Raw genomic sequence first — 115,343 nt, 5'->3', positions numbered from 1 at the left:
CCGTCGTCGACGGCCTGCCCGGCATGCCGCCCGTGCTCGACCCGAAGGACGTCTACGCCGCCGACCGCCCCGGCAGACTCTCCCCGGTGGTCAAGGACTTCCCGTCCCGGGTCTACGTCCCCAACACCGAGTCCGACACCGTCTCCGTCATCGACCCGAAGACGTACGAGGTGATCGAGACGCTCCGGGTGGGGCGGCAGCCGCAGCACGTCGTCCCCTCCTGGGACATGAAGACGCTGTGGGTCAACAACAACCGGGGGCACACCCTCACCCCCATCGACCCGAAGACCGGCAAGGCGGGCAAGTCGGTCGAGGTGCACGACCCGTACAACCTCTACTTCACGCCCAACGGCAAGTACGCCGTCGTCATGGCCTCCATGGACCGCGAACTCGTCTTCCGCGACCCGCACACCATGAAGCGGATCAAGACGGAACCGGTCACCTGCTACGGCGTCAACCACGCCGACTTCTCCCTCGACGGGAGGTACTTCATCGTGTCCTGCGAGTTCAGCGGTGAGCTGCTGAAGGTCGACACCGAGAAGATGAAGGTCGTCGCACAGCAGAGGCTGCCCTTCAAGGGCGCCATGCCGCAGGACGTGAAGGTCTCGCCCGACGGGAAGCGGTTCTACATCGCGGACATGATGGCCGACGGGATGTGGATCGTCGACGGCGACACCTTCGGCAGGCCGGAGTTCCTGCACACCGGCAAGGGCTGCCACGGGCTGTACATCGGCCGCGACTCCCGCGAGATGTACATCTCCAACCGCGGTGAGGGCACGGTCTCCGTCTTCGACTTCCACGAGAACGCGCTCACCAAGAAGTGGCGCCTCCCGAACGGCGGCAGCCCCGACATGGGCGGCGTCTCGGCGGACGGCAAGGTGCTGTGGCTGTCCGGGCGGTACAACTCCGAGGTGTACGCCATCGACACCCGCACCGGAGAGCAGCTCGCCCGGATCAGGGTCGGTCGGGGGCCGCACGGCCTGGCCGTCTATCCGCAGCCGGGCCGCTACTCGCTCGGCCACACCGGCATCTTCCGCTAGGACGACCCAGGTCACCGACACGCTCGGCGTCCGGGTGAGCGATCCGCCCCACGGACCGCCTCGGGCGCCGCACCACGTGCCGCCGTCCCACGTGCCGCGCTCTCGCCCGTTGCACCGGCCGCCGTTGCACCGGCCGCCGGGACGCCCGGAGCCTGCCGGACGGTGAGCAGCACCTCCGCCCCGACCGGCAGATAGCCCGCCGCCTGGAACGCCCGTGTGCTGCGGGCGTTCCCCGGCGAGACCTGCGCCCACACCGGCTCGCCCCCGCCCAGGTGCCGTGCCGCGCCCACCAGGGCCCGGCCCAGCCCCCGGTGCCGTACGCCCTCCGCGACCTCGACGGCGACCTCCAGCCGCCCCGCGACCCCGCGCCCCAGGACGACCACGCCCCCCGCCGCGGCCCACACGCGTACCTCGTCGCGCCGTCTGCGCGAGCTGACCACCCGGGGATGGTCCGGGTCCTCGATCTCGGTCAGGGCGAGGGCCGGCGGGCCCGGCAGCGGGGAGCCGACCACCAACTGGTCGACCGTCTCCGCGACCCGGCCCGTACGGTCCAGCAGAGCCGTCAGGAACCGGGGGCTCATCGACGCGGCGAGAGCGTCGCAGTCGGCGGCGCGCAGTGTCTCGTACACCCAGGCCGGATCCTCGTCCGTGAAGACCACCGAGTGCGCGGTGAAGGAGAGGACGCCCGCCTCGCGCGGGGACGGCTGGGGGAGGACGGTCGTGCGGCCGTCCGGGGGAGGGAAGACACCGTGCGCGGCCGCGTCGAGAATGTCCCGCAGATCCCCCACCGCGCCGGCCCCCTTCGGCTCCTTTGAGCCTCCGCCCACTGGAAGGCCCGCACTCACACACATGATCGACGACGGCACCGGACTTTTCACCATCGGAAAGCCGGCCCGCCCCACCGGACCGGCCTCCCGAGCAGGTGGACGCCCGGGCGACGCCGACCGGACCGCCGTCCTGGACCGGCTGACCGCCGCCGCGAACGAACGGGTGGGCCGGTACCGCCGGTGGTCGGCGATCGTGAACGGCCTCGGAAGCCTGCTCGCGCACGTGGAGGAGTCCTCCTGGGTGGTCGCCGCGTTGCGTGCTCACCAGGGCCGTTAACCTGACCTGCGTCAGTAGAACAGCGAGTATGACCGCAAGGCATGACGAAGAGGGGCGGATCGGTGGCCGACATCGAAGAAGCGCGCAAGGAGTTCCAGCGGATCGACACGGACGGTGACGGATTCATCACCGCGGCCGAGTTCAAGACCGCCCTGGCCCAGGGGGGTGACTGGAACGTCACCGAGTCGGTCGCCGAGGCCATCATCAAGAGCCGCGACCTCGACGGTGACAAGCTCCTCTCGTTCGACGAGTTCTGGGCGCACCTGAACAAGTGAGACGAGCGGACAGGGGGCGCCTCGCGACGCGGGGCGCCCCCTCCTGCCGTTCCCGGCTCCCCGAGCCCTCAGCTCCTCATGGCCGGCGTTCGATCCGCACGGTCCACCGGCCGCCTGCCCCGACGTGCCGCCCGCGGTTCCCGCACGTCGGCCCGGCCGAGGCGCCGGCCCGGTACTTCGCACGCGGCCGTGGTCGCCGCCGCGCGCAACCCCGTGCTCACCGACCTGTCCACGGAGTTCGTCCCCGTCCTGCGCAAGGGCCTGGTGGACCTCCACGCCCTGACCGGACTGCGCGCCCGGGAGCCCGACACCGCCCACGAGGCTCACGAGGTGCTGATTCGGGCCGTCGAGGACGGGGACCCGGAGACCGCGGCGGCCGTCCTGACGGCGGAGCCGGAAGACGCGTTCGGCGGTCGGTGTCAGGTCGTCCCCCGGAGGCGCGACGCGTCCAGCCGCCTCCCGTGAAGAACCTCGCGGAGTCGGAATAGCCCGTCGCAGACCGTCGTTGCACCCTCAGATGCATGCGCGTGCATCGAATATGGATGGGCTCGGTCCCGGAAGGCAAGGCATCTCATGAAGATCGGCATCATCGGCGCGGGCAACATCGGCGGCAACCTCACGCGGCGCCTCAGCGCGCTCGGTCACGACGTGTCCGTCGCGAACTCCCGCGGCCCGCACACACTCGGGGAACTCGCCGAGGAGACGGGAGCGACCCCGGTCACCGTCGAGGAGGCGGCCCGCGGGGCCGAGGTCGTGGTGATCACGATCCCGCTCAAGGCGGTGCCCAGCCTGCCGTCCGGCATCCTGGCCGAGGCGGCCGACGGGGTGGCCGTCATCGACACCAACAACTACTACCCGCAGCAGCGCGACGGCCGCATCGCCGAGATCGAGGACGAGGGCATCACCGAGAGCCGCTGGACGGAGCGCCGGCTCGGCCACCCCGTGATCAAGGCCTTCAACGGCACCTACGCCCAGGACATCCTGGACCGGCCGCTCGCCGCGGGCCACCCCGACCGTGTCGCGCTCCCGGTGGCCGGCGACGACGAGGCGGCGAAGGCGAAGGTACGCGCCCTGATCGACGAGCTCGGCTTCGACACCGTGGACGCGGGCGGCCTCGACGACTCCTGGCGCCAGCAGCCCGACACCCCCGTCTACGGGCTGCAGGCCGGCGCCGAGGCGGTCGCCAAGGCCCTGGCCGAGGCGAGCCCGGAACGCCCGGCGGCCTTCCGCGGCTGAGGGCGGGCCCGGGGCCCCGTCCGCCCTAGACGATCCGCAGCGGGTGGTGCGGCCCGTCCGGGAGCTCGATCGTGATCGGGTCCCCGGGACGGACCACACCCCCGTCGAGCACCACGCCCATGATTCCGGACCGGAAGGCCGGCCGGCCGTCCGGACCCCGGCCGACGACCTGCTTCATGAGCCCCTTCCGGAAGCCGTCGATCTGCTTGCAGGGGTTCCGCAGCCCGGTCACCTCGACCACGGCCTGTCCGCCGAGCCGCAGCCGCGTCCCGGTGGGCAGGCCGAGCAGGTCGATCCCGCGCGTGGTCACGTTCTCCCCGAGCTGCCCGGCGGCCACCTCGAACCCGGCCGTACGCACCTCCTCGAAGAGCTCCTCGTGTATGAGGTGCACCTGCCGAAGATTCGGCTGCGAGGGATCCTTCTCCATCCTGAACCGGTGCTTCACCGTCACTCCGGCGTGCACGTCCCCCGCCACCCCGAGCCCGGCGACCAGCGTGACGCTCTCCCGGTTGGGCTTGGTGAAGGAGTACGTGCCGCTGCTGCTGACCGCGCTGACGACGGACCTGCTCATATCGGGGGAAGCTCCCTCAGCACTCGATGATGTTCACGGCCAGCCCGCCGCGGGCCGTCTCCTTGTACTTGACGCTCATGTCCGCGCCGGTTTCCTTCATCGTCTTGATGACCTTGTCCAGGGACACCTTGTGCGAACCGTCGCCGCGCATCGCCATACGGGCCGCCGTGACCGCCTTCACCGAGGCCATGCCGTTGCGCTCGATGCACGGGATCTGGACCAGGCCGCCCACGGGGTCGCAGGTCAGGCCGAGGTTGTGTTCCATGCCGATCTCGGCCGCGTTCTCGACCTGCTCGGGGGAGCCGCCGAGGACCTCGGCCAGCGCGCCCGCGGCCATCGAGCAGGCCGAGCCGACCTCGCCCTGGCAGCCGACCTCGGCGCCGGAGATGGAGGCGTTCTCCTTGAAGAGCATGCCGATCGCGCCCGCCGCGAGCAGGAAGCGGACCACCCCGTCCTCGTCGGCGCCGGGCACGAAGTTCACGTAGTAGTGCAGGACCGCCGGGATGATGCCGGCCGCGCCGTTCGTGGGGGCGGTGACCACCCTGCCGCCGGCCGCGTTCTCCTCGTTCACGGCCATCGCGTACAACGTGATCCACTCCATGGAGAGCGCCAACGGGTCGCCCTCCGCCCGGAGTTGACGTGCCGTCATGGCCGCCCGGCGGCGGACCCGCAGGCCGCCCGGCAGGATGCCCTCGCGGGACATGCCCCGGGACACGCAGGCCTGCATCACCCGCCAGATCTCCAGCAGCCCGTCGCGGATCTCGTCCTCGGTGCGCCAGGCGCGCTCGTTCTCCAGCATCAGCGAGGAGATCGACAGGCCGGTCTCCTTCGCCAGGCGCAGCAGCTCGTCGCCCGTGCGGAAGGGGTACTTCAGGACCGTGTCGTCGAGTTTGATGCGGTCCGCGCCGACCGCGTCCTCGTCCACGACGAAGCCGCCGCCGACCGAGTAGTACGTCTTCGACAGCAGCTCGGCGCCCTGGGCGTCGTGGGCCCATATCGTCATGCCGTTGGCGTGGTAGGGGAGGGCCTTGCGGCGGTGCAGCACCAGGTCGTCGTCGAAGGAGAACGGCACCTCGTGCGAGCCCAGCAGCCGCAGCCGGCCGGACTCCTTGATCTGCTCCACCCGGTCGTCCGCGCCCTCCACGTCCACCGTGCGCGGCGAGGAGCCCTCCAGGCCGAGGAGGACCGCCTTGGGCGTGCCGTGGCCGTGGCCGGTCGCGCCGAGCGAGCCGTACAGCTCGCAGCGCACCGAGGCGGTGGAGTCCAGCAGACCCTCGCCGCGCAGCCGCCGCGCGAACATGCGGGCAGCGCGCATCGGGCCGACCGTGTGGGAGCTGGACGGGCCGATGCCGATCGAGAACAGGTCGAAGACCGAGATGGCCACGGGAACTCCTCCATACGGGGGTGGTGCGGGGTGCCGCCCACACCTCACAGTGTGCGCGGCACCCGGGAAAGGGAACTACTCGCTCAGACCGGGATACAGCGGGTGCTTGTCGGCCAGGGCCGTGACCCGGGCCTTCAGCGCCGCCGCGTCGGCCTCCACGAACGGGGACGGCGCCTTCAGCGTCTCGGCGATCACGTCCGCGACCTCGGCGAAGTCCGCGGCGGTGAAGCCGCGGGTGGCGAGGGCGGGCGTGCCGATCCGCAGTCCGGAGGTGACCATCGGCGGCCGCGGGTCGTTCGGGACCGCGTTGCGGTTGACCGTGATGCCGACCTCGTGGAGCCGGTCCTCGGCCTGCTGACCGTCCAGCTCGGACTCGCGCAGGTCGACGAGGATCAGGTGCACGTCGGTGCCGCCGGACAGGACGTTCACCCCGGCCGCGCGGGCGTCCGGCGAGGTCAGGCGCTCGGCGAGGATCTTCGCGCCCTCGACCGTGCGGGCCTGGCGCTCCTTGAAGTCCTCGCTCGCGGCGACCTTGAAGGAGACCGCCTTGGCCGCGATCACGTGCTCCAGGGGGCCGCCCTGGAAGCCCGGGAAGACGGACGAGTTCAGCTTCTTCGCGAACTCCTTCTTCGCGAGGATGATGCCGCCGCGCGGGCCGCCCAGCGTCTTGTGGGTGGTGGACGTGACGACGTCGGCGTACGGCACCGGGTTCGGGTGCAGACCGGCCGCGACCAGACCCGCGAAGTGCGCCATGTCGACCCACAGGAAGGCCTCGACCTCGTCCGCGATCCGGCGGAACTCGGCGAAGTCCAGCTGCCGCGGGTACGCCGACCAACCCGCGATGATCACCTTCGGGCGGTGCTCCTTGGCGAGCCGCTCGACCTCGGCCATGTCGACGAGACCGGCGTCGTCTACGTGGTAGGCGACCACGTCGAACTGCTTGCCGGAGAAGTTCAGCCGCATGCCGTGGGTCAGGTGGCCGCCGTGCGCCAGGTCCAGGCCGAGGATCGTGTCGCCGGGCTTGGCCAGCGCGAACAGGGCGGCCTGGTTGGCGGAGGCGCCCGAGTGGGGCTGGACGTTGGCGTACTCGGCGCCGAACAGCTCCTTGATCCGGTCGATCGCGATCTGCTCGGCCACGTCGACGTGCTCGCAGCCGCCGTAGTAGCGGCGGCCCGGGTAGCCCTCGGCGTACTTGTTGGTCAGGACCGAGCCCTGCGCCTCCATCACCGCGAGCGGAGCGAAGTTCTCCGAGGCGATCATCTCGAGCGTGGACTGCTGGCGGTTCAGCTCGGCGTCGACCGCGGCGGCGATCTCCGGGTCGAGTTCGTGCAGGGGCGTGTTCAGGACGGACATGCGTCTACGACTCCTCAGCCGGCGATGAAGGCGGTGTACTCGTCGGCGCTGAGCAGGTCCTCCTGCTCACCCGCCGTGCGTACCTTGAACAGCCATCCGCCCTCGAACGGGGCGGAGTTGACCAGCGCCGGGTCGTCGACGACGTCCTGGTTGACCTCGACGATCTCGCCGGAGACCGGCGCGTACAGCTCGCTGACCGACTTGGTCGACTCCAGCTCGCCGCAGGTCCCGCCCGCGGTGACCGTGGTACCGACCTCCGGGAGCTCCACGAAGACCACGTCGCCGAGCGCGTTGGCCGCGTGCTCCGTGATGCCGACCGTCGAGACGCCGTCCTCGGCGACCGACAGCCACTCGTGCTCCTTGCTGTAGCGCAGCTGCTGGGGGTTGCTCATGGCTTGAATTCTCCTGTACGCGGGAGGGTGCTGGTGAATGGGGGACTGCTGAAAACACGCGTGAGCAGCGGAACTGTGCGCAGCGTCACGTGCGGGCGGGCGTCTTCGCGCCCAGTGTCTACTTCTGGCGCTTGTAGAACGGCAGCGCCACGACCTCGTACGGCTCGTGGCTGCCCCGGATGTCCACGCCGACACCCGTGGTCCCGGGCGCCGCGTGGGCCGCGTCGACGTACGCCATCGCGATCGGCTTGCCGAGGGTGGGGGAGGGGGCACCGGAGGTCACCTCGCCGATCACCTCGGCGCCGGCCACCACGGCGAACCCGGCGCGCGGGACCCGGCGGCCCTCGGCGACCAGGCCGACGAGGACCCGCGGGGGCTGCGAGGCGGCCCGCTCGGCGGCCGCCTCCAGTGCCGCACGCCCGACGAAGTCGCCGTCCTTGTCGAACTTCACCACCCGGCCGAGTCCCGCGTCGAACGGGGTGAGGGAGGTGCTCAGCTCGTGCCCGTACAGCGGCATGCCGGCCTCCAGGCGCAGTGTGTCCCGGCAGGACAGACCGCAGGCCACCAGCCCGGCGGTCTCCCCGGCCTTGGTCAGCGCCTGCCACAGCTCGACGGCGTGCTCCGGCCGTACGAACAGTTCGAAGCCGTCCTCACCGGTGTAGCCGGTGCGCGCGATCAGCGCGGGGACCCCGGCGACGGTGCCGGGCAGACCGGCGTAGTACTTCAGGCCGTCCAGGTCGGCGTCGGTGACGGCGGCGAGGATGCCCGGGGACTCGGGGCCCTGCACGGCGATCAGCGCGTAGGCGTCCCGGTCGTCGCGGACCTCCGCGTCGAAGCCCTCGGCGCGCTCGGTCAGCGCGTCCAGCACGACCTGCGCGTTGGACGCGTTGGCCACCACCATGAACTCGGTTTCGCCGAGCCGGTAGACGATCAGGTCGTCCAGGATGCCGCCGTCCGCCCGGCAGATCATCGTGTAGCGGGCGCGGCCGGCCTTGACCGCACCGATGTTGCCCACCAGGGCGAAGTCGAGGAGGGCGGCGGCCTGCGGGCCGGCGACGGTGATCTCGCCCATGTGCGAGAGGTCGAAGAGCCCGGCCCGGGTGCGGACGGCGTGGTGCTCGTCGCGCTCGGAGCCGTAGCGCAGGGGCATGTCCCAGCCGGCGAAGTCGGTCATCGTCGCGCCGAGCGCGCGGTGCACGGCGTCGAGGGCGGTGCGGCGCTGCTCGGCGTTCTGGTCGGATGCGGGGTCGGTACTGCTCATCGGGCGTTCGTCTCCCAAGGCGACGGAATCCCCCCGTGCGAGCGCAGCGGGACATGCGGGCATGGGGGAAGGCGAGGTCGTTCCTCCCCATCTGTCATCGGAACCTGAGAGGTTCGCCATGACAGCCCGCCAGGGGATCGATCATGACTTGCACCTTGGGTGGAGCCACTGGAGACAGCGGCCCGCTTTTCAGATGTGCCTCGCCCGCGCGGTAACGGGGCCTGAGAGATTCAAGGGAGGGACTTGCTCCTTCGGCGCCCCAGCGAAGCTGCTGCTGAGGACTCTCCCGCGCGGATTCAAACGGCCGGTATGCAGTTGGCGCGGCCATCATTGCACGGCTCGCCCCGATCACGGCAGGCCGCATCTGTAACCGGCTTGTGTCGGTACGCGCACGAAATCACCGAGCACAGCGCATTACCTTCTCTTTACGCTCGGTGGGGATGAGGACACCATCTGACCCCAGGGGAGGACGATCACGGTGAACAGGACGACCAGGGCAAGGTCCACGGCACTCGCGACCGGTTCCGGCATCGCGCTGCCCGCGCAGCCCGTCGCCCCGGCCCGGGAGGCGCGCGGCCCGCGGTCGGCGCCCGTCGTCCGCGACCTGCGCGAGCGGCTCGGCCGCAGCCCGCACGGTCTGCTCTTCGGCCCCCGTGACCTGGTCGTGGTCACCGGTCTGCCCGGCAGCGGCAAGTCCACGCTCATGCGGCGGACCGTCCAGGGCGTACGCGTCGACTCCCAGGACACCCGGGACCGCTGGGACGCCCGCGCCCCCCGCTTCCTGCCCTACGCCCTCTACCGGCCGCTCGTCCGGCTCGCCCACTACGCGGGCCTGCGCCGGGCGCTGCGCGGCGGCACGGGCGTCGTCGTGCACGACTGCGGTACGCAGGCCTGGGTCCGTGACTGGCTGGCCCGCGAGGCCCGCCGCCGCGGCGGCACCCTCCACCTGCTGCTGCTGGACGTCGGCGCGGACACGGCACTGGAGGGACAGCGCGAGCGCGGCCGGGGTGTCTCCCGGTACGCGTTCCTGCGCCACCGCCATGCCGCCGCCCGTCTGGTGCGCTCGGTGGAGAAGGGCAGGCTGCCCGAGGGCTGCGGCTCGGCGGTGCTGCTCGACCGCGCGGCGGCCGACGCGCTGCGCCGCATCGGATTCACGGGCTGACGGCTCCGGGGCGGCCCCCGGTACCCGCTAGCCTTTCGGTCACGGCAGAGTGAGCGGCTCTCAGCAGGCGGTAGGCAGATGGATTTTCCCCCGGTGAACTTTCCGACGGACTTCTCCGCGGACCGTCCGGCGCAGGCACACCCCCATCCGCACGGCGGATGGCCCGGCAACGAGCTGGAGGAGGTGCTCTCCGGCTCCCTCGGCGTGCCCGGAGCCGGCGGCCGGATCGTCGAGGTGCTCGGGCGCAGCTTCGTCTGGGTGCCGCTGCCCGGCGGCGGTGGCCCGCACAGCGGTCCCCTCGACCTGCCCACGATGGAGCTCGAGGGCCAGGTGTACGTGCCGGTCTTCAGTTCCGAGGAACAGTTCCGCCAGGTCGTCGGCTCGCACATGTCGTTCACGATCGCGCCCGCCGTGGAGTTCGCCCGGGGCCTGCCCCCGCAGGTGGGCATCCTGGTCAACCCGGACGGCGTGGTGGGGGTCCCGCTGCCGCCGCCCGCCGTGGCCGAGCTCTGCCGGGCGGGCCGTACCCCGCTCGACGGCACCGCCGCCGGCGGCCGGGTCCGCCTCTACGAGCCCGACTGGCAGGACGACCCGATGGAGTTCCTGGCCGCGGCCTCGGCGGAGTTCGAGGCGATCGGCGTGGTCCGTACGGCCCGCCGCTGCCTGGCGGCCATCGAGACGGCGGACCCGGTGATGTTCGTGGGCGTGGAACTCTCCCAGTGGGAGGGCGACTTGCGCGCCCTGCCGCTGGACGCCCTGGGCAGGGCCCTGACGAGGGCGGCGACGCCCTGGCCGGTCAACCTGGTCCTCCTGGACGTCGCCCAGGATCCGGTGGGCGACTGGATGCGGGAGCGGGTCCGCCCGTTCTACACCAGGCTTCACTAGGTGCCGGGCCGGAGGCGGCGCGGCCGAAGGGGCGTGGGCCCGCGGCCGTCCGAGGCTCCGCCGCGGAGCGCCCCCGGCCGCACCCGGCCCGGGGCCGCCGACGTGTCATCAGCCCGAGCTCCCCACGGCTCGGCCGGGCGGAGCGCCTAAGCTGGACTCCGACGCGGGGCAACTTCTCGAAGGGGCGATAAAAAGTGAGCGCTGGCACTGCCGCGACCGGCTCGGTCGAGCACATGCTGCGCCAGGTCACGCCCGGGCGCTACGACGCCTACGAGGCGCTCCTGCGCGCGCTCGCGACCCCCTCCTCCGGCCGGCTCTGGATGCTGCTGTGGCACGGCCAGGCCGGCTCCCCGGACGCCCAGTACGGAAACATGGAGGTCGAAGGGCACGGGTACGCCCCCTGCGTCACCTCCGCCCAGGAGCTCAGCGCGAGTGGCTGGAACAGGTCGTACGAGGTGGTCGAAGGGCTGGACGTGGCCCGCACCCTCTATCCCGACCACTACGGCCTGTGGCTGAACCCGCACGCCCCCGGCGGCGGTGTCGGCATTCCGTGGCTGGACCTGCGGCGCATCGCCACCGGTCTGGAGCGTCAGCCGGCCGGGCCGCTGCGGCTGTCCGAACCGGGCATCGAGATCCCGCAGTTCTACGCCCTGCTCGCGCAGAACGCCCACCGTACCCCGGCGGTCCGCGCGCTGCGCCGGGCCTGGGTGCAGCCGGCGCTGGGCGCGCCCTACCTGGCCATCGGGCTCGACGTGTACGACTCCTCCCCGCCGGCCGTGGACGCCGTCCGGGCGATGATGCAGCAGTCCATCGGGGCGGTGCCGGACGGGCTGCCGGTCTCGACGGTCGCCATGACCGACGAGTACGACCCCGTCGTGATGTGGATGCGTGCGACCGCCCGGCCCTTCTACGACCGCGAGGCCCACGCCCCCGCCCCGGCCCAGGCTCCCGCCGGCGGCTACGGCTTTCCGCCCACCGGACGTTACTGACGTCCGAAACCGGTCCCGCCGCGAGGTGGGAGCCGGATGTCTTCGCGCGTAGATGGCGACGATTGGTACCGGTTTTGTCCGTTCTGACCCAATAAGTCAGTGTCCGGGGGGCGTTACCCGCCGTCCGGATAACGGAACCCCTCTACCCGGATTACGTTTACGCATCCATTCACTGCCAAGTCTGGCTACAGATCGCCAAACCGTTGAAGACTCCGGCGTCAGGGGACTTATCCCCTGCGTATTACGGACTGATCACGCCGCTACAGCGGCAAGTGCGGGCCGGCTACCGCCGGTTGAGAGGGGTCCCTGCCAGATGACGGCACCATTGCACGAGCCGACCGCGGAAGCGGCCCCGAGCGCGGCCGAGGAAGCGTCGGTCGCCACCAGCGGCGCCAAGGCCGTTCAGGGCCGTTCCCTGGGCCGGATCGCCTGGGAGCGCCTCAAGCGGGACAAGCTCGCCCTCACGGGCGGCGTCGTGGTGCTCCTCCTCGTCGTGATCGCGCTGCTCGCGCCGGTCATCACGGGACTCCTGGGGCAGGACCCGAACGAGTACCACGAGAGCCTCATCGACCCGCTCTTCGGGACGCCCACGGGCTCCCTGGGGGGCATCAGCGGTGACCACCTGCTCGGTGTCGAGCCGGTCAACGGCCGTGACATCTTCGCCCGAGTCCTCTACGGCGCCCGGATCTCCCTGCTGGTCGGCTTCCTGTCGGCCGTGGTCGCCGTGATCCTCGGAACGGTGCTGGGCATCCTCGCCGGTTTCTTCGGAGGCTGGGTCGATTCCTTCATCAGCCGGGTGATGGACGGTCTGCTCGCCTTCCCGCAGCTGCTGTTCATCATCGCGCTGGTCTCCGTCATGCCGAGCGACATGCTGGGACTCTCCGGTTCGAGCGTGCGTGTCTTCGTGATGATCCTGGTCATCGGCTTCTTCGGCTGGCCCTACATCGGACGTGTGGTGCGCGGCCAGACCCTCTCGCTGCGTGAGCGCGAGTACGTCGAGGCCGCCCGATCGCTGGGCGCGGGGCGGCTGTACATCCTGTTCAAGGAACTGCTGCCCAACCTGGTCGCCCCGATCGTCGTGTACACGACGATGATGATCCCCACCAACATCCTCACCGAGGCGGCGCTCAGCTTCCTGGGCGTCGGGGTCAAGCCGCCCACCGCCTCGTGGGGGCAGATGCTCTCGAGCGCGATCGACTACTACGAGTCGGACCCGATGTACATGGTGGTCCCCGGTGTGGCGATCTTCATCACCGTGCTCGCCTTCAACCTCTTCGGTGACGGCATCCGGGACGCGCTGGACCCGAAGGCCTCCCGCTGATCCGCCCCGTCGGGGATCCGCGAACACAGCGAGCCGCAGAACCGCCGAAACACGGCGCCTCAACCGTCCCGTGGTCTCCACACGGGGTATCTCTCATCTATCCGGAGGATCCGAGATCGTGACTACCCAACGCACCTCAGGGCGGCGGAAGCAGGCATTTGCCGCTGCTGCCGCGGTCGCCGCGCTGCTGACCACGGCGGCGTGCGGCGGCGGTGGAGACGACGGCGACAAGGGCTCGAGCTCCGGTGCCGCCGGCTTCGACGCCGCGAACAACAAGGTCGCCCAGGCCTCTGCCGCCAAGAAGGGCGGCACGCTGAAGTTCGGTGCCGCACAGGACGCCGACTCGTGGGACACCACGCGTGGCTACTACGGCATGATGTGGAACTTCGCCCGCTACTACAGCCGTCAGCTCGTCACGAACAAGGCCGAGCCGGGTGCCGCGGGCGCCGAGGTCACTCCGGACCTCGCCACCGCGACCGCGAAGGTCACGGACGACGGCAAGACCTACACGTACACCCTGCGTGACGGCGTCACGTGGGAGGACGGCAAGGCGATCACGTCCAAGGACGTGAAGTACGGCATCGAGCGCGTGTGGGCGCAGGACGTGCTGTCCGGCGGTCCGACGTACCTCAAGGACGTGCTCGACCCCAAGGGCGAGTACAAGGGTCCCTACAAGGACACGTCCGCGGACAAGCTCGGTCTGAAGGCGATAGACACGCCCGACGACAAGACCATCGTCTTCCACCTCCCGCAGGCCAACTCGGACTTCGAGGAGATGCTGGCCCTGGTCTCGGCCTCGCCGGTCCGCCAGGACATGGACACCAAGGCCAAGTACGGCCTGAAGCCGTTCTCCTCGGGCCCGTACAAGTTCGCGTCCTACTCCCCGGGCAAGGACCTCAAGCTGGTCCGCAACACCTCCTGGAAGCAGGCCTCGGACCCGATCCGCAAGGCCTACCCGGACCAGATCACCATCAAGTTCTTCTCGGACGCCAACCAGCTCGACCAGCGTCTGCTGAGCGGTGACCTGGACCTCGACCTGAACCAGACCGGCATGTCGCCGCAGGGCCGCACCACCGCCCTGAAGCAGCACAAGGCCAACCTGGACAACCCGGTCTCCGGCTACGTCCGTTACGCGGTCTTCCCGCAGAGCGTCGCGCCGTTCAACAACATCGAGTGCCGCAAGGCCGTCATCCTCGGCGCCGACCACGTGTCGCTCCAGACCGCCCGCGGCGGTCCGGTCGCCGGTGGCGACATCGGCACCAACATGCTGCCGCCGTCCGTCCCGGGTGCCGAGGGTCAGAAGTACGACCCGTACGAGATCTCCGGCGCCAACAAGAGCGGCAACGAGGCCAAGGCCAAGGAGGCCCTGAAGGCCTGCGGTCAGCCGAACGGCTTCAAGACCACCATCGCGGTGCGTAACAACAAGCCGGTCGAGGTGGCCACCGCCCAGTCCCTCCAGGCGTCGCTGGCGAAGATCGGCATCACCGCCGAGATCGACCAGTACGACGGCTCGCAGACCGCCGGCATCATCGGTAGCCCCTCGAACGTGAAGAAGAAGGGCTACGGCATCATCATCATGGGCTGGGGTCCGGACTTCCCGTCCGTCCAGGGCTTCGGTCTGCCGCTGTGGAGCAGCAAGTACATCGCTGAGAGCGGTAACAACAACTACGCGCTCATCAACGACAAGACGATCGACGGACTGTTCTCCTCGTACGTCACCACGCTGGACGACGCCGGCAAGACCAAGATCGCCACGGAGATCAACCACAAGGTGATGGAGGGCGCGTACTACCTGCCCTTCGTCTTCGAGCGGTTCATCAACTGGCGCTCGGACAACCTGGCGAACGTCTACACCACCGACGGTTACAGCGGTCAGTACGACTTCGTCAACCTCGGTCTGAAGAACCCGAAGAAGTAGTCCCGGCACACCCGCCGAACGGCACGAAAGGCAGGTGAAGGCCGGCGCGGCGGATCCGCGGGTCACTGGACACAATCCGGTGGCCCGCGGTCCGCGGCGGGCCGAGAGCTGTGCTCGCTTACCTCATCAGGCGGTTGTTCGCCGCCGTAGTGATGCTCGTGGTCATCGTCATGGTGGTCTTCGGCATCTTCTTCCTCATCCCCAAGTGGGCTGGCGTAGACATCGCCTTGAGCTTCGTGGGCAAGCAGGCCGACCCTGCCGCCGTCGAGGGTGTGCGCGAGAAGCTGGGCCTGGGCGACCCGATCTACGCCCAGGTCTGGGAATTCTTCAAGGGCATCTTCGCCGGCCGGACCTACACGGGCGGTGGCGACTCCATCCACTGCGCCGCCCCGTGTTTCGGTTACTCCTTCCGCAGTGAGCAGGCCGTCTGGCCGGTGCTGACCGACCGCTTCCCGGTGACCCTGGCGCTCGCGCTCGGTGCCGCCGTGCTGTGGCTGATCTTCGGTGTCTCGGCCGGTGTGCTCTCCGCGCTCAAGCGGGGCAGCCTGTGGGACCGCGGCGCGATGGTGATCGCGCTGTCGGGCGTCTCCCTCCCGATCTACTTCACCGGCATGGTCGCCCTGTCGATCTTCGTGTACGGACTGGACCTGTTCGACGGGCAGTTCGTACCCCTGGGAGACAGCTTCAGCGGCTGGTTCGGCGGGATGATCCTGCCGTGGATCACCCTCGCGTTCCTCTACGCGGCCATGTACGCCCGTATCACCCGGGCCACCATGCTGGAGATCCTCGGCGAGGACTACATCCGTACCGCCCGCGCCAAGGGCCTCAAGGAACGCACCGTCATCGGCAAGCACGCCATGCGCTCCACGATGACCCCGCTGCTCACCATGCTCGGCATGGACCTGGGCGCTCTCATCGGCGGTGCGATCCTGACCGAGACGGCGTTCAGCCTGCCCGGCCTCGGCCAGGCGGTGCTCAACGCCATCAAGAACCAGGACCTGCCCGTCATTCTGGGCGTCACCCTGATCACTTCTCTCGCGGTGCTCGTCGCCAACCTCGTGGTGGACATCCTGTACGCCGTGATCGACCCCCGAGTGAGGCTCTCATGACGGAACTCAGCAAGAGCGGAGCGGCCGTGGGCGAGCCCACCCCCGCTTCGCCCGCGCCGACCTCGTTCCTCGAAGTGCGCGACCTCAAGGTGCACTTCCCGACCGACGACGGCCTGGTCAAGTCCGTCGACGGGCTCAGCTTCCAGCTGGAGAAGGGCAAGACCCTCGGCATCGTGGGCGAGTCCGGCTCCGGCAAGTCGGTGACCTCGCTCGGCATCATGGGCCTGCACACCGCCGGCCAGTACGGCAAGCGCAAGGCGCAGATCTCCGGCGAGATCTGGCTGGACGGCACCGAGCTGCTGTCCGCCGATCCGGACCACGTGCGCAAGCTGCGTGGCCGCGAGATGGCGATGATCTTCCAGGATCCGCTGTCGGCGCTGCACCCGTACTACACGATCGGTCAGCAGATCGTGGAGGCGTACCGGATCCACCACGACGTCGACAAGAAGACGGCCAAGCGCCGCGCGGTCGAGATGCTCGACCGGGTGGGCATCCCGCAGCCGGACAAGCGCGTCGACAGCTACCCGCACGAGTTCTCCGGCGGTATGCGTCAGCGCGCGATGATCGCGATGTCGCTGGTCAACAACCCCGAACTGCTGATCGCGGACGAGCCGACGACCGCCCTGGACGTGACCGTCCAGGCGCAGATCCTCGACCTCATCCGTGACCTCCAGAAGGAGTTCGGCTCGGCGGTCATCGTCATCACCCACGACCTGGGCGTCGTCGCCGAACTCGCCGACGACATCCTGGTGATGTACGGCGGCCGCTGCGTCGAGCGGGGCCCGGCCGACAAGGTGTTCTACGAGCCCCGGCACCCCTACACCTGGGGTCTGCTCGGCTCGATGCCGCGGCTGGACCGTGAGCAGCAGGAGCGCCTGATCCCGGTCAAGGGCTCCCCGCCCTCGCTGATCAACATCCCGTCCGGCTGCGCCTTCAACCCGCGCTGCCCGTACGCGGACCTCCCGAAGGACAACGTCACCCGCACCGTCCGGCCCGAGCTGGCCGAGGTCGGCAGCCGGCACTGGGCGGCCTGCCACCTGGGCACGGAACAGCGGGAGCGGATCTGGACCGAAGAGATTGCGCCGAAGCTGTGAGTGACGACCAGAAAGCGGTGAAGATCCCCGCGCAGGCCGAGGGCCCGACGACGGGCGCGACCCTCGCCGAGGGCGCCGCCCCCGGCGAGGTCCTGCTGAAGGTGACCGGCCTCCAGAAGCACTTCCCGATCAAGAAGGGCCTGCTCCAGCGGCAGGTCGGGGCGGTGCACGCGGTCGACGGCATCGACTTCGAGGTCCGCTCCGGCGAGACGCTCGGCGTCGTGGGCGAGTCCGGCTGCGGCAAGTCCACCATGGGCCGGCTGATCACCCGGCTGCTCGAACCGACCGCGGGCAAGGTCGAGTTCCAGGGCAAGGACATCACGCACCTCGGGGTGAGCGGCATGCGTCCGCTGCGCCGCGACGTGCAGATGATCTTCCAGGACCCGTACTCGTCGCTGAACCCGCGGCACACCATCGGCACGATCGTCGGCGCTCCCTTCAAGCTCCAGGGCGTCGAGCCCGAGGGCGGCATCAAGAAGGAAGTCCAGCGGCTGCTGTCGGTCGTGGGTCTCAACCCCGAGCACTACAACCGCTACCCGCACGAGTTCTCCGGCGGTCAGCGTCAGCGCATCGGCATCGCCCGCGCGCTCGCGCTGAACCCGCGGCTGGTCGTGGCGGACGAGCCGGTCTCGGCCCTCGACGTGTCGATCCAGGCGCAGGTCGTCAACCTGCTCGACGACCTCCAGCAGGAGCTCGGCCTCACGTACGTGATCATCGCGCACGACCTCTCGGTCGTCCGGCACGTCTCGGACCGCATCGCGGTGATGTACCTGGGCAAGATCGTCGAGCTGGCCGACCGTGACCTGCTCTACAAGTCGCCGATGCACCCGTACACCAAGGCCCTGATGTCGGCGGTGCCGATCCCGGACCCGCGGCGCAAGAACGCCAAGAGCGAGCGGATCCTGCTCAAGGGTGACGTGCCCTCGCCGATCTCGCCGCCGAGCGGCTGCCGGTTCCACACCCGGTGCTGGAAGGCGACGCAGGTCTGCAAGACCACCGAGCCGGTCCTCGTCGAGCTGCGGACCGGCCAGCAGGTCGCCTGCCATCACCCCGAGAACTTCGAGGACCAGGCGCCGCAGGACACCGTCCTGCTGACCGTGGCCAAGGAGGCCGCGGAGCTGGTGGCCGACGAGGTGCTCGCGGAGTCCGCGGAGACCTCGGCCGCGGTGGCGGCGGAGGTGGCGGCCGAGGCGGCCGCCGAACCGACCGGTGCCACGCGGCCGGCCGGGGCCACCGAGCCGACAGCGGTCGCGAAGGACGCCGAGGCGGCCGAGGCGGGCGACGATGCCGCGTCGGAGGCTTCCGGCGACGACACTCCGGCCGAAGAGAAGTAAGTAACACCGAGCCCCCGCCTTGCAATGTAAGGCGGGGGCTTTGTGCTGGGTGAGAATGTAGGGGTGCTCCAGCAAATTTTCAGCCCCTCCGTCCAGCACACGCTCGACCTGGTCGGCATCTTCGTCTTCGCCATCTCGGGCGCGCTGCTCGCCGTCCGCAAGAACTTCGACGTGTTCGGCATCGCCATGCTCGCCGAGGTCACCGCGCTGGGCGGCGGAGTCTTCCGGGACCTGGTCATCGGGGCCGTGCCCCCGGCCGCCTTCACGGACCTGGGGTACTTCCTCACCCCGCTGCCCGCCGCCCTCCTGGTCATCTTCCTGCACCCGCAGGTGGAGCGCATCCAGTCCGGCGTCAACGTCTTCGACGCGGCGGGCCTCGGCCTCTTCTGCGTCACGGGGACGACGAAGGCGTACGACTACGGCCTCAACCTCACGGCGTCGGCCGCGCTCGGCGTCGCCACCGCCGTGGGCGGCGGTGTGCTGCGCGACGTGCTGGCCAACGAGGTGCCCTCGCTGCTGCGCTGGGACCGCGACCTCTACGCGGTCCCGGCGATCGTCGGCGCCACCGTGGTGGCGCTCTGCATCCGCTACGACGAGCTCACCCCGCTGGCCAGCGGAGCGGCCGCGGTCACCGCCTTCGTGCTGCGGCTGCTCGCGATGCGGTTCCACTGGCGAGCGCCGCGTGCGTGGAATCGGCGCTCGACGGTGCGCGAGGAGTAGTCCCCTTCGCCTTGCCCTTCCCGTCGTGGCCGATCGCGCGCTGATCCAGCTGGGTGGTCAGCCAGCGGAACGCCGGCACGACCTGCGGCCGCCACAGCGCCATGGTGTGGCCGCCCGCGCCGGCCGGGATGTAGACGACGTGCACGGCCGTCGGCGCCTTCGCCTCCCGGCGCAGGGCCAGGGCGGCCTCGTAGCCGTCCTTCGGCTGGCCGGAGAGGTAGAGGGCGACGGGCGGCGGCACGGTGGCCTTGCGCAGCAGCAGACAGGGGTTGTTGGCCCGGCGCAGGGCGGGGCTCTGCGCGGCGAGGGAGTTGGGCTCGACGATCGGGTCGCTGTACCCGGACAGGCTCACCGCAGCCCGGTAGCGGTCCGGGTGCGCGACAGCGAGCTTGGTCGCGCAGTGACCCCCGGCGGAGTACCCGGCGACCGCCCAGCCCTTGGGCGCGGGCTGGGCCCGGAAGTTGTCCCTGACCATCTTCGGGACGTCGATGCTGAGCCAGCTGTCGGCGTTGACGGTGCCCGCGACGTTGGCGCAGCCGGTGTCCACCCCCGGGAGCAGGGTGGTGCGCGGCGCGACCAGGATGAACGGGGCGATCTTGCCGGCGCGCATCAGCGGCGCCAGCTGCTCGTGCACGTGCAGTGTCCCGTACCAGGACTTCGCGGACCCGGGGTAGCCCGGCAGCAGCTCGACCACGGGGAAGGCGAGGCGCGCGTAGGCGGGTTCGTCGTACTGCGGGGGCAGCCAGACGTACACCTCGCCGTTGACGCCGGAGACCCTGCCCTCGAGCTGGGTGACGCGTACCCCGCCCGCCGCGTGCATGCCCGGCCCCTCGGCCTGGGTGAACGTCTGCCGCACCCGGGGCAGCCGGTCCAGCGCGATCCCGCCGGTGCCGTCGGCGCCCAGGTCGGCGGCCTGCTGGACATGGGAACCGGTGCCCAGCAGGTCGTCCCAGGTGTCGTACAGGCCGTTGGCGTTGTTGACCAGGACGAAGACCAGGGCCACGGCCGTGCCCTGGGCGAACAGCAGCATCACCATCCGGGCCGCGGCGCGCAGGACCCGCGGCCCGCGCAGCCGCGACCACATCAGCAGCGGCAGCGCGACGGCGAGCACGGACAGCGCGATCAGGGTGTAGAGGAACGGAGTCCCGGTGAGGCTCATGTCCTTGCAGAGGGGAATCCGGGCGTCGAGGTTACGGACGAGTTCGGACACTTACCAAGAAATTGCCGACCGCTCACTCGAACCGGTCACCCATAAGTCCCCGAACCGGTCATGAGCGGACTCGTTCCGTTCACCCGGCCGCCCCGCTCCAGCGCGACCCCGGCGTGGTCGCGGCACGGTGCCGGCGCGGCCGGAGCGAGGCCCCGGTGGAGCCTCGCTCGACCAAAGCTACCGCTTAGTAATGGGCTGATGTACGGTTCAGGCATGCCAGAAGCAGCTACCGCCGAGGCCGAGCGGGCCTCCACCGCCCTCGTCACGGCCCCTGCCGGTGACCGTGAGTTCGAGTTCGACCGCGACACCGCGCTCACCCGACGCGCGCCCGGTGTCTACGACATCGACCTCTCGGCCGGCTGGACGATCATCAGCGCCGTCAACGGCGGCTACCTTCTCGCCGTCCTCGGCCGCGCGCTCGCGGACGCCCTGCCCCACCGCGACCCGTTCACCGTCTCGGCGCACTACCTCACGGCGTCCCAGCCCGGCCCCGCGGTCGTCCGCACGGATGTCGTGCGCACCGGCCGCACCCTGTCCACCGGCCAGGCCTCGCTCTTCCAGTACGACGAGAACGGCGCCGAGGTCGAGCGGATCCGTGTCCTCGCCTCCTACGGCGACCTGGACGCCCTGCCGGACGACGTCCGTACGACGGCGATGCCGCCCGTGATCCCGCCGATGGACCAGTGCTTCGGCCCCGAGGACGGGCCGGCGCCCGTCGACGGCAGCTCCGCGATCGCCGACCGGCTGATGCTCAAGCTCGATCCGTCGACCCTCGGCTGGGCGCTCGGGCAGCCCTCCGGCAAGGGGGAGATGCGGGCCTGGTTCGGCCTGAAGGACGGCCGTGACCCCGACCCGCTCTCGCTTCTCCTCGCGGTGGACGCCCTGCCGCCCACCGCCTTCGAGATCGGCCTGCGCGGCTGGGTCCCCACGGTCGAGCTGACGGTCCACGTCCGCTGCCGCCCGGCTCCGGGCCCGCTGCGCGTCTCCATCACCACCCGCAACCTCGCGGGCGGCTTCCTGGAGGAGGACGCCGAGGTCTGGGACAGCGCGGACCGACTGGTCGCCCAGTCACGGCAGTTGGCGCGGGTCAGGCTCGGCTGAGCCCCGCCGCGCGGGGGCCTGTGTCACGGAGTCGTACCAGCGTCCGACCGTGCCGCCGGGGTGAACTCGCAGGTCGGCAGGGCGCCTTGAGGCGCGCTTTACCTGATTGACAGGCGGGGGACAGAGGGGGCCCAAGGAAGGCCTAAGCGCCGTTGGTTGAGTTCCGGGTCTCAGGTCTTCCTCATCCTCCCCGGAGCTGTTTCTCATGAAGCGTGCACTGATGCCCGTCCGTCTCGCCCCCGCGGTGGCGTTGCTGGCGCTCTCGCCCCTCGCCCTCGTGGCCTGCGGCTCGGACGACTCCTCCTCGAGCAGCGGGACCTCCGCCCAGCAGTCCTGTCAGCCGCCGTCCGGCAACCCCTCGGGCAGGCCGAGCGGCGCCTCCTCGGGGGCTCCGTCGGGTGCGCCGACCGGCGCCGCCTCGGGGCAGCCGACCGGCATGCCGACCGGTGTCCCGTCGGGCATGCCGAGCGGTGGGCCCGGCGGCGGCGGTCAGGGCGGGGGCGGCGGGCGGGGCGGCGGCTGTGGCGGTCCGGGCGGCGGCCAGGGACAGCAGGCGCAGCAGCAGGGCTGACGGCGGTTCACCCACAGGGGCGGCGCACTCGGGAACGGGTGCGCCGCCCCTGTGGCGTACGCCGGGCCGATGGGCGTCGGGCCGTCAGTCCCGCCAGTGCCGGCGGCCGATGCTGATGAGCCGCATCTGGCGGGCGGCGAGCCGGCCGACCCGCTCCCGTTCCTGAGGCGAGGACTCCAGGGCCTCCAGGAACAGCGAGGCCGTGATGAGCATCTGGTCGACGTAGAGGTGCGAGAGCATCAGCAGGTCGTCGTCGCTCCAACCCTCGGCCTCGGCGTCCTTGGCCAGTTCGGTCTTCACCTCCTCGGCGAACCGGGCGAGTTGGTCCCGGATCGCCTCCCGCACCGGCTGTACCCCGCCATGTCGCTCGCGGGCGATGAAACGGACGGGAGCGGGGTACGCGGTCACATGACCGGCGATCAACTCGACAGCGCGCGTGATGCGTTCCTCGCTCGTGTCGGCCGTGGTCACGGTGGTGCGGATCATCGGGTGCAGGCTGCCCAGCGCCTCCTCGACCAGGGCCACGCCCAGATCCGCGGTGGAGCGGAAGTGGCGGTAGAAGGCGGTCGGGGCGACCCCGACGGCACGGGTGACCTCGCGCAGCCCCAGGCTGCTCAGGCTCTGCTCCTCCAGCAGCACCAGCGCCGCGTCCATGAGCGCCCGCCGGGTCTTCTGCTTCTGGGCCTGCCTGATGCCGAGAGTGTGACTCATATCATCCAGTTAACAACTGTTCTCTGGAATTGGAAAGCCCGGGTGCACGCTAGACTCGAGAGTCAGTGAACAAGTGTAACCACAACTGTTCACCCAAACTTTACGGAGGGGGATCCGATCCCATGCTGTTCCTCGTTGCGGCCCTGCTGCTGTTCGGCGTCGTCATGGGCACCGTGGCCCACGCGCCGTTCGCCTTCACCCTCGTCGCCGCCGCCGTGATCGCCGCCTGGCTCGGTGTCTTCGCGCTCCGCGAGCGTTACGGCAGCCGTCGGCACACCTCGACCCACTGACCCGTCGCACCTTCGTCCCCAGGAGCTGACCAGCCATGCAACTCACCGCACAGGCCACCCGACGTACCGGCATCCGGGACACCGACGGCATGGCCGTCGCGTCCTTCGTCCTCGGCCTCCTCGGCCTGCTCGTCCTCAACGTCTTCCTCGGTCCGATCGCCATCGTCCTGGCGACGGTCGCCCTGTGGCGCGGTACGGCCCGCCGCGGCCGCGCCTTCCTGGGACTGGGTCTGGGGATCGCCGACCTCGTGGTCCTGGTGGCGTTCATGCAGGCGGACTCGACGGTCTCCTGGAGCTTCTGACCGCCCGGGGCTCACCTGCCAGCGAGGCGCGCCACCGCGCCCCCGTAGAATCGGGGCCACCATGGCATACCTCGACCACGCCGCGACCACGCCGATGCTCCCCGAGGCGGTCGAGGCACTCACCGCGCACCTGGGCGTCACCGGCAACGCCTCCTCGCTCCACGCGGCCGGCCGGCGGGCCCGCCGCACGGTCGAGGAAGCCCGGGAGACCCTCGCGGACGCGCTCGGCGCCCGCCCCAGCGAAGTCGTGTTCACCTCCGGCGGCACCGAGGCCGACAACCTCGCGGTCAAGGGCCTGTACTGGTCCCGCCGCGACACGGACCCGGCCCGCACCCGCGTCCTGGCCAGCCCGGTCGAACACCATGCGGTCCTCGACGCCGTGCACTGGCTCGGCGAGCACGAGGGCGCCACGGTCGAGTACCTGCCGGTCGACTCCTACGGGCGGGTCCACCCCGAAGCGCTGCGCGAAGCCATCGCCCGCAACCCCCACGACGTGGCCCTGGCCACCGTCATGTGGGCGAACAACGAGATCGGCACCATCCTGCCCGTCCGTGAACTGGCGGACGTGGCAGCCGAGTTCGGCGTCCCGCTGCACGCCGACGCGGTCCAGGCCTTCGGCCAGGTCCCCGTCGACTTCGCCGCCTCCGGACTCGCCGCGATGACGGTCTCCGGCCACAAGATCGGCGGCCCGTACGGCATCGGCGCCCTGCTCCTCGGCCGTGAGCACACCCCCGTCCCCGTCCTGCACGGCGGCGGTCAGGAGCGTCACGTCCGCTCCGGCACCCTCGACGTCCCCGCCGTCGCCTCCTTCGCGGTCGCCGGACGCCTCGCCGCCGAGCAGCGCGAGTGGTTCGCCCGTGAGATCGGCGCCCTGCGCGACGCGCTGACCGACGCCGTCCGTACGGCCGTCCCGGACGCGATCCTCGGCGGGGATCCGGTGGACCGGCTTCCGGCCAACGCCCACTTCACCTTCCCGGGCTGCGAGGGCGACTCGCTGCTGCTGCTGCTCGACGCCCAGGGCATCGAGTGCTCCACCGGCTCCGCCTGCACCGCCGGCGTCGCCCAGCCCAGCCATGTCCTGCTCGCCGTCGGGACCGATCCCGACCTGGCCCGCGGCACCCTGCGCTTCTCCCTCGGCCACACCTCCACCGAGGCCGACGTCGAGGCGGTCGCCAAGGCCATCGGGCCGGCGGTGGAGCGGGCCCGCGCGGCCGGACTGACGTGACGCGACCCCCGGCGCCGCACGGCGGCCGGGGGTTCAAAGGTGCCTGCCAGCCAAGGCCGCCACCATGGACGCGGCCCGGCCACGCCGGGCCCGGGGGCTGCCGCCGGCAGTTCCACTGCCGGCGGCAGCCTGCTCGGGGGGCGGCGGGTCGGGTCCGCCGGATCCGGGCTAGCTCGACGTGACCATCAGGGAGGCCATCATCCCCTCGTCCTCGTGCTGGAGGAGATGGCAGTGGAGCATGTACATGTACGTGTCGTCGGTGAAGTCGGTGAACTTCATCGCGATCTTGATGGAGCCGCCGCCGACCACTTCGAAGGTGTCGAACCAGCCGAGGTCGACGCCGGTCGGCGCCTCGCCGTTGATCTCGATCACCTGATAGGGCACGTCGTGCAGATGGAACGAGTGCTCGAGCTGGGTGCTGTTCGTGATCGTCCAGATCTCCTCGGAGTCCAGCGTGGTGCTGATCATGGCCATCCCGGCCATGGTCGTGCCCACCGAGCCGTTGATCGACATGGTGCCGCCGGTGCCCTGGCCGAGGGTGATCGTCCGCGCGGTGAAGTCGCCGGTGTCGTACCGGGTGATGGTGTTGAGCGGGCTCGGCAGGGCGGCCGGGGTGTCGGTGGCGCTCGGCGTCACGGTCAGGAAGTCGTAGGTGCCGCTGCCGCCGCGGATCCAGCCGGTGGTGACGACGGCCTGGAGTGTGACCGCGTCCTCCAGGTCGAGGACGAACTCGGCGCGGGCGCCGGCCACCAGCCGGATCGTGGTCACCTCGGTGGCCTCGGTGAGGTAGCCCTGGTCGGTGGCGATCTGGGTGAGCGTCCCGCCGTCGCCGCGCTGGACGGTCATGATGTCGGCGGGGGAGGCGTTCAGGACCCGGAAGCGGGTGCGCTTCTTGGTGGCGGTGAAGCCGAGCGTGGTCGCGTCGACGTTGGTGCCGTTGACCAGCACCGGGAAGGTGACGCCGGAGCTGCGGTAACCGGTGGCCTCGTACTTGATGTCGCCGGCGGCGTCGACCGCCAGACACTGCAGGATGATCGGGATGTCGTCGACGCCGTACTCGCTCGGCAGCGCGGCCGAGACGTCCGAGCCGTCCTCCACGATGATCATTCCGGCCAGGCCGTGCACGACCTGCTCGGCCGTGGTGCCCAGGGCGTGGGGGTGGTACCAGAGGGTCTTGGCCTCGTCGAGCACCTCGAAGGTGGGCGACCAGGTCACACCGTCCGCGAAGGCGTTCTGCGGGCCGCCGTCCATCTTGGCCGGGATGTGGGCGCCGTGGAAGTGGACCGAGGTGTCCGCGCCCAGGGTGTTGGTGAAGTTCATCAGGACCGTTTCGCCCTTGGTCCACTTCATGGTCGGGCCGAGGTACGAACCGTTGTAGCCGGCCGTGGTGCTGGTGACCCCGCCGAGCACCTCGCTGGTGCCCGCCTTCGCGGTCAGCGTGTAGGTGGTGGCGCCGTCGGTGGTGGTGGCCTCCAGCAGGTCGGGGACGGTGAGCGTGCCGGTGGCGTCGGCGGCGGACGCCTTGCTGTTGTTGCCGCCCGTCAGCAGGGAGAAGGTGACCCCGGCGGCTCCGACGGCGGCCAGCCCGGCCGCTCCCGCCATGCCGCCGAGGAACTTCCGCCGGTGCAGGCCCTTGCCGCCCGTGCCCTTCGACTCCTTGGAGTGCTCGTCCTTGTCGTGGCGACCGGTTCTGGCGTGCGCGCCCCTGCCCTGCCGGTCCGAGCCCGAGGGGGAATCCGTGGTGTGTGTCATGGCCGTGGAGCCTCGGGCTAAGGGCTATGTGAAGACTGAGGCGAAGTTAGGAGCGAGCCCGGGAGGCTGTGGAGACGCCCTGCGGTGATCGCCGAGGTCAACTCCCTTGAAAAAAAGCCAGGTTGACGGTCCGCAGGTCACGGTCGGGCGGTGGAACACATCGACGGACCGCTCTCATGAATTGTTCACGATATCGCGCGCGTGTGAGCTGCATCACATCACCCGTTCCGGGGCCTGATGACGGCCGGATCATCACGCGGAGGCGGCCTGCGCCTGTCGCACGAGCCGCAGGTAGCGGTCCCAGTCCCAGTGCCCGCCCGGGTCGGTGTGATCGGTGCCCGGCACCTCCACATGCCCGATGATGTGCTCGCGGTCGACGGCTATGCCGTACCGCCGGCAGATCGCGGCGGTCAGGCGGGCCGAGGCGGCGTACATCGCGTCGGTGAAGTCCTGCGGCCGGTCCACGAAGCCCTCGTGCTCGATGCCGACACTGCGCTCGTTGTAGGCGCGGTTGCCCGCGTGGTACGCCACGTCCAGCTCCCGGATCATCTGCGTGACGTGTCCGTCCTTGCCGACGATGTAGTGCGCTGCCGCCTTGTGCCCCGGGTCCTCGAACGCCTTCACCGCGCTGTCGAGGTCGCCCTGCGTGACGTGGACGACGACCATGTCGATCCCGTAGTCGTCCGGCCGGTCCGCCCAGCGGAAGTTCGCCTCCGAGGCCGCCACCCACCGGGCGCCCCGGTAGTCCACGGCCCCCTCCACCCGCTGCCTGCGCACGCCGGGCAGCCGCCAGTACAGCCGCGTCAGCTCCGCGCGCGCCAGCAGGCCGGTGCCGACGGCCGCCGCCGCCCCGCCGATCAGCAGGGCCCGCCGCCCGATCCGCCGGTCGGAGTCGCTCTTCCCGTCCCCCATGTCGGTGCCCTTCCTCGCCCCTTGTGATCGTCAACGGATACTCGCGGGCTCCGGTTCCCGGCGACCCGTACCCTGGAAGGGTTATGACTGAGACCTCGCAGCGCTCCCGCCCCCTTCGCGTACTCGCCGCCATGTCCGGCGGGGTCGACTCCGCCGTCGCCGCCGCCCGCGCCGCCGAAGCCGGCCACGACGTGACCGGTGTCCACCTCGCCCTCTCCGCGAACCCGCAGTCGTTCCGCACCGGCGCGCGGGGCTGCTGCACCATCGAGGACTCCCGCGACGCCCGCCGCGCGGCCGACGTGATCGGCATCCCGTTCTACGTCTGGGACCTCGCCGACCGCTTCCGCGAGGACGTCGTCGACGACTTCGTCGCCGAGTACGAGGCCGGCCGCACCCCCAACCCCTGTCTGCGCTGCAACGAGAAGATCAAGTTCGCCGCGCTCCTCGACAAGGCGCTGGCGCTGGGCTTCGACGCGGTGTGCACCGGCCACTACGCGAAGGTCCTCGTCAACGAGGACGGCACGCGCGAGCTGCACCGCGCCTCCGACATGGCCAAGGACCAGTCCTACGTCCTCGGCGTCCTCGACGACCGGCAGCTCGCCCACGCGCTCTTCCCCCTCGGCGACACGGTGACCACGAAGGGCGAGATCCGCGCGGAGGCCGAGCGGCGGGGCCTGGCGGTCGCCAAGAAGCCCGACTCCCACGACATCTGCTTCATCGCCGACGGCGACACCCAGGGCTTCCTCGCGAAGCGGCTCGGCAAGGCCGAGGGCGACATCGTCGACGAGTCCGGCTCGAAGGTGGGCACCCACGAGGGCGCGTACGGCTTCACCATCGGCCAGCGCAAGGGCCTGCGCATCGGCGTCCCGGCCGCCGACGGCAAGCCGCGCTACGTCCTCGACATCTCCCCGGTGGACAACACGGTGACGGTCGGCCCGGCCGCCTCCCTGGACGTCCGCGCCCTGACCGCGATCCGGCCCCGCTGGTGCGGCGCCGCCCCGACCGGCCCCGGCACCTACACGGCCCAGCTGCGCGCCCACGGCGGCGAGACCGAGGTGCGGGCCGAACTCGTCGACGGCACCCTCGAGGTCACCTTCACGGAGCCCGTCCGGGGCGTGGCCCCCGGCCAGGCGATCGTGCTGTACGACGACACGCGCGTGGTGGGCTCGGCGACGATCGCGACCACCGTGCGGGCGACGGCCGGGGTGGCCTGACCGTCAGCCGTCCGACCCGAGGAACTCCGCCAGCACCGGCGCGAGGACGCTCGGGTCCACCATGTGGGTCTGGCCTTCGAGCTCGCGGTACGTGCCGTCCGCGACCGCGTCCGCGACGGCGCGCGTGGCCTCGCGCAGCCACGGCGGACTGGCCTGTCCTGCCGCCGCCAGCACCGGGACGGTGAGCGAGGCAAGCCGCTCCCGGGGGACCGCCCCGCCGCCCATCACGCCGTCGTCGTAGGCCAGGGTCGGCGCGATGGCCTCCATCCCCTCCCACATCGGGGACCGGCGGGCGCCCCGGATCATCTCCTCGGCCAGCCCGGTCAGCCGCAGGAACAACTCGACGGCGTCCCCGCGCCGCCCCTGCGCGAGCGCCTCGGTGAGGTCGGCGGTGTACGCGGCGCGCTCGCGTACGCCCTCCTCGTCCAGGGCGTACGGCGTCTCGTACACGGCCACCCGCCGCACCGGCAGCCCGGCGGCCGCCGCCTCCAGCGCCAGCGCGCCGCCCGAGGAGATGCCGTAGAGCGCCGCCTCGCCGCCCGCCGCGTCGATGAGGGCCGCGAGGTCCTCGACCTCGCGTGCCACCGCGTACGGTGCCGTGTCGCCGCTCTCCCCGCGGCCCCGGCGGTCGTACCGGAGCACCGTGAAGCGGTCCGCGAGCAACCCGGCCAGGGGCGCCATGGTGCCGCCCGTGGACATCGCCCCGCTCACCAGGATGACCGCGGGCCCCTCGCCGGCGCGTGCGTACGCGAGTTCGGTGCCGTCGCGCGAAATGGTCTTCTTGTCCATGCCAGTGCAGACTGCCGCACGGCACGGCGGTCATCGGCCTACGACACCGATGCTCACGAGACTTCCGCCTCCGAGACCTCGACCTCGTAGAAGCACAGGTGATTCCTGATCTCGGCGACGTCGGGCTTGGGATCGGGATAGGCCCAGACGAGGTCGGCCGCGTCCGGCAGCGACCAGTAGGACGCCGTGCCCTTGAACGGGCAGTGCGTGTGGGTGTCGGAGGGGGTCAGCAGGTCGAGCCGTACGTCCTCGGCGGGGATGTAGTACCGCACCGGACAGCCGGTCTCGCGCAGGGCGAGCGCCCGGTCGGTCTCGGCCAGCACCCGGCCCCCGTGGACGACCCTGACGTGCCGGTCGTCGCGTTCGATGGTGATCGTGTGTCCTCGGGTCATGCAGGAACAGCGCCCACGGGCCGCCGGTTCTTCCCGCGTACGGTGGCGGCATGCGTATCTGCGTCTTCCTCTCCGCCGCCGACCTCGACGACCGCTACACCCGCCCCGCGCGCGAGTTCGCCGAACTCCTCGGCAAGGGCGGCCACACCCTCGTGTGGGGCGGTTCCGACTCCGGCCTGATGAAGGTGGTCGCCGACGGTGTGCAGGAGGCGGGCGGCCGGCTGTGCGGGGTGTCGGTGACCTTCCTCGCGGCCAAGGCGCGGGCCGGGGCCGACGAGATGGTCATCGCGCGGGACCTCGCCGAGCGCAAGCGCCTCCTGCTGGAGAAGTCCGACGCCGTCGTGATCATGGTCGGCGGGACCGGGACGCTGGACGAGGCCACCGAGATCCTCGAGCTGAAGAAGCACGGGCACACCGACAAGCCGGTCGTGCTGCTCAACACCGCGGGCTTCTACGACGGCCTCAAGGAGCAGTTCCGGCGCATGGAGGACGAGGGGTTCCTGCCCCGCCCCCTCGCCGACCTGGTGTTCTTCGCGGAGGAACCGGTCGCGGCGCTCGTCTACCTGGAAGCCGTGACCTCGGCGGCGGCCGACGCGGGGCAGGGCGTCGAGTAGTCCCCCGCTGATGCGAGCATGGCGGGCATGGCTACTCATGTGATCACCGGAGCCGGCTCCGGCATCGGCGCGGCCGTCGCCCGCCGTCTGCACGCGCGCGGGGACGAACTCGTGCTGCACGCGCGCGACGCGGGCCGCGCGAAGGAGCTGGCGGCGGAGTTCCCCGGGGCCCGGACCCTGGTCGGCGACCTCGCCGAGCCCGCCAAGCTGAGCTGGGCGTTCTCCCACCAGACGCTCCCCGACCGGGTGGACTCGCTGCTGCACATCGCCGGCGTGGTCGACCTGGGCCCGGTCGGCGAGCTGACCCCGAAGTCCTGGCGCCACCAGCTCGACGTCAACCTGATCGCCCCGGCCGAGCTGACCCGCCACTTCCTGCCCCAGCTCCGGGCCGCCCGGGGGCACGTGGTCTTCGTGAACTCCGGGGCGGGCCTGCGGGCGAGCGCCGAGTGGTCCGCGTACGCCGCCTCCAAGCACGGCCTCAAGGCGCTGGCGGACGCCCTGCGCGCCGAGGAGCACGAGCACGGCGTACGCGTCACCTCCGTCTACCCGGGCCGCACCGCCAGCCCCATGCAGGCCAAGGTCCACCAGCAGGAGGGCAAGGAGTACGACCCGGGGGAGTGGATCGACCCCGAGTCGGTCGCCACGACGATCCTCATGGCCGTCGACCTGCCCCGGGACGCGGAGGTCAACGACCTGACGGTGCGGCCGGGACGGTGAGGGCCCAGGCGGGGGCGAGGCGGGCTCCCGCACCTACGTAGGCTTCACCCGTGAACGCACACTTCAGTTTCGGTCCCGCCACCGGCGTCGGCTCCCTGCCCGGCGGTGACGCCCGCGAGGCCGCCAAGGCCGCCACCGGGTCCTTCGAGGACTTCCCGTTCCTCGCCGAGCTGCCGGACCGCGGCCCGGGCGCCGACATGATCGGCCGCACCGCGGGGATGCTCGTCGAGCTGTTCGCGCGCGTGGAGCCCAGCGGTTGGCGGATCGGCGACCGGCCGGGCCGGGACACCAAACGGGCCCGGTCCTGGCTCGGGGAGGACCTCGACGCGCTGGAGGAGTTCACGCAGGGCTACGAGGGTCAGGTGAAGGTGCAGGCCGTCGGGCCCTGGACCCTCGCCGCCGCGCTGGAGCTGAGGAACGGGCAGTCGGTGCTCTCCGACCACGGCGCCCGCCGCGACCTCGCCGGCTCGCTCGCCGAGGGCCTGCGCCTCCACCTCGACGAGGTGCGGCGCCGTCTGCCCGGCGCGCAGATCGTGCTCCAGCTCGACGAACCCTCCCTGACCGCGGTCCTGCGCGGCCAGGTGAAGACCGCCAGCGGCTACCACACCCACCGCGCCGTGGACCGGCAGGTGGTGGAGGCGACCCTCCGGGAGGTCGTCGGGGTGAACGGCGACGGCCCCGTCGTGGTCCACTCCTGCGCCCCCGACGTCCCGTTCGCCCTGCTGCGCCGGGCCGGCGCGGCGGCGGTCTCCTTCGACTTCTCGCTGCTCACCGAGCGTGACGACGACACGATCGGCGAGGCGGTGGAAGGCGGCACCCGGCTGTTCGCCGGTGTCGTGCCGAGCGTGGACACCCCATTGTCGGACCCTGCCGGTAGCGTCATGGGTGTCAGGACGCTGTGGCGCAGGCTGGGGCTGCGACCGGGGCTGCTCACCGAGGCGATCACGCTCACGCCGTCGTGCGGCCTCGCGGGAGCTTCCCCCGCGTACGCGCGCCAGGCCCTCGCACACTGCGTCCGGGCGGCGAGATCCCTCGCGGACAACCCAGAGTAACGGGAGGACGACACGGTGGCCGGCGACAGGCAAGCGGAGACGACGGTGCCCAGCGAGGCACGGGAGAAGCACGCGCAGCTGGCTGAGCAGATCGAGGAGCACCGCTTCCGGTACTACGTGAAGGACGCTCCCGTCATCAGCGACGCGGAGTTCGACCGGCTGCTGCGCGCCCTGGAGGCACTGGAGCAGGAGTACGCCGAGCTGCGGACGCCCGACTCGCCGACCCAGAAGGTCGCGGGCGCGTACGCCACGGAGTTCACGGCCGTCCAGCACCGCGAGCGCATGCTCTCGCTCGACAACGCCTTCGACGACCTGGAACTCGCCGCGTGGGCCGAGCGCGTCCACAAGGACGTGGGCAGCTCCGCGTACCACTTCCTGTGCGAGCTCAAGGTCGACGGTCTCGCCGTCAACCTCACCTACGAGAACGGCCGTCTCACGCGCGCGGCGACCCGTGGCGACGGCCGCACGGGCGAGGACATCACGCCCAACGTGCGCACCATCGCGGAGATCCCCGACCGGCTCACCGGCGACGGGGTGCCGTCCCTGGTGGAGATCCGGGGCGAGGTCTTCTTCCCGATGGAGAAGTTCGAGGAGCTGAACGCCCGTCTGGTCGAGGCGGGCGACAAGCCGTTCGCCAACCCGCGCAACGCGGCGGCCGGTTCACTGCGCCAGAAGGACCCGCGCGTCACCGCCTCCCGCCCGCTGCACATGGTCGTGCACGGCATCGGCGCCCTGGAGGGCTACGAGGGTCTCGTCCGTCTCTCCGAGGCCTACGACCTCCTCCGGACCTGGGGTCTGCCCACCTCCCCGCACAACAAGGTGGTCGGCGACCTCGACGGCGTACGGGCGTTCATCGCCTACTACGGCGAGAACCGGCACTCGGTGGCGCACGAGATCGACGGCGTGGTCGTCAAGCTCGACGAGATCCGCCTCCAGGGGCGGCTGGGCTCCACGGCCCGTGCCCCCCGGTGGGCGATCGCCTACAAGTACGCGCCGGAGGAGGTCAACACCAAGCTCGTCAACATCCGTGTGGGCGTCGGCCGTACCGGACGCGTGACGCCGTACGCCCAGGTCGAACCGGTCACGGTGGCGGGCTCCGAGGTCGAGTTCGCCACCCTGCACAACCAGGAGGTCGTCAAGGCCAAGGGCGTCCTGATCGGCGACACCGTGGTGCTGCGCAAGGCCGGTGACGTGATCCCGGAGATCCTCGGCCCGGTCGCCGACCTGCGTGACGGCAGCGAGCGCGAGTTCGTGATGCCGTCCGAGTGCCCGGAGTGCGGTACGCCGCTGCGGCCGATGAAGGAGGGCGACATCGACCTGCGGTGCCCCAACGCCCGCTCCTGCCCGGCCCAGTTGCGTGAGCGGGTCTTCTACCTGGCCGGCCGCAAGGCGCTGGACATCGACCACTTCGGCTATGTAGCCGCGGCCGCCCTCACCCGCCCGCTGGAGCCGGCCGACCCGCCGCTGCGGGACGAGGGCGACCTCTTCGACCTCACCATCGACCGGCTGCTGCCCATCAGGGCGTACGTCCTCGACCAGGACAGCGGACTGCCCAAGCGGGACCCGAAGACGGGCGAGGAGAAGATCGCCACGGTCTTCGCCAACCAGCAGGGCGAGCCGAAGAAGAACGCGCTCGCCATGCTGGAGACCATCGCGGCCGCCAAGGAGCGCCCGCTGGCGCGCCTCCTCACCGGCCTGTCGATCCGGCACGTCGGACCGGTCGCGGCCGAGGCGCTGGCCCGCGAGTTCCGCTCGATCGAGCGGATCGAGCGGGCGTCGCAGGAGGAGCTGGCGGCCACCGACGGGGTGGGCGCCATCATCGCGGCCTCGCTCAAGGAGTGGTTCGCGGAGGAGTGGCACCAGGAGATCCTGCGCAAGTGGCGGGCCGCCGGCGTCCGCATGGAGGACGAGGGCTCCGGGGAGGACGAGGGACCACGTCCTCTCGAAGGGCTGACGGTCGTCGTCACCGGCACCCTCGAACAGTTCACCCGTGACGCCGCCAAGGACGCCCTACAGAACCAAGGGGCGAAAGTGACCGGTTCGGTTTCGAAGAAGACATCTTTCGTCGTTGTGGGTGACAATCCGGGATCGAAGTACGACAAGGCGATGCAGCTGAAGGTGCCGGTTCTGAACGAGGATGGCTTCACCGTCCTGCTGGAACAGGGACCCGAGGCGGCGGCCGAAGTGGCCCTTCCGGTCGAGGAGTAGCGAGGCGCGGTGGTTGAAGGTCACCCGATCGGCGCATACCAGATGCATACGGGTGGCCGGGGCGCATTCGGGCAACCGTCGACGACCGCTGCCCGTAGAAGCCTTCTGCGGCCTACTGTTGAGACGTGCGCCTGCCGTGCCCAGCTGCGGTCGGGGCATCCCCCTGCTCCTGGTGAGCTGGGGAAAGGGTTCTCCAACGCGGCGCCGCCCGGGGTTGACGGGCAACGGGCCGCGGGGCTGGGCACCGCCGGCTGTGAGAGGGACGGGAATGGAACCGACCGAGAGCGCCGCCCCGGACGAACGGCTGCGCCGGCGCCGGGTCGCCGGCGTCTGGTGGGCGAGCCGGTGGACGGGGCGCTCCGAGCGGCCTCCGGGCGCGGAGGCCTACGTGCCGCACACCGCGCCCCTCCCGACGCCCCATCCCGCGCTGGACCTCCGCGCCGCCTCCGCCCCGCATCCGGGACCGCCCGACACCGACGCCGACCGGCAGCTGTCCTGGCCCGCACTGCCCGCCTCGGTCGTCTCCGCGGCCGCCTTCGCCCTCGGCGCCGGCTTCTACCGCGCGTTCACCGGCCACCACGCGCTCTTCCCGTCCGGCACGGCCGGCTGGGCGCTCGCCCTGCTGGCCGGCGTCATCGTCGGCCACCTGGTCCTGCTCGGCCGCGCCCGCTGGTGGGGCGGCACCGGCTCCGGCGCCGCGCTCACCCTCGCCGTCCTGCTGCTGTACGGCTGGGTGCCGGCCGGCCTGGTCAGCCTCACCGTCGTCGTCCTGGTCGGCATAGCCAGGCGCCACCGCTGGCGGCAGGGCGTCCTGCACGGCGCGGTGGACATCCTCGGGATCGGCGCGGGCGCGCTGTTGCTCGCCGCCTGCGGACGGATACCTTCCGTGGAGCGGCCCTGGACGCCCGACAGCTGGACGGTCTACACCGGCCCCCAGGTGGCGTCGGTGGCCGTCGCCTACCTCGCGGTCACCCGTGTCCTCCTCTGGTATCTGCACACCCCGCGCTCCGGCGGACTGCCCACCGTCGCCCGCACGGCCCTGGTCCGGCAGGGCCTGGTCGCGGTCGCCCTGCTGGGCATCGCGCCGCTGATCTGCGTGGTGGCCGTGGCCAAGCCGATCCTGCTGCCGCTGTTCGCCATTCCGCTCATCGCCCTCGACTCCACCCTGTGGATAGCCCGCGCCCGCGCCGAGGAACAGCTGCGCGACCCGCTGACCGGACTGCCCAACCGCCAGTGGCTCCTGGAACGCATCTGGACCGCCCTGGACGACGCCGAGCGCATCGGCGCCCGGGCCGCCCTGATGCTGATCGACCTCGACCGCTTCCGCTCGGTCAACGACACCCTCGGCCATCTCGCCGGTGACCGGCTGCTGCTCCAGATAGCCGAGCGGCTCAAGCTCGCCCTGCCGCGCGGGGCGGAGGTCGCCCGCCTCGGCGGGGACGAGTTCGCCGTCTTACTGCCCGTCGCCGACTCCACGACCTCGGCGGCGCGGATCGCCCGCGGGCTGGTCGCCGACCTAGGCTCACCGCTCGACCTCGACGGCCTCACCCTCGTCCTGGAGGCCAGCGCCGGCGTCGCCGTCTTCCCCGACCACGCCCTCGACGCGGAGGGCATGCTGCGCCGGGCCGACGTGGCGATGTACCAGGCCAAGCGGGACCGTACGGGCGTGGAGGTGTACGAGTCCAAGCGGGACTCCAACACTCCCGACCGGCTCGGCCTGCTCGGCGACCTGCGGCGGGCGCTCGACGCGCACGAGGTGCAACTGCACTACCAGCCGAAGGTCCGTTTCGACGGGCAGGTGGCGGGGCTGGAGGCGTTGGTCCGCTGGGTGCACCCGGAGCGCGGGAAGGTGCCGCCGGACGAGTTCATAGCGATCGCCGAGTCGTCCGGGCTGATGCCCCACCTGACGGAGTACGTGCTGGAGACGGCGCTCGGCCAGGTCGCCAGGTGGCGGGCCCAGGGGCTGTACGTGCCGGTCGCGGTCAACGTCTCCCCGCGCGACGTCCACACCCCCGGCTTCGCCGGTTCGGTCGCGGCCCGGCTGGCCCGGCACGGAGTGCCCGCGGGAGCGCTCCAACTGGAGATAACGGAACACGTCCTGCTGGAGGACCCGCAGCGCGCCGCCGACACCCTCAACGCGCTGACCGGGCACGGCGTGAAGATGTCGCTGGACGACTTCGGCACCGGGTACTCCTCCCTGGTGCACCTGCGCCGACTCCCGGTGAGCGAGCTGAAGATCGACCGCTCCTTCGTGGCCCGGCTGGCCGTCGACACCGAGGACGCCGAGATCGTGCGCTGCACCGTCGACCTCGCCCATTCGCTGGGGCTCCTGGTGGTCGCCGAGGGCGTCGAGGACGACGAGACCTGGGAGCGCCTGCGCGACCTGGGCTGCGACGCCGTCCAGGGCTGGCTGGTGGCCGCGGCGATGCCCCCGGAGGAGACGACGGCCTGGCTGCGGGCCCGCGGTTCACGGGGCTGGCAGCGTCCCGCGGCGGCACTCCCGGCGGCGGCGTCGGACGAGTAGCGGGCCCCGCCGTGGCAAACCGTTTCACGGGCAGCCCGCGCGGCAGCCTAGGATTGGGCCCAGACCACACACTCACTCCACCCCAGAGGAACGCTGCATGCCTGGCATCACGCGCGAGGAGGTCGCCCACCTCGCCCGGCTGGCGCGTCTGGAGCTGAAGCCCGAAGAGCTCGAACACTTCGCGGGACAGCTGGACGACATCATCGGCGCGGTCGCCCGCGTCAGCGAGGTCGCCGACCAAGACGTACCGCCGACCTCGCACCCGCTCCCGCTGACGAACGTCATGCGGGCGGACGAGGTCCGTCCGTCGCTCACCCCCGAGCAGGCGCTCTCCGGCGCCCCGGCCCAGGAGCAGCAGCGTTTCAAGGTGCCGCAGATCCTGGGGGAGGACTAACCGCCATGACGGACAACGTCAACATCATCAAGCTCACGGCCGCCGAGACCGCCGCGAAGGTCGCCTCCGGCGAGCTCACGGCCGTCCAGGTGACCGAGGCGCACCTGGCGCGCATCGAGGCCGTCGACGAGAAGGTCCACGCCTTCCTGCACGTCGACCGTGCGGGCGCGCTGGCCCAGGCCCGCGCCGTCGACGCGAAGCGGGAGCGGGGCGAGAAGCTCGGTCCGCTGGCCGGCGTCCCGCTCGCGCTCAAGGACATCTTCACCACCGAGGGCATCCCGACGACCGTCGGTTCGAAGATCCTCGAGGGCTGGATCCCGCCGTACGACGCGACGGTCACCCGGCGGCTGAAGGCCGCCGACGTCGTCATCCTCGGCAAGACCAACATGGACGAGTTCGCCATGGGGTCCTCCACCGAGAACAGCGCCTACGGCCCGACCGGCAACCCCTGGGACCTGACCAAGATCCCCGGCGGCTCCGGCGGCGGTTCCTCCGCCGCGCTCGCCTCCTTCCAGGCGCCCCTGGCGATCGGCACCGACACCGGCGGCTCCATCCGCCAGCCGGCCTCCGTCACCGGCACCGTCGGCGTGAAGCCCACGTACGGCGCGGTCTCGCGGTACGGCATGGTCGCCTTCTCGTCCTCCCTCGACCAGGGCGGCCCCTGCGCCCGTACGGTCCTGGACGCGGCGCTGCTGCACGAGGTCATCGCCGGGCACGACCCGATGGACTCCACGTCCATCGACGCGCCGGTCCCGCCGGTCGTCGAGGCCGCCCGCAACGGCAGCGTCGACGGCATGCGCGTCGGTGTCGTGAAGCAGTTCCGCGGCGAGGGCTACCAGGCCGGTGTCATCCAGCGGTTCGACGAGTCCGTCGCGCTGCTGAAGGAACTGGGCGCCGAGATCGTCGAGCTGGACTGCCCGTCCTTCGACCTCGCCCTGTCGGCGTACTACCTGATCGCGCCGTCCGAGTGCTCGTCCAACCTCGCCCGCTTCGACGGCCTGCGCTACGGCCTGCGGACCGGCGACGACGGCAGCCGCTCCGCGGAGGCGGTCACCTCCCTCACCCGTGAGGCGGGCTTCGGCCCCGAGGTCAAGCGCCGCATCATGCTCGGCACGTACGCCCTGAGCTCGGGCTACTACGACGCGTACTACGGCTCGGCGCAGAAGGTCCGCACGCTGATCACGCGGGACTTCGAGAAGGCCTTCGAGCAGGTCGACGTGATCGTGTCGCCCACGACGCCGACCACCGCCTTCGCGATCGGCGAGCGTGCCGACGACCCGATGGCGATGTACCTGGCCGACCTGTGCACCATCCCGACCAACCTCGCGGGCAACGCGGCCATGTCGCTGCCCTGCGGTCTCGCCCCGGAGGACAACCTCCCGGTCGGTCTCCAGATCATCGCCCCGGCGCTGAAGGACGACCGGCTCTACAAGGTCGGCGCCGCCGTCGAGGCCGCCTTCGTGGAAAGGTGGGGTCACCCGCTTCTCGAGGAGGCTCCGTCGCTGTGAGCGCACTGAACAAGGCCAAGGGCTTCAAGAAGTCCAAGTCCGGTACGTACCTGTCCATCGCCGGGACCGCGTTCGGCGCGTTCGGCGTCGCCAAGCGGCTGAAGAAGGCCCGCGCCGAGAAGGACACCCTGGTCCTGATCGACGCCACCGTGTCCGCCGTCGCCATCGTCACCGGACTCGCCATCCTCTACCGCGAGCTGAAGCGGCTGGGCGACGACGACGTCCTGCTGGGCTGAGAGGGAAGTTACACCGTGACCACCACGACCGACCTGGTGTCGTACGAGGACGCGCTGGCGTCGTACGACCCCGTCATGGGCCTCGAGGTCCATGTCGAACTCGGCACCAAGACGAAGATGTTCTGCGGGTGTTCGACCGAGCTGGGCGCCGAGCCCAACTCGCAGACCTGCCCCACCTGCCTCGGCATGCCCGGCGCGCTTCCGGTCGTCAACGCGATCGGCATCGAGTCCGCGATCAAGATCGGTCTCGCGCTGAACTGCGAGATCGCCGAGTGGTGCCGCTTCGCCCGGAAGAACTACTTCTATCCGGACATGCCGAAGAACTTCCAGACCTCCCAGTACGACGAGCCGATCGCCTTCGACGGCTACCTCGACGTACAGCTGGAGGACGGCGAGACCTTCCGGGTGCAGATCGAGCGCGCCCACATGGAGGAGGACACCGGCAAGTCGACGCACGTCGGCGGCGCCACCGGCCGTATCCACGGTGCGTCCCACTCCCTGCTGGACTACAACCGCGCAGGCATCCCGCTCATCGAGATCGTCACCAAGCCGATCGAGGGAGCCGGCGCGCGCGCCCCCGAGGTCGCGCGGGCGTACGTCCGTGAGCTGCGCGAGCTGATCAAGGCGCTCGGCGTCTCCGAGGCCCGCATGGAGATGGGCCAGATGCGCTGCGACGTGAACCTGTCGCTGCGCCCGCACGGCCGGGAGAAGTTCGGCACCCGGTCCGAGACGAAGAACGTGAACTCGCTGCGGTCCGTGGAGCGTGCGGCCCGCTTCGAGATCCAGCGGCACGCCGCCGTGCTGAACGACGGCGGCACGATCGTCCAGGAGACCCGCCACTTCCACGAGGACACCGGGTCGACGACCTCGGGCCGCGTGAAGGAGGAGGCCGAGGACTACCGGTACTTCCCGGAGCCCGACCTGGTGCCGATCGCCCCGTCCCGCGAGTGGGTCGAGGAGATCCGGGCCGGTCTGCCGGAGCTTCCGCTGGTCCGCCGGGGACGGCTGCTCGCCGAGTGGGGCATCTCCGCCAACGACATGCAGTCGATCACCAACGCCGGTGCGCTGGACCTGATCGTCGCCTCCATCGACGCCGGTGCCGACGCGGCCTCCGCCCGTAAGTGGTGGATGGGCGAACTGGCCCGCAGCGCCAACGAGTCGGGCGTCCCGCTCGACGAGCTGGCGATCACGCCGGAGCAGGTCGCCCGGGTCACCGAGCTGGTGAACAAGGGCGATCTGAACGACAAGCTGGCCCGTCAGGTCATCGAGGGCGTCCTCGCGGGCGAGGGCACCCCGGACGAGGTCGTCGACAAGCGCGGCCTGAAGGTCGTCTCCGACGACGGCGCGCTCACCACCGCCGTCGAGGAGGCCATCGCCGGCAACCCGGGCATCGCCGACAAGATCCGCGGCGGCAAGGTGGCCGCGGTCGGCGCCCTGGTCGGCGCGGTGATGAAGGCCACGCGCGGGCAGGCCGACGCGGCCCGCGTCAAGGAGCTCATCCTGGAGAAGCTGGGCGTCGGCGAGGTCTGACCCCGCCGTTTTCCTCGCCCCCCGGGGGGACGCGCCGCACCGGCGCGTCCCCCGGGGCGTCTCCCTTCTCAGCTCGACGCGCTACGCTCGCCCGCCATGAGGGCACGAACCGACTCCGACACCCAGGACGACATACACGACGGTCGGCGCGCCGAAACGGCGGCCGAGACCGGCCCGACCGAAGCGGCCGACGCGACCGAAGCCGCCGATACGGCCGATCCGGCCGATCCGGACGACGACGTGGACGAGGAACACGGCTCCCAGGATGCCCGGCGGGCCCGCTGGACGGCGATCGGCACCGGAGCGCTGCTCACCCTCGCCGGACTCGCGGCCTCCCTCATGCGCCTCACCGGCTCCGCCCCCGCCCTCGCCCCCGCGGCCTACGCCCTCGGCGCCGCCGTCTGCGCCCTGGCCGCCCTCCTGGGATCCCGCGGCCGCACCCGGCGGGCGCTGTGGCTGCTCATCGCCGGGGTGATGATGATGGCGATCGGCGACCAGGCCGACTGACACGTGCGCGACGAGGCAGGACACCAGGTCTTCCGGGCCTTGCGGTGGCTGCCCCGCTCGACCGGTACCGCGGATCGGCATCGAGCCGCCCGAGTGCCGTGCCGCCCATGAGAGGCTCACCGAGGCAGTGGAGCCGGTGGAGGCAGTGGGGGCACTGCGGGAACGGGAGAAGGAGCGGCAGCCGGATGTACGCGATATCGCTGGGTGACGACGGGGCCGAACTGCGCCCGCTGGAGCCCTGGCACGCAGCGGAGTTCCTGGCGCACCTGGAGCGCGGCAGGGAGTTCATCAACCAGTACGTCCCCTTCGGCTCGAAGGCCACCGACGTGGCGACCGCGCGGGAGACGCTCCAGAGGTACGCCGACATGCGCGCCGCCGACACCGGCTCGCTGCACGGCCTGTGGCTGGACGGCACGCTCGTGGGCGGTGTGCTCTTCCTGAACTTCGACGCCGACAGCGCGAACTGCGAGGTCGGCTGCTGGCTGGAACCCGCCGGTAGCGGGCGCGGTCTGGTCACCCGGGCCATGCGGGTGCTGATCGACTTCGCCGTGGAGCGGCGGGGGATCGAGCGGGTCGAGTGGTGCGCCTCCGCGGGCAACACCGCCAGCCTGAACGTGGCCCGGCGGCTGGGGATGACCCGCGACGGCGTACGCCGGCAGGCCTACCCCTATCGTGGGGTGCGGCACGACCTCGAGGTGTGGTCCGTGCTCGCCCAGGAGTGGCGCGACGCCCGCGCGGCCGCCGCTCACAACGATCATTAAGGGACCTCTCAGAGAGCGTCCGTACGGTGCGAGGTATGGGAACCAAGACTGTGGACGAGGCCGGCACGGAATCCGGTACCGAGGCGAAGCGCGACGAGGAGAAGGTGGACGTCACGAAGAGCGAGGCGCCGGACGGTGCGATCGGGACGGAGGCGGAGCAGGTCGGGGACGCCCCCGCCGACGCCACCGGCCAGGCCGACGACACCGAGGACGGTGACGAGCTCCTCGCCGAGGAGGGCGCCGACAGCGCGGCGGCATCCGCCGGCGTCGGCCAGGGTGCCGGCGCCGTCGTCTCCGCCGTGCTCGGCCTCGTGTCGCTCACCGGTGGCTGGATCGGCACCGTCGCCGCCGCCCGCGAGACGCTGGTCGGCCAGCTCCAGACCTCGTCGACCGCCAGTGTCGCCACCCAGATCAAGGAGGTCTACGGCGACGCCTGGCAGACCACCGCGCTGTGGGCCGGCGCGTTCGCGCTGGCCGGGCTGATCGTCGGTGTCGTCGTCCTGGCCAGGCCCGCCTTCGGCGCCCCCGGCAGGCCGCAGGCCCCCTGGATCAAGTCCGTCTCCTGGGCCGGCGTCGCGCTCGGCGTCATCGGCCTGCTGCTGGCCGTGCTCAAGTACACCGACATCCTGTTCGGACTGCCGTCCGCGAGCTGAGCACCCGCAGGTCACGAGGGGTCTTAGGCGACCGTTGAGCCGATTCACGGACGTCCTAAGGCCCCTCGGCCGCGTCTAAGGCGTCGTCGGCCGCCGAAGATGCGGAACTCTCCCGATGTGGCGGACCCCCCTGGCGGACGAAGGTTGAGGCATCGCGAAAAGCGAAGCCGGAACACCGACTCTCAGGGGACACACCATGTACGAGTACGAACTTCATCAGGCCCGTTCCGCCGAACTGCAGCGCCGGGCCGACCACGAGCGACTGGCCCGCGAGGTCGTCCGCAGCCGCCGCGTCGCCCGCCGCGAAGCGGCCGAACGCGCCGCCGCCGAGCGGGCGGTCGGCGGCGCCGGGAGCGAGTCGCATACCCATCTCCGCCATCGGCTCCGGTTCGCCCGCCCGGCGTGAACGCCGGGGCGGGGGAGGGCGGCCGCACGGGGGTCGGCCGCCCTCCCGCCGGGGCCCCCGCGATATCCGCTGGGCCGTCGTCGCACCCGCGTGCGATGCTCGCCCCCGTGGAGACCAGGTCCGTCAGCCCCGTCTTCGTCGGTCGCGCCGACGAGTTGCACACCCTGAACGACGCGCTCTCCCGCGCCGCCGCCGGCGAGCCACAGGCACTGCTCATCGGCGGTGAGGCCGGCGTCGGCAAGACCCGGCTCGTCGAGGAGTTCACCGCGGCCGCACATCGCGGGGGCGCCGTCGTCGCGCTCGGCGGCTGCGTCGAGATCGGTGCCGACGGGCTGCCGTTCGCCCCGTTCTCGACCGCCCTGCGCGCCCTGCGCCGAGCCCTGCCGGACGAACTGTCCGCCGCCGCGGCCGGCCAGGAGGAGGAACTCGCCCGGCTGCTGCCCGAACTGCGGGAGACCACCAGCGGACGAGGCCACGACGACGAGGGCATGGCCCGCCTCTTCGAACTCACCGCTCGCCTCCTGGAGCGCGTCGCCGCCGAACGTACGGTCGTGGTCGCCCTGGAGGACCTGCACTGGGCCGACGCCTCCACCCGCCATCTGCTGTCCTATCTGCTGCGCACCCTGCGCACCGGCCGCCTCGTCGTCCTCGCCACCTACCGCGCCGACGACATCCACCGCCGTCACCCGCTGCGCCCCCTGCTCGCCGAACTCGACCGGCTGCGCACCGTCCAGCGTCTCGAACTCGCGCGCTTCACCCGCGACGAGGTCTGCCGCCAGATCGCCGGCATCCTCGCCGCCGAACCCGACCCCGCCCAGGTCGACGACATCTTCGAACGCTCCGACGGCAACGCCTTCTTCGTCGAGGAACTCGCGGTGGCGGCCCACGAAGGCTGCTGCACCGGCCTCACCGACACCCTGCGCGACCTGCTGCTCGTCCGCGTCGAGGCGATGCCCGAGAGCGCCCAGAAGATCGCCCGGATCATCGCCGAGGGCGGCTCCACCGTCGAGTACCGGCTGCTCGACGCCGTCGCCCGGCTCGCCGAGGACGAACTCATCGAGGCACTGCGCGCCGCCGTCGGCGCCAACATCCTGCTCACCACCGCCGACGGCGACGGCTACCGCTTCCGCCACTCCCTGGTCCGCGAGGCGGTGAGCGACGACCTGCTCCCCGGCGAACGCGCCCGCCTCAACCGCCGCTACGCCGAGGCCCTCCACGCCGACCCGGCCCTCGTCCCCGCCGACGAACGCGTCATGCGACTGGCCAGCTACTGGTACCACGCCCACGACCCGGCGAGGGCCCTCCCCGCCGTCCTCGACGCCTCCGTCGAGGCCCGTTGCCGGCACGCCCACAGCGAGCAACTGCGGCTCCTGGAAAGGGCGATGGAGCTGTGGGAGGCGGTGCCCGAGGACACCCGCGCCGCCCTGCGCCCCGTCCACTACACGGAGGCCTACCCTCCCCCGCCGTCCGAACGACGTGGGGGGACCCCCGACGGGTGCGACCCGGCCACCACACCGCTGCGCTACCTCGACCTGATGGCCGAGGCCGCCGTCGCCGGCCGCTACTGCGGGGAACGCGAACGCGCCCTGAAGATCACGAAGCGGGCGCTGCGCCTGCTGGAGGACGAGGACGACCCGCTGCGCTCCGCCTGGTTCTGGGTTCAGCGCTCCCGGCTGGTGCGCTCGCTGGGCCGGGGCAGCGGGCGCGAGGAACTGGCCACCGCCGAGGACCTGGTGCGCGGTCTGCCGCCCAACGAGGTGCACGCCGAGGTGCTCACCCACATCGCCAACTGGTCCCTGGTCCACGTCCCAGGACCCGACGCCTACGGCGCCGCCGAGCGGGCCGTGGAGTACGCCCGCATGGTCGGCGCCCGCGAGACCGAGCTCGACGCACGCCAGATCCTCGGCGTCCTGATGGTCGACGCCGGCCACATCGAGGCCGGTCTGGCCGAGCTGGTCGAGGTCAGGGAACAGGCGCTCGCCGAGGGCACCCCCTCCGTCGCCCTGAACGCCTATGTCAACCTCCCCTCCGAACTGGAGGGGATCGGCCGCTCCCGGGAGGCCGTGCCGATCCTGGAGGAGGGCCTCGCCTTCGCCAAACTGCACGGCCCGCCCGACACCGAGGCCTGGGTGTGGGGCAACCTCGCCGAGTCCCTGATCTCCCTGGGCCGCTGGGACGAGGCCGACCGCGCCTGCGCCGCCGCCGGACCGGTGGGTCAGGGCGTGGCGGTCAGGGGCTGCCGTGCCACCCTCCGCGCCGAACTCGCCCTCGCCCGAGGCGACCTCGCCGAGGCCGCCCGGCAACTGGCCACGGCACAGAACTTCTTCGGCTCCCACGAGCACGCCCCGCAGAACCACCTGCCCGTCACCCGCCTCGCCATCGGACTCGCGGCGGCCCAGGGACGTCCGCTGGACGCCCGCACCCACTTCGCGGGGGCCCTCGAAAGGGACTTCCGGCCCGGCACCCAGCGCTACGCCTGGCCCCTGCTGCTTGCCGCCGCCTCGGCCGAGGGAGACGCCCGGGCGAACCCCGCCGCCGACCGCGACCGCGCCGACCTCCTCGACCGCATCCGGACGGCCGGCAAGAAGCTCGCCACGATCGCCCCGGTCTGGCAGGCCCACGAACGCTGGGTCCGCGCCGAACTCCTGCGCGCCGAGGGCCGGACCGACCCGGCGGACTGGTCGGAGGTGGTCGCCGCCTTCGAGTGCCTGGAACGGCCCTACGACCTCGCCCGCACCCGGCACCGTCTCGCCGAGGCACTCCTCTCCGTCGGCGGTGACGACGAACGCGACCGGGCCGCCGAACTGTTGCGCCTCGTCCACGCGGTCGCCGCCCACCTCGGGGCCCGTCCCCTCGCCGAAGCCGTCACCCTCCTCGGCCGCCGCGCCCGGCTGTCCCTGAGCCCCGCGGGCCCGCCGGACAGCCCGGCCGACCCCACCGACCCCCTGGCGACGCTGGGCCTGACCAGCCGGGAACGCGACGTCCTGCGCCTGGTCTCGGCCGGGCGTACCAACCGTCAGATCGCCGAGGTGCTCTTCATCTCCCCGAAGACGGCGAGCGTCCACGTCTCGAACATCCTGTCCAAGCTCGACGTCTCGGGCCGCGGTGAGGCGGCGGCGGTGGCCCACCGGCTGGGGCTGTTCCCGCCGGAGGCCGAAGAACGGCTGGTCGCGCGATAATGGGGCAGGCCACCAGGGAGGAGCCGCACAGGCGACCGACCGTGATCCGGCCCGGCATGGGAGAACGATGTTCAACGCATTCGAGGACCTCTTCGCGCCGGGCCGCAAGCACACCCGGGACGAGCAGAACCGGCTGGAACTGACCAGGGAGGACGTCGGCGACGGCGATCCGGGACGCGGGCCGATAGACCTCGCGTCCGGAAAGGTCGTGGTACGGCCTTCGGAGGCGGCGGAGGACGAGTGACGCCGCTCGGCGGAGGACGAGTGACGCCGCTCGGCGGGGGACGAGTGACGCCGCTCAGCTCACCTCCAGCTCCAGGATCCGGTCGTCCCCCTTCTCCGGGTCGCCCCGGCCGTCGGTGTTGCTGGTCGTGACCCACAGCTTGTCGCCGCCCGCCGACACCACCGTGCGCAGCCGGCCGTACTCGCCCTCGAGGAAGGCCTGCGGGTCGGCCGAGGTGGCCGTGCCCTTCAGCGGGACGCGCCACAGGCGCTCCCCCTTCAGCCCCGCCATCCAGATCGAGCCCCCGGCGTAGGCGATACCGCTCGGCGAGGCGTCGTCGGTGTGCCACTGGGCTGTCGGGTTGCGGAACCGCGTGTCCTCGGACCTGCCCTCGGCCGTCGGCCAGCCGTAGTCGCCGCCCGGCACGATCGCGTTGAGTTCGTCCCAGGTGTCCTGGCCGAACTCCGCGGCGAACAGGCGCTGTCTGGAATCCCAGGCCAGGCCCTGCACGTTGCGGTGTCCGTACGAGTACACCGGGGAGTCCGGGAACGGGTTGCCCGCGGCCGGCTCGCCCTCCGGGGTCAGCCGGAGGATCTTGCCGCCGAGCGACTTCCTGTCCTGGGCCAGGCCCCGGTCGCCGCTCTCACCGGTGCCGACGTAGAGCATCCGGTCGGGACCGAACGCGATCCGGCCACCGTTGTGGATCATCCCCTTGGGGATGCCCTTGAAGACCGTGTCGGGCGCTCCCAGCTGGTCGCCGGCGGGCCGCGCGGGGTCGTAGATCATCCGGACGACGCGGTTGTCCGACGCCGAGGTGAAGTACGCGTAGACCATGCGGTCCGACGCGTAGTCGGGGGACAGGGCGAGGCCCAGCAGGCCGCCCTCGCCGGCCGCCGAGACCCCCGGCACCTCGCCCAGCTCGGTCTTCCCGCCCGTCTCCGTGTCCACCCGGGTGATCGTGCCCTCGTCGCGCGAGGCGACCAGGAGCCCGCCCTCGGGGAGGGGCGCGAGGCCCCAGGGCGTGTTCAGACCCTCGGCGACCGTGCGCACCACCTTGACCGTGCCCTTCGAGGGCGGGGTCTCCTCGGCGGACGGGGAGGTCTGGGCCGCCGTACGGCTCGGGGACGCGCTCGCGGAGGCGCCCGAGGACGTCCCGGAGTCGGAGGAGCAGCCGGCCGTCACCAGCAGAGCACCCGCGGCCAACACGGCTGAAACAGCTCGACGTTGCACGATCATGGTCCCTTCGACACGGCGGTTCCCGCGACGGGCTTCACCTGTCCTACGCCGCTGAGGCCTCACGGGTTCCCGATCCGGGCCATCGAGACCCGAAAGGGCGGGACTACTCCCAGGACCCCTGGGCCCCGGGCAGCTCCGCCACCTCCGCCAGGTCCTGCGGCGTCAGCCGCAGACCGGCGGCCGCCGCGTTCTCCGTCACCCAGCGTTCCCGCTTGGCGCCCGGGACCGGGATCACGTGCCGGCCCTGCGCCAGCACCCAGGCCAGCGCCACCTGGGCGGCCGTCACGGCCTCGCCGTGCCGGGCGGCGATCCGGCGCAGACCGACGACGACCGGCTGGTTCGCGGCCATCATCTCGGCGGTGAAACGGGGGTGCCGGGCGCGCATGTCGTCCGGTTCGAAGCCCTGGCCGGGGGTGAGTGTGCCGGTGAGGAAGCCGTTGCCGAGCGGCATCGCCGCCAGGAAGCCCACGCCGCGCGCCTCGCACCAGGGCAGCAGGGTGTCCAGTGCCTCGGGGGACCACACCGACAGCTCCGCCTCCACGGCGCTCACCGGGAAGACCTGCTGGACGCGCCGCAACTGCCGAATCGTTCCGTCGTACAGCCCGCCGGAACGGCGGCCACCACGGGCGCCCACCGCGCACAGCCCCAGCGCCCGCACCTTGCCCGCCCGGACGAGCTCGGCCATCGCGCCCCAGGTCTCCTCGACCGGAACCTCGGGATCCGCCCGGTGCAGCTGGTAGAGGTCGATGACGTCCGTCTGGAGGCGCCGGAGCGAGGCGTCGCAGGCCCGCTTCACATACCCCGGGCGGCCGTTGGCCACGATGTGCTGCTCACCGACGAGCAGACCGACCTTCGTCGACACGAACGCTTCCCCGCGCCGCTCCTTCAGCGCCCGCCCCACCAGCAGCTCGTTGGTGAACGGTCCGTACATGTCGGCGGTGTCCAGCAGGGACGTACCCGCGTCCAGCGCCCGGTGCACCGCCCGGAGCGACTCGTCGCCCCGCTGCCGCGAACCGGTGTACCCCCAGCTCATCGGCATGCACCCGAGACCGACGGCACCCACCTCGAGCGCCCCCGCGCCGATCGTCCTGCGCTCCACCTGCCCGTGACCCTCCCTCACCCGAGCCCCCAACCTAACCTCTGCACGCGCGCGTACCTGACATAGCCTCCTGACCATGAGCGCTGACGTCTGGCTTCCCATCCCCGCGGAAGAGATCGAGGGCCTCCCGAAGGGGCCGAACTACCGCTTCTGGAACGGTGAGGAGGACTTTCCGGCGGACCCCGCCGACTGCGCCTTCTACGTCGTCCCCTACATGAAGCCCGCCGGCCTCGGGCAGCGGCCACTGCCCGCGATGACCTCGCTGGAGGTCGTCCAGACCCTGTCCGCCGGCATCGACCACGTGATGCCGGCCGTCGCCTCGCTGCGTCCGGGCGTGCGGTTGTGCAACGCGCGGGGGGTGCACGAGGCGAGCACGGCCGAGCTCACGCTCACCCTGATCCTCGCGTCGCTGCGCGGCATCCCCGACTTCGTCCGGGCGCAGGACCGGGGGGAGTGGCTCGACGGGTTCCGGCCCGCGCTCGCCGACAAGAACGTGCTCGTCGTCGGATACGGATCCATCGGCTCCGCCATCGAGGACCGGCTCGTGCCCTTCGAGGTGGCGCGGGTGGCGCGCGTCGCGCGCTCCTGGCGCACGACGGCGCGCGGCCCCGTGCATCCGATCGCCGAACTTCCCGCCCTGCTCCCCGACGCGGACGTGGTGATCCTGTGCACGCCCCTGAACGAGAGCACCCTCGGCCTGGTCGACGCCGATTTCCTGGCCCGGATGAAGGACGGCGCGCTGCTCGTGAACGTGGCCCGCGGCGGCGTCGTCGACACCGAGGCCCTGCTCACCGAGGTGGAGAGCGGCCGCCTCACCGCTGCCCTGGACGTCACCGACCCCGAGCCCCTGCCCCCGGGTCACCCCCTGTGGAGCGCGCCGGGCGTCCTCGTCAGCCCGCACGTGGGCGGCCCCACCTCCGCCTTCCGGCCGCGCGCCGAGCGTCTGCTGGTGGACCAGTTGGGCCGCTTCGTGAACCGGGAGCCGCTGCGCAACGTGATCCTCACTACGGGCACGGCGAACGGATCGTGACGGCCGGGGCGCTTCCGTAGTCCCATCTCGGCACCCTCCGCAGTCCTCCGGACGCGGTCCGTACCCCTTCCGGGCGCATATGCCGATGATCGTCACGCAGCGTAGAGGAACTATGTCCCTGAGTGACGAGACTGGTGTATCGTCCCGACAGGGGCTACGCCGCGCATATTCGGCGTCAGGGATGGACATTTCAGACTTGCGAGGGGGGCGACGGGCGATGCACGGCCTATGGACGAACGATCCGACGCGGCGGAACCGCCGGCGGCGACCCTGGCGCTCCACCACGCGCCGGCAGGGTCACGGCACTCACCCCGGCCGGCACCGCCACCGGTGCGTCGGCCACGGGGAGCACGCGCCACCGGCGGCGGTCCGGGACCCGAGGGATCCGGGAGTGACGCGGACCGGGAGGACCCGGTGAGTCCGCCGCCGACCTCCACGCCCGTGCTCGACGGAGCGCTGCGGGCGCTGCCTTCGACGGGGACCCCGCGCACCGTGCGGCCGCCCACCCGCGGCTCCGGGACGAACCTCGTCCACCAACTGCTGCTCGCCCTCCTGTGCGCCGGATACGCCGTCGGTGCCGCGCTCGGCTGGGGCTCGGACCGACTCGCGCTGATCATGGGCGACTTCGGACTGTCCGCCGCCGCGGGCACCGCCGCCGTGTCCTGCTTCCTCTACGCGCGCAGCCGCCGCGTCCGCTTTCGACCCGCCTGGCTCCTGTTCTCGATCTCCTCGGCGATGGCGGCCCTGGGCAACCTGGTCTGGGGGTGGTACGAGGTGGTTCTGGGACGGCCCGTGCCCAGCCCCAGCTTCGCCGACCTGTTCTTCCTGTGCTTCGCGCCCCCCGCCATCGTGGGGCTGCTCGTGCTCGCCGCCCGGCCCATGACGAAGGCGGGCTGGGTCTGCCTGGCCCTGGACGCCTGGCTGATCGCCGGCTCGCTGCTCACCCTCTCCTGGAGCCTCGCGCTGGCCCAGGCGGCGAAGTTCGACGGACCGAGCGTGGCGCACGCCGCCCTGTCGCTCGCGTACCCGCTGCTCGACATCGCCCTGGTGAGCATGGTGCTGGTGCTGCACTTCCGGCGCACGGCGGTGAACCGCACGGCGGTCAACACGGCTGTCGGCGCGCTCGCGCTGACCGTCCTGTGCGACGCCCTGTTCACCTCGCCGCTGCTGCACAACAACTACCGCTCGGGCCAGCTCCTCGACGCGGGCTGGTTCGCGGGCTCGCTGCTCCTGGCGTACGCGCCCTGGGCCGCCTCCCGCCGGCAGCGGTCGGCCGCGGATGAGGGGCACACGCGTGTGGTCCACGAACACGTACCCGGTCAGCGCCCCACGGGGCGCCTCCTCGGGCCGTCGCGCGCGGCGGTGGCCGCGGCCGCGGCGGCGATGTCCGTCCAGCGCCTCGACCAGACGCCTCCCCAAGGAGGCGATCACAGCCGGTTTCCGGTCACCCGGCCGATCACCGGCTCCCTGGCCGCCCTCACGCCCTATCTCGCCGCCGCCGTCTGCACCCTGGGGATCCTCTACAACGTCCTCAACGGCCGCAGCGTCGACCGCGTGGTGCTGCTGACCGGCGGCACGGTCGTGCTCGCCCTCGTGGTGCGCCAGGGGATCATGCTGCTCGACAACATCACCCTCACCCAGGAGCTGGCGCAGAAGGAGAACCACTTCCGTTCCCTGGTGCAGGGATCCAGCGACGTCATCATGATCGCCGCGCCCAGCGGCGTGCTGCGCTACGTCTCCCCGGCCGCCGCCGGGGTCTACGGGCGGCCGGCCGAGGACCTGGTGGGTTCCGAACTGGCCGACCTCATCCATCCCGAGGACCTCGGCTGCGTGGTGCATGAGGTGCGCCGCTTCCTCGCCGCCGTCCCCCTGGAGGAACCCACCACCCGCATCGAGTGCCGCTTCCGGTCCGGTGACGGCGGCTGGCTCAACGTCGAGTCGACCGTCAACCGCCATCACGGCGGCCTGATCTTCAACAGCCGGGACGTGACCGAGCGGGTGCGGCTCCAGGCGCAGCTCCAGCACAACGCCGAACACGACCCGCTCACCGACCTGCCCAACCGCGCGCTGTTCACCCGGCGCGTCCAGCAGGCACTGTCCGGCCGGCGCAGCTCCGACCGGGGCACCGCCCTGCGCAACACGGCGGTCCTCTTCATCGACCTCGACGGGTTCAAGGCCGTCAACGACACGATCGGCCACGCGGCCGGGGACGCCCTGCTGGTCCAGGCCGCCCGCAGGCTCCAGGACTCGGTCCGCAAGGGAGACACCGCCTCCCGGCTGGGCGGCGACGAGTTCGCGGCTCTGATCGTCGGCGACGGCACCCGCGACCGCGCCGCCCGGGAACGCCACATAGTGGAACTCGCCGACCGCCTCAGGCTCACGCTGTCGCAGCCGTACCTCATCGACGGCAACGAGGTCCGGGTCGCCGCCTCCATCGGCGTCGCCTTCGCCGAAGCCGGGCTGGGAACCGGTGAGCTGCTGCGCAACGCCGACCTGGCGATGTACCGGGCCAAGGCGGGCGGCAAGGGCCGGGTCGAGCTGTACAAGCCGCAGATGCAGCAGGACGTCGTACGCAAGGCGGAGCTGGCCACGCGGCTGCGCGCCGCGCTGCACGACGGCGAGTTCGCGCTGTTGCACCAGCCCGTGGTGCGGCTGGAAGACGGCCGGATCTCGTCGGTCGCCGCACAGGCCCGCTGGCGCTCCTCCCAGGGGGTGCTCTTCACACCCGCCGAGTTCCTCCGGGTCGCGGAGGACAGCGACAAGACGGCCGAGCTGGGGCGCTGGATGCTGGAGCAGGCCGTCGAGCAGGCCGCCGACCGGGCCGCGAGCGGGCTCACCCTGCCGGTGGTCGTGCGGGTGGGCGCCCGGCGGCTGCTGGACCGCTCGCTTCCCCTGGGGTCAGTGGAGGCACTGCTGACCCGGCACGGGCTGCCGTCGGGATCCCTGGTGGTCGAGCTGTCCGACACCGACCCGAGAGTGCCGCTGGACGAGCTGGAGCGCCGCCTGGGGGCGCTGCGGCGCCTCGGTGTGCGGATCGCCCTCGACGGCTTCGGCAGCGGCCACGCGGCCCTCACGGCGCTGCGCCGGCTCCCCGTCGACGTGCTCAGGCTCGACCGTTCGCTGGTCGAGGGCGTCGTCGAGTCCGCGCGGCTGCACAAGATCACCAGTGGTCTGCTGCGGATCGCCACCGACCTCGGGCTCCAGTCCGTCGCCGAGGGCGTGGACCTGCCCGAGCAGGTGGTCGCGCTGCGCGCGATGGGCTGTACGCACGGCCAGGGCATGGCGTTCTCCGGGCCGCTCGACGAGTACCGGCTGCGCCGGGCCCTCGCGACCGGCCGCTATCCGGTGCCGCACGGTCCGGCCGAGCCCGCGTTCGCGGGCGGGGGCGCGGGGGTGTACACCAGTGGTGTCCACGCCGGTGGCGTCGCCGGCGGTGTCACGGCCGTCCTGGGGAGCGGAAGTGTCCGTCGCTCACATAATGAGACTCCCGTCCCACCCACTTGACAGTCGGTGCGCGCCGGGGGGAGGGTCAATGCCATGCGCACCCGAATTCTCGTACTTGGAAAGCGCGTCGGCTGAAGTTGGTGACGCTCCGGACGGACCCGGAACTCCCAGCGACCCACACCCGGCGCGCTCCCCTCGCTTGCCTTTTGGCACGAGGGGTTTTTTGTTGCACAAAACCCGCCGCGGCACCTGTGCCAAGGCCCTGAACAACCCTCAGTAAAACCCTCAGCATCGAAAGAGAATGCCGATGACCGAGCAGGCCCCCGGGGCCCATCCGCAGCCGCGGCCCCGATCCGGAGGACAGCACTCCGCGACCGTCGAGCACGTGACGGGTGCGCAGTCCCTCATCCGTTCTCTCGAGGAGGTCGGGGCCGAGACGGTATTCGGCATTCCCGGCGGCACGATCCTGCCCGCCTACGACCCGATGATGGACTCGACGAGGGTCCGCCACGTCCTGGTCCGGCACGAGCAGGGCGCGGGCCACGCGGCCACCGGCTACGCGCAGGCCACCGGCCGGGTCGGCGTCTGCATGGCCACCTCGGGGCCGGGCGCCACCAACCTGGTGACCCCGATCGCCGACGCCCACATGGACTCGGTGCCGCTCGTGGCGATCACCGGCCAGGTGGCGTCGAAGGCGATCGGCACGGACGCCTTCCAGGAGGCGGACATCGTCGGCATCACCATGCCGATCACCAAGCACAGCTTCCTGGTCACCAAGGCCGAGGACATCCCCCAGGTGATCGCGCAGGCCTTCCACATCGCCTCCACCGGCCGCCCCGGCCCGGTCCTGGTCGACATCCCCAAGGACATCCTCCAGGCGAAGACGACGTTCGCCTGGCCGCCGGTCATGGACCTGCCCGGCTACCGCCCGGTGACCAAGCCGCACGCCAAGCAGATTCGCGAGGCCGCCAAGCTGATCACCGCCGCCAAGCGGCCGATCCTGTACGTCGGCGGCGGTGTCCTCAAGGCCGGCGCCACCGCCGAGCTGAAGGTCCTCGCGGAGCTGACCGGCGCGCCCGTCACCACCACGCTGATGGCGCTGGGCGCGTTCCCCGACAGCCACCCGCAGCACCTCGGCATGCCGGGCATGCACGGCTCGGTGGCCGCCGTCACCGGTCTGCAGAAGGCCGACCTGATCGTCGCCCTCGGCGCCCGCTTCGACGACCGCGTCACCGGCAAGCTCGACAGCTTCGCCCCCTACGCCAAGATCGTGCACGCCGACATCGACCCGGCGGAGATCGGCAAGAACCGCGCCGCCGACGTGCCGATCGTCGGTGACGCGCGTGAGGTCATCGCCGATCTGGTCCAGGCCGTCCAGAAGGAGCACAGCGAGGGCCAGCAGGGCGACTACACCGCCTGGTGGAAGGACCTGAGCCGCTGGCGCGACACCTACCCGCTCGGCTACGACCAGCCCGCCGACGGTTCGCTCTCCCCGCAGCAGGTCATCGAGCGCATCGGACAGCTGGCCCCCGAGGGCACGATCTTCACCGCGGGCGTCGGCCAGCACCAGATGTGGGCCGCCCACTTCATCCAGTACGACAAGCCCGCCACCTGGCTGAACTCGGGCGGCGCGGGCACCATGGGCTACGCCGTCCCGGCCGCGATGGGCGCCAAGGCCGGCGCGCCCGCGCGGACCGTCTGGGCCATCGACGGCGACGGGTGCTTCCAGATGACCAATCAGGAACTCACCACCTGCGCCCTGAACGACATCCCGATCAAGGTCGCCATCATCAACAACGGCGCCCTCGGCATGGTCCGCCAGTGGCAGACGCTGTTCTACAACCAGCGCTACTCCAACACCGTGCTGCACTCCGGCCCGAACGACGTCAACCCGGACGCCCGCGGTACCCGCGTCCCCGACTTCGTGAAGCTGGCGGAGGCCATGGGCTGCTACTCGATCCGGTGCGAGTCCCCGGACGACCTCGACAAGGTCATCGAGGAGGCGAACTCCATCAACGACCGTCCCGTCGTCGTCGACTTCATCGTCCACGAGGACGCGATGGTGTGGCCGATGGTCGCCGCCGGCACCTCCAACGACGAGATCCTGGCCGCCCGGGACGTCCGCCCCGACTTCGGCGACAACGAAGACGACTGAGCGAGAGAGACGTAAGAAGACATGTCCAAGCACACGCTCTCCGTCCTGGTGGAGAACAAGCCGGGCATCCTGGCCCGGATCGCCGCCCTGTTCTCCCGTCGGGGCTTCAACATCGACTCGCTCGCCGTCGGCGTCACCGAGCACGCCGACATCTCCCGGATCACGATCGTGGTGAGCGTCGACGCCCTGCCGCTGGAGCAGGTCACCAAGCAGCTCAACAAGCTCGTCGAGGTGCTGAAGATCGTCGAGCTGGAGCCGGGACAGGCCGTTCACCGCGAACTCGTTCTGGTGAAGGTGCGCGCCGACAACGAGACGCGCTCGCAGATCGTCGAGATCGTCCAGCTGTTCCGCGCCAAGACCGTCGACGTCTCCCCGGAGGCCGTGACCATCGAGGCCACCGGCAGCAACGACAAGCTGTCCGCCATGCTCAAGATGCTGGAACCGTACGGCATCAAGGAGCTGGTCCAGTCCGGCACGATCGCCATCGGCCGCGGTGCCCGTTCGATCACGGACCGGTCGCTGCGCGCTCTCGACCGGTCGGCGTAAGTACGTAACCGGTCTTCGTACGAACGGATCCGGGCGGTCGGTGATCATCGACCGCCCGTATGCCGAGACCCCGAGACTTCCCTTCCGCCCGCCGTCATACGGTGGGACGCAACACCTGCACTCAAGGAGAGAACCCAAAGTGGCCGAGCTGTTCTACGACGCCGACGCCGACCTGTCCATCATCCAGGGCCGCAAGGTCGCGGTCATCGGATACGGCAGCCAGGGCCACGCCCACGCCCTGTCGCTGCGTGACTCCGGTGTCGACGTCCGGGTCGGTCTGCACGAGGGCTCCAAGTCCAAGGCCAAGGCCGAGGAGCAGGGCCTGCGCGTGGTGACCCCGGCCGAGGCCGCCGCCGAGGCCGACGTCATCATGATCCTCATCCCGGACCCGATCCAGGCCCAGGTCTACGAGGAGTCCATCGCCCCGAACCTGAAGGACGGCGACGCGCTGTTCTTCGCCCACGGCTTCAACGTGCGCTTCGGCTTCATCAAGGCCCCGGCCGGTGTCGACGTCGCCCTGGTCGCCCCGAAGGGCCCGGGTCACCTGGTGCGCCGCCAGTACGAGGAGGGCCGCGGCGTCCCCGCGATCGCCGCCGTCGAGCAGGACGCGACCGGCAACGCCTTCGCGCTGGCCCTGTCGTACGCCAAGGGCATCGGCGGCACCCGCGCCGGCGTCATCAAGACGACCTTCACCGAGGAGACCGAGACCGACCTGTTCGGTGAGCAGGCCGTCCTCTGCGGTGGCACCTCCGCGCTGGTCAAGGCGGGCTTCGAGACCCTGGTCGAGGCCGGCTACCAGCCGGAGATCGCCTACTTCGAGTGCCTGCACGAGCTGAAGCTGATCGTGGACCTCATGTACGAGGGCGGCCTGGAGAAGATGCGCTGGAGCGTCTCCGAGACCGCCGAGTGGGGCGACTACATCACCGGCCCGCGCATCATCACCGACGCCACCAAGGCCGAGATGAAGCAGGTCCTCGCCGAGATCCAGGACGGCACCTTCGCCCGGAACTGGATGGACGAGTACCACGGCGGTCTGAAGAAGTACAACGAGTACAAGGACGCGGACTCCGAGCACCTGCTGGAGACCACCGGCAAGCAGCTGCGCAAGCTGATGAGCTGGGTGAACGAAGAGGCGTAAGCCTCGGGACGGGGGGCCGGAGCGGATCGCTCCGGCCCCGTTGTCCATCCCGTCCAACCACGGACGGGTGATCCTTCCGCAGAGGCGTGAGGCGGCTTCCGTCGCAGCACTACACTTCTGCACTACATACGCGTCAGGCCCACAGCGTCGTGCGTCTTCCACGCGGCTAGCACCTCCTCCGCCTGCGGCCGTCGGGACGGCCGTCCGCACGCTCTGGACTTGTGAGGACTCACGTGAGCTCGAAACCTGTCGTACTCATCGCTGAAGAGCTGTCGCCCGCGACCGTGGACGCGCTTGGCCCGGACTTCGAGATCCGGCACGCCAACGGAGCGGACCGAGCCGAACTGCTCCCGGCCATCGCCGACGTCGACGCGATCCTGATCCGCTCGGCCACCAAGGTGGACGCCGAGGCGATCGCCGCCGCGAAGAAGCTGAAGGTCGTCGCACGAGCCGGCGTCGGCCTGGACAACGTGGACGTTCCGTCCGCCACCAAGGCCGGCGTGATGGTCGTCAACGCGCCCACCTCCAACATCGTGACCGCCGCCGAACTGGCCTGCGGTCTCCTGCTCGCCACCGCCCGCCACATCCCGCAGGCCAACGCCGCGCTGAAGAACGGCGAGTGGAAGCGCAGCAAGTACACGGGCGTGGAGCTGGCCGAGAAGACCCTCGGCGTCGTCGGCCTCGGCCGCATCGGCGCGCTCGTCGCGCAGCGCATGTCCGGCTTCGGCATGAAGGTCGTCGCCTACGACCCCTACATCCAGCCCGCGCGCGCCGCCCAGATGGGCGTGAAGGTCCTGTCGCTGGACGAGCTGCTCAAGGTCTCCGACTTCATCACCGTCCACCTGCCCAAGACCCCGGAGACGGTCGGTCTGATCGGCGACGAGGCGCTGCGCAAGGTCAAGCCGAGCGTGCGCATCGTCAACGCCGCGCGCGGCGGGATCGTCGACGAGGAGGCGCTGTACTCGGCGCTGAAGGAGGGCCGGGTCGCCGGCGCCGGCCTCGACGTGTACGCGAAGGAGCCCTGCACGGACTCCCCGCTCTTCGAGTTCGACCAGGTCGTGGCCACCCCGCACCTCGGCGCCTCGACCGACGAGGCCCAGGAGAAGGCCGGTATCGCGGTCGCGCGTTCGGTGCGGCTGGCCCTCGCGGGCGAGCTGGTGCCGGACGCGGTGAACGTCCAGGGCGGCGTCATCGCCGAGGACGTCAAGCCCGGTCTGCCGCTCGCCGAGCGTCTCGGCCGGATCTTCACCGCGCTCGCCGGCGAGGTCGCGGTCCGCCTCGACGTCGAGGTGTACGGCGAGATCACCCAGCACGACGTGAAGGTGCTGGAGCTGTCGGCTCTCAAGGGCGTCTTCGAGGACGTCGTCGACGAGACCGTCAGTTACGTCAACGCCCCGCTGTTCGCGCAGGAGCGCGGCGTCGAGGTGCGGCTGACCACCAGCTCCGAGTCGGCCGACCACCGCAACGTGGTCACCGTGCGCGGCACGCTCTCGGACGGCGAGGAGGTGTCGGTCTCCGGCACGCTGGCCGGTCCGAAGCACCTCCAGAAGATCGTCGCGGTCGGTGAGTACGACGTCGACCTCGCGCTCGCCGATCACATGGTCGTCCTCAAGTACGAGGACCGTCCGGGCGTCGTCGGCACCGTGGGCCGCGTCTTCGGCGAGGCGGGCATCAACATCGCCGGCATGCAGGTCGCCCGCGCGGCCGTGGGTGGCGAGGCGCTCGCCGTGCTGACCGTCGACGACACGGTGCCCGCCGGGGTGCTGGCGGAGGTCGCCGAGGAGATCGGCGCGACGTCCGCGCGCGCGGTGAACCTCGTCTGAGGGTGCCGCACGTACTGGGGGCTGCCGCCCCAGGCCCCGCTTCGGCCTGAACGGCCTCGTCCTCGAACGCCGGGCGGGCCGGACGTACTGAGCGTGGCTCGATGACAGGAGCCGGGCGGGCTGGATCACTCCAGCCCGCCCGGCTCCTGTTCTGTCCGGGTCACTTCACGCGGATCCTTCGCAGGCTCATCGACGCCGCCACCGCCGCTCCCGCCAGCAGGAGCGCGCCCGCGATCGCCGCGCCCTGCATCCCGTGGGTGAACGCCTCGCGTGCCGTCGTCGCCAGGGCGTCTCCCGTGCGCCCGGGGAGATGACCCGCCACCGCCAGGGCGCCGCCGAGCGTCTCGCGGGCCTCGGCCGGGGCCGTGGCCGGGATGCCGTGGCGGTAGATCGCGGTGCCGATGGAGCCGAGGACGGCCATGCCGAGGGCGCCGCCGAACTCGGTGCCGGTCTCCAGCAGGGCCGACGCGGAGCCGGCGCGTTCGACCGGGGCCGCGCCCATCGCCAGGTCCGTCATCTGGGACAGGACCATCACGATCCCGGAGGCCAGGACGGCGCAGGCGGTCAGCACGAGCCACATCGAGTCCGTACCGGCGAGGGCGAGCAGCGCGTAGCCGCTCGCGCCGATCGCGAAGCCGGCCGTCACGACGTAGGCGCGGTGGACGCCCTTCTGGACCAAGGAGGTAGCGACCGGGGCCGCCATGCCGATCGGCACCGAGGGGAGCAGGGCCCACAGGGCCGCTTCCAGCGCGCTCTTGCCGAGCACCGACTGGAGGTACTGGGTGGTGAAGAAGGCCGAGCCCAGCATGCCGAAGGCGGAGACCAGGTTGAGGACGAGCGCGGGGGCGAAGCCGTGGCCGCGGAACAGGTCCGGGGAGATCATCGGTGAGGCCGTGGTGCGCTGGCGGTGGACGAAGAGGGCCGCGAAGAGCAGACCGACGGTGACCGAGACGACGTACTCGGCGTGCCAGCCCTCGGACGGGATCTCCTTCAGGCCGTAGACGACGGGCAGTACGGCTGCCATCGACAGGGGGACGCTCGGCCAGTCGAAGCGGCCGGGGGCGGGGTCGCGGGACTCGGGCAGCAGGACCGGGCCGAGGACGAGCAGCAGGACCATCGCGGGCAGGTTGACCAGGAACACCGAGCCCCACCAGAAGTACTGGACCAGCAGGCCGCTCATCACCGAGCCCAGTGCGATGCCCCCGGTCATCACCGCGGACCACATGCCGATCGCCTTGGCGCGCTGGGCCGGGTCGGTGAACATCGTGCGGATCAGGGCCATCGTCGAGGGCATCAGGGTCGCGCCGCCGATGCCGAGGACCGCGCGGGCCGCGATCAGGGTTTCGGCGCTGTCGGCGTAGGCCGCGATCAGCGAGGCGGCGCCGAAGGCGACGGCGCCGATCAGCAGCAGCCTGCGGCGGCCGACGCGGTCGCCGAGCGAACCCATCGTCATCAGCAGGCCCGCCAGGACGAAGGCGTAGATGTCGAAGATCCACAGCTGCTGGGTGCCGGTCGGCGCCAGGTCCGCGTTGATCGCCGGGATCGCGAAGTAGAGGACGGAGACGTCCATGGAGACCAGCAGCAGCGGAAGCATCAGTACGGCCAGGCCGGTCCATTCGCGGCGGCCGGCGCGGCCGGCGCGGCCTGCGTGGCCTGTCACGGGAGCGGGGGCGCCCCCCGGATTCGTGGTGTCCGTCGGGTTCGTCGAGTTGGTCATGAGGGTGACTGTACGAGCGTCTTAAACGCTTGTCTAGAACGAATGTATAAGTCATGCGTATAGGACGGCTGTATGGATCGGAGGTAGGGTGGCGGCCATGGGACACCGTGAGGATCTGCTCGAAGGCGCCAGGCGCTGCCTGCTGGAGAAGGGGTTCCTGCGTACGACCGCGCGGGACATCGTCAAGGAGTCGGGGACGAATCTGGCGTCCATCGGCTACCACTACGGCTCGAAGGACGCGCTGCTGGTGCAGGCGTACGTCTCGTTGATCGAGGGCGCCGGCGACGAGTTCGACCCCGGGTGGGGCGCGGGGGGCGACATGACGGCGGCCGCCGGGTCGCTGGAGCGCTTCCAGGAGGTGTGGGCGAGCATCATCGGCTCGGTGCCGCGGACGCGGGCCATCTGGCTGCTGAGCTTCGAGCTCATCGTCCAGGGGGACCGGCTCCCCGAGGTGCGCAAGCTGCTCGCCGAGGCGCAGGAGGAGGGCCGGTCGGGGATCGTACCCATGTTCAACGGGATCCCGGAGGACCAGCTCGACAAGGAGACCGTCGACACGGAGGGCCGCTTCTACCAGACCCTTCTCAACGGGCTCATGGTCCAATGGCTCTTCGACCCGGACTCGGCGACCGACGCGGCACAGCTCACCGAGGGTCTGCGACGGGTGATCGCGGGCGCCGCTGAAGGCTGATCAGGGCGGGTCGCCTTGCGAGGGCGCGGTCGCGAGATGCCCACCCGGTCCAGCGCGGCCGTCGCCAGGGTGCGTGCCCCGCCTTGCTCCACCCCCGGGATCTGCCGCGGAGGTGGCCATCGACCGGGTGGGCGGGCGACAGCGTCGAGAGGCTACCCGGCGGACCATGATGATCAGGCGTCTGTCTGCGTCCCATTCGCCCGCCAGGGCGAACACCTCGCCCGCCCGGCTGCCGAACGACAGGTCGTGAACCATGCAATCGCGGGCATCGCTTCGCCATGTCTTTTCTCGCTGCCTCTGTCGGTGCCCTCCGCTACCCTGACGGGCTCGGGGGAGGGGGACGTGCGTGGCTGTAGGTCGGGCGACCTGGCGACGATGCCTGGCGGGGGTTCTGCTCTCGCTGGTGACGGCGGGCGGGTTCGTGGGCGCGCATCTGGCGTGGACGGCGGCGGTCGACCGCAGCTATCGGGAGCAGGTGGACAACGCCTGGCCCGGATGGGAGGACTTGGGCGAACTCAGCGAGCAGCAGCAGAACGAGCTCGAGAAGGAGCAGCGCGAGACGCGGGTTCGGTATCGAGAGAAGGAGCGCGCTCCCCGCTCGGGGACGTCGGAGTTCAGACTCGCCCTCTCCTCCGGCTGGGACGCGCGAGCCCGGCATCGGTTGACGCTGAACGGTGACGACCCCTTTGCCGCCGACCTGCGGAGCGGTGGATCGATGGCCGACTGGATGCCCTTCACCGCCCGCCTCAAGAGCGAGGGGGACTGCTACTTCGGCAAGGTGGCCCCGGACGCCGGCGTGGAACGCACCCAGGTCGAGCAGAAGAGCCCGAAAGCAAAGGTATCGGTCACGTCCGAGGTGTCGGGCGAACACCTTGCTCCGAAGTGCCTCAAGGACATCGACCTCGACGGTTCCATGACGCTTGTGCTGAAGCCGAAAGACGCGCGGCTGGGGGCCGCCGGGATCTACGACCGGTGGACCGTGAGTGTCCGGGCCGAGGCCGGCAAGATCCAGGCTGTCCAGTTCGAGTCCGCGACGCAGGGCCAGGTCCTCAGACAGTCCCTCGCCCAGGTCGACATCCTGCTGCCGGCCAAGGGAACAGTGGCTGTCACGGTCGGCGACTTCGACGCGGCCGGCGATGGCCGGAGCGACTTCGTGATTCTCAGCGACACCCTCCAGTCCACCTCCTCCACCGTCCGCGATGTAAGTTTCCTGCTCGCGGCGTTCGCCGCCCTTCTGTTCTGCCTGGTGCTGCCCTTCACGCGCGCATGGGCGCCACCCTCCACGCTGCGCCGCTGGCAATCGGCCGTTGCCGTGGCCACGGTTGGCACGGTCTTGTTGCTCCTGAACGCTTTGGGCGCGTTCGGCCTCGGCCTGGGCACGGATGAACCTGCGGCCTGGGCGGGAACAGCCTTTGCGGCGTGGTGGTGGGTGGTGGTGCCGCTGCTGCTCGTTGCCCTGGCGGCCCGGCTGAGCACCGGCCGACCGCCGCGGGCCCTCTGGATGCTGCTGGCCGCCACGCCGGGACTGGCGCTGCTGGCACCCGTGGCAGCGCTCTCGCTGGCTGACTCGTCCCAGTGGCCCTGGCTCCAGCCGGCCGCTGTCACTCTGTTGGCCTGTGCCGTGGCAGCTGTGCTGCGGGGCGGCCTGCTCGGTGTACCGGGCCGGCGCTGGGCCGTGACTGTCGCCGTCGCCGGGTGGGTGGGCTTGCTGGCCGTGGGGCCGGGTGCGGGTTTTCCGGAGGACATCCTCGGCCGCACCCCCGAAGGGCACTGGCGGACCGCGAACACCGTGGCGACCTACGCCCTGGAGTGCTTCTGGCCCTTGGCCGTCCTCGCGGCGCTCGTCGCCCTGGGGGTGCGCAGCCGGGTGGCGGCCGGTACGGCTGTGCTGCTGTGGTGGCTACTGAGTGTGGGGGAGGGAGAGGCCATCCAGATCTGGACAGACTATTCCGGCACGGGACGCTGGAACGGAGTCGGGGTGGGTTCCAGCGCAGCGGTCAACAGCACCCTGGTGGTCGTGGAAGCCGGCGTCGTGTGCGTCGCTGCCAGCCTGGTGTGGCGCTTCCGGCACGACGCAGGGTCCTGGCCACCGCACACGCGCACGGCGCTGCTCACTCTCGGTGTTACGGCGGCCGTGACCGTACCGGCCGCGAGCGGATTCAGCCAGGTTGGCAGCGGCTATGCGCGGGGTGACTCTCTCCTGCTGGCCCTCGCGTTCGCCGCAACCGGCTTCGCCTGGCTGATTCCCGCCGCCGCGCGGTCGAGGGCCGAGCGTCTGCACGCCACTACACAGGGCGCGCACCTTCGCCGCGTCCACGCCCTGTTGAAGGAACAGGCGCTGGCCGCGGGCCGCCGGATGTTCCTGACGGCCTCGCACACCGCCCTCGCCGAGGGCAGCCTCAAGCCCCGTGACTTCAACACACGCCTGAGGGGCCTGGGCGTCGGCGCGCCGCTGCGCGCCTTCGGCCTGCGAGCCCTCGCGCTCGGCTCCTCCGGCGGCCGCAGTGCCTGGCGCAACGGTGTGGCCGCCGCCGTCTTCGCCGGTGCGCTGAGTCTGCCGTGGATCGCGTACACCCTGCCTCCGCGCATCTCCACCATCGCCGTCTACGACCCCCCGGTGGTCGTCAGCGAGTGGCTCACCGCTCTGCGCTGGCCGCTTTACGGCTTCGTCTACGGCTACCTGTACTCCTGGCTGCGTGGCAGTACCCCGCTAGGCCGGGCGATGTGTCTGCTTGCCGTGGTGCTCCCCGCCGAACTGGCGTCCCTGCTCTACCAGTTCGACCCGGCTGCCGAGTTCGGCGTGTCCCTGCTGCTCACCACCGGCGACTGCCTGGCCGTCTTCCTCGCGCTCGGCCTGTACTGGGAGGCCCGTCAGGTGCGTGCCGCCGGGCTGCGCTGGGGGCAGATCCGGAACTTCCGTACGCTGTCGTCCCTTGCGGTCCCGGTGACGACCGTGCTGGTCGCGGTGACGACGGCCCTTGCCACGGCTCTGGTCGGAGTGTGGGCGACGGCGCCGCAGGAGTCAGGACCGCAGCCGCCGCAGACCTCGGCGACGAGCAGCCCCTGACCTCGTCAGAGCCGGGCCGCCTTGAGGGTCATGTGCAGGAGCAGCCGGTCCTCGCCGTCGTCCAGATCCAGGCCTGTCAGCTGTTCCACCCGGGACAACCGGTAGTAGAGGGTCTGCCGGTGGATTCCCAACTCGGCCGCCGTGCGGCCCGCCTGGCCCGCGCAGTCGAGGTACACCTCTGCCGTGCGGGCGAGTTCGTGGTGCGCCGGGGCCAACAGGGGCCGTACGGCGGGGTCCTGGGCGGTCTCGCGGGGCAGGGCGGTCAGGAGTCGGTAGGGGCCGATGGACGCCCACCGGGCGACCGGGCCGAGGCCGGGCTCCGCCAGCGCCGCCCGGGCCGACGCCGACGCCTCCTGCCAGGCGGTGCCGAGTTCCGCGAGCCCGGCCCGCCCGGCGGCCACCCCCGCGGCGGACCCGCCCGCCCGCTCCAGCAGCCGCGCCGCCGCCGACGTCGCCGGAGTGAGGGTGTCCGTGGACCGCAGACGGACCAGCAGGGCCAGCGACTGGGAATCCCCCTCCGCCTTGAGGGCGTGGGGCGCGCCCCCGCCCCACGGGACCGTGCACAGCGCCGTCGCCCCCGGCAGCGTACGCAGCGAGGGCGCGTCGTCGGGATCGGTGGACGGCCAGGGCGTCACGCACACCACCGTGTGCGGGCCGTCCGCTCGGGCGCCGAGCGCGGTACGCAGCTCCGCCACCGCCATGTCCCGCTGCCAGTCGGCCTGGGCGGTCAGCACCGCCCGCAGCTCCCGGGTGAGGTCCGCGCCGTGCTGCGCCTCGTCGGCCAGCAGCGCGCCGATCCGGCCGGTCACCTCCATGGCGGCCGCCAGCTGGGCGTTCGAGAACCCGGGGTCGTCGTCGAGCAGCCAGACATAGCCGAGGACGACCCCCCGGTGCCGTACGGGGAGGCAGACGCGCCCCCGGTACACCCCGGCCTCCGGGGTCGGCGGGATCCGGACCGGGCCGGTCGCGCGGGTGATGCCGAAGCCCTCGAACCAGGTGCGGACGGCGGTGGTGGAGCGCCGGGTCAGGATCGAGCGGGTGCGCACCGGATCCAGCGCCGAGGCGTCGAGCTCGCCCTCGCTGTCGTAGGCGCCGAAGGCGATCAGCTCGAAATCCCGGTTCTCCAGGGTCGCGGGGGCGCCGAGCAGCTCGGAGATCTCGTCGACGAGCTCCTGGTGGTCACCTTGGTAATCGGCTGTCACCCGGGCATTCTCCCGCACTTCCGCATCCCCTTCATACATCTGTCTGAGATCCGCGGCACGGATGCGTGACAGCTGTCGATGGCCCACGATCGGAGGGATCCTTAGGTTTCACGGTGGTTCTCCGTGCCGTTCCCCGATCGTCGGGCAACGGCCTCGTATGGGTTGGTATGTGGAGGTGCCCCGTGCTGGGTCCCGTGATTCTCGCCGCGTCGCGCAGCGACCGGATGCGACGCCTGATCTCGGCGGCCCCGGTGACGAAGCAGGTCGTGGACCGCTTCATCCCCGGTGAGACGGTCGACGACATCGTCCCGATCGTCGAGGAGCTGACCGCCGGGGGGCTGGAGCTGACGATGGACGTCGTCGGCGAGGACATCACCACCCCCGAGCAGGCCGCCGCCGCCCGGGACGCCTACCTGGCGCTGATCGACCGGCTCGAAGGGCTGGAGCTCGGCGGGCGGGTCGAGATGTCCGTCAAGCTGTCGATGTTCGGCCAGGCGCTGGACGGGGGCCATGAGCTGGCCCTCGCCAACGTCCGGCCGGTGGTCGAGGCCGCCGCCGCCATCGGCACCACCGTCACCCTCGACGCCGAGGACCACACCACCCTCGGCTCGATGTTCGCCATCCACGAGGAGCTGCGGAAGGACTTCCCGCAGACCGGCTGTGTCATCCAGGCCTACCTGTTCCGCACGGAGGCCGACGCCCGCCGCCTCGCCGCGAGCGGCAGCCGGGTACGGCTGGTGAAAGGCGCCTACAAGGAGCCCGCCGAGGTCGCCTACCAGCAGAAGCACGAGATCGACAAGGCGTACGTCCGCGTCCTGCGCACGCTGATGGAGGGCGAGGGGTACCCCATGATCGGGTCCCACGACCCGCGCCTCATCTCCATCGCGCAGGAGCTCGCCCGCAAGGCCGGGCGCAAGCTGGACGAGTACGAGTTCCAGATGCTGTACGGCATCCGCGGCGACGAGCACGTGCGGCTGGCAGCCGAGGGGCACCGCATGCGCGTGTACACCGCCTACGGCACCGACTGGTACGGCTACTTCATGCGCCGCCTCGCGGAGAAGCCCGCCAACCTGCGGTTCTTCGCCCGCAGCATGCTCACCCGGGGCTGAGACATGAGGCAGCCGCAGGCGTCTTCGCCGAGGGGCCCGGGGTCGTCCCCCGGGAGGGCGCGACACGCGCCCCCTCGCGGGGAACCCGGCCGGTCCGCGGTTCCCCGTCCGCTCGACGATCAGCAAGGGCTGATCCCGCACCCGCTCGAAACACCCGCTCAGAAGGAGTAACGGAAGACATGGACGCGGTAACCCAGGTCCCCACCCCCGTCAACGAGCCGGTGCACGGCTATGCCCCCGGCTCGCCGGAGCGTGCCCGGCTGGAGACCAAGCTCAAGGAGCTGGCCGACAACCCGATCGACCTGCCCTGCACCATCGGCGGCGAGCAGCGGATGGGCGGCGGCGAGCGGTTCGACGTCGTGCAGCCGCACAACCACCAGGCCCGCCTCGGCACCTACGCCAACGCCACGCAGCAGGACGCGCAGGACGCGATCGACGCGGCACTCGCCGCCGCGCCGGCCTGGCGCGCCATGTCCTTCGACGACCGCGCCGCCATCATCCTGCGTGCCGCGGAGCTGCTCGCCGGCCCCTGGCGCGAGACGCTCGCCGCGTCGACCATGCTCGGCCAGTCGAAGACCGCCCAGCAGGCGGAGATCGACTGCCCCTGCGAGCTGGTCGACTTCTGGCGCTTCAACGTCGCCTACGCCCGCCAGATCCTGGCCGAGCAGCCCCCGGCGAACTCCCCGGGTGTCTGGAACCGTCTCGACCACCGGCCGCTCGAGGGCTTCGTCTACGCGATCACGCCGTTCAACTTCACGGCGATCGCGGGCAATCTGCCGACCGCGCCCGCGCTGATGGGCAACGTGGTGGTGTGGAAGCCGTCCCCGACGCAGACCCACGCCGCCGTGCTGCTGATGCGGCTGCTGGAGGAGGCCGGGCTGCCCAAGGGCGTCATCAACCTGGTCACCGGCGACGGCGTCGAGGTCTCGAAGGTGGCCCTCGAGCACCGCGACCTCGCCGGTATCCACTTCACCGGCTCGACGAAGACCTTCCAGTACCTGTGGAAGACGGTCGGCGCCAACATCGAGAAGTACCGCTCCTACCCGCGTCTGGTCGGCGAGACCGGCGGCAAGGACTTCGTCGTCGCGCACCCGAGCGCGGACCGCGCGGTGCTGAAGACGGCGCTCACCCGTGGCGCCTTCGAGTACCAGGGCCAGAAGTGCAGCGCGACCTCCCGCGCCTACATCCCGGCGTCGATCTGGAACTCCGGCTTCAAGGAGGAGTTCGCGGCCGAGGTCGACTACCTCACCATGGGTGACGTCACCGATCTCTCCAACTTCGTCGGCGCCGTCATCGACGAGCGTTCCTTCGCGAAGAACAAGGCGGCGATCGACCGCGCGAAGGCGGACCCGACCTGCACGATCGTCGCGGGCGGTTCCTACGACGACTCGGTCGGCTACTTCGTCCGCCCGACCGTCGTCGAGTGCACCGACCCGGAGAACGAGGTCTTCACGACCGAGTACTTCGGCCCGTTCCTCGCCGTCCACGTGTACGACGACAGCTCCGCCGAGGCGTACGACGAGATGCTGACGCAGATGGAGTCGGTGTCGGACTACGCGCTGACGGGCTCGGTCATCTCGGGCGACCGCGCGGCCGCCGCGTACACGATGGAGAAGCTGCGCTACGCGGCCGGCAACTTCTACATCAACGACAAGTCGACCGGCGCCGTCGTCGGCCAGCAGCCCTTCGGCGGTGGCCGCGCCTCCGGCACCAACGACAAGGCCGGCGCCCCGCAGAACCTGATGCGCTGGACCCTGACCCGCGCCATCAAGGAGACGCTGGTCGCGCCGACCGACTACGGGTACCCGCACATGGGCTGACGCGTTCGCGCTGTCGCAGGACGGTCCGACGCGCTGTCGTAGGACGGGGGAAGGGGCCGGGCGAACTGACTCTGTTGGTCAATGCCTGGCCCTCCGTGAGGCCCGTCGGCATCAGGCGGCGGGCCTCAGCGCTTCGAAGCGGGAAGTGCGGGTGCCGATTCGCGGTGTGCCGCTGGTCCAGGTGTCGAGGCGCGAGAGGTTCATCGCGGCTGCGGCGAAGAGGTGCTGGAGGTGGGTCTTGGGCTGGCCGCGGTAGCGGGACCGGCGCAGGCCGTAGGCGCGGACTCCTTGGGAGACGGTGGCCTCGATGCCGTTGCGCTGCTGGTAGCGGTCGCGCCATTCGCGGGTTTGCTGGGCGGCGCGGTTCTGCTGGATCGCCTGGTGTTCGTCGTGGTGTCGCAGCATGATCTCGCGGCGCTGGCCGGTGGCTGATCCGACGCATGAACGCAGGTCGGGGCAGGGGCGGCACTCGCTATGGCGGAAGCGGACCCGGACGACTTCAGCTCCCTGGGAGTTGGTGCGGGGATACCACTGATCGGTGGTGATGCCGTTGGGGCAGGTCACCTGCCGGCGGTCCCAGTCGACGGCGAAGGCATCGGTGGCGAACCGTCCTTTCGCCTGGACCGTGGTGTTCCTCTGGACCGGCCCCAGCAGTTCGATGCCCATGCGCTCGGCGGCGAGGATGTTGCTGCCGTCGATGTAGTTCCCGTCGGCCAGGTGGACGGCGGGCAGCATGCCGCGGGCGGCCAGGTCGGTCTGGATGGTCTGGGTCATCTTGGAGTCATTGACCGACGCGTCCGTGGTGGCGACGTGTGTGATCAGGTTCGGCACATCCGGCTCACACGTCTCGGTCAGCTGGATCAGATAGCCGGCCCACCCGGAACCGGCCTTGGCGCCCCGGCGGGCATCCAGGTCATAGGGCGAACAGGGCTGGAGTCTGCCCGGCGGGAGGTCGTTCTCCTCCCGCCAGCGCACCTCGCCCTCACCGACCTGGTAGTTCTTCACCCAGACCTGCCGCAGTACCTCCACTGGCTCAAGCGTCCTCACCTCGCGCGGTGCGTCAGGGGCGAAGGCCGCGGTCATCAGCCGCACACCGTCCGCGCCGACCTGCGCCGTCCAGGCCCGCTGCTTGTCCTTGCTCCTGGGTAGCCGGGCCTCCTCGACCCGGTGGCCGTAGCGGTCGAACCATTCCAGATCGACCCGGCCCGCCAGCCAGTCCGGCGCCACGGCCGCGATCGAATTCAAAGCGGCTCGCAGACTCTCCCCGACCAGGGCCAGCCGGTTCAGCCCCGTGATCGCTCCCAGCACCTTCGCGGAGTCGGTCCGCTGCCGTCCCGCGGTCTTCAGCAGCCCGCGTTCCCTGGCCAGACGCAGGACGAGATCGAAGACCTCGCCGGCCTTCTCACCTGCCAGCATCCGGAACCGGAACTCGCTGAGTACCGAGTAGTCGAACCCGGTGTCCATCAACTCCAGGCCGATCGCGTACTTCCAGTCGATCCGCGTGCGCACGGCGTCCGCCGCCTGCCGGTCGGACAGCCCCTCGGCGAACTGCAACACCGTGACCAGGGCCAACACGCCCGGTGCCACAGCCGGGCGTCCCCGCTCGGGATACAGGTCTGCGAACGCTTCCCCCGAGAAGACCTCGGCGAACTCCTCCCACAGCCGCATAGCGAACGCACCACGAGGACACACCACCCGCGCAACCCGCGCGGTCTCCTCCGGGATCTCCCCCAGCCCCAGCACACGCAAAGACACCGACGCCCTCCCCAAACACAACGTTGGCCTTCACCACCCACAACCGGGCGGTGAAGGCCAACGTCACGCGGAGGGGCCAGGCATTGACCAACAGAGTCGAACTGCCCGGCCCCTTCCCGTTGCCCGCGTGTCTCGCGTCAACGGGTGAGGCTGCGTCCGAGGAAGTCCCGGATCAGCGCCGCGATCTGGCCCGCGTGCGTCTCCAGCGCGAAGTGCCCGGTGGGCAGCAGGTGGACCTCCGCCCGGGGCAGGTCGCGGCGGAACGCGAGCGCGCCGGCCGGGACGAAGATCTCGTCACCGGCGCCCCAGACCGCCAGCAGCGGGACCTGGCTGGTGCGGAAGTACTCCTGGAAGGCCGGGTAGAGGGCGATGTTGGATCCGTAGTCGGAGATCAGGTCGAGCTGGATGCGCGACTGACCGGGCCGGGCCATGAGGGCCGCGTCGTGCTCGTAGGCGTCGGGGCTCACCAACTCCTGCTGCTCCGGCGGGACTCCGTGCAGGTACTGCCACCTGATCCCCTCCGGGCTGCTGATCTCCCGCACCGGCGCCTCGGTCCGCGGGGTCCGCTCCGCGATCAGCGCCAGCACCGGCGCCCAGGCCTGCGCGCCCAGTCCCTCCTCGTAGGCGTTGCCGTTCTGCGTGACGATCGCGGTCACCCGGTCGGGATGGGCGAGGGCGAGGCGCAGGCCGATGGGGGAGCCGTAGTCCTGGATGTAGAGCGCGAACTCCTTCAGACCGAGCTGCTCGGTGAACTCCCCGGTGACGGCGGCCAGTTCGTCGAACGTGTACCGGAAGTCGGCGGGCGCCGCCGACCGGCCGAAGCCGATGTGGTCGGGGGCGATGACGCGATGACTGTCGGCGAGCAGCGGTATCAGGTCGCGGAACATGTGGGAGCTGCTCGGGAAGCCGTGCAGAAGCAGCAGGACGGGCGCGTCTGCCGGGCCCGCCTCCCGGTAGTACACCTCGTGGCCGCGGACGGTGGTGGTGCGGTGACGGACCTGGCGGTGGGCGTGGAGGGTCATGGCACGAGTGCACCACGTGACGACTAACTGGTCAAGAGGCTTTTAACGGTTAGGTCGGTGAGGGTGGTGCCGTTCGGCGGAGGGATGCGTGGACGGGCGGAGGGCGTGATCGGGTCGCGGTCGGGCCGCGGTCACCGCCGGGGTGCGGTCGGGGGTCCGGCCGGAACGCGGCCGGGAGTGCGACCGTTCGGGCGCTCGCCCGGGAGGGAGATCGTCTGCGAAACCGCAGGTCGGCGCCGGGTGACCCGAGGGGCCGTCTCAGATAGTAGGAAGTCCGAGTAATTGTAGAGACAGGCGCGTGCTCCTCCCTTAGTTTTGTAGGAGCCGAACGTCTCGCTCGACCAAGCGAATGGCGGTCGTGAGCCGGGCCCCGTGCAGGCAATCCCTGCGGCCCCGCTCCCCGCCCCATCCGGCGTCTCGCAACCCCCTTGGCACTCCCTGGAATTCGAAGGAGTCGATTCCCCATGGCCGAGACGACCGTCCGCCGCCGAGTCCGTCACATCTCCCGCACGAGCGAGTCCGACCGCAAGAACGCCGCCGCGGCGCTCCAGCGCGCCCTCGACCGCCGTGACAACGGCGGCGAGACCGGCCACTGAGCCGAGCCGCCCCACAGCCCGGGAGCCGCACCCGCACGGGGTGCGGCGCGGGCCCCGAACGGGACTTCGGGACCCGCGTCGCACCTCGACCCCACACGACTTCCGGGTCCTCGTCGCCGCGTCCGCACCACGACTCGCCTGTCCGTATGGCGGACGGTCCATGTCATCCCATGGGACGAGGAGTACGGTTCCCGTATGTCTCGCAGCCTCAATCTCGCAGTGATTCCCGGTGACGGCATCGGCCAGGAGGTCGTGGCCGAGGGTCTCAAGGTCCTCTCCGCCGTCCTCCCGCAGGATGTGAAGCTGGAGACCGAGGAGTACGACTTCGGCGCCCGGCGCTACCACGCCACCGGTGAGACCCTCACCGACGCGGACGCCGAGGCGCTCAAGCGGCACGACGCCATCCTGCTCGGCGCGATCGGCGACCCGAGCGTCCCCTCCGGCGTCCTGGAGCGGGGTTTCCTGCTCAAGCTGCGGTTCCTCTTCGATCACCACGTCAACCTGCGGCCGTCGAAGCTCCTCCCGGGGGTCGCCACCCCGCTGGCCGGCCAGCCCGAGATCGACTTCGTCGTGGTCCGTGAGGGCACCGAGGGTCCGTACACCGGCAACGGCGGCACGATCCGCAAGGGCACCCCGCACGAGGTCGCCACCGAGGTCTCCGTGAACACGGCCTTCGGCGTCGAGCGCGTGGTCCGGGACGCCTTCGCCCGCGCCCAGGCCCGCCCCCGCAAGAAGCTCACGCTGGTCCACAAGAACAACGTGCTGGCCTTCGCCGGTCACCTCTGGACGAACGTCTTCAACCGGGTGGCCACCGAGTTCCCCGACGTCACCACGGACTACATCCACGTGGACGCCGCGACGATCTACCTCGTCACGGACCCCGCGCGCTTCGACGTCATCGTCACCGACAACCTCTTCGGCGACATCATCACCGACCTCGCCGCGGCCGTCTCCGGCGGTATCGGCGTCGCCGCGAGCGGGAACATCAACCCGTCCGGCGAGTTCCCGTCCATGTTCGAGCCGGTGCACGGCTCGGCCCCGGACATCGCCGGCCAGGGCAAGGCCGACCCCACCGCCACGGTCCTGTCCGTCGCCCTGCTCCTGCGCCACCTCGGCTACGAGGCCGAGGCGGTCCGCATCGAGGACGCCGTCTCCGTCGACCTGGAGGAGCGCGGCTCGCTGCCCGCGCGCAGCACCTCCGAGATCGGTGACGCGCTCGCCGTACGAGTAGCCGGCTGACCCCGCGCTCGCGAAACCTCACGAAGCCGCCGGGTCGCATCCGCACCCGGCGGCTTCCGCATGTCCCCCGCCGGGTGCCACCATCAACCCTGGGTCGCATTCACGCCGTTTTGGCCCTCGTCCGCCGCTTGCGATAATCGAACGCGGAGCCGCGGTATGAGGCAATGCTCGGACGTCCTAGCACCGGCCACCGGCCGTACGGGCGTGAGCGCGGCCCGTCACTACAACCGGTGCTGCATCTTCCGGGGGACAACCCCCGGACCCCCGGCCGCAAGACACGGGGTGGCCCAGACGCTTGCCAGGAAGCGAAGGACATCTACTCATGACGACGCCCACGATCGAGCTCAAGCCCTCAGCCAGCCCCACCTCCGCCACCGAGCGGCAGGCGATTCTGGCGAACCCCGGGTTCGGCCGCCACTTCACCGACCACATGGTGACGATCAAGTGGACCGAGGGCCGCGGGTGGCACGACGGTCAGCTCGTTCCGTACGCGCCGATCCCCCTCGACCCGGCCACCAACGTCCTGCACTACGCGCAGGAGATCTTCGAGGGCCTGAAGGCGTACCGCCGTCCCGACGGTTCGGTCGCCACCTTCCGCCCGGACCAGAACGCCAAGCGCTTCCAGCGCTCGGCCCGCCGCCTGGCCATGCCCGAGCTGCCGGTCGAGACGTTCATCGAGGCGTGTGACGCGTTGGTCGGCCAGGACAAGGACTGGGTGCCCGCGCACGGCGGCGAGGAGTCCCTCTACCTGCGGCCCTTCATGATCGCGACCGAGGTCGGCCTGGGCGTGAAGCCGGCCAACGAGTACCTGTTCCTCGTCATCGCCTCGCCGGCGGGCGCCTACTTCCCGGGCGGCGTCAAGCCCGTCTCCATCTGGGTCTCCGAGGAGCACGTGCGTGCCGTCCCCGGCGGCATGGGCGACGCCAAGACGGGCGGCAACTACGCGGCCTCCCTGCTCGCCCAGGCCGAGGCGGCCGCCCAGGGCTGCGCCCAGGTCTGCTATCTCGACGCGGTCGAGCGCAAGTGGGTCGAGGAACTCGGCGGCATGAACCTGTACTTCGTGTACGACGACAAGATCATCACGCCGTCGCTGACGGGCTCCATCCTGGAGGGCGTCACCCGTGACAGCCTCCTCACCGTCGCCCGCGACCTCGGCTACAGGGCCGAGGAGGGCCGAGTCTCCGTCGAGCAGTGGCAGCGCGACTCCGAGAGCGGCGCCCTCAAGGAGGTCTTCGCCTGCGGTACCGCCGCCGTGATCACCCCGGTCGGCACGGTCAAGCGCACCGGCGGCGAGTGGCGGCAGTCGGCCGGCGAGCCCGGCGAGGTCACCCTCAGGCTCCGCCAGGCCCTGCTGGACATCCAGCGCGGCACGGCCGAGGACAAGCACGGCTGGATGCACGAGCTCGGCTAGTCACAGCTCTCCCGCCCACAGGGCCACCCCGTCCGGGGTGGCCCTGTGGCGTTCCCGGGGTGTCCTCGGGCCTTCGGGCGCACTTCGGGCCCACTCTGCGCCCTTCGAAGGCTCGACCGTGTTTGAGCGGTGTTCAAAAGTTTTCCGATAGGTCTTCTGATCATCGAGGAGAACATTTAGAGTGCTGCTCAAAGAAAGGGAGAGGAACGTGCGACTCACCCCCACCGAACGGGACCGGCTGCTGCTCTTCGGGGCCGCCGAGCTGGCCCGCGCCCGCCGGGCCCGCGGCCTCAGGCTGAACGTCCCCGAGGCGACGGCGCTCATCGCGGACACCGTCTGCGAGGCCGCCCGCGACGGCGTCCGGCTCGCCGAGGCGATCGAACGCGCTCGGTCGGTCCTCGGCCCGGACGACGTGCTGCCCGGCGTCGCGGACGTCGTCACCGAGGTGCATGTCGAGGCCGTCTTCGACGACGGCTCGCGCCTCGCGGTCGTCGGCGACCCGATCGCCGGGGGCACGCTGGGAGACCGGGCGCCGGGAGCCCTGCTGCCGGGGCCCGCGCACGCCGACCCCGAGGCGGCCGTACGGCTGGCGGTCACGAACACGGCGACCGTGCCCGTCTCCGTCACCTCCCACTTCCACTTCTTCGAGGCCAACCCGCGGCTCGACTTCGTACGGGAAAAGGCCTACGGGATGCGGCTCGCCGTCCCCGCCGGGTCCTCCGTGCGCTTCGGGCCGGGGGAGAGCAGCGAGGTCGGGCTCGTGCCGATCGGCGGCGACCGGGTCGCGATCGGCTTCGCCGGCCTGGTCGACGGGGCGCTCGACGCGCCGGGAGCGAAGGACGAGGCCCTGCGCCGGGCCGCCGCCTGCGGATATCTGGGAGCGGCAGCGGCAGCGGCAGCGCAAGCGGGATCGGGATCGGAAGCGGGAGGGGCGCGATGAATCCGTACGAGTACGCCACCACCCACGGTCCCAGGGCCGGCGACCGTGTCCGCCTCGGCGACTCGGGGCTCGTCGTCCGCGTCGAGTCGGACTCCCAGCGGCACGGCGACGAGTTCCTCGCCGGCTTCGGCAAGACCGCCCGGGACGGACTGCACCTCAAGGCCGCCGCCGTCCGCGCCACCTGTGACGTCGTGATCAGCAACGTCGTCGTGATCGACGCCGTGCAGGGGATCCGGAAGGTGTCGATCGGCATCCGCGAGGGCCGCATCCACGCGATCGGGCGGGCCGGCAACCCCGACACCCTCGACGGGGTCGACGTCGTCGTCGGCACGGGCACGTCCATCGTGTCCGGCGAGGGGCTGATCGCCACCGCCGGGGCCGTCGACACCCACGTCCACCTGCTGTCGCCCCGGATCATGGAGGCCTCGCTCGCCTCCGGGGTGACCACGGTCATCGGGCAGGAGTTCGGGCCCGTGTGGGGCGTCGGTGTCAACTCGCCCTGGGCGCTGCGGCATGCGTTCAACGCCTTCGACGCCTGGCCGGTCAACATCGGCTTCCTCGGCCGGGGTTCCTCGTCCTCCGCCGCGCCCCTGGTGGAAGCCCTGGCCGAAGGCGGCGCCTCGGGCTTCAAGGTGCACGAGGACATGGGCGCCCACACCCGGGCGCTGGACACGGCGCTGCGCGTCGCCGAGGAACACGACGTCCAAGTGGCGCTGCACAGCGACGGGTTGAACGAGTGCCTGTCCGTCGAGGACACCCTGAGGGTGCTGGAGGGCCGGACCGTCCACGCCTTCCACATCGAGGGCTGCGGCGGCGGGCACGTCCCGAACGTGCTGAAGATGGCGGGCGTCCCCAACGTCATCGGCTCCTCCACCAACCCCACCCTCCCCTTCGGCCGGGACGCCGTGGCCGAGCACTACGGCATGATCGTCGCCGTCCACGACCTGAAGACCGACCTGCCCGGCGACGCCGCCATGGCCCGCGACCGCATCCGAGCCGGGACCATGGGCGCCGAGGACGTGCTGCACGACCTGGGCGCGATCGGCATCACCTCGTCCGACGCCCAGGGCATGGGCCGGGCGGGCGAGACGGTCCGCCGTACGTTCGCCATGGCGGGCAAGATGAAGGCCGAGTTCGGGGCCCCGGACGACGGCCACGACAACGAGCGCGTCCTGCGCTACATCGCCAAGCTGACCGTCAACCCGGCCATCGCCCACGGCCTCGCGCACGAGGTCGGCTCGATCGAGGTCGGCAAGCTCGCCGACATCGTGCTGTGGCGCCCCGAGTACTTCGGCGCCAAGCCACAGCTCGTGCTCAAGTCGGGCTTCCCGGCGTACGGCGTGACCGGCGACCCGAACGCGGCCACCGACACCTGCGAACCCCTGGTCCTCGGACCGCAGTTCGGGGCCTACGGGGCCACGCCCGCCGACATCTCGGTCGCCTTCGTCGCCCGGGCCGCCCTCGACCAGGGCGGCGACTCGATGCCGACCCGCCGGCGCCGCGTCGCCGTCCGCGGCACCCGCGGCATCGGCCCCGCCGACCTGCGCCGCAATTCCCGTACCGGAGCGGTCGACGTCGACCAGCGCACCGGCCTGGTCACCCTCGACGGCGAGCCGCTGCGCTCCGAGCCGGCCGAGTCCGTCTCCCTCAACCGCCTGTACTTCCTCTGAGGACCGCTGATGTCTGCTGCCGCCGACGGCTTCCGCATGCCCGCCGAATGGACCCCGCACGAGCGCACCTGGATGGCGTGGCCGGGCCCCAACCCCACCTTCGACGACCCCGACGACCTGAGTGCGTCCCGGGCCGCCTGGGCCTCGGTCGCCCGCGCCGTCCACCGCTTCGAGCCGGTGACGGTGGTGTGCGGCCCCGGGCAGTCGGCGGACGCCCGCGCCCTCCTCGGTCCGGGCGTCGACACGGTCGAGCGCGAGCTCGACGACGCCTGGATGCGGGACATCGGCCCCACCTTCCTGACCGGCCCTGACGGTGAACTCGCCGCCGTCGACTGGACGTTCAACGGCTGGGGCGCCCAGGGCTGGGCACGCTGGGAGCACGACGCGAAGATCGCCGGATATGTCGCGGACCTCGCGGGGGCGCGGACGTACGCCTCGAAGCTGGTCAACGAGGGCGGCGCGATCCATGTCGACGGCGAGGGAACGGTCCTGCTGACGGAGACGGTCCAGCTCGGCCCGGAGCGCAACCCGGGGTGGACGCGGGAGGAGGTCGAGGCGGAGATCCACGCCATGCTCGGCACCCGCAAGGCGATCTGGCTGCCCCGCGGACTCACCGGCGACTACCCTCCCCACGGCTTCGGCACCCTCGGCCACGTCGACATCGTCGCCGCCTTCGCCCGCCCCGGGGTGGTCGTCGCCCACCACCAGCCCGACCCGGCCCACCCCGACCACGAGGTGACGAAAGAGGTCATCGGGCTGCTGAAGGCGCACACCGACGCACGGGGCCGCCGTCTGGAGGTCGTCGAGGTCGCGGCCCCCACCGTGCTGGAGGCCGACGGCCACTGGGCCGACTACTCGTACATCAACCACTACCTCTGCAACGGCGGTGTCGTGCTCTGCGGCTTCGACGACCCGCGCGACGAGCTCGCGGCGGGCGTCTTCCGCCGCCTGTTCCCGCAGCGCACGGTCACCCTGGTGGACGCCCGTACGATCTTCTCCGGCGGCGGTGGCATCCACTGCGTCACCCAGCAGCAGCCGAAAGTCTGAGCGAAGGGGAGCCGGGAATGGCCGCAGCGGCACGGGCACGGCGCAACGCGCCACCCCGCGAGGACGTCCTCGCCGCCGCCATGGAGATGATCGCCGAACGCGGTCTGGAGAAACTCACCATGGCGGGGCTCGGCCGCGAGGTCGGGATGAGCAGCGGCCATCTCCTCTACTACTTCCACTCCAAGGACGAACTGCTGCTGCGCACCCTGGAGTGGAGCGAGGGCCGGCTCGGCGCCGAGCGCGCCCGGCTGCTGGCCCGCGCCGCGCCTGCCTGTGAGCGCCTGGACGCCTATGTGGACCTGTACGTCCCCGCTGGCCACCGCGATCCGCACTGGACGCTCTGGCTGGAGGTCTGGAGCCGTTCGCAGGGCGCCGCCGAGGACGCGGAAGCCCGCGACCGGCAGGCGGCCATCGAGGGCGCCTGGCATCGCGACCTGGTCGCCCTGCTCGCCGAAGGGGTCTCGAGGGGCGAGTTCCGGCCCGTGGACCCCGACCGGTTCGCGACCCGGCTGCGCGCCCTCCTCGACGGCTTCTCCATCCATGTGGCCGTCGGGCTGCGCGGCACGGGCCGGGAGCAGGTCCTCGGACACGTCCGTGAGTTCCTGGCCGAGAGCCTGCTCGCGGACGCGTGAGACATAGGGACGCGTGAGAACGCGCTGCTCGCATCCTGAGACACCCCGTGAGCAGATGGACGGTCTGTGCCAGACTGCCGCCGTGCTCTCGTTCGCCACGATTATTGGCAGCAGGCGCGCCGGTCCGCAGTGACCGCTCCGTACGACCAGGTACGAGCGGCCATCGTCGTCCTCGACCCGCGCGCAGACCTCTCGCACCCGCGAGGGGTTTTTCGCTTTTCTGGCCCACCCACAGCCGGGAGCGAGAGCGCGCGGGACCATGGGGGGATGGTGGAGCCGGTCATTCCGGTAACGACCGAGATCCGACACAGGAGCCTTCAGACCATGACCTCAACCAGCGAACTCGACGACTCGTTCCACGTCTTCGACACCACCCTGCGCGACGGCGCGCAGCGTGAGGGCATCAACCTCACCGTCGCCGACAAGCTGGCCATCGCCCGGCACCTGGACGACTTCGGAGTGGGCTTCATCGAGGGCGGCTGGCCCGGCGCCAACCCGCGCGACACCGAGTTCTTCGCCCGCGCCCAGGAGGAGATCGACTTCAAGCACGCCCAGCTGGTCGCGTTCGGCGCCACCCGCCGGGCGGGCGCGAAGGCCGCAGAGGACCCCCAGGTCAGGGCGTTGCTGGAGTCGGGCGCCGGGGTGATCACGCTGGTCGCGAAGTCCCACGACCGGCACGTCGAGCTGGCGCTGCGCACGACGCTGGACGAGAACCTCGCGATGGTGAGCGACACCGTCTCCTTCCTCACGGGACAGGGCCGCCGGGTCTTCGTCGACTGCGAGCACTTCTTCGACGGCTACCGCGCCAACCCGGAGTACGCGAAGGCGGTCGTCCGCACCGCCGCCGAGGCCGGCGCGGACGTGGTCATCCTCTGCGACACCAACGGCGGCATGCTCCCGGCGCAGATCCAGGCGGTCGTCGCCACGGTCCTCGCCGACACCGGCGCCCGGCTCGGCATCCACACCCAGGACGACACCGGCTGTGCGGTGGCGAACACCCTGGCCGCGGTGGACGCGGGCGCGACGCACGTCCAGTGCACGGCGAACGGCTACGGAGAGCGGGTCGGCAACGCGAACCTGTTCCCGGTGGTCGCGGCCCTGGAGCTGAAGTACGGCAAGCGGGTCCTGCCCGAGGGCCGGCTGCGCGAGATGACCCGTATCTCGCACGCGATCGCCGAGGTCGTCAACCTGACGCCGTCCACGCACCAGCCGTACGTGGGAGTCTCGGCCTTCGCCCACAAGGCCGGCCTGCACGCCTCGGCCATCAAGGTCGACCCGGACCTCTACCAGCACATCGACCCCGAGCAGGTCGGCAACACCATGCGGATGCTGGTGTCGGACATGGCCGGACGGGCCTCGATCGAGCTCAAGGGCAAGGAGCTCGGTGTCGACCTGGGCGGAGACCGGGAACTGGTCGGCCGGGTGGTGGAGCGGGTCAAGGAACGCGAGCTCGAGGGCTACACCTACGAGGCGGCGGACGCGTCCTTCGAGCTGTTGCTGCGGGCCGAGGTCGAGGGCAGGCCGCTGAAGTACTTCGAGGTCGAGTCCTGGCGTGCCATCGTCGAGGACCGCCCCGACGGCACCCACGCCAACGAGGCCACGGTCAAGCTGTGGGCCAAGGGCGAGCGCATCGTCGCCACGGCGGAGGGCAACGGCCCGGTCAACGCCCTGGACCGCTCCCTGCGCGTCGCACTGGAGAAGATCTACCCTCAGCTGGCCAAGCTCGACCTGGTCGACTACAAGGTCCGCATCCTGGAGGGCGTCCACGGCACCCAGTCCACCACCCGCGTCCTGATCTCCACGACGGACGGCACCGGCGAGTGGTCCACGGTGGGCGTCGCGGAGAACGTGATCGCCGCCTCCTGGCAGGCCCTGGAGGACGCCTACACGTACGGGCTGCTGCGGGCCAAGGTGGAGCCCGCCGAGTAGGCGACGGCCGTTCCGGGTGGCCGGATCCGGGTTCCCGCGCGCGGGTGCTCGGCGGGCGGTCCCCGGGCCGCACGGGCGGTCCCCGGCGAGCCTTGCGAGCTCGCCGAGGATCCCCGCACGGCTCACCGCAGCCGTATCCGCGGCCGTGTCCTACCGCAGTTGCCACTTCTGGTTGGCCGCCCCCGTGCACGACCAGATCTGGCCCCGGGCCCCGTTGGCCGACGAGTTGTCCGTGACGTCGAGGCACTTGTTCGCCGCCGTGTTCACGACATCACCGGTGGTGGCGTCGTACGACCACCGTTGGGCGCCGGTCCCGTTGCAGTCGTACAGCTGTGTCCTGGCGCCGTCGGCCGTCGACCCCCCGACCACGTCGAGGCACTTGCCGAGCGCCTGGATCGAGCCGTCCGGCCGGACCGTCCAGCGCTGTGCGGCCGACCCGTTGCAGTCGTAGAGCTGCACGGCCGTGCCGTTGGCCGCCGCGCCGCCCGCCACGTCCAGGCACTTGCCCGCGAGCCCGGCGAAGGACCCCGACCGGCTCGCGTCGCCCGAGGGCGTCCCCGACCAGGTGAAGGTCGCCGACGTCTTCCCCGGCAGCGAGTACGTGGCGTGCTGCGCACCCCAGTCGATCGTCACCGTTTTCGCGGCCGACGCGTCGTTGTAGGCGATCAGCGCCTTGGAGCCGTCCGGGTTGCGCCAGGCCACATTGGGCACGGACGCCGACGCCGTCGACGCGATCCGCCGGGCGCCCGGACGCACGAACTTCGTCAGGTGGCCCATCGTGTAGTACTCGATCGTGTAGTCGACGGTCCCGCTCGCCCCGTCCCCGTCGTGCACGGTGACCAGCCCGTCGCACGTCCCGCAGCCGCCGTTGTGCGGCCCCCGGTTCTGGTCCACGGCCAGCGACCACTTGGTCACCGACTTCGCCCAGTTGCGGGTGTAGTCGACGATGTTCAGCATGTCCTCGCGCTGCTGGTTCGCGATCCACGTGCCGCCGGAGTGCTCGGTGCCGAAGGCGTCCAGCTGCGGGTACCGGTCGTGCACCGACGTCTGCTTGGCGACGTCCCCGCCGTAGCCGTGCCAGGCGATCCCGCCGAAGTTCGGGTGCGCGCGGACCGCCGCGTCGTCCACCGTCTGCGCCGCGTACGCGTCGTAGGTGTCCCAGTTCCAGTCGTGGGCCAGGACCTTCGTCGGCAGTCCCGCCGACGCCAGCTTGGGCAGCAGTTCGTTCTTGGTGAAGTACGCGAGCCCCGACGCGTTCCAGCTCATCGACGGGTAGCCCGAGCAGCACGTCGGCTCGTTCTGCGCCGTCACGTACGCCACCGGTACGCCCTGGTCCCGGTAGGCCTGGAGGTACTTCACGAAGTACGACGCGTAGGCCCCGTAGTACTCCGCCTTCAGCCACCCGCCGTCGAGCCGGCCGCTGTCCTTCATCCAGGCAGGCGCCGTCCAGGGTGACGCCATCACGGTCAGCGCCGGGTTCAGCTCCCGGGCCCGCCGGGTCAGCGGCACCACGTCCGCCAGGTCGTGGGCGAGGGAGAACTCCGAGAGGTCCGGGTCGCTCTGGCCGGCCGGCACGTCGTCGTAGGTGTAGCCGAAGCGGGCGAGATCCGATCCGCCCATCGGATTGCGCAGGAACGACAGGCCGATGCCCTCGGTCGGCGAGAACAGCTTGCGCAGGGTCGCCTCCCGGGTCGTGGCGGACAGCGCCCCGCTGCCGTTCAGCAGCCAGGCCGCGGTGTCGGTGAACGACGCGCCGCCGCCGGTGAAGGTCTGGTACCCGGTGTTCTCGTCGACGGTGATGTTCTCGCCGCTGCCGCCGGCGCCCGCCTGGAAGGCGAAGGCGGGCTGGGCCTGCAGACCGCGGACCACGTGGCGCCCGCCGGCGTCGTCGGTGGTGGTGAGCCAGACCGTGACCTGCTCACCGGCCGCGTGCGCGGGCGCGGCGGCCGCGGTGATCCCGGCGGAGGTGAGCAGACCGGCGAGGAGCAGCCGGAGGACGCGAGTGGATCTCCTCATGGGGCGCCGCCCTTTCGACAGGTGGGGGATGGGGGCGTGCGAGGCGTGAGTAAATGACGGCTTCGAAGGCGCGTCAAGGGGTCGCGCGTTCATCTGTCGAACGAACAACGTCCCTGATCCGGACGGGTGTTGCGGCCGTACCAGTTCTGGCGTGAAGTCTTGACGGCGCAGCAGGGCACCAGTTAACTCACGGCGTGATCTAAGTCATGAGTGGACCACGAGAGTAGAGGGACGTTCCATGCGAAGAACCGCCCTGCTCGCCTCCGCCACCCTGCTGGCCGCACTGCTCCCGATGACCACCGCCGCCGGCGCGTCCGGCGCCGACGACCCCACCCCCGCCCCCGTCCCGATCGACCGCTTCGAGGGCGAGATCCCCTTCGCGAGCCCGCCCGCCGAGGGAATCTTCACCTGGGGCAGCGACACCGACGACCCGCCCGCCCTCCGGCTGACGGCCCGCGCGGACGCCCCCGAGGGCGACCAGGTCCTCACCGGCGACTACGACATCAGCGGTTACGGCGGCTTCACCCACGACTTCGCCTTCGCGGAGCCCGCCCACGACTGGTCCGCCCACCAGGGCCTCCGGTTCTGGTGGGAGGGCCGCGGCAACGGCAAGAAGATCGCCTTCGAGATCAAGGACGGCGGGGCGAACGGCGAGGCGTCCGAGCTGTGGACGACCTCCTTCACCGACGACTGGACCGGCTGGAAACAGGTCGAGATCCCCTTCACCGACTTCACCTACCGCACGGACTACCAGCCCGTCGGCGGCATCGACCACGTCCTCGGCCTCGACAAGACCTGGGGATACGCCCTCACCCTCCCCGTCGGTGTCAAGGGCGACTTCGCCATGGACGACGTGGAGCTGTACGGCCGGGCCGACCAGTCGCTGCGCGCCGCCGTCACCACCGACGCGGCCGTGTACCCGGTGGCGGAGGGCGGCTCGGCGGCCGTCACGCTCACCGTCGCCACCACCGGCGCCGCCCCTCTCGGCGACCCCGTCACCGTCGCCTACGAGACCGCCGCGACCGGCACCGCCGAGCCCGGCAAGGACTACACCCCGGTCACCGGCACCGTCACCTTCCCGGCGGGCACCCCCTCCGGCGCCACCCGCACCGTCCGCGTCCGCACCCTCGCGGACCACCGGGCCGAGTCCGCCGAGACCGTCCCGCTCCGGCTGACCGTCACCGGCGCCAAGGCGCCCTCCGAGACCCCGCAGGTCGTGGTCGACGCGCACGGACTGCCGTATCTGAACGCCAAGTTGCCGGTGAAGAAGCGCGTCGCCGATCTCCTGTCGCGGATGAGCCTCGCGGAGAGGGCCGGCCAGATGACCCAGGCGGAGCGCGGCGCGCTCACCGCGCCCGGTGACATCGCCGCCTACGACCTCGGCTCGCTGCTCTCCGGCGGCGGCTCGACCCCGACGCCCAACACCCCCGAGGCGTGGGCGAAGATGATCGACGCCTTCCAGCTCCGGACGCGGGCCACCCGCTACCAGATCCCGCTGATCTACGGCGTCGACGCCGTGCACGGGCACAACAACCTGGTCGGCGCGACCGTCATGCCGCACAACATCGGCATCGGGGCGACCAGGGACCCCGCTCTCGCCGAGCGGACCGGCGCGGTAACCGCCGCCGAGGTCCGGGCCACCGGGATCCCCTGGGACTTCGCGCCCTGCCTGTGCGTCAGCCGCGACGAGCGCTGGGGCCGCTCCTACGAGGCGTACGGCGAGGACCCGGCGCTGGTCGAGGCCATGGAGACGGTGATCCAGGGGCTCCAGGGCCGGGCGAACGGCGCGGACCTGAAGGACGACGACAAGGTGCTCGCCACCGCCAAGCACTTCGTCGGCGACGGCGGTACCGCCTACGGCTCCTCCACGACCGGCACGTACACCCTCGACCAGGGCGTCACCAAGGTCACCCGGCCGGAACTGGAGGCCGTCCACCTCGCGCCCTTCGAGACGGCCGTCGACCGCGGGGTCGGCACGGTGATGCCGTCCTACTCCTCGCTCGACATCGCGGGCGACGGGCTGGGGCCGGTGAAGATGCACGCCCGCGCCGACATGATCAACGGGGTCCTCAAGGACCGCATGGGCTTCGACGGGTTCGTCATCAGCGACTGGGCGGCCATCGACCAGCTCCCGGGCGACTACGCCTCCGACGTCCGGACGTCCGTCAACGCGGGCCTCGACATGATCATGGTCCCGTACGCGTACAAGGACTTCCACGCCACCCTTCTCGACGAGGTGGCGGCCGGCGGGGTCGCCGAGCGGCGGATCGACGACGCCGTCTCGCGCATCCTCACGCAGAAGTTCAGGCTGGGCCTCTTCGAGAAGCCCTACGCGGACACGAGCGGCGCGTCCGCCATCGGCTCCGCCGGGCACCGGGCCGTCGCCCGCCAGGCGGCCGCCGCGTCACAGGTACTGCTGAAGAACTCCGGCGGGGTCCTGCCGCTGAGGAAGAACCAGAAGGTGTACGTCGCCGGCTCCAACGCCGACGACCTCGGCAACCAGACCGGCGGCTGGACCATCACCTGGCAGGGCGCCTCCGGCGACATCACCGAGGGCACGACGATCCTGGAAGGGATGCGGAAGGCCGGCGGCGACGTCACCTACTCCCGGGACGCCTCGGCGGCCACGGACGGGTACGACGTGGGTGTGGTGGTCGTCGGCGAGACCCCGTACGCCGAGGGCGTCGGAGACGTCGGCAACGGCAACGACCTGGAGCTGACGGCCGCCGACCGGGCGGCCGTGGACAGGGTGTGCGCCGCGATGCGGTGCGCGGTGCTGATCGTCTCCGGACGGCCCCAGCTGATCGGCGACCGGCTCGGCGACATCGACGCGCTGGTGGCCTCCTGGCTGCCGGGCACGGAGGGCGACGGCGTGGCCGACGTCCTGTACGGCAGGCGGCCCTTCACCGGACAGCTGCCGGTGACCTGGCCGAAGTCCCAGGCCCAGCTGCCGATCAACGTCGGCGACACGGCGTACGACCCGCAGTTCCCCTACGGCTGGGGCCTGACGACCCTGAGCAGGGTGCCGCAGGGCGGGGTCGCCACCCTGAAGGGGCTCGGGGTCGCGGCGGCGGCGGCCGAACGGGCCGGGGCCGACGAGGTGGGACGCGCGCTGGTCCGCAAGGCCCGGCTCATCGTTCAGCGGAAGGTGGGCCAGGCCGTCACGGCGGCGGTCGCGAAACCCTTCGCCGACGCCGACCACCTGCTGCTGACCGGCCGGTACTCGAAGGCGGTGGAGCGGCTGACGGCGGCGTACCGGGCGGCTGGTCAGCCCGGGGATCCGAACGGGTCGCTTTCGGCGGCTTTCGGGTAGCTTCGAAGTATGAAGGTCGCCCCACCGACCCGAAGCTCCGCCGGACCGCTGATCGCACTGGCGCTCGCCGTCCTGACCGCTCTGGCGGTCCTGACGGCGGGCGCCCCGCGCGCCACCGCGGCCACGAGCGTCTCGGCGATCGCCGCGTCCCTCCGCGAGAGCCCGGTCTACGTCGACCCGGAGGCGAGCGCCCAGCTCTCCCAGGCGGAGGCGCACGCCCTGCAAAAGCAGATCGGGGACGCCGGCAAGCCCCTGTTCATCGCCGTGCTGCCCGCCGACTACCCCACGGCTGACCTCTTCACGGATCTGCGCACGGCCACCGGCGTGACCGGTCTGTACGCGATCCGCCTCGGCGACCGGTTCGACGCCCGCGCCGACTCCTCGGTCCTGTCCCGCACGGCCGTCCGCAATCTGGTCGCCAGTGTCCAGGGCGAGGACGACGCCACGACCCAGCTGACCGACTTCACCGACCGGGCCCTGGCCAACATGGGCGGCTCGGCACCGAAGAGCTGGAGCTCCTCGGGCGGCGCCGACGGGATCTCGTCCACCGCACTGATCACGGCGGGCGTGGTGCTGGTCGCCGGCGGAGCGGGCGCCTACACCCTCGTACGGCGCAACCGCCGACGGCGGGCGCAGGAGCGGCGGGCCGCCCTCGACCGGCTGCGGGTCGTCGTGGACGAGGACATCACGGCCTTCGGAGAGGAACTCGACCGCCTGGACTTCCATCCGTCCGAACCGGGTGCCGACGACGCCATGCGCGCCGACTACGAACGCTCCCTGGACGCCTACGAGCAGGCGAAGTCGTTCATGGCGGCGGCGACGAGACCCGAGGACGTCCGCGCCGTCACCCAGGCGCTGGAGGACGGCCGCTTCTCCCTCGCCCGGCTGTCCGCCCGCCGCGCGGGCCGGCCGTTGCCCGAGCGGCGGCCGCCGTGCTTCTTCGACCCCCGGCACGGCCCCTCGGTCGCCGACGCCACCTGGACGCCGCCCGGTGGGGCCACCCGCGAGGTCCCGGTCTGCGCGGCGGACTCGACCCGGCTGGCCGACGGCCGCGACCCGGTGATCCGCGAGGTCGACAGCGACTACGGTCGCCGCCCGTACTGGGAGGCGGGCCCCGCCTACGGCCCCTGGGCGGGCGGCTACTTCGGCGGTGGCATCCTGCCCGGCCTCCTCGTCGGCACGATGCTCGGCGGCATCATGGCCGGCCCGTCCTACGCCTCCGACTACGGCACCGGCTACGGCGACTTCGGCGGCGGCTACGAGGGCGGCGACGTCTCCGGCGCCGACTTCGACCCCGGCGACTTCGGCGGCTTCGGGGGCGGTGGGGGAGGGGACTTCGGCGGAGGCGGCGGGGGCGACTTCGGCGGAGGTTTCTGAACTCCGGCCGGTTCCGGACCGGTACCCGTCACGGGCCCGGCGCGCGACGGCGCCGGGCCCGTGACGTCCTACGGCTGAGCGGTGTGCGTCAGAGGGAGGCCGCCGCCGAGGCGATGGCCGAGGCGAAGGTGGAGACCTCGGAGTAGACGCCGGGGGCGTTGGCCCGGGCGCAGCCGATGCCCCAGCTCACGATGCCGACCTGGACCCAGGCGTTGGCGGAGTCCCGGCGGAACATCGGGCCGCCCGAGTCGCCCTGGCAGGTGTCGGTGCCGCCGGCCGTGTATCCGGCGCAGATCTCGTCACTGGCGACGAGGCCGCTGTAGCCGCTGTACGTACGACAGGTCGCGTCGCTCACGAACGGCACGGTGGCCTTGAGCAGATAGCGCTGCTGGGCGCCGCCCTCGCTGGCGGAGCCCCAGCCGGCGATGGTGAAGGTGCCGGTGTTGTACTGCGTGGTGGTGGCGATCTTCAGCGTGGACTGGGTGGTGATGGGCGAGGCGAGCTTGATGAGCGCCCAGTCCTTGCCGTTGCCGTTGTAGCCGGGGGCCCGGTACACGTAGGTCGACTTGACCTGGACCCGGCCGGTGGTGGACTGGAGGTCCACGACGCCGGCGGTGGCGGTGATGCCGGTGTTGGCGCCGGTGCCGCTGACGCAGTGCGCGGCGGTCAGCACGATCTGCTGGGTGTAGAGAGCTCCGCCGCAGCCCATCGAGAGCCGGACCATGAAGGGGAACTCGCCCTGCGCGGCCCGGGTTCCGCCGACGACGGGGGCGGGGGCGGCCTGTGCGGACGACAGGGGCTGAAGGCTGGCTATGGCGAGGGCGGCCGCGCCGACGGCTGCGCATCTCTTGAGCGCGGTGAGGAGCTTCTTCAAGGTGCTGCCTTCCGTGGGGGGGTTGGCTTGACGAGAGCATGTCAACGCACTGCGCACACCGCAAAGAAATATCCATGTGCTGGCATGGTCAGGTCAAATCTGTTGCTGGATTATGGGAACCCCGCAAGCCCTCGCACAAGGGGGCTGAATCAGCCACATCCGCCCACCGCGTCCTCGCCCGGCCCAGGGGGCCCGCGCCTACCCGCCGGGGCCCCGCCGGTCCACCGGGACTCCGCCCGATCGTGGGGGTCACGCCCGCCTGCCGGCGGCTGGTGCCGCACCCGTCCGACCGGCGGCCGCGCCCGCCGGGGGCGAGGCCCGGCCGCCGGTGCTCCGTGAGCCGGCGTCAGTCCTGGACCGCAGCCTTGGCGAAGTTGAGCAGCGCCTCGAAGTCCAGCGCACCCGGATCCCCGTGCGCGTTCTCCGGTACGTGCATGTGCCCGCACACCCCCTTGAACGCGTTCCACCGTTCCCCGGTCATCCGCTGACCGCCCGCGTTGCCGGCGGACTTCGGGTACGCGGGCCACAGGGCCGGGCCGCGCAGCGGGACACGGTGGTGGATGTGCATCCACGCCAGGTACTCGGCGACGGCGCGCAGCGCCCACTCCGGCGCCTTCGGCCAGTAGACGTGGGCCTGGTCGCGGGCCTTCCACTTGGCGTGCGTGTCGGGGTCGCAGGTGCCGACGAGCTCCGCCTGGCAGACGTTCAGCGTGTTCGTCTCGACGCCGCCGCGCTTGTTGACCAGCGCGCGGGAGGAGACGTCGATCTCGAAGTGCTGGTACCACTTCAGCTTCCTGGCGGCGAAGTCCGGCACGGCCGTCAGGTTGGGCGCGGCCGAGCCGCCCCCGTAGTCGGGCAGTGAACGCCCTTCGGTGGTGTGCAGGACGACGACGTTGACCTCCATGGGGTCACCGCCGAAGTCGTCCTGGTACCAGTGGTCGCGGTTCGCGCCGGGGTAGTGCTGGGGTCCGGTCCTGGTGCTCATGCCTCGCGACTGTGACACGGAACACGGAAAGGGGCCGGGAGCTCTTCGCTTCCGACCCCTATTAGCCGTTTTACGCCGTATTCGTCCAAGCGCTTACGCGTTCTTGATCGCCGAGATGTCGAAGTTCAGCTTGATCTTGTCCGAGACCAGCACGCCACCCGTCTCCAGCGCCGCGTTCCAGGTCAGGCCCCACGCCGAGCGCAGGATCTCGGCCTTGCCCTCGAAGCCGACGCGCTCGTTGCCGAACGGGTCCTTCGCGGCGCCGTTGAACTCCAGGTCGATGACGATCGGCTTGGTGACGCCGAGGATGGTCAGGTCGCCGGTGATCCGGTAGTCGTCGCCGCCCAGCGCCTCCGCCGAGGTGGAGCGGAAGGTCATCGTCGGGAACTCGTCGGTCTTGAAGAAGTCGGCGCTCTTCAGGTGGCCGTCGCGGTCGGCGGACCCGGTGTCGATGCTGTCCATCGTGATGTCGAGGGAGGCGGTGGACTTCGACGGGTCGGCGCCGTCCAGGTGCAGCGCGCCGGTGAAGTCGTTGAACTTGCCCTTGACGTTCGTGACCATCGCGTGGCGCGCGACGAAGCCGAGGGTCGAGTGAGCGGGGTCGATCGTGTAGTCGCCGGTCAGGGCGGCGAGCTCGGGGCTCACCGTGGCGGTGACGGTCTCGTCGGTGTTCTTGCGGCCGAAGATTGCCATGACATGCTCCTTGGGGACGGGAAGACCGAGGATGTTTAATCTTCAACGAGGTCAACAAGGAAGACGGTAGACCTATTCCGTTCAATGTTCAACATCTTCCGCCCGTGTCGTCGGTTCCCCTGTGAAACGGCGGACCCCGGACCGCCGTCCGGACCCCCCGTGTCACTCCGGGGAGGGCATGCGCGCCGGGAATGTGAGGCGGGTCTCAGCGCCGGGGTTTGTGTGACCCCTACAAGGCCCGGCCCCTCTGAGCAGTCGGAACGGCTGCATGGCTGCCCGGTTCTGTTCAGGGCTACCAGGAAAACGCGCCGGAGACTGTACGGAGTCGACGTCCCTCTTTCCTTGGTGGGCTTCGTAAGGTCACTACATGACCGTTTTGGAAGAGACGACGGGCGAGCTGACCGCGGAGCCTTCGGAGCCCACGGATGCGCGCGGCCGCGTGGCCGAGCTGCACGAGATCCGTGCCCAGGCGCTGGCCGGACCGAGCGAGAAGGCGACCCAGGCGCAGCACGCTAAGGGCAAGCTGACCGCCCGGGAGCGGATCGAGCTGCTCCTCGACCCGGGTTCCTTCCAGGAGGTCGAGCAGCTGCGCCGGCACCGGGCGACCGGCTTCGGCCTGGAGGCGAAGAAGCCGTTCACCGACGGTGTCATCACCGGCTGGGGCACGGTGGAGGGCCGTACGGTCTTCGTCTACGCCCACGACTTCCGCATCTTCGGCGGCGCGCTGGGCGAGGCCCACGCCACGAAGATCCACAAGATCATGGACATGGCCATCGCGGCCGGTGCCCCGCTGGTCTCGCTCAACGACGGCGCCGGCGCCCGTATCCAGGAGGGCGTCTCCGCCCTCGCCGGCTACGGCGGCATCTTCCAGCGCAACACCCGGGCGAGCGGGGTGATCCCGCAGATCTCGGTCATGCTGGGCCCCTGTGCGGGCGGCGCGGCCTACAGCCCCGCCCTCACCGACTTCGTCTTCATGGTCCGCGAGACCTCGCAGATGTTCATCACCGGGCCGGACGTGGTCAAGGCCGTCACCGGCGAGGAGATCAGCCAGAACGGCCTCGGCGGCGCCGACGTGCACGCCGAGACCTCCGGCGTCTGCCACTTCGCGTACGACGACGAGGAGACCTGCATCGCGGAGGTCCGCTACCTCCTGTCGCTGCTCCCGCAGAACAACCGCGAGAACCCCCCGCGCACCGAGTCCACCGACCCGGCCGACCGCCGCGGCGACGCCCTGCTCGACCTGGTCCCGGCGGACGGCAACCGGCCGTACGACATGACAAAGGTGATCGAGGAGATCGTCGACGACGGCGAGTACCTGGAGATCCACGAGCGCTGGGCCCGCAACATCATCTGCGCGCTGGCCAGGCTCGACGGCCAGGTCGTCGGCATCGTGGCCAACCAGCCGCAGGCCCTGGCCGGCGTCCTGGACATCGAGGCGTCGGAAAAAGCTGCGCGCTTTGTCCAGATGTGTGACGCTTTCAATATCCCGATCGTCACCTTCCTGGACGTGCCCGGATTCCTCCCGGGCGTCGACCAGGAGCACGGCGGAATCATCCGGCACGGAGCGAAGCTGCTCTACGCCTACTGCAACGCCACCGTGCCGCGGATCTCGCTGATCCTGCGCAAGGCCTACGGAGGTGCCTACATCGTCATGGACAGCCAGTCCATCGGCGCCGACCTCACCTACGCCTGGCCGACGAACGAGATCGCCGTGATGGGCGCCGACGGTGCCGCCAACGTCATCTTCCGGCGTCAGATCGCCGAGGCCGAGGACCCCGAGGCCATGCGGGCCCGCATGGTCAAGGAGTACAAGTCCGAGTTGATGCACCCCTACTACGCGGCGGAACGCGGTCTGGTCGACGACGTCATCGACCCCGCCGAGACCCGCGAGATCCTCGTCCGGTCGCTGGCCATGCTCCAGTCGAAGCACGCGGACCTGCCCTCGCGCAAGCACGGCAACCCCCCGCAGTAACCCGGCAGCTCCAACGGGTAACCCACTGGATTCCCTGCGGAAACCTCATCCACGGAGACTTGCACCCATGAACGCTCCCGACATCCGCGTCGAGAAGGGCCACGCCGAGCCCGAGGAAGTCGCCGCCATCACGGCGATCCTCCTGGCCCGCGCGGCCGCCCAGCCGTCGCCCACCGAGACCCACCGAGGCCGCCCCAGGGCAGGCTGGCGCCGCCTGGAGCGCGAGGGCGGCTTCCGCGCCCCGCACAGCTGGCACTGAACCTCGCACGTCGCGCGAGGGCCCCTCTCGTCCGAGAGGGGCCCTCGCGTCTGCGCTCACGCCGGCGGCCGACACACACGGCGAAGGCCCCGCGCACGGCGAAGGCCCCCTCCGGGCGGAGGGGGCCTTTCGGCTGTCTGCGGCAGGTGCTACCGGAGCCGGGCCATCAACGCGTGCTCCACGAGCGTGATCAGCGCCGACTTGGCGTCCGCGCGGTGGCGGGCGTCCGTCGTGATGATCGGGGTGTCGGGGCCGATCTGAAGGGCCTCGCGCACCTCGTCGGGCTGGTACGGCTGCGAGCCGTCGAAGCCGTTGAGGGCGACGACGAACGGCAGGCCGCTGTTCTCGAAGTAGTCGACCGCCGGGAAGCAGTCGGCGAGACGCCGGGTGTCCACCAGCACGATCGCGCCGATCGCGCCGCGCACCAGGTCGTCCCACATGAACCAGAACCGGTCCTGGCCGGGCGTACCGAACAGGTACAGGATCAGGTCCTGGTCCAGGGTGATACGGCCGAAGTCCATGGCCACCGTGGTGGTGGTCTTGTCCCCGGTGTGGGTGAGGTCGTCGATGCCCGCCGACGCGGACGTCATGACGGCCTCGGTGCGCAGCGGGTTGATCTCCGAGACAGCCCCGACGAACGTGGTCTTGCCCACGCCGAAGCCGCCCGCCACCACGATCTTCGCGGAAGTGGTGGAGCGGGACGGACCCCCGCTAGAGCTTGCGAAGTCCACTGAGCACCCTTTCGAGCAATGTCACGTCTGGCTGGCCGCCGGCGTTCTCGTCGCCGCCGGGCTGATGGATGGCGACCAGTCCCGCCTCCGCCAAGTCGGCGACGAGGATCCTGGCCACGCCGAGAGGGATGGTCAGCAGCGCCGAGATCTCGGCGACCGACTTGATCTCTCGGCAGAGGTTGCAGATCCGCTGATGCTCGGGCAGTTGGCCCTGCATCTGGTGCGGCTGCGCGGTGGTGTGCACCAGCGCCTCGATGGCGAGCTGGTAACGCGGGCGGGTCCGGCCACCGGTCATGGCGTACGGACGCACGAGCGGGTTGCTCGCCGACCCGGCGGGCGCCGACTCCGGGGCGCGGCGATGCGGTTGCACGGGCTGGATGCGCGGCGCCGACGGCTGGTCGTACGGGGACGGCCCGGGACCCTGCGGACCCTGGGGCGTGTACGGCCGCTGCTGGCTGGGCGCGGAGGGGAAGTTGTAACGGTTCGGGTTCTGGGAACCGTCGCCCTGGCCCTGGGCAGGACCGTACGACCAGTTGCCCGAATTCGAACCGCCTGGGGGTGTTGCCACTCTCTCTCCTCCTCCGATGTGCCTGGCACCCATCACGTGGAAGCCGCGTCCCGAAACCCTACGGCCTCAGGACGCCAAAACGCACCGTTCGTTTGTTAGTTGAGAAGGCTCCCTTGGAGCTCCGCACGAAGATCGGGGGTCAGAACCGAACCGGCTCGGTCCACCAGAAGGGCCATCTCGTACCCAATGAGGCCGATGTCCGCCTCGGGATGCGCGAGAACGGCGAGCGAGGAACCGTCGGAAATGGACATGAGGAAGAGGAATCCCCGCTCCATCTCCACAACCGTCTGGTTCACGCTGCCGCCCTCGAAGATCCGGGAGGCGCCTGCCGTCAGGGACGTCAGACCGGAGGCCACGGCCGCGAGCTGGTCGGCCCGGTCGCGGGGGAAGCCTTCGGACATCGCCAGAAGGAGTCCGTCGGCGGAGACCACCACCGTGTGGGACACCCCCGGGGTGTTGTCCACGAAGTTGGTGATCACCCAGTTCAGGTTCTGTGCCGCCTGGCTCATCGGGCTCACACTAACGCTCCTGGTTGTAGGTGCTGTCAGGACCGAGGCCCTGGCCGTTCGTTTCACTGCTGCCTGCGTTGCGTCCGCGCTGGACGCCCCGACGCAGGTTGCTCAACCTGCCTCGGACGTCCTCCGGGGCGCGGGAGACCTGGGGGCCTCCCTGGGGGGTGCTCTCGGCGGCGCCCTCGATCAGATTGGCCTTGGGCACCCGCCGCGGCAGGCCTGAGGAGGTGACCCCGCCCGCCTTCGGCTTCTTCAGGCCGGAGGCCTGCTGCCAGCGCTCGTCGTTGGCCGAGCGCCAGACGTCGCCGCCGCCGTTGCTCTCCGCGGGGGAGGCGGCCGGCTCCTGCTTCGCGGGCCGGGCGCCGTTCGTACCGCTCGCGGCGGCGCCGCGGCGGGGGAGACCGGCGTCGGTCAGCGCGTGGGAGGCGGAGGAGGTCGGTCCCGGACGGTCGAAGCCTACGCGGTTCTGCTCACCCGCGTCAGCGGCCTGCGCGGATTCCGCTTCCGGAGCGTACTGGTCCTGGTAGCCGTTCTGGTAACCGTTGGTGTGACCGGTCGTGTGGCCGTTCTGCTGGGGCCAGTCGTCCTGGTAGGGCTGCTGCTCCTGGTACGGCTGGAAGCCCTCGGACGCGCCGGCCGGGGCCGCCGCCCGGTTGTCCTGGCCGGACTCCGCATACGCGGGGTCCGGGTAGCCGCCGTTCGACGCGAAGCCGTCGTTCTGCGGAAGGCCGCCGTTGCCGGAGAAGGACTCGCCCTGCGGCATCCCACCGTTCGGCGCGAAGTACTGGTCGTCGTACGCCGGGCGCTGCTGCTCCTCGTACGACGTCTGCTGGTCGAACGCCGCGGGCTGCTCGGCGTACCCGGCCGCACCGTTGTCGTAGCCGGCCCCGGCGCCCTGCTGGGCGGGATCGAAGCCGTTCTGCGAGGCGTCGTACGACTGCTGCTGCCGGGGCGCCTCGAAGCCCTCGGCGGACTGCTGCCCGCTCGGCTGGCCCGGCTGGGACTCCAGGGCCGCACGGCGCTCCTCGCGCATCAGCGAGCGGCCCACCGGGTCCAGGTCGCGGATGTCGTCGGGGACCTCGTACTGGCTGTCGTCGAAGCCGAGCTCCGCCGCGGTGCGCATCGGCAGACCGGTGTTGAAGTCCTCGCCGCCACCGCCGTAGTTCTGCTCCGGGATGATCTGGGAGACGGTGAACTCGTCGCGCGGCTGCTGCTGCTCGCCACCACCACCGTGGGTGATGGCGTCCGGCAGCATGACCAGCGAGGTGGTGCCGGCCTGCTCGCCCGAGGGGCGCAGCTGGACCCGGATACCGTGCCGGTCGGACAGCCGGCCGACCACGAACAGGCCCATGCGCTGCGAGATCGCGGCGTCCACCGTCGGCGGGTTGGCCAGCTTGTGGTTGATGTCCGCGAAGTCCTCGGCGGTGAGGCCGATGCCCTTGTCGTGGATCTCGATCATGACCCGGCCGTCGGGGAGACGGGTGGCGGTCACCCGGACCTTGGTCTGCGGCGAGGAGAACGTCGTGGCGTTCTCCAGGAGCTCGGCGAGCAGGTGCACGAGGTCGGTCACGGCACGGCCGTGGATCTCGGCCTCGGGGACGCCGGACAGCTCGACGCGCTCGTACTGCTCCACCTCGGAGGAGGCGGCGCGCAGCACGTCGACCAGCGGGACCGGCTGGTCCCAGCGGCGGCCCGGCTCCTCGCCGGCGAGGACCAGGAGGTTCTCGCCGTTGCGGCGCATACGGGTGGCGAGGTGGTCCAGCCGGAAGAGGTTCTCCAGCTGGTCCGGGTCGGCCTCGTTGTTCTCCAGGTCGGTGATCAGGGTCAGCTGGCCCTCGATCAGGGACTGGTTGCGGCGCGAGAGGTTGGTGAAGATCGCGTTGATGTTGCCCCGGAGCAGAGCCTGCTCGGCGGCCAGTCGGACGGCCTCGCGGTGGACCTGGTCGAAGGCGCGGGCGACTTCGCCGATCTCGTCCCTGGTGTTGATGGGGATCGGCTGGACACGGGTGTCCACCCGGCCCGGGTCGGTGCGCGAGAGTTGGTCGACCAGCATCGGCAGGCGCTGCTCGGCGATGCCGAAGGCGGCGTTGCGCAGCTGGCGCATGGCCTGGCTCATCTGGCGGGCCATGAGACTGGCGACGATGAAGGCGGCGAGGAGGGCGATGATGACGATGGCGCCGTTGATGATGGCGTCGCGCTGCGCGTCGGAGGCGATCTCACCGGCGTCGGTGACCGCGCGGTCGATGAGCTCGCTCTCGACCTGGCTGTAGCCCTCGAACTTCAGCGTCGCGGCCGCCATCCAGGCGTTGGCGGTGACGCCCTGCTCGGCGAGCTTCGACGGCTCCTGCCCGCTGGCGATCGCCTGGATCATCTTGTCCATGGTCGGCGGAGCGGTGAACTCCTCGCCGGCGGCCTCGGCCTTCTCCTTCGCGTCGGCGACCTGCTGCGCGCCCTCTTCGGTCTTCTCCTTCATGACCTCGGTGAGCCGCGCGGCGTCCTCGGTGGTACCACCGGAGACGTACTCCTGCTGGGCGATGCCCTCGAGGTAGGCGTACGAGGTGAAGGCGGTGAGCTGCTGCCGGTAGACCGTCTCGTCGGGGCTGGGCCGGACGAGCAGGTGCATGCCGATGGCGCGCTGGAGGGACTCGGCGCCCTTGGCCAGGGCGACCGCGTAGACGGTGCGGCCGTAGGCGGTGATGTTGCCGGTGCCGAGACCGAGCTCGTTGGAGAACTCCATCAGCAGGTGTTCGACGGCGACGTAGCCCTCTTCGGTCTTCACCGGGTCCAGCGCCTTGGTGTAGGCGGCCGCGCGGATCTTCGCGAGTGTCGGCTCGGCCTCCTCCACCAGCTTCAGACGGCGCTGGAGGCCTTCCTTGTCCGGCATCCCGACGACCTCGTCGTGGAAGGCGGTGGCCTTCGCGTCGGTGGTGGCGCGGGCCGCCTTGACCGTCGGGTCGTCCTTGGTGGACTGGAGCAGCGGCTGGGCGCTGACGTCCCGCTCGTTGAGCAGGGCCTCGGCGTACTCGCCGGCGGCGGCCACGATCTTCGCCGTCTTCTCGGCGTCGCGGGCCTCCTGCCAGGTGTCGATCGAGTTCTTCACCTGGAAGCCGCCCATGACCAGGCCGACCATCACGGGTATGAGCAGGATCGCGTTCAGCCGGGTGGGCACCCGCCAGTTCCGTGGGGAGAGACGGCCGCCGCTCTTCGCGGGGGCGGACGCCGGCTCCGGACCGGACACGGGGGCGGGCGCCGCTCCGCGCGGCGGCGGGGTGAAGTTGCCCCGGGCCGCCGGCTCGGGACTTTGCTTGCTTCGCCTCACTCGACCAACAACCTCTCGGCGGTCGGCACCTTCGTCGTGCCGCAGTGTCTCAGAGCCCGGTCAGCCATCGACCATCAGTACGTCATTGACTATTGGGCAGTTCAGGCATTCCAGCACGACGACCAGCGCTCTTCCAAACATGGGAAAGCGCTGGTTCGATGTGATGTAAGCCCCAGATAAAACGGTCAAAAAGAACGAGCCCCGCCAAAAGGCGGGGCTTTCGTGCGCGCAGTGAGACCAAGCGACCGCGACGCGTGTCGGTACCTGTGGATTCCACTGCCGAAACGTTATGAACACCGGAGCCGACCGTGTCGAAGGCCACAGTCGGCTCCAGAGCGTCTACGACAACTGCCGTACGGCACCGGGTGCTTGAAAGTTACCGCAGTCGCGCCATGAGGGCGTGCTCGACCAGCGTGATCAGCGCCGACTTGGCGTCCGAGCGGTGCCGGGCGTCCGTCGTGATGATCGGGGTGTCCGGTCCGATCTGCAGCGCCTCGCGCACCTCTTCCGGCTGGTACGGCTGCGAGCCGTCGAAGCCGTTGAGGGCGACGACGAACGGCAGGCCGCTGTTCTCGAAGTAGTCGACCGCCGGGAAGCAGTCGGCGAGACGCCGGGTGTCCACCAGCACGATCGCGCCGATCGCGCCGCGCACCAGGTCGTCCCACATGAACCAGAAGCGGTCCTGACCCGGCGTACCGAACAGGTACAGGATCAGGTCCTGGTCGAGCGTGATACGGCCGAAGTCCATGGCCACCGTGGTGGTGGTCTTGTCCCCGGTGTGGGTGAGGTCGTCGATGCCCGCCGACGCGGACGTCATGACGGCCTCCGTGCGCAGCGGGTTGATCTCGGAGACGGCGCCCACGAACGTGGTCTTGCCCACGCCGAAGCCACCCGCCACCACGATCTTCGCGGAGGTGGTGGCCCGCCCCCCGTCAGAGCTTGCGAAGTCCACTGAGCACCCTTTCGAGCAGCGTCACGTCTGGAGCGCCACCGTTGTTCTCGTCGCCGCCCGGCTGGTGGATGGCCACCAGTCCGGCTTCGGCGAGGTCCGCGACCAGGATCCGCGCCACTCCCAGAGGCATGGCCAGGAGAGCCGAAACCTCCGCGACCGACTTCACCTCACGGCACAGATGACAGATGCGCTGGTGCTCCGGGAGCAGCCCCATGAGCGCTGCCGGGTCGGCCGTGGTGCTGATCAGCGCCTCGATGGCGAGCTGATAGCGCGGCCGCGTCCGGCCGCCGGTCATCGCGTACGGACGCACCAGCGGCTGGTCGCCCTCATCCCCGTACGGCTCCGCGTACGGATCATGATGGGCGGTGGGCGGGGTCATGAATCCTCCGGGCGGGACAGCATTCGCGGTCAGTCGTGCCGTCCGTCGAGGCCGGTGGGGGGATTGTGTCGGCCGGACGGTGATTTCGTGAGGCGGGTAGTGCTCGGGCGGGTCAGTGGAGCAGACTGCCCTGGAGTTCGGCGCGCAGGTCGGGCGTGAGGACCGCGCCCGCGCGGTCGACGAGCAGCGTCATCTCGTAGCCGACGAGGCCGATGTCGCACTCGGGGTGCGCGAGAACGGCGAGCGACGAGCCGTCCGAGACGGACATGAGGAAGAGGAATCCTCGCTCCATCTCGACGACGGTCTGCGCGACGCTGCCGCCTTCGAAGATCCGGGACGCGCCGGCCGTCAGCGAGGTGAGCCCGGACGCGACGGCCGCCAGTTGATCGGCACGGTCGCGCGGGAAGCCCTCGGACATCGCGAGCAGGAGCCCGTCGGCGGACACGACAACGGTGTGGGACACCCCGGGGGTGTTGTCCACGAAGTTGGTGATCAACCAGTTCAGGTTCTGTGCCGCCTGGCTCATCTGACTCAACTAACGCTCCTGCTGGTGAGTGGGGCTCGGGAAACTGCCGGTCTGACCGTTGCCGGCCTGACGACCCTGCGCGATGCCCCGACGGAGATTGGTCAGCCGGCCGCGTACGTCGTCAGGCGCACGCGAGACCTGCGGACCGGGCTGGTGCTGTTGCTGCTGAGCCGTGCCCGGGACGAGGTTCGCCCTGGGCACCCGGCGCGGCAGGCCGGATGTGGTGACGCCGCCCGCGGCCGGCTGCCTGACTCGCTCGGCCTGCCGGACGAGTTCGTCGTTCGGCGAGGTGCGCCAGGAGGCATTGGTGGCGGCGGGACGCTGGGGGGCAGCCGGAGCCTGCGGCTCCTGGTGCTGCTGTTGCTGCGGGGCCTGGGCCGCGCCGCCCGCCTGCTGACCGTGGAACCAGTTGGTCTCCAGCGTGTCGTAGAGCGGGGTACGCCCGTCACCGGGACCCGCCGGCGGCAGCGCCTCCGGCTCAGGACGACCCAGGGAACGCTGCGGACCGGTCGGCTGCGACGGGGTGCCGTAGCCACCCGCCTGCGGAGTGGCGAACTGGCCGGTGGACGAGGGGTCCTGGCGCCCGGGCAGCGAGTGCTGACCGGTCGAGGAGCCGTCGTAACCGGGTGCGGCGAACTGGCCGGTGGAGCCGTTGTCGTACGCCTGCGGAGCGAACTGGTTCGGGGCCGCCGGGGTGTTCTGGCCGCCCGGGGCACCGAAGACGTCGGACCGGGTGAAGCCGTTCTCGTCCTGCTGGCCACTGGTACCGGGGCGCTGGAACTGCCCGGTGTCCTGCCGGCCGCTCGTACCCGGACGCTGGAACTGGCTGGTGTCCTGCCGTCCGCCCGGAGCCGACTGGGGGTTGCCCACGGCCGGGAACTGGCCCGTGGCGTGCACTCCGTTGGCGACCGGACGGCCGAAGTCGGCGGGGCCCGCCGGGCTCTGACGGTCGTCGGTGCGCGGGACCACCGGTATCTCGGCGGTCGCCCCGGGACCCTGCCGGTCGTCGAAGCGAGGCATACGCGACGTCTGGGCGACGTCCGGCTCCTCGTGACCGCGCGGGGCGTCCAGCGGGCCGCGCGACACCGGGGGCTGGGCGTTCTCGTCGCCCCAGCTGGTGACCCGCGGCTGCGGGTTGCCGCCCGGCAGCTCGGCGCGCGGACCACCGCGCGGCGGCAGCTGCGGCTGACGGCCGCGGCCGCCCTGATCGGCCTTGTTGTTCCGCTGCTGCGTCGGACGTCCGCCGAACATGTCCACACCCTGCGTGCCCGTGCCGGCCGCCTGGAGACCCTGCGGCGCGCCCGACGTCTGACCGCCGAAGCCCGCACCCGCACCGGCCGGAGCCGGTCGGCCCTGCTGGGGGGAGGCCGGCGGCTGCTGCGGCCCACGCGGCGGCTGACCACCGGGGCGGCCACCACCGTCACGGCCGGGCAGCGCGGCCCGGGGGCCCTGACCGGTGGCGAGCCGGCCACCGGCGCCGGGACCGGAGCCGAGGGCACCGCCCTGCGAACCGTTCTGCGAGCCGTTCTGGCGACGCGCGGCGGCGACGCCCGCGGCGGCCTGCGCGGCGGCGGGACCACCCGAGACGCTGCTCTGACCGGGCTTGGGCTGGGGCTTCTTGCCGCCCTGGGCGACGTCCACGGGGAGCATGACCAGCGCGGTCGTGCCACCGGAGTCGGAGGGACGCAGCTGGATGCGGATGCCGTGCCGCTGCGACAGACGACCGACCACGAACAGACCCATGCGTCGGGAGACCGACACGTCCACGGTGGGCGGCGAGGCGAGCCGCTCGTTGATCGCGGCGAGGTCCTCGGGGGAGAGGCCGATGCCGGTGTCGTGGATCTCGATCAGGACGCGGCCGTCGGGCAGCGCGTGACCGGTGACCTTGACCTTGGTCTGCGGGGAGGAGAACGAGGTGGCGTTCTCCAGCAGCTCGGCGAGGAGGTGCACGAGGTCGTTGACGACCCGGCCGGCCACTTCGGTGGTCGGCACGGAGGCCAGTTCGATCCGCTCGTACTGCTCCACCTCGGAGGCGGCGGCACGCAGCACGTCGACCAGCGGGACCGGACGGGTCCAGCGGCGGCCGGGCTCCTCACCCGCGAGGACGAGGAGGTTCTCACCGTTACGGCGCATGCGGGTCGCGAGGTGGTCGAGCTTGAAGAGCGAGGACAGCTGGTCCGGGTCGGCCTCGCGGGACTCCAGTTCGGAGATCAGCGACAGCTGGCGCTGGATCAGACCCTGGGAGCGGCGCGAGAGGTTGGTGAACATCGCGTTGACGTTGCCCCGCAGCAGGGCCTGCTCGGCGGCGAGGCGGACGGCCTCGCGGTGCACGTCGTCGAAGGCCGCGGCCACCTGGCCGATCTCGTCCCGGGAGTGCACACCGACCGACTCCACGGACGTGTCGACGTCCTGCGGGTCGGACTCGGAGAGCTGCTTGACCAGTTCGGGCAGCCGGTCCTGGGCGACCTTGGTGGCGGTCTCCTGGAGGCGGCGCAGCGAACGGATCATGGACCGGGCGACGACGAACGCGCCGACCAGCGAGACACCGAGCACGAGCAGGATGAGCGCACCGGAGATGATCGCCTCGCGCTCCGAGTCGGCGCGCAGCTCACGCGCCTTCTGCTCCATGTCCTCGAGCAGCGTGAGCTCGATGTTGCCCATCTGCTTGATCTTGGTGGAGCTGGCGTCGATCCAGTCCTGGTACGACTGCTTGTCCAGCGACTCCAGGCCGCTGGCGGAGCTGAGCGCGCGGTCGGCGTAGGTGTTGGCGTCCTCGATGACCGGGTTGCCCGCCTCGATCGGCTGCAGCAGCTCCTCGGCGTCGCTGTCGCCGTAGATGCTGCGGAAGCTCGAGAGCTCGGATTCCTGGTTCTCGAGGCCGGCCTGGGCGTACTGCCGGTCGTTCTCGGAGAGCTTGCCGTAGACGCTGTTGCTCGCCGGCAGCGCCGCCGCGATCACGGCGCGCTGGACGGAGGCGTACTCCTTGGCGGAGGAGAACGCGGCCAGCGCACGCGTGCGCTGGATCATCTCCGGGTTGCTGGTGGCCTGCGCCATGTCCTGGGAGAGGTCGAGCAGGCTGGTGATGAGGCGGTGGTAGCCCTCCACCGTCTGGGTGGAGTTGTTCTTCTCCGCGTAGGCCGTCGTCCGGATCTTGGCGAGGTTGGCCAGGTCGCTCAGCAGACCGACGAGGCTGTCCCGGACGCCCTGGAGATTGCCGTCCGTGGTGGCGCCGTCGATCTCCTCCGACGAGTCCTGGAAGGCGCTGAGCGCGCGGTCCGTCTTCTCGCGCAGGCCCTTGATCCCGGGGTCGGTCGCCTTGCCGTTGTGCGCCAGCGGACCGGCCGACTTGTCGCGCTCCTCCTGGAGCGCGTCGGCCAGGTCGGTGGCCTGCTTGGTCATGTCCGTCAGCAGCTTCATGTTGTCGAGCTGCTGGATGTCGTCCATCGACTGGTTGATGCGCAGCGCGCCCAGCGAGGTGGCCGCGACCACGGGCAGGGTCAGCAGCGCCACCAGACGCGTGGAGATGCGCCAGTTGCGCAGTGCCACCCGGGGGCCGGGCCCGGTCGGCGACTTCGCCGGCGCCGGGGGAGGCGAACCGGGCGACGTGGACGCACCGGGACGTCCCGAGCGCTCACCGCCGTCACCGGACGGATTGGGGCCCTGGTTCTGGGCGTGCTGGGGCGAGGAGCCGACTGCCATCGGGCCAGTCCCGCCGTGCGGCTCCGGCTCGGCCGAAGCGCTGCCATCCCTCTTGAAACGTCCCTGCACTAGCGTCGCAACCTCTGGACCAGGCGCCCCTCCGCGCGAACGGAAGGACGGTGTCGGCGTGTTGGGAGGCGTCCTGAATACGCCCCCCAATTGGTCGTGAGTAACCGGCGCTGGCTCCCCCTGTCTCGCCGCCACCGGGCGCGCTGGGCGCCCTCTGTGCGCCGGCTCGATCCCGCGGCGGTTCGAGGAATTCCAGCACAGTGCAGGATCTCCAACAAGGCCCGTTGGCCAGGCTGTGACATCCGTGACACGACGTGAGGGTCAAGTTACGGGATGTAGAAACCCATCCCACATAAGGCGGACATAAGGGTGTGAAGGGGTGGTGGCCGAAGGGTGTCCCAGTCGCCATGATCAGGAGCGGAATGAGTGCTTCAGGTGGCGAATGTCCGTTTCGTACGGGTCACCCGGTAGTCCGGAATGGCCGTTTTGCCCCTTGATTCGTGAGCAAACTCACACGCTGATCATGCGACCTTCACGTCTTCACCGGGAATCGCGTGTTTAGCCTGACGCTTTACAGGGATGACGCATCCGACAAACCGCGTCCGTGCGGAGGCCCTTGAGGGCTTCCCGGGCGCCCGGACACGACAGGGTCACGTACAACAGTGAAGACGACGACGATGTTCCACAAGATCGCCAACCCCCGGCGTACGACCCTGGCGCACCTCACGGACGCCGACGACCTCCAGCTCCCTGAGCAGCAGGAGCACTCCGTCGAGCTTCCCGCCCAGACCGCGAACCCCAAGCGCACCATCCTCATGGAGGCGCCGGTCGCGGCCTCCGTCGTGGAGTAGATCTTCACGCGGAGATACGGGCACCGGCCGCCGATTGCTCAAGCGGCCACCCACGGATGTCAAGGGCGTCCCCGGCCGGGGGCGCCCTTCCGCGTTAGCCTGGGGCGTCACACTCCACCCAGCTCAGTCAAGGGGCCAACCAACCCGTGCGCATCGCCAGGTTCTCCATCGACGGGAACGTCGCCTTCGGCGCGGTCGAGGGCGACAAGCCGGACGAGCTCGTCCTCGACATCATCAAGGGCATCCCGTTCACGGACTTCGAGCTCTCCGGCACCAAGGTGCCGCTGAGCAAGGTCCGGCTGCTCCCGCCCGTCCTGCCCAACAAGGTCGTGGCCTTCGGCCGCAACTACGCCGAGCACGCGCGCGAGCTGGGCAACGAGGTGCCGGACGCCCCGTTCGCCTTCTTCAAGCCCTCCACCTCGGTGATCGGCTCCGGCGACGCCATCCAGTACCCGGCCTTCTCCGAAGAGGTCCATCACGAGGCCGAGCTCGCCGTCGTCATCGGACGGCTCTGCCGCGAGGTCCCCCGCGAGCGCGTCAAGGACGTGATCTTCGGCTACACCTGCGCGAACGACGTCACCGCCCGCGACGTCCAGAAGCGCGAGAAGCAGTGGGCCCGGGCCAAGGGCTTCGACACCTCGTGCCCGCTGGGCCCCTGGGTGGAGACCGGCCTGGACCTCGAGACCGCCGGCGACCTCACCGTCCAGCTGACGGTCAACGGGCAGCAACGGCAGCTCGGCCGCACCAGCGAGATGATCCATTCGATCGAGGATCTGATCGTCAACATCACCGAGGCCATGACGCTGCTCCCCGGCGACGTGATCCTCACGGGCACCCCGGCAGGGGTCGGCCCCCTGGTCGTCGGCGACGAGGTCGCCGTCACCATCGAAGGCATCGGCACTCTCACCAACAAGGTTGTCAAGCGTGGCTAGCGCACCCGGCTCCTCCGTACGCGTCCGTTTCTGTCCCTCGCCCACCGGTAACCCCCACGTGGGCCTGGTCCGCACCGCCCTGTTCAACTGGGCGTTCGCCAAGCACCACCAGGGCACGCTGGTCTTCCGCATCGAGGACACCGACGCGGCCCGTGACTCCGAGGAGTCCTACGACCAGCTCCTGGACTCGCTGCGCTGGCTGGGCTTCGACTGGGACGAGGGCCCCGAGATCGGCGGCCCGCACGCGCCGTACCGCCAGTCGCAGCGGATGGACCTCTACGCCGACGTCGCCCGCAAACTCCTCGACGCCGGCCACGCCTACCACTGCTACTGCTCCCAGGAGGAGCTGGACACCCGCCGCGACGCCGCCCGCGCCGCCGGCCGGCCCTCCGGCTACGACGGCCACTGCCGCGACCTCACCGAGGCGCAGGTGGCGGAGTACAAGGCCCAGGGCCGCACCCCGATCGTCCGCTTCCGCATGCCCGACGAGACGATCACCTTCACGGACCTGGTCCGCGGCGAGCTGACGTTCACCCCGGAGAACGTGCCGGACTTCGGCATCGTCCGCGCGAACGGCGCCCCGCTGTACACGCTGGTCAACCCGGTGGACGACGCGCTGATGGAGATCACGCACGTCCTGCGGGGCGAGGACCTGCTCTCCTCCACCCCCCGCCAGATCGCCCTGTACAAGGCGCTCACCGAACTGGGCATCGCCCAGGGGACCCCGCACTTCGGTCACCTGCCGTACGTGATGGGCGAGGGCAACAAGAAGCTGTCGAAGCGGGACCCGGAGTCCTCCCTCAACCTCTACCGCGAGCGCGGCTTCCTCCCCGAGGGCCTGCTCAACTACCTCTCGCTGCTCGGCTGGTCGCTCTCGGCCGACCAGGACATCTTCACGATGGACGAGATGACCGCGGCCTTCGACATCGCGGACGTCAACCCCAACCCGGCGCGCTTCGACCTCAAGAAGGCGGAGGCGATCAACGCCGACCACATCCGCCTGCTGGACGTGAAGGACTTCACGGAGCGCTGCGCGCCCTGGCTGAAGGCCCCCTACGCCCCCTGGTCCCCGCAGGACTTCGACCAGGCCAGGTGGGAGGCGATCGCCCCGCACGCCCAGACCCGTCTGAAGGTGCTGTCGGAGATCACCGACAACGTCGACTTCCTCTTTCTGCCGGAGCCCGCCGTCGACGAGGCGAGCTGGACGAAGGCGATGAAGGAGGGCAGCGACGCGCTGCTCACGACGGCCCGCGAGAAGCTGGCGGCGGCCGACTGGACCTCGGCCGAGTCCCTCAAGGAGGCCGTCCTGGCCGCCGGCGAGGCGCACGGCCTCAAGCTCGGCAAGGCACAGGCCCCGGTCCGTGTCGCCGTCACCGGCCGCACGGTCGGCCTGCCGCTCTTCGAGTCCCTGGAGATCCTGGGCAAGGAGAAGACGCTGGCCCGCGTCGACGCGGCCCTGGCGAGGCTCGCCGCGTAGCCCCGCTCCCGCCCGAAGGGGCGGCGCCTGTCGACCGGGCGCCGCCCCTTCGGTATCTCCCGGACAGGGCGGCCACCTCCGCGTTACCGTCGGATCATGAGCATCCTCGCCGTGGTCTGGGACGTGGACGACACCCTCTTCGACTACACGACCGCCGACCGTGAGGGCATGCGGTCGTATCTGACGGCCGAGGGGCTGCTCGACCGGTTCGGCACCGCGGAGGAGGGGCTCGCGCGGTGGCGGGAGGTCACCGAACAGCAGTGGGCCCGGTTCTCGGCGGGCGGGATCACCTTCGAGGACCAGCGACGGGACCGGGTACGGGCGTTCCTGGGCCGCGAGATGACGGACGCGGAGGCCGACGACTGGCTCCAGCGCTACCGCTCGCACTACGAGGCCGCCTGGGCGCTCTTCCCGGACGTCCTGCCCGTGCTCGACGCCCTCGCCGCCAGCCACCGCCACGCCGTGCTCTCCAACTCCAGCATCCACGTCCAGGACCACAAGCTGCGCGTCCTCGGGGTCCACGACCGCTTCGAGGTCATCCTGTGCGCGGCGGAACTGGGTGTCTCCAAGCCGGAGGCCGGCGCCTTCCTCGCGGCCTGCGAGGCCCTGTCGCTGCCCCCTCACCAGGTGGCCTACGTGGGTGACCATCCGGAGATCGACGGGCGGGGGGCAGCCGACGCCGGACTGCTCTCCGTGTGGATCGACCGCTACGGCACGGCCACCGTCGAGCTCCCCTCCGGACGCCACCGGATCGTCTCGCTCGCCGAACTGCCCGCGATCCTCGGCCCCGATACCCGTTTTGGAGCCCGGTCCACCTTCGGGTAATGTTCTTCCTGCGCCGCCGGAGAGCGGGCCGAAAGGCCGGTACCGGAGGAGCAACGCTAGAACAAGAGCCCTTACGGGTCTTGCGTTCCAGTGGCCTATGGTGTAATTGGCAGCACGACTGATTCTGGTTCAGTTAGTCTTGGTTCGAGTCCAGGTAGGCCAGCTCGCAGAGCTTATCTGCACCTGTGGAGGTCGACTCCACGAAGCCCCCGTTGTGTAGCGGCCTAGCACGCTGCCCTCTCACGGCAGTAGCGCCGGTTCGAATCCGGTCGGGGGTACAGATCCTTCCCACGAGGAGAGTTCGGGTAGCTCCCCCTCTCGTCGATGCAGGATCGCTAGGGCCCCCGTTGTGTAGCGGCCTAGCACGCTGCCCTCTCACGGCAGTAGCGCCGGTTCGAATCCGGTCGGGGGTACGCATTTCATCGAATCACCTTGGTCTATGGTGTAATTGGCAACACTACGGTTTCTGGTACCGTCATTCTAGGTTCGAGTCCTGGTAGACCAGCTCTGATCTGCGGAAACGCATGATGCAGGCCCCCGTTGTGTAGCGGCCTAGCACGCTGCCCTCTCACGGCAGTAGCGCCGGTTCGAATCCGGTCGGGGGTACATGATCGAAAAAGCCTCTCGCTTCGGCGGGGGGCTTTTTCGCATGCCGGGATCTCCGGCATGCCCCAACGCCCGGGTCTCTATGAAGTCGAGGTCCGGCACGGCCGCTCGGTGCGTCAACCGGGCGTAGGGCACGAGAAGTTCGGCGTTCCCGTCGTAGCCGAGCCGGCGTTCGGCCTCGCGGCGCCCACGGCCAGGTGCCGGTGGAGGCGCGCGGGCGGTCCGCGAAGGACCGGTTTGCCCACCGGTCCGCTTCTTGGCGCGGCCGTCGTCTGCCGGGGGCGGATGTGTCGTGGCCGGTCGCGCCCGTGCGGCGAGGCCGCACAGCGGCAGGCCCCGGCGCGTCCGGGCCGGTCGGTGATGCCGTCGGTTCGAGGGCTGCCGCGGCGTTGAGGCGGCCCCTTTCCCGGGTCGGTGTCAGCCCGTCCTGCGCAGGGCCTCCGAGAGGCGAGCCGCCGCGTCGATGATCGCCTGGGCGTGCATACGGCCGGGGTGGCGGGTCAGGCGCTCGATGGGGCCCGAGACGGAGACGGCGGCCACCACGCGGTTCGAGGGGCCCCGCACGGGAGCCGACACGGACGCGACGCCCGGCTCGCGCTCGCCGATGGACTGGGCCCAGCCGCGGCGCCGTACGCCCGACAGGGCCGTCGCCGTGAAACGGGCGCCCTGGAGGCCGCGGTGCAGACGCTCGGGCTCCTCCCAGGCCATCAGGATCTGGGCCGAGGAACCGGCCTTCATCGTGAGCGTGGAACCGACCGGGACCGTGTCCCGAAGGCCGGACAGGCGCTCCGCCGCGGCCACGCAGATGCGCATGTCGCCCTGGCGGCGGTAGAGCTGCGCGCTCTCGCCGGTGATGTCGCGCAGGTGCGTCAGCACCGGCCCGGCGGTGGCGAGGAGACGGTCCTCGCCGGCGGCCGCGGCCAGCTCGGCAAGGCGCGGGCCGAGGATGAATCGGCCCTGCATGTCGCGCGCCACCATACGGTGGTGTTCCAAAGCCACGGCCAGTCGGTGAGCCGTGGGTCGTGCCAGTCCGGTGGCCGCGACCAAGCCTGCGAGGGTGGCCGGACCGGACTCCAGGGCGCTCAGGACAAGGGCTGCCTTGTCCAGGACGCCGACGCCGCTACTGTTGTCCATGCAACGATACTCCCGTCTCACTCTGTGAAACGCAAGTTCATTTTTCCGTGAGACGCGCAACCCTTGGACGCATGGTGGCCCGCGGACCAACGGGCCTGGCGGCGGGTGCCCGGAAAACAGGGGCAACGGGCGTCGCCTCCACAAGATCTCTAGTTGGGCCGGTGCGTCATTGCCGGCCGGAGGGAAAGCGATGGGTAGGACACTCGCGGAGAAGGTCTGGGACGACCACGTCGTCCGGCGCGCCGAGGGCGAGCCCGACCTCCTCTTCATCGATCTGCACCTCCTGCACGAGGTGACCAGCCCGCAGGCCTTCGACGGGCTGCGGCAGAACGGCCGCCCGGTGCGCCGTCTCGACCTCACCATCGCGACCGAGGACCACAACACCCCGACCCTCGACATCGACAAGCCGATCGCCGACCCGGTCTCGCGCGCCCAGCTGGAGACGCTGCGCAAGAACTGCGCCGAGTTCGGCGTGCGGCTGCATCCGCTCGGCGACGTCGAGCAGGGCGTCGTACACGTCGTCGGCCCGCAGCTGGGTCTGACCCAGCCCGGCACCACCGTCGTCTGCGGCGACTCCCACACCTCCACGCACGGCGCGTTCGGCGCGCTGGCGTTCGGCATCGGCACCTCGCAGGTCGAGCACGTGCTCGCCACCCAGACCCTGCCGCTGGCCCGCCCCAAGACCATGGCGATCACGGTCGAGGGCGAGCTGCCCGACGGCGTGACGGCCAAGGACCTGATCCTGGCGATCATCGCCAAGATCGGTACCGGCGGCGGCCAGGGCTACATCCTGGAGTACCGGGGCTCCGCCATCGAGAAACTCTCGATGGAGGCCCGGATGACCATCTGCAACATGTCGATCGAGGCCGGTGCCCGCGCGGGCATGATCGCCCCGGACGAGACCACCTTCGAGTACATCAAGGGCCGCGACCACGCTCCCGAGGGCGCCGACTGGGACGCGGCGGTCGCGTACTGGAAGACGCTGCAGACGGACGCGGACGCCGAGTTCGACGCCGAGGTCGTCATCGACGGTGCCGCGCTGTCGCCGTTCGTCACCTGGGGTACCAACCCGGGTCAGGGCGCGCCGCTTTCGGCCGTCGTCCCCGACCCTGCTTCGTACGAAGACGCTTCGGAGCGCAACGCCGCCGAAAAGGCCCTGGAATACATGGGGTTGGAGGCCGGCCAGCCGCTGCGCTCCATCAACGTGGACACCGTCTTCGTAGGTTCGTGCACCAACGGCCGGATCGAGGACCTGCGGGCCGCCGCCGCCATCGTCGAGGGCCGCAAAGTCGCCGACGGCGTACGGATGCTGGTCGTCCCCGGCTCGGTGCGGGTCGGTCTCCAGGCCGTCTCCGAGGGTCTGGACGTCGTCTTCAAGGACGCCGGCGCCGAGTGGCGGCACGCGGGCTGCTCGATGTGCCTCGGGATGAACCCCGACCAGCTGGCCCCGGGCGAGCGCTCCGCGTCCACCTCCAACCGCAACTTCGAGGGGCGGCAGGGCAAGGGCGGCCGTACCCACCTGGTGTCGCCGCAGGTCGCGGCCGCCACGGCCGTCCTGGGCCACCTGGCCTCCCCGGCCGACCTGTCCGACGCCGAGACCCGTACGCCCGCTGGAGTCTGATCAGTCATGGAAGCATTCATCTCGCACACCGGTCGGGCCGTCCCGCTGCGCCGCTCCAACGTCGACACCGACCAGATCATCCCTGCTCACTGGCTCAAGAAGGTCACGCGGGACGGGTTCGAGGACGGGCTGTTCGAGGCCTGGCGCAAGGACGAGAACTTCATCCTCAACCGCCCCGAACGGCAGGGCGCGAGCGTGCTGGTCGCCGGCCCCGACTTCGGCACCGGTTCCTCCCGCGAGCACGCCGTGTGGGCACTGCAGAACTACGGCTTCAAGACCGTGATCTCGTCCCGCTTCGCCGACATCTTCCGGGGCAACTCGCTGAAGAACGGCCTGCTCACGGTGGTTCTGGAGCAGAACATCGTGGACGCGCTGTGGGAGCTCACCGAGAAGGACCCGCAGGCCGAGATCACGGTGGACCTCGAGGCGCGTGAGGTGCGGGCCGAGGGCGTCACCGCCTCCTTCGAGCTGGACGAGAACTCCCGCTGGCGCCTGCTGAACGGGCTGGACGACATCTCCATCACCCTCCAGAACGAGGGCGACATCTCCGCCTACGAGGCCAAGCGCCCGTCGTACAAGCCGAGGACGCTCCAGCTCTGACCCCGGGGCCCCAGAAGGCCCTGAGCAGGTCGAGTTTCGGCCACCGCGACACCCCCGCCGTACCCCCGATCGGTCCGATCGGGGGTACTGCTGTGTCTGCACCCGTTCGGCCCCGTGAATCTTCTCCCTTTCTCCCAACTTCCCACGTTAGAGGGGTTGTTGCCTGGGTACGCGGCCTGTGTGGTCACAACCGCCGCAAGCGCCGAGGCGGCCGTTCGAGGCGGCAGTTGCCCCCTGGGCGGGCGACAACTCGCCCCAGATGGCACAATCTGTGCATGGAACACGACGGCCAACTCGAGCTCTATACGGCGGTCGCGAACCAGCTCAAGGACGCGCACACAAGAGTGCGCGCACTGCAAGTCCCGGAGGGCGTACGGATGGCGCTGACCCGGAAGCTGCTGGTCATTACGGCCGCGGCCAAGCACGATCTCGCCGATGCGACAAGGCGTCTGGAGCGGTTCATGGCGGACCTCGACGAGGGGCGAATGCCCGGCGAGGAGCGTTGATCGTCTCCGGAGCAGCCGATTTCGTTGCGGCACAAGGGTGATTAGCCCGTTTCGTGTTTGATTTGCGGTATATATCTGCCTAACGTGCGAAAAAGCTTGAACAGTTTCGTTCCGGCTAATGTCTCCGAAGGGGAAGACGTGAACAAGGCGCAGCTCGTAGAAGCGATTGCCGACAAGGTGGGCGGCCGCCAGCAGGCCGCCGAGGCGGTCGACGCGGTCCTGGACGCCATCGTCCGCGCGACGGTCGCGGGAGACCGGGTCTCGGTCACCGGCTTCGGTTCGTTCGAGAAGGTCGACCGGCCTGCCCGCTACGCTCGCAACCCCCAGACGGGCGAGCGGGTTCGGGTCAAGAAGACGTCCGTGCCGCGTTTCCGCGCAGGACAGGGCTTCAAGGACCTGGTGAGCGGCTCGAAGAAGCTGCCGCGCGGCGGCGAGGTCGCCGTCAAGAAGGCCCCCAAGGGCAGCCTGACCGGCGGCGCTTCCGCCACGGTCAAGAAGGCCGCCGCGAAGAAGGCCGCCCCGGCGAAGAGGGCGTCGGCCGCCGCGAAGAAGGCCACCCCCGCGAAGAAGACGACGGCCGCCACCGCGAAGAAGACCTCGGCGACCGCCAAGAAGACCACCGCGAAGAAGGCCACCACCAAGACGACGGCGGCCGCCAAGAAGACCACCACCGCGAAGTCGGCCACCGCCAAGAAGACGACGGCCAAGAAGGCCCCGGCCGCGAAGAAGGCGACGGCGACCAAGGCCCCCGCCAAGAAGTCGACCGCGCGCAAGACCACCGCCAAGAAGACCACCGCCCGCAAGGCGTAGAACAGCAGGGCCACTCACGCGCCGGGCCGGACTCCCTCTCGGAAGTCCGGCCCGCGGCGTGTCGGGAGGGGGCCGGGAGGGTCCTGGGCGGAGGAGCCCGCGCCCGTCAGAACGTCTGGAGCGTCACCAGGGTGATCCGGAGGCCGTCCTTCGGCCCCTCCACCTCGATCCGCACCCGCTGCCCGGGCCGCAGCAGCCGCAGCCCGCCCGCGTCGAACGCCGGTGCGTCGAACGACACCGGTGTGCCGTCGTCCAGCAGCACCTGCCCGCTGCGGGTATCGGGGTCGTACGTGTATGCGGTCGCCTGCATGACGGCAGCCTACTGCCCCGGAATCAGCAGCTGCGCCGCCGCCGCGGCCGTCCGGGGGCCCACCCCCAGGGACAGCGCCGCGCGCAGATCCTCGCCGGTGTCCACGTCCTGGCGAACGGAATCCACCTCCTGCGGACACAGTTCCACGGCCCCGGAGGAACGATGCCTGGCGCGGGAATCCGCGCCGAATGCGGGCAGCAATTCACGGCCCGCGGCGACGGCGAGAAGCGTGGTGCCGATCGCCGCCGCGTCCGGGAGGAAAGAGCGGGGGAATTCCCCGGCGGCGTCCAGTACCCGGGCCAATTCCGCCGGGCGCAGGGCCGGCAGATCGGCGTTGAGCGCCGCGAGCGGGGAATCGGGACGCACGGCGCGTACGGCGGCGGCCCCGTGGGCCAGGGCGGTGTTGAGGCCCCCGCGCGGCTCGTCGGCGACGATCCGGGCGCCCAGGGCCGCCAGGACCCGCCCGGCCAGGGCGTCGTCCGTGACTACGGCCACATCCCGCACCGCAGGTGAGGACAGTGCGGCCGCCACGGTGTCCTCGGCGAAGGCGAGGGCGAGGCCCGGGCGCAGCCCGTCGGTTGCGGTGTCCGCGAGCCTGCTCTTGGCCAGCGCCAAGGGCTTCAGGGGTATGACCAAGGTCCACTGCACCGGCGTACCGTCCCTCTCGTGTCGCGGCCATTGTCACCCGGCCCATCCGACGGTCTGACGCGCGGGCGTACCGTGTTCTCGACAGACCGGCGGCCCGGGGCGACACTTGTGCGGCCCCCAGGCCCCGGAGCAGGCCATGGGAAGTCCTAGAGGAAGGTGTCCGCGTGCCCCGCCGCAGAATCGGCTTCTGGTACCGCTTCGCTGCGGTCCTGTGTAAACCCTGGCTGGTGGTTCTGATCAAGCGGGACTGGCAGGGAATGGAACACATTCCGGCCGAGGGCGGCTTTATCACCGCGGTGAACCACAATTCGCATGTCGATCCCTTCGCCTACGCGCACTTCCAGTACAACAGCGGACGCGTGCCGCGATTCCTGGCGAAGAGCGGTCTTTTCAAGGAGGGGTTCGTCGGCGCCGCGATGCGCGGCACAGGGCAGATCCCCGTCTACCGCGAGAGCACGGACGCGCTGAGCGCCTTCCGGGCCGCGATCGACGCCGTGGAGCGCGGCGAGTGCGTCGCGTTCTACCCCGAGGGCACCCTCACCCGCGACCCCGACGGCTGGCCCATGACCGCCAAGACCGGTGCCGCGCGCGTCGCCCTGCAGACCAAGTGCCCGGTGATCCCCGTGGCCCAGTGGGGCGCCAACGAACTGCTGCCGCCGTACGCCAAGAAGCCGAACCTCCTTCCGCGCAAGACGCACCACGTCCTCGCCGGGCCGCCCGTGGACCTCGCACGGTTCTACGGCCACGAGATGACCCCGGAACTCCTCAAGGAGGCGACGGAGGTCATCATGGCGGCCGTCACCGCCCAGCTGGAGGAGATCCGCGGCGAGAAGGCGCCCGAGACGCCCTACGACCCGCGTCGCGAGCGGATCGAGCAGCGCCGCCGTACGCGGGCGGAGACCGGCGACGACGACACCGCTGAGCAGGACGGTACGCAAGCCGGTGCCGGCCCCCGGGCGCAGACCAACGGCACGGCGGCGGCACACACGCAGAGCGGTCACCCGCAGACCGGTCACGCGCAGACCGGCCACACGAAGGCCAGTCACGAGGGGGAGAACAGCAAGTGAGCAAGTCCGTGAAGGCGGCCGTCTTCGGTACCGGATCATGGGGGACCGCCTTCGGCACGGTCCTCGCCGACGCGGGCTGCGAGGTGACGCTGTGGGCGCGCCGCCCCGAACTCGTCGACGCGGTCAACTCCACGCGCACCAACCCCGACTACCTGCCCGGCGTCGAACTCCCGCGCAACCTGCGCGCCACCGCCGACGCGGCCGAGGCGGCCCGGGACGCCGACTTCACCGTTCTCGCGGTCCCCTCGCAGACCCTGCGCGCCAATCTCGCCGACTGGACGCCGCTGCTCGCCCCCCACACCGTGCTGGTGTCGCTGATGAAGGGCGTCGAGCTCGGTACGACCATGCGGATGAGCGAGGTCATCGACGACGTCGCCAAGGTGGGCCCGGACCGGATCGCCGTCGTCACCGGGCCCAACCTCGCGAAGGAGATCGCCTCCCGGATGCCCGCCGCGGCCGTGGTCGCCTGCACCGACGAGGCTGTCGCCCGGAAGCTCCAGGCCGCCTCCCACACGCCGTACTTCCGCCCGTACACCAACACCGACGTGGTGGGCTGCGAGCTGGGCGGCGCCGTCAAGAACGTGATCGGCCTCGCGGTCGGCATCGCGGACGGCATGGGCCTCGGCGACAACGCCAAGGGCTCGCTGATCACGCGCGGCCTCGCCGAGACCACCCGGTTGGGCCTGGCGATGGGCGCGGACCCGCTGACCTTCGCCGGACTCGCCGGGCTCGGCGACCTGGTGGCGACCTGCTCCTCGCCGCTCTCGCGCAACCACACCTTCGGCACCAACCTCGGCAAGGGCATGACCCTGCAGGAGACCATCGCGGTCACTCGGCAGACCGCCGAGGGCGTCAAGTCCTGTGAGTCGGTGCTGGATCTGGCCCGGCGGCACGGCGTCGACATGCCGATCACCGAGACGGTCGTCGCCATCGTGCACGAGGGCAAGCCCCCGGTGGTGGCCGTCAAGGAACTGATGTCGCGCAGCGCGAAGCCCGAACGACGCTGAGCGAACCCGGTGGGCGGACGCTGACTCTCCGCCCTACCACCGGGTACTCTCAAGCCGATATGAGCACCGAGAACCTCCCCCAGAGCCCTCAGCAGCCCGTCCGCAAGCCGCGGGTGGCCGTTGTCTTCGGCGGTCGCAGCTCCGAGCACGGGATCTCCGTGGTCACGGCCGGCGCGGTCCTGCGGGCCATCGACCGGACCAAGTACGAGGTCCTGCCGATCGGCATCACGCGCGAGGGCCGCTGGTTCCTCACCGCCGACGCCCCCGAGCGCATGGCGATCACCGACCGCCGTACGCCCGACGTGGACGAACTCGCCGAGT

The 115,343-nt window shown here is 70.9% G+C and carries 100 protein-coding genes, 5 tRNA genes, 1 pseudogene and 1 riboswitch (2 of these 107 cut by a window edge); of the genes and pseudogenes, 73 read left to right on the top strand and 33 right to left on the bottom strand.

Annotation, left to right across the window (positions count from 1 at the left end; translation table 11 throughout):
* A protein-coding gene (locus tag OG440_RS10960) for a YncE family protein (RefSeq protein WP_406006654.1) crosses the window boundary here: on the top strand, positions 1–1,040 show its 3' portion. Its footprint begins 157 nt before the window's first position; the window shows 1,040 of its 1,197 coding nt (coding positions 158–1,197); its start codon lies beyond the left edge, outside the window; its stop codon occupies positions 1,038–1,040.
* A 155-nt stretch (positions 1,041–1,195) separates the two neighbouring features.
* On the opposite strand, the pseudogene OG440_RS10955 reads toward OG440_RS10960, so the two are convergent.
* Positions 1,196–1,828, bottom strand: a pseudogene (locus OG440_RS10955) (GNAT family N-acetyltransferase); the annotation flags it as partial.
* 61 nt (positions 1,829–1,889) lie between these two features.
* On the opposite strand from OG440_RS10955, the gene OG440_RS10950 reads away from it, so the two are divergent.
* The 4 genes from OG440_RS10950 to OG440_RS10935 all read left to right on the top strand — a co-directional run bounded on the left by OG440_RS10950 (position 1,890) and on the right by OG440_RS10935 (position 3,655).
* The gene (locus tag OG440_RS10950; RefSeq protein ID WP_406006653.1) at positions 1,890–2,144 is read left to right on the top strand and encodes a hypothetical protein; all 255 of its coding nucleotides are present in this window, start codon (positions 1,890–1,892) and stop codon (positions 2,142–2,144) included.
* Between the two features lie 62 nt (positions 2,145–2,206).
* Positions 2,207–2,419 carry an EF-hand domain-containing protein gene (locus OG440_RS10945; RefSeq protein ID WP_406011313.1) on the top strand — a complete coding sequence of 71 codons (213 nt, stop codon included), beginning with the start codon at positions 2,207–2,209 and terminating at the stop codon, positions 2,417–2,419.
* A gap of 189 nt (positions 2,420–2,608) precedes the next feature.
* The gene (locus OG440_RS10940; RefSeq protein WP_406006652.1) at positions 2,609–2,884 is read left to right on the top strand and encodes an FCD domain-containing protein; all 276 of its coding nucleotides are present in this window, start codon (positions 2,609–2,611) and stop codon (positions 2,882–2,884) included.
* 108 nt (positions 2,885–2,992) lie between these two features.
* Entirely contained in the window at positions 2,993–3,655 is a 663-nt protein-coding gene (locus OG440_RS10935; protein WP_406006651.1) for an NADPH-dependent F420 reductase, read from the top strand.
* A 25-nt stretch (positions 3,656–3,680) separates the two neighbouring features.
* Here the strand turns inward: OG440_RS10935 and OG440_RS10930 are convergent, their stop codons facing one another.
* The 5 genes from OG440_RS10930 to gcvT all read right to left on the bottom strand — a co-directional run bounded on the left by OG440_RS10930 (position 3,681) and on the right by gcvT (position 8,616).
* The gene (locus tag OG440_RS10930; RefSeq protein WP_406006650.1) at positions 3,681–4,226 is read right to left on the bottom strand and encodes an MOSC domain-containing protein; all 546 of its coding nucleotides are present in this window, start codon (positions 4,224–4,226) and stop codon (positions 3,681–3,683) included.
* Between the two features lie 16 nt (positions 4,227–4,242).
* A complete protein-coding gene (locus tag OG440_RS10925; RefSeq protein WP_406006649.1) occupies positions 4,243–5,610 on the bottom strand; it encodes an L-serine ammonia-lyase in 1,368 nt (455 codons plus the stop codon).
* A gap of 75 nt (positions 5,611–5,685) precedes the next feature.
* Positions 5,686–6,963, bottom strand: coding sequence for a serine hydroxymethyltransferase (gene glyA / locus OG440_RS10920; protein WP_406006648.1), 1,278 nt, complete (start codon positions 6,961–6,963; stop codon positions 5,686–5,688).
* Between the two features lie 14 nt (positions 6,964–6,977).
* On the bottom strand, positions 6,978–7,355 hold the full coding sequence (gcvH, locus tag OG440_RS10915; protein ID WP_406006647.1) for a glycine cleavage system protein GcvH: 378 nt from the start codon (positions 7,353–7,355) through the stop codon (positions 6,978–6,980).
* A gap of 118 nt (positions 7,356–7,473) precedes the next feature.
* A complete protein-coding gene (gene gcvT / locus OG440_RS10910; protein ID WP_406006646.1) occupies positions 7,474–8,616 on the bottom strand; it encodes a glycine cleavage system aminomethyltransferase GcvT in 1,143 nt (380 codons plus the stop codon).
* Between the two features lie 199 nt (positions 8,617–8,815).
* A riboswitch (glycine riboswitch) is annotated at positions 8,816–8,915 on the bottom strand.
* Between the two features lie 173 nt (positions 8,916–9,088).
* Here gcvT and OG440_RS10905 point away from each other — a divergent pair.
* The 9 genes from OG440_RS10905 to OG440_RS10865 all read left to right on the top strand — a co-directional run bounded on the left by OG440_RS10905 (position 9,089) and on the right by OG440_RS10865 (position 19,148).
* Positions 9,089–9,778 carry an AAA family ATPase gene (locus OG440_RS10905; protein WP_406011312.1) on the top strand — a complete coding sequence of 230 codons (690 nt, stop codon included), beginning with the start codon at positions 9,089–9,091 and terminating at the stop codon, positions 9,776–9,778.
* 93 nt (positions 9,779–9,871) lie between these two features.
* A complete protein-coding gene (locus OG440_RS10900; RefSeq protein ID WP_406006645.1) occupies positions 9,872–10,663 on the top strand; it encodes an enhanced serine sensitivity protein SseB in 792 nt (263 codons plus the stop codon).
* 233 nt (positions 10,664–10,896) lie between these two features.
* Entirely contained in the window at positions 10,897–11,652 is a 756-nt protein-coding gene (locus OG440_RS10895; RefSeq protein ID WP_406011311.1) for an enhanced serine sensitivity protein SseB C-terminal domain-containing protein, read from the top strand.
* Between the two features lie 313 nt (positions 11,653–11,965).
* Positions 11,966–12,973 carry an ABC transporter permease gene (locus OG440_RS10890; RefSeq protein WP_406006644.1) on the top strand — a complete coding sequence of 336 codons (1,008 nt, stop codon included), beginning with the start codon at positions 11,966–11,968 and terminating at the stop codon, positions 12,971–12,973.
* A gap of 118 nt (positions 12,974–13,091) precedes the next feature.
* The gene (locus OG440_RS10885) at positions 13,092–14,891 is read left to right on the top strand and encodes an ABC transporter substrate-binding protein (protein ID WP_406006643.1); all 1,800 of its coding nucleotides are present in this window, start codon (positions 13,092–13,094) and stop codon (positions 14,889–14,891) included.
* 110 nt (positions 14,892–15,001) lie between these two features.
* On the top strand, positions 15,002–16,000 hold the full coding sequence (locus tag OG440_RS10880; RefSeq protein WP_406006642.1) for an ABC transporter permease: 999 nt from the start codon (positions 15,002–15,004) through the stop codon (positions 15,998–16,000).
* Positions 15,997–17,094 (top strand): ABC transporter ATP-binding protein, encoded by a 1,098-nt coding sequence (locus OG440_RS10875; RefSeq protein WP_389508614.1) that lies wholly within the window; start codon positions 15,997–15,999, stop codon positions 17,092–17,094. Before OG440_RS10880 ends, OG440_RS10875 begins: the two co-directional genes overlap by 4 nt.
* The gene (locus OG440_RS10870; RefSeq protein WP_406006641.1) at positions 17,091–18,428 is read left to right on the top strand and encodes an ABC transporter ATP-binding protein; all 1,338 of its coding nucleotides are present in this window, start codon (positions 17,091–17,093) and stop codon (positions 18,426–18,428) included. The genes OG440_RS10875 and OG440_RS10870 overlap by 4 nt, the downstream gene beginning before the upstream one ends.
* A gap of 63 nt (positions 18,429–18,491) precedes the next feature.
* Positions 18,492–19,148, top strand: coding sequence for a trimeric intracellular cation channel family protein (locus OG440_RS10865; RefSeq protein WP_406006640.1), 657 nt, complete (start codon positions 18,492–18,494; stop codon positions 19,146–19,148).
* On the opposite strand, the gene OG440_RS10860 is transcribed toward OG440_RS10865, so the two are convergent.
* The gene (locus OG440_RS10860) at positions 19,057–20,307 is read right to left on the bottom strand and encodes an alpha/beta hydrolase (protein WP_406011310.1); all 1,251 of its coding nucleotides are present in this window, start codon (positions 20,305–20,307) and stop codon (positions 19,057–19,059) included. The two genes, OG440_RS10865 and OG440_RS10860, sit on opposite strands and share 92 nt — an antisense overlap.
* A gap of 264 nt (positions 20,308–20,571) precedes the next feature.
* On the opposite strand from OG440_RS10860, the gene OG440_RS10855 reads away from it, so the two are divergent.
* Both OG440_RS10855 and OG440_RS10850 read left to right on the top strand, forming a co-directional pair.
* A complete protein-coding gene (locus OG440_RS10855; protein ID WP_406006639.1) occupies positions 20,572–21,459 on the top strand; it encodes a thioesterase family protein in 888 nt (295 codons plus the stop codon).
* A gap of 205 nt (positions 21,460–21,664) precedes the next feature.
* Positions 21,665–22,030 (top strand): hypothetical protein, encoded by a 366-nt coding sequence (locus OG440_RS10850; RefSeq protein WP_406006638.1) that lies wholly within the window; start codon positions 21,665–21,667, stop codon positions 22,028–22,030.
* Positions 22,031–22,114: 84 nt separating this feature from the next.
* Here the strand turns inward: OG440_RS10850 and OG440_RS10845 are convergent, their stop codons facing one another.
* Positions 22,115–22,741, bottom strand: a complete 627-nt coding sequence (locus OG440_RS10845; RefSeq protein WP_406006637.1) for a TetR family transcriptional regulator — start codon at positions 22,739–22,741, stop codon at positions 22,115–22,117.
* Positions 22,742–22,863: 122 nt separating this feature from the next.
* Here OG440_RS10845 and OG440_RS10840 point away from each other — a divergent pair, with 122 nt between their 5' ends.
* The 3 genes from OG440_RS10840 to OG440_RS10830 all read left to right on the top strand — a co-directional run bounded on the left by OG440_RS10840 (position 22,864) and on the right by OG440_RS10830 (position 24,558).
* Positions 22,864–23,031, top strand: coding sequence for a hypothetical protein (locus OG440_RS10840; protein ID WP_406006636.1), 168 nt, complete (start codon positions 22,864–22,866; stop codon positions 23,029–23,031).
* Between the two features lie 35 nt (positions 23,032–23,066).
* Positions 23,067–23,333 (top strand): DUF4190 domain-containing protein, encoded by a 267-nt coding sequence (locus tag OG440_RS10835; protein WP_406006635.1) that lies wholly within the window; start codon positions 23,067–23,069, stop codon positions 23,331–23,333.
* Between the two features lie 61 nt (positions 23,334–23,394).
* Positions 23,395–24,558: a cysteine desulfurase family protein gene (locus OG440_RS10830; protein ID WP_406006634.1), complete on the top strand. Its 1,164-nt coding sequence runs from the start codon at positions 23,395–23,397 to the stop codon at positions 24,556–24,558.
* A 168-nt stretch (positions 24,559–24,726) separates the two neighbouring features.
* Here the strand turns inward: OG440_RS10830 and OG440_RS10825 are convergent, their stop codons facing one another.
* Positions 24,727–26,310, bottom strand: a complete 1,584-nt coding sequence (locus OG440_RS10825; protein ID WP_406006633.1) for a multicopper oxidase family protein — start codon at positions 26,308–26,310, stop codon at positions 24,727–24,729.
* Positions 26,311–26,562: 252 nt separating this feature from the next.
* Positions 26,563–27,222: an N-acetylmuramoyl-L-alanine amidase gene (locus tag OG440_RS10820; RefSeq protein ID WP_406006632.1), complete on the bottom strand. Its 660-nt coding sequence runs from the start codon at positions 27,220–27,222 to the stop codon at positions 26,563–26,565.
* Between the two features lie 83 nt (positions 27,223–27,305).
* Between OG440_RS10820 and mnmA the strand changes: the two genes are divergently transcribed.
* A complete protein-coding gene (gene mnmA / locus OG440_RS10815; protein ID WP_406006631.1) occupies positions 27,306–28,436 on the top strand; it encodes a tRNA 2-thiouridine(34) synthase MnmA in 1,131 nt (376 codons plus the stop codon).
* A 3-nt stretch (positions 28,437–28,439) separates the two neighbouring features.
* Here mnmA and OG440_RS10810 read toward each other — a convergent pair whose 3' ends face one another.
* Together OG440_RS10810 and OG440_RS10805 are read right to left on the bottom strand one after the other, a co-directional pair.
* Positions 28,440–29,225 (bottom strand): alpha/beta fold hydrolase, encoded by a 786-nt coding sequence (locus OG440_RS10810; RefSeq protein ID WP_406006630.1) that lies wholly within the window; start codon positions 29,223–29,225, stop codon positions 28,440–28,442.
* A 53-nt stretch (positions 29,226–29,278) separates the two neighbouring features.
* The gene (locus OG440_RS10805) at positions 29,279–29,617 is read right to left on the bottom strand and encodes a DUF427 domain-containing protein (RefSeq protein WP_406006629.1); all 339 of its coding nucleotides are present in this window, start codon (positions 29,615–29,617) and stop codon (positions 29,279–29,281) included.
* Positions 29,618–29,667: 50 nt separating this feature from the next.
* Between OG440_RS10805 and OG440_RS10800 the strand changes: the two genes are divergently transcribed.
* The 15 genes from OG440_RS10800 (at position 29,668) to OG440_RS10730 (ending at position 46,150) form a co-directional block, all read left to right on the top strand.
* Positions 29,668–30,231, top strand: a complete 564-nt coding sequence (locus OG440_RS10800; RefSeq protein WP_406006628.1) for a TIGR00730 family Rossman fold protein — start codon at positions 29,668–29,670, stop codon at positions 30,229–30,231.
* An 18-nt stretch (positions 30,232–30,249) separates the two neighbouring features.
* Positions 30,250–30,948 (top strand): SDR family oxidoreductase, encoded by a 699-nt coding sequence (locus OG440_RS10795; protein WP_406006627.1) that lies wholly within the window; start codon positions 30,250–30,252, stop codon positions 30,946–30,948.
* A gap of 50 nt (positions 30,949–30,998) precedes the next feature.
* The gene (locus tag OG440_RS10790) at positions 30,999–32,000 is read left to right on the top strand and encodes a methionine synthase (RefSeq protein ID WP_406006626.1); all 1,002 of its coding nucleotides are present in this window, start codon (positions 30,999–31,001) and stop codon (positions 31,998–32,000) included.
* Between the two features lie 15 nt (positions 32,001–32,015).
* Positions 32,016–34,208, top strand: a complete 2,193-nt coding sequence (ligA, locus tag OG440_RS10785; protein ID WP_406006625.1) for an NAD-dependent DNA ligase LigA — start codon at positions 32,016–32,018, stop codon at positions 34,206–34,208.
* Between the two features lie 268 nt (positions 34,209–34,476).
* Positions 34,477–36,732 (top strand): putative bifunctional diguanylate cyclase/phosphodiesterase, encoded by a 2,256-nt coding sequence (locus OG440_RS10780; RefSeq protein WP_406006624.1) that lies wholly within the window; start codon positions 34,477–34,479, stop codon positions 36,730–36,732.
* Positions 36,733–36,829: 97 nt separating this feature from the next.
* The gene (gene gatC, locus OG440_RS10775) at positions 36,830–37,126 is read left to right on the top strand and encodes an Asp-tRNA(Asn)/Glu-tRNA(Gln) amidotransferase subunit GatC (RefSeq protein WP_007384860.1); all 297 of its coding nucleotides are present in this window, start codon (positions 36,830–36,832) and stop codon (positions 37,124–37,126) included.
* A gap of 5 nt (positions 37,127–37,131) precedes the next feature.
* Positions 37,132–38,634: an Asp-tRNA(Asn)/Glu-tRNA(Gln) amidotransferase subunit GatA gene (gene gatA / locus OG440_RS10770; RefSeq protein ID WP_406006623.1), complete on the top strand. Its 1,503-nt coding sequence runs from the start codon at positions 37,132–37,134 to the stop codon at positions 38,632–38,634.
* Positions 38,631–38,870 (top strand): hypothetical protein, encoded by a 240-nt coding sequence (locus OG440_RS10765; RefSeq protein ID WP_020131415.1) that lies wholly within the window; start codon positions 38,631–38,633, stop codon positions 38,868–38,870. Before gatA ends, OG440_RS10765 begins: the two co-directional genes overlap by 4 nt.
* Before the next feature lie 15 nt (positions 38,871–38,885).
* Entirely contained in the window at positions 38,886–40,400 is a 1,515-nt protein-coding gene (gene gatB / locus OG440_RS10760; RefSeq protein WP_406006622.1) for an Asp-tRNA(Asn)/Glu-tRNA(Gln) amidotransferase subunit GatB, read from the top strand.
* Between the two features lie 96 nt (positions 40,401–40,496).
* Complete coding sequence (locus OG440_RS10755) at positions 40,497–40,907, top strand: hypothetical protein (RefSeq protein ID WP_406006621.1); 411 nt, start codon at positions 40,497–40,499, stop codon at positions 40,905–40,907.
* Between the two features lie 185 nt (positions 40,908–41,092).
* The gene (locus tag OG440_RS10750; RefSeq protein WP_406006620.1) at positions 41,093–41,668 is read left to right on the top strand and encodes a GNAT family N-acetyltransferase; all 576 of its coding nucleotides are present in this window, start codon (positions 41,093–41,095) and stop codon (positions 41,666–41,668) included.
* A 35-nt stretch (positions 41,669–41,703) separates the two neighbouring features.
* Entirely contained in the window at positions 41,704–42,321 is a 618-nt protein-coding gene (locus tag OG440_RS10745) for a hypothetical protein (protein ID WP_406006619.1), read from the top strand.
* A gap of 196 nt (positions 42,322–42,517) precedes the next feature.
* Positions 42,518–42,727, top strand: coding sequence for a hypothetical protein (locus tag OG440_RS10740; RefSeq protein ID WP_406006618.1), 210 nt, complete (start codon positions 42,518–42,520; stop codon positions 42,725–42,727).
* A 95-nt stretch (positions 42,728–42,822) separates the two neighbouring features.
* On the top strand, positions 42,823–45,906 hold the full coding sequence (locus OG440_RS10735; RefSeq protein WP_406006617.1) for an AAA family ATPase: 3,084 nt from the start codon (positions 42,823–42,825) through the stop codon (positions 45,904–45,906).
* A gap of 67 nt (positions 45,907–45,973) precedes the next feature.
* Positions 45,974–46,150 (top strand): DUF6191 domain-containing protein, encoded by a 177-nt coding sequence (locus tag OG440_RS10730; RefSeq protein ID WP_406006616.1) that lies wholly within the window; start codon positions 45,974–45,976, stop codon positions 46,148–46,150.
* Between the two features lie 54 nt (positions 46,151–46,204).
* Here OG440_RS10730 and OG440_RS10725 read toward each other — a convergent pair whose 3' ends face one another.
* The gene (locus tag OG440_RS10725) at positions 46,205–47,365 is read right to left on the bottom strand and encodes a PQQ-dependent sugar dehydrogenase (RefSeq protein ID WP_406006615.1); all 1,161 of its coding nucleotides are present in this window, start codon (positions 47,363–47,365) and stop codon (positions 46,205–46,207) included.
* A 103-nt stretch (positions 47,366–47,468) separates the two neighbouring features.
* A complete protein-coding gene (locus OG440_RS10720; protein WP_406006614.1) occupies positions 47,469–48,464 on the bottom strand; it encodes an aldo/keto reductase in 996 nt (331 codons plus the stop codon).
* A 76-nt stretch (positions 48,465–48,540) separates the two neighbouring features.
* On the opposite strand from OG440_RS10720, the gene OG440_RS10715 reads away from it, so the two are divergent.
* The 6 genes from OG440_RS10715 (at position 48,541) to serA (ending at position 58,600) form a co-directional block, all read left to right on the top strand.
* The gene (locus OG440_RS10715) at positions 48,541–49,494 is read left to right on the top strand and encodes a 2-hydroxyacid dehydrogenase (protein WP_406006613.1); all 954 of its coding nucleotides are present in this window, start codon (positions 48,541–48,543) and stop codon (positions 49,492–49,494) included.
* A gap of 414 nt (positions 49,495–49,908) precedes the next feature.
* Complete coding sequence (locus OG440_RS10710; protein WP_406006612.1) at positions 49,909–52,998, top strand: putative bifunctional diguanylate cyclase/phosphodiesterase; 3,090 nt, start codon at positions 49,909–49,911, stop codon at positions 52,996–52,998.
* 247 nt (positions 52,999–53,245) lie between these two features.
* Positions 53,246–55,093: an acetolactate synthase large subunit gene (locus tag OG440_RS10705; RefSeq protein ID WP_406006611.1), complete on the top strand. Its 1,848-nt coding sequence runs from the start codon at positions 53,246–53,248 to the stop codon at positions 55,091–55,093.
* A 21-nt stretch (positions 55,094–55,114) separates the two neighbouring features.
* A complete protein-coding gene (gene ilvN / locus OG440_RS10700; protein ID WP_020131429.1) occupies positions 55,115–55,639 on the top strand; it encodes an acetolactate synthase small subunit in 525 nt (174 codons plus the stop codon).
* A 139-nt stretch (positions 55,640–55,778) separates the two neighbouring features.
* Positions 55,779–56,777 (top strand): ketol-acid reductoisomerase, encoded by a 999-nt coding sequence (gene ilvC / locus OG440_RS10695; protein WP_406006610.1) that lies wholly within the window; start codon positions 55,779–55,781, stop codon positions 56,775–56,777.
* 233 nt (positions 56,778–57,010) lie between these two features.
* Positions 57,011–58,600 carry a phosphoglycerate dehydrogenase gene (gene serA / locus OG440_RS10690; RefSeq protein WP_406006609.1) on the top strand — a complete coding sequence of 530 codons (1,590 nt, stop codon included), beginning with the start codon at positions 57,011–57,013 and terminating at the stop codon, positions 58,598–58,600.
* Positions 58,601–58,760: 160 nt separating this feature from the next.
* Here the strand turns inward: serA and OG440_RS10685 are convergent, their stop codons facing one another.
* Entirely contained in the window at positions 58,761–60,317 is a 1,557-nt protein-coding gene (locus OG440_RS10685) for an MFS transporter (RefSeq protein ID WP_406006608.1), read from the bottom strand.
* A gap of 97 nt (positions 60,318–60,414) precedes the next feature.
* Between OG440_RS10685 and OG440_RS10680 the strand changes: the two genes are divergently transcribed.
* Positions 60,415–61,005, top strand: a complete 591-nt coding sequence (locus tag OG440_RS10680) for a TetR/AcrR family transcriptional regulator (protein ID WP_406006607.1) — start codon at positions 60,415–60,417, stop codon at positions 61,003–61,005.
* 346 nt (positions 61,006–61,351) lie between these two features.
* Positions 61,352–64,072 (top strand): hypothetical protein, encoded by a 2,721-nt coding sequence (locus OG440_RS10675; protein WP_406006606.1) that lies wholly within the window; start codon positions 61,352–61,354, stop codon positions 64,070–64,072.
* Between the two features lie 5 nt (positions 64,073–64,077).
* On the opposite strand, the gene OG440_RS10670 is transcribed toward OG440_RS10675, so the two are convergent.
* Positions 64,078–65,313 (bottom strand): PucR family transcriptional regulator, encoded by a 1,236-nt coding sequence (locus tag OG440_RS10670; RefSeq protein WP_406006605.1) that lies wholly within the window; start codon positions 65,311–65,313, stop codon positions 64,078–64,080.
* 143 nt (positions 65,314–65,456) lie between these two features.
* Here OG440_RS10670 and OG440_RS10665 point away from each other — a divergent pair, with 143 nt between their 5' ends.
* Both OG440_RS10665 and pruA read left to right on the top strand, forming a co-directional pair.
* Entirely contained in the window at positions 65,457–66,383 is a 927-nt protein-coding gene (locus tag OG440_RS10665; protein WP_406006604.1) for a proline dehydrogenase family protein, read from the top strand.
* Positions 66,384–66,562: 179 nt separating this feature from the next.
* Positions 66,563–68,203 carry an L-glutamate gamma-semialdehyde dehydrogenase gene (pruA, locus tag OG440_RS10660; protein WP_406006603.1) on the top strand — a complete coding sequence of 547 codons (1,641 nt, stop codon included), beginning with the start codon at positions 66,563–66,565 and terminating at the stop codon, positions 68,201–68,203.
* A gap of 111 nt (positions 68,204–68,314) precedes the next feature.
* On the opposite strand, the gene OG440_RS10655 is transcribed toward pruA, so the two are convergent.
* Complete coding sequence (locus OG440_RS10655) at positions 68,315–69,958, bottom strand: IS1182 family transposase (protein ID WP_406006602.1); 1,644 nt, start codon at positions 69,956–69,958, stop codon at positions 68,315–68,317.
* Positions 69,959–70,095: 137 nt separating this feature from the next.
* On the bottom strand, positions 70,096–70,980 hold the full coding sequence (locus OG440_RS10650) for an alpha/beta fold hydrolase (RefSeq protein WP_406006601.1): 885 nt from the start codon (positions 70,978–70,980) through the stop codon (positions 70,096–70,098).
* Between the two features lie 464 nt (positions 70,981–71,444).
* Here OG440_RS10650 and OG440_RS10645 point away from each other — a divergent pair, with 464 nt between their 5' ends.
* The 8 genes from OG440_RS10645 to cimA all read left to right on the top strand — a co-directional run bounded on the left by OG440_RS10645 (position 71,445) and on the right by cimA (position 80,444).
* Positions 71,445–71,576 (top strand): hypothetical protein, encoded by a 132-nt coding sequence (locus OG440_RS10645; RefSeq protein WP_099935881.1) that lies wholly within the window; start codon positions 71,445–71,447, stop codon positions 71,574–71,576.
* A 195-nt stretch (positions 71,577–71,771) separates the two neighbouring features.
* Positions 71,772–72,815 carry a 3-isopropylmalate dehydrogenase gene (locus OG440_RS10640; RefSeq protein WP_406006600.1) on the top strand — a complete coding sequence of 348 codons (1,044 nt, stop codon included), beginning with the start codon at positions 71,772–71,774 and terminating at the stop codon, positions 72,813–72,815.
* Positions 72,816–73,137: 322 nt separating this feature from the next.
* Complete coding sequence (locus OG440_RS10635; protein WP_406006599.1) at positions 73,138–74,226, top strand: branched-chain amino acid aminotransferase; 1,089 nt, start codon at positions 73,138–73,140, stop codon at positions 74,224–74,226.
* Positions 74,227–74,434: 208 nt separating this feature from the next.
* Positions 74,435–75,166, top strand: a complete 732-nt coding sequence (ureA, locus tag OG440_RS10630; protein ID WP_406006598.1) for an urease subunit gamma — start codon at positions 74,435–74,437, stop codon at positions 75,164–75,166.
* On the top strand, positions 75,163–76,836 hold the full coding sequence (locus OG440_RS10625) for an urease subunit alpha (protein ID WP_406006597.1): 1,674 nt from the start codon (positions 75,163–75,165) through the stop codon (positions 76,834–76,836). Before ureA ends, OG440_RS10625 begins: the two co-directional genes overlap by 4 nt.
* Before the next feature lie 9 nt (positions 76,837–76,845).
* Positions 76,846–77,883 carry an agmatine/peptidylarginine deiminase gene (locus OG440_RS10620; protein ID WP_406006596.1) on the top strand — a complete coding sequence of 346 codons (1,038 nt, stop codon included), beginning with the start codon at positions 76,846–76,848 and terminating at the stop codon, positions 77,881–77,883.
* 17 nt (positions 77,884–77,900) lie between these two features.
* Complete coding sequence (locus OG440_RS10615) at positions 77,901–78,515, top strand: TetR/AcrR family transcriptional regulator (protein WP_406006595.1); 615 nt, start codon at positions 77,901–77,903, stop codon at positions 78,513–78,515.
* A 324-nt stretch (positions 78,516–78,839) separates the two neighbouring features.
* On the top strand, positions 78,840–80,444 hold the full coding sequence (gene cimA, locus OG440_RS10610) for a citramalate synthase (RefSeq protein ID WP_406006594.1): 1,605 nt from the start codon (positions 78,840–78,842) through the stop codon (positions 80,442–80,444).
* Between the two features lie 150 nt (positions 80,445–80,594).
* On the opposite strand, the gene OG440_RS10605 is transcribed toward cimA, so the two are convergent.
* Positions 80,595–82,460, bottom strand: coding sequence for a ricin-type beta-trefoil lectin domain protein (locus tag OG440_RS10605; protein ID WP_406006593.1), 1,866 nt, complete (start codon positions 82,458–82,460; stop codon positions 80,595–80,597).
* A gap of 238 nt (positions 82,461–82,698) precedes the next feature.
* Here OG440_RS10605 and OG440_RS10600 point away from each other — a divergent pair, with 238 nt between their 5' ends.
* Both OG440_RS10600 and OG440_RS10595 read left to right on the top strand, forming a co-directional pair.
* Positions 82,699–85,773, top strand: coding sequence for a glycoside hydrolase family 3 protein (locus OG440_RS10600; protein ID WP_406006592.1), 3,075 nt, complete (start codon positions 82,699–82,701; stop codon positions 85,771–85,773).
* Between the two features lie 9 nt (positions 85,774–85,782).
* A complete protein-coding gene (locus OG440_RS10595; protein ID WP_406006591.1) occupies positions 85,783–87,150 on the top strand; it encodes a hypothetical protein in 1,368 nt (455 codons plus the stop codon).
* An 88-nt stretch (positions 87,151–87,238) separates the two neighbouring features.
* Here the strand turns inward: OG440_RS10595 and OG440_RS10590 are convergent, their stop codons facing one another.
* The 3 genes from OG440_RS10590 to OG440_RS10580 all read right to left on the bottom strand — a co-directional run bounded on the left by OG440_RS10590 (position 87,239) and on the right by OG440_RS10580 (position 89,702).
* A complete protein-coding gene (locus tag OG440_RS10590) occupies positions 87,239–88,024 on the bottom strand; it encodes a S1 family peptidase (protein WP_406006590.1) in 786 nt (261 codons plus the stop codon).
* A gap of 346 nt (positions 88,025–88,370) precedes the next feature.
* The gene (locus tag OG440_RS10585; RefSeq protein WP_406006589.1) at positions 88,371–89,009 is read right to left on the bottom strand and encodes a hypothetical protein; all 639 of its coding nucleotides are present in this window, start codon (positions 89,007–89,009) and stop codon (positions 88,371–88,373) included.
* A 93-nt stretch (positions 89,010–89,102) separates the two neighbouring features.
* Positions 89,103–89,702 (bottom strand): YceI family protein, encoded by a 600-nt coding sequence (locus tag OG440_RS10580; RefSeq protein WP_406006588.1) that lies wholly within the window; start codon positions 89,700–89,702, stop codon positions 89,103–89,105.
* A gap of 367 nt (positions 89,703–90,069) precedes the next feature.
* On the opposite strand from OG440_RS10580, the gene OG440_RS10575 reads away from it, so the two are divergent.
* Positions 90,070–91,674 carry an acyl-CoA carboxylase subunit beta gene (locus OG440_RS10575; RefSeq protein WP_406006587.1) on the top strand — a complete coding sequence of 535 codons (1,605 nt, stop codon included), beginning with the start codon at positions 90,070–90,072 and terminating at the stop codon, positions 91,672–91,674.
* A 67-nt stretch (positions 91,675–91,741) separates the two neighbouring features.
* The gene (locus tag OG440_RS10570) at positions 91,742–91,933 is read left to right on the top strand and encodes an acyl-CoA carboxylase subunit epsilon (protein WP_406006586.1); all 192 of its coding nucleotides are present in this window, start codon (positions 91,742–91,744) and stop codon (positions 91,931–91,933) included.
* A gap of 149 nt (positions 91,934–92,082) precedes the next feature.
* Here OG440_RS10570 and OG440_RS10565 read toward each other — a convergent pair whose 3' ends face one another.
* From OG440_RS10565 to OG440_RS10530, 8 genes are all read right to left on the bottom strand, one after another.
* Complete coding sequence (locus OG440_RS10565; protein WP_054239772.1) at positions 92,083–92,664, bottom strand: ATP/GTP-binding protein; 582 nt, start codon at positions 92,662–92,664, stop codon at positions 92,083–92,085.
* Entirely contained in the window at positions 92,645–93,232 is a 588-nt protein-coding gene (locus OG440_RS10560; RefSeq protein WP_406006585.1) for a DUF742 domain-containing protein, read from the bottom strand. Before OG440_RS10560 ends, OG440_RS10565 begins: the two co-directional genes overlap by 20 nt.
* A gap of 95 nt (positions 93,233–93,327) precedes the next feature.
* A complete protein-coding gene (locus OG440_RS10555; protein WP_037737006.1) occupies positions 93,328–93,741 on the bottom strand; it encodes a roadblock/LC7 domain-containing protein in 414 nt (137 codons plus the stop codon).
* Positions 93,742–93,751: 10 nt separating this feature from the next.
* A complete protein-coding gene (locus OG440_RS10550; RefSeq protein ID WP_406006584.1) occupies positions 93,752–97,063 on the bottom strand; it encodes a nitrate- and nitrite sensing domain-containing protein in 3,312 nt (1,103 codons plus the stop codon).
* A 376-nt stretch (positions 97,064–97,439) separates the two neighbouring features.
* Positions 97,440–98,015 (bottom strand): ATP/GTP-binding protein, encoded by a 576-nt coding sequence (locus OG440_RS10545; RefSeq protein ID WP_054239771.1) that lies wholly within the window; start codon positions 98,013–98,015, stop codon positions 97,440–97,442.
* Complete coding sequence (locus OG440_RS10540; RefSeq protein WP_009190816.1) at positions 97,996–98,394, bottom strand: DUF742 domain-containing protein; 399 nt, start codon at positions 98,392–98,394, stop codon at positions 97,996–97,998. The genes OG440_RS10545 and OG440_RS10540 overlap by 20 nt, the downstream gene beginning before the upstream one ends.
* 112 nt (positions 98,395–98,506) lie before the next feature.
* On the bottom strand, positions 98,507–98,920 hold the full coding sequence (locus tag OG440_RS10535) for a roadblock/LC7 domain-containing protein (protein WP_020128762.1): 414 nt from the start codon (positions 98,918–98,920) through the stop codon (positions 98,507–98,509).
* A 9-nt stretch (positions 98,921–98,929) separates the two neighbouring features.
* Positions 98,930–102,688 carry a nitrate- and nitrite sensing domain-containing protein gene (locus OG440_RS10530; RefSeq protein WP_406006583.1) on the bottom strand — a complete coding sequence of 1,253 codons (3,759 nt, stop codon included), beginning with the start codon at positions 102,686–102,688 and terminating at the stop codon, positions 98,930–98,932.
* Positions 102,689–103,290: 602 nt separating this feature from the next.
* Here OG440_RS10530 and OG440_RS10525 point away from each other — a divergent pair.
* From OG440_RS10525 to OG440_RS10485, 9 genes are all read left to right on the top strand, one after another.
* Positions 103,291–103,479, top strand: coding sequence for a hypothetical protein (locus OG440_RS10525; RefSeq protein ID WP_406006582.1), 189 nt, complete (start codon positions 103,291–103,293; stop codon positions 103,477–103,479).
* Between the two features lie 146 nt (positions 103,480–103,625).
* Entirely contained in the window at positions 103,626–104,411 is a 786-nt protein-coding gene (locus tag OG440_RS10520) for a fumarylacetoacetate hydrolase family protein (protein ID WP_406006581.1), read from the top strand.
* Positions 104,404–105,888, top strand: coding sequence for a glutamate--tRNA ligase (gltX, locus tag OG440_RS10515; protein ID WP_406006580.1), 1,485 nt, complete (start codon positions 104,404–104,406; stop codon positions 105,886–105,888). Before OG440_RS10520 ends, gltX begins: the two co-directional genes overlap by 8 nt.
* 96 nt (positions 105,889–105,984) lie before the next feature.
* The gene (locus OG440_RS10510; RefSeq protein WP_406006579.1) at positions 105,985–106,713 is read left to right on the top strand and encodes an HAD family hydrolase; all 729 of its coding nucleotides are present in this window, start codon (positions 105,985–105,987) and stop codon (positions 106,711–106,713) included.
* 91 nt (positions 106,714–106,804) lie between these two features.
* Positions 106,805–106,876 (top strand) — tRNA-Gln (locus OG440_RS10505).
* Between the two features lie 42 nt (positions 106,877–106,918).
* Positions 106,919–106,991, top strand: a tRNA-Glu gene (locus tag OG440_RS10500).
* Positions 106,992–107,053: 62 nt separating this feature from the next.
* Positions 107,054–107,126 (top strand) — tRNA-Glu (locus tag OG440_RS10495).
* Positions 107,127–107,146: 20 nt separating this feature from the next.
* Positions 107,147–107,218: transfer RNA gene (locus OG440_RS10490), tRNA-Gln, on the top strand.
* A gap of 28 nt (positions 107,219–107,246) precedes the next feature.
* Positions 107,247–107,319: transfer RNA gene (locus OG440_RS10485), tRNA-Glu, on the top strand.
* 417 nt (positions 107,320–107,736) lie between these two features.
* Here OG440_RS10485 and ndgR read toward each other — a convergent pair.
* Positions 107,737–108,453, bottom strand: coding sequence for an IclR family transcriptional regulator NdgR (ndgR, locus tag OG440_RS10480; protein WP_267027425.1), 717 nt, complete (start codon positions 108,451–108,453; stop codon positions 107,737–107,739).
* 190 nt (positions 108,454–108,643) lie between these two features.
* Between ndgR and leuC the strand changes: the two genes are divergently transcribed.
* From leuC to OG440_RS10460, 4 genes are all read left to right on the top strand, one after another.
* Positions 108,644–110,074 (top strand): 3-isopropylmalate dehydratase large subunit, encoded by a 1,431-nt coding sequence (leuC, locus tag OG440_RS10475; protein WP_406006578.1) that lies wholly within the window; start codon positions 108,644–108,646, stop codon positions 110,072–110,074.
* A 6-nt stretch (positions 110,075–110,080) separates the two neighbouring features.
* Positions 110,081–110,674, top strand: coding sequence for a 3-isopropylmalate dehydratase small subunit (leuD, locus tag OG440_RS10470; RefSeq protein ID WP_406006577.1), 594 nt, complete (start codon positions 110,081–110,083; stop codon positions 110,672–110,674).
* A gap of 275 nt (positions 110,675–110,949) precedes the next feature.
* On the top strand, positions 110,950–111,180 hold the full coding sequence (locus tag OG440_RS10465; protein WP_406006576.1) for a hypothetical protein: 231 nt from the start codon (positions 110,950–110,952) through the stop codon (positions 111,178–111,180).
* A gap of 138 nt (positions 111,181–111,318) precedes the next feature.
* Positions 111,319–111,990, top strand: coding sequence for an HU family DNA-binding protein (locus tag OG440_RS10460; protein ID WP_406006575.1), 672 nt, complete (start codon positions 111,319–111,321; stop codon positions 111,988–111,990).
* Positions 111,991–112,096: 106 nt separating this feature from the next.
* Here OG440_RS10460 and OG440_RS10455 read toward each other — a convergent pair whose 3' ends face one another.
* Positions 112,097–112,300: a hypothetical protein gene (locus OG440_RS10455; RefSeq protein ID WP_406006574.1), complete on the bottom strand. Its 204-nt coding sequence runs from the start codon at positions 112,298–112,300 to the stop codon at positions 112,097–112,099.
* A 9-nt stretch (positions 112,301–112,309) separates the two neighbouring features.
* Positions 112,310–112,948 (bottom strand): 2-phospho-L-lactate guanylyltransferase, encoded by a 639-nt coding sequence (gene cofC / locus OG440_RS10450; RefSeq protein ID WP_406006573.1) that lies wholly within the window; start codon positions 112,946–112,948, stop codon positions 112,310–112,312.
* Positions 112,949–113,112: 164 nt separating this feature from the next.
* On the opposite strand from cofC, the gene OG440_RS10445 reads away from it, so the two are divergent.
* The 3 genes in view from OG440_RS10445 to OG440_RS10435 are tightly spaced (at most 59 nt apart) and all read left to right on the top strand, a layout consistent with a single transcriptional unit that may run on beyond the window.
* Entirely contained in the window at positions 113,113–114,015 is a 903-nt protein-coding gene (locus OG440_RS10445) for a lysophospholipid acyltransferase family protein (protein WP_406006572.1), read from the top strand.
* Positions 114,012–115,022, top strand: a complete 1,011-nt coding sequence (locus tag OG440_RS10440; RefSeq protein ID WP_406006571.1) for an NAD(P)H-dependent glycerol-3-phosphate dehydrogenase — start codon at positions 114,012–114,014, stop codon at positions 115,020–115,022. Before OG440_RS10445 ends, OG440_RS10440 begins: the two co-directional genes overlap by 4 nt.
* A gap of 59 nt (positions 115,023–115,081) precedes the next feature.
* Positions 115,082–115,343, top strand: the start of a protein-coding gene (locus tag OG440_RS10435; RefSeq protein WP_406006570.1) for a D-alanine--D-alanine ligase family protein. 896 nt of this gene lie beyond the right edge of the window; the window shows 262 of its 1,158 coding nt (coding positions 1–262); the start codon lies at positions 115,082–115,084; the stop codon falls past the right edge of the window.

It is taken from the genome of Streptomyces sp. NBC_00637, from assembly GCF_045161545.1.
GTDB lineage: Bacteria > Actinomycetota > Actinomycetes > Streptomycetales > Streptomycetaceae > Streptomyces.
The sequence above is the reverse complement of the archived record's forward strand: the minus strand, read 5'-3'. Positions and strand labels throughout refer to the sequence as shown.

Coding starts and splice junctions, on each gene's coding strand:
- OG440_RS10950 (WP_406006653.1), top strand. CDS start 1,890: ATGATCGACGACGGCACCGGACTTTTCACCATCGGAAAGCCGGCCCGC.
- OG440_RS10935 (WP_406006651.1), top strand. CDS start 2,993: ATGAAGATCGGCATCATCGGCGCGGGCAACATCGGCGGCAACCTCACG.
- OG440_RS10930 (WP_406006650.1), bottom strand. CDS start 4,226: ATGAGCAGGTCCGTCGTCAGCGCGGTCAGCAGCAGCGGCACGTACTCC.
- glyA (WP_406006648.1), bottom strand. CDS start 6,963: ATGTCCGTCCTGAACACGCCCCTGCACGAACTCGACCCGGAGATCGCC.
- gcvH (WP_406006647.1), bottom strand. CDS start 7,355: ATGAGCAACCCCCAGCAGCTGCGCTACAGCAAGGAGCACGAGTGGCTG.
- gcvT (WP_406006646.1), bottom strand. CDS start 8,616: ATGAGCAGTACCGACCCCGCATCCGACCAGAACGCCGAGCAGCGCCGC.
- OG440_RS10895 (WP_406011311.1), top strand. CDS start 10,897: ATGCTGCGCCAGGTCACGCCCGGGCGCTACGACGCCTACGAGGCGCTC.
- OG440_RS10890 (WP_406006644.1), top strand. CDS start 11,966: ATGACGGCACCATTGCACGAGCCGACCGCGGAAGCGGCCCCGAGCGCG.
- OG440_RS10875 (WP_389508614.1), top strand. CDS start 15,997: ATGACGGAACTCAGCAAGAGCGGAGCGGCCGTGGGCGAGCCCACCCCC.
- OG440_RS10860 (WP_406011310.1), bottom strand. CDS start 20,307: ATGAGCCTCACCGGGACTCCGTTCCTCTACACCCTGATCGCGCTGTCC.
- OG440_RS10855 (WP_406006639.1), top strand. CDS start 20,572: ATGCCAGAAGCAGCTACCGCCGAGGCCGAGCGGGCCTCCACCGCCCTC.
- OG440_RS10850 (WP_406006638.1), top strand. CDS start 21,665: ATGAAGCGTGCACTGATGCCCGTCCGTCTCGCCCCCGCGGTGGCGTTG.
- OG440_RS10845 (WP_406006637.1), bottom strand. CDS start 22,741: ATGAGTCACACTCTCGGCATCAGGCAGGCCCAGAAGCAGAAGACCCGG.
- OG440_RS10840 (WP_406006636.1), top strand. CDS start 22,864: ATGCTGTTCCTCGTTGCGGCCCTGCTGCTGTTCGGCGTCGTCATGGGC.
- OG440_RS10835 (WP_406006635.1), top strand. CDS start 23,067: ATGCAACTCACCGCACAGGCCACCCGACGTACCGGCATCCGGGACACC.
- OG440_RS10830 (WP_406006634.1), top strand. CDS start 23,395: ATGGCATACCTCGACCACGCCGCGACCACGCCGATGCTCCCCGAGGCG.
- OG440_RS10825 (WP_406006633.1), bottom strand. CDS start 26,310: ATGACACACACCACGGATTCCCCCTCGGGCTCGGACCGGCAGGGCAGG.
- OG440_RS10820 (WP_406006632.1), bottom strand. CDS start 27,222: ATGGGGGACGGGAAGAGCGACTCCGACCGGCGGATCGGGCGGCGGGCC.
- mnmA (WP_406006631.1), top strand. CDS start 27,306: ATGACTGAGACCTCGCAGCGCTCCCGCCCCCTTCGCGTACTCGCCGCC.
- OG440_RS10810 (WP_406006630.1), bottom strand. CDS start 29,225: ATGGACAAGAAGACCATTTCGCGCGACGGCACCGAACTCGCGTACGCA.
- OG440_RS10805 (WP_406006629.1), bottom strand. CDS start 29,617: ATGACCCGAGGACACACGATCACCATCGAACGCGACGACCGGCACGTC.
- OG440_RS10800 (WP_406006628.1), top strand. CDS start 29,668: ATGCGTATCTGCGTCTTCCTCTCCGCCGCCGACCTCGACGACCGCTAC.
- OG440_RS10795 (WP_406006627.1), top strand. CDS start 30,250: ATGGCGGGCATGGCTACTCATGTGATCACCGGAGCCGGCTCCGGCATC.
- OG440_RS10780 (WP_406006624.1), top strand. CDS start 34,477: ATGGAACCGACCGAGAGCGCCGCCCCGGACGAACGGCTGCGCCGGCGC.
- gatC (WP_007384860.1), top strand. CDS start 36,830: ATGCCTGGCATCACGCGCGAGGAGGTCGCCCACCTCGCCCGGCTGGCG.
- gatA (WP_406006623.1), top strand. CDS start 37,132: ATGACGGACAACGTCAACATCATCAAGCTCACGGCCGCCGAGACCGCC.
- OG440_RS10755 (WP_406006621.1), top strand. CDS start 40,497: ATGAGGGCACGAACCGACTCCGACACCCAGGACGACATACACGACGGT.
- OG440_RS10750 (WP_406006620.1), top strand. CDS start 41,093: ATGTACGCGATATCGCTGGGTGACGACGGGGCCGAACTGCGCCCGCTG.
- OG440_RS10745 (WP_406006619.1), top strand. CDS start 41,704: ATGGGAACCAAGACTGTGGACGAGGCCGGCACGGAATCCGGTACCGAG.
- OG440_RS10740 (WP_406006618.1), top strand. CDS start 42,518: ATGTACGAGTACGAACTTCATCAGGCCCGTTCCGCCGAACTGCAGCGC.
- OG440_RS10735 (WP_406006617.1), top strand. CDS start 42,823: ATGCTCGCCCCCGTGGAGACCAGGTCCGTCAGCCCCGTCTTCGTCGGT.
- OG440_RS10730 (WP_406006616.1), top strand. CDS start 45,974: ATGTTCAACGCATTCGAGGACCTCTTCGCGCCGGGCCGCAAGCACACC.
- OG440_RS10725 (WP_406006615.1), bottom strand. CDS start 47,365: ATGATCGTGCAACGTCGAGCTGTTTCAGCCGTGTTGGCCGCGGGTGCT.
- OG440_RS10715 (WP_406006613.1), top strand. CDS start 48,541: ATGAGCGCTGACGTCTGGCTTCCCATCCCCGCGGAAGAGATCGAGGGC.
- OG440_RS10705 (WP_406006611.1), top strand. CDS start 53,246: ATGACCGAGCAGGCCCCCGGGGCCCATCCGCAGCCGCGGCCCCGATCC.
- ilvN (WP_020131429.1), top strand. CDS start 55,115: ATGTCCAAGCACACGCTCTCCGTCCTGGTGGAGAACAAGCCGGGCATC.
- OG440_RS10685 (WP_406006608.1), bottom strand. CDS start 60,317: ATGACCAACTCGACGAACCCGACGGACACCACGAATCCGGGGGGCGCC.
- OG440_RS10680 (WP_406006607.1), top strand. CDS start 60,415: ATGGGACACCGTGAGGATCTGCTCGAAGGCGCCAGGCGCTGCCTGCTG.
- OG440_RS10670 (WP_406006605.1), bottom strand. CDS start 65,313: ATGTATGAAGGGGATGCGGAAGTGCGGGAGAATGCCCGGGTGACAGCC.
- pruA (WP_406006603.1), top strand. CDS start 66,563: ATGGACGCGGTAACCCAGGTCCCCACCCCCGTCAACGAGCCGGTGCAC.
- OG440_RS10650 (WP_406006601.1), bottom strand. CDS start 70,980: ATGACCCTCCACGCCCACCGCCAGGTCCGTCACCGCACCACCACCGTC.
- OG440_RS10645 (WP_099935881.1), top strand. CDS start 71,445: ATGGCCGAGACGACCGTCCGCCGCCGAGTCCGTCACATCTCCCGCACG.
- OG440_RS10640 (WP_406006600.1), top strand. CDS start 71,772: ATGTCTCGCAGCCTCAATCTCGCAGTGATTCCCGGTGACGGCATCGGC.
- OG440_RS10635 (WP_406006599.1), top strand. CDS start 73,138: ATGACGACGCCCACGATCGAGCTCAAGCCCTCAGCCAGCCCCACCTCC.
- OG440_RS10625 (WP_406006597.1), top strand. CDS start 75,163: ATGAATCCGTACGAGTACGCCACCACCCACGGTCCCAGGGCCGGCGAC.
- OG440_RS10620 (WP_406006596.1), top strand. CDS start 76,846: ATGTCTGCTGCCGCCGACGGCTTCCGCATGCCCGCCGAATGGACCCCG.
- OG440_RS10615 (WP_406006595.1), top strand. CDS start 77,901: ATGGCCGCAGCGGCACGGGCACGGCGCAACGCGCCACCCCGCGAGGAC.
- cimA (WP_406006594.1), top strand. CDS start 78,840: ATGACCTCAACCAGCGAACTCGACGACTCGTTCCACGTCTTCGACACC.
- OG440_RS10605 (WP_406006593.1), bottom strand. CDS start 82,460: ATGAGGAGATCCACTCGCGTCCTCCGGCTGCTCCTCGCCGGTCTGCTC.
- OG440_RS10600 (WP_406006592.1), top strand. CDS start 82,699: ATGCGAAGAACCGCCCTGCTCGCCTCCGCCACCCTGCTGGCCGCACTG.
- OG440_RS10595 (WP_406006591.1), top strand. CDS start 85,783: ATGAAGGTCGCCCCACCGACCCGAAGCTCCGCCGGACCGCTGATCGCA.
- OG440_RS10585 (WP_406006589.1), bottom strand. CDS start 89,009: ATGAGCACCAGGACCGGACCCCAGCACTACCCCGGCGCGAACCGCGAC.
- OG440_RS10580 (WP_406006588.1), bottom strand. CDS start 89,702: ATGGCAATCTTCGGCCGCAAGAACACCGACGAGACCGTCACCGCCACG.
- OG440_RS10575 (WP_406006587.1), top strand. CDS start 90,070: ATGACCGTTTTGGAAGAGACGACGGGCGAGCTGACCGCGGAGCCTTCG.
- OG440_RS10570 (WP_406006586.1), top strand. CDS start 91,742: ATGAACGCTCCCGACATCCGCGTCGAGAAGGGCCACGCCGAGCCCGAG.
- OG440_RS10555 (WP_037737006.1), bottom strand. CDS start 93,741: ATGAGCCAGGCGGCACAGAACCTGAACTGGGTGATCACCAACTTCGTG.
- OG440_RS10540 (WP_009190816.1), bottom strand. CDS start 98,394: ATGACCCCGCCCACCGCCCATCATGATCCGTACGCGGAGCCGTACGGG.
- OG440_RS10535 (WP_020128762.1), bottom strand. CDS start 98,920: ATGAGCCAGGCGGCACAGAACCTGAACTGGTTGATCACCAACTTCGTG.
- OG440_RS10510 (WP_406006579.1), top strand. CDS start 105,985: ATGAGCATCCTCGCCGTGGTCTGGGACGTGGACGACACCCTCTTCGAC.
- ndgR (WP_267027425.1), bottom strand. CDS start 108,453: ATGGACAACAGTAGCGGCGTCGGCGTCCTGGACAAGGCAGCCCTTGTC.
- leuC (WP_406006578.1), top strand. CDS start 108,644: ATGGGTAGGACACTCGCGGAGAAGGTCTGGGACGACCACGTCGTCCGG.
- leuD (WP_406006577.1), top strand. CDS start 110,081: ATGGAAGCATTCATCTCGCACACCGGTCGGGCCGTCCCGCTGCGCCGC.
- OG440_RS10465 (WP_406006576.1), top strand. CDS start 110,950: ATGGAACACGACGGCCAACTCGAGCTCTATACGGCGGTCGCGAACCAG.
- OG440_RS10455 (WP_406006574.1), bottom strand. CDS start 112,300: ATGCAGGCGACCGCATACACGTACGACCCCGATACCCGCAGCGGGCAG.